Source organism: Bradyrhizobium sp. BR 10289 (assembly GCF_019455385.1).
Lineage (GTDB): Bacteria > Pseudomonadota > Alphaproteobacteria > Rhizobiales > Xanthobacteraceae > Bradyrhizobium.
Genome location: NZ_JACOFR010000019.1, coordinates 54,723 through 152,334 on the forward strand (window position 1 = coordinate 54,723; position 97,612 = coordinate 152,334).

Sequence of the window (97,612 nt, forward strand, 5' to 3'; positions counted from 1 at the left end):
CCACGGACGAGGACGTCGCGCGCGTCTCGGCCGACGCGCAGGAAGCCGCCGAGAAGGGCATCTCCGGCGTGCCGACCTACGTTTTCGCGCAAAAATATGCCGTGTCCGGCGCGCAGGATCCGAACCTGCTCGCCCGCGCCATCCGCCAGGTCTCGGCGGAGATCAACGCGCAAGCGGCGGAGTAGGCTCCAGAGGTTGAATATGTCGGCAGCTTGGGCGACTATTCGGGTTGAGAGGTCGACATGAAGATCAAGATTGTCGTGCACGAGGCTGAAGAAGGAGGCTTCTGGGCCGAAGTCCCGGCCATCCCGGGCTGCGCCACCGAGGGCGACACCATGGATGAGCTCATGGCCAACCTGCGCGACGCGGTCGAGGGCTGCCTGTCCGTCGAAGTCGCGCCGCCAGAGCCGGGCGGTACCGAGCGAATGTTGGAATTGCCCGCATGAAGTCTGTCTCCGGCCGGGAGTTCGCAAGAATTGTCGAACGCCATGGCTGGAGCTTACTTCGCATCAGTGGAAGCCATCACATCTATGGAAAGGCGGCAGCATCGTGCGTCTTTCCATACCGATTCACGGCAACAAACCGATGAAGGCCGGGCTGCTGCGTCACCTCATGAAGATGGCAGAGCTCTTGGACGCAGACCTGTAGCCCGCAGCTTCCGGATCGCGTGAACGATAAGTCGCGCCGTCTCGTGCACGAGGCGCTGCGTCAACAGGGCCGCGTGAATCAACGCCACCACCGGATCGTTCCGCCGCAGCGGGATCAAGACGTCGCCGATCGCAAAGCGCCCGCGCCAGATCGGGTTGATCATGGGGTGATCCGCGCTTGCCGTGGAATCGGCACTCGCAACGGTGGGATCGGCGCAGAGGTGGCGGGTGAGGTCGAGCGTCAGCTGCACGCCCGGCGAATATTTCGCAAAGCGTTCGTCGATGCCGAGCTTGAAGAAGAAGGCGCGGTCCTGGTGACGCAGCACGATTCCGGCCGCGACCGCCGTCGTGCCGGCGCTTAGCGTGATGATCTCGCACTGCGCCGTTTCCGCCAGCGCCGCAACGGCGCGGCGGATGAAGGCGGCATCGCCCGCGTGCTGGACCAGGGCGGTGCCGCGTTTGCCCTTCCAGCCGCTGGCTTCGAGCTGCAGGAATGTTTCGAGCGCGGGCCTGATCTCGTCAGGCTTGCGCGCGACCTCGAACATGACGGGGCCGTGCTCTTCGAGCCGATGGCGCTGACGGCGCAGCTCCTTGAGCTTCTTGGTGCCGAGCGCACCGCGCAGCAGCGTCTCGCCATCCTGCGTCGCGTCGAGGCTGGCGCGAACATAGGAGGAAAGCACGCGCGGCTTCAGGCCGTCGCGATGGAGAGCTTCGTTGAGCGCGTTCATCGCCGCGCCGTCGAGCGCGACGTCGTTCAGCACGAGCGCATGCGCGCCGGCCGCGCGCGCCTGCTGCAACAGCTGCGTGGCTGCCTCGGTCGCGGCGTCGCTGTCGATCAGCGGGCTGCACAGCGTGCCATAGGGCTGCGCGCTCACCAGCGCGGGCAGGGGGATTTTCCAGGCGCGCCAGAGCGAGATCACCGGCATCAGGCCGATCAGCCGCTTCGAGGATCGGTCGAATGCGGGCAGTGCCGAGGCCGAGGTGCGGCCGCGCGCGGTGGCGCTGACGGCAAGCTCCCAACCGGGCAGGTAATATCCGTTCGGCTCGACCACCCGCTGTGCCAGCGCGCGCCATTGGCAGGGGTCGATTGCGGTGAGCGGGACGCGCGCGCGCGCCATCGCGGCATCCTTTGCAGATGCCGGATTGACCGCTGCCTGATGCGCGATGTCGACCACGTCCCGTCGTCCCCGTTCAGGAGACCATGCTTACCGCAAAGATTGGAAAATACCGTTGGGGCGTCGCTTCAATTCGAGTGATATTGTTAACGTTTCATTGAGCATGCGGGCGGCAGATCGCCCGGCGCTCTCGATCCGGAGGGGTCACGATGATTGCCACGCCTTTCACGCCGATTGCGTCGCTCCTCGGTGGTGCGCTGATAGGGCTGTCCGCCGTGCTGCTGATGTGGGCGACGGGACGGATTGCCGGTGTCAGCGGCATCGCGGCGCGGCTGTTTCCGCCCTATGAGGACCGTGAACTCGCCGGCCGGCTCGCCTTCGTCACAGGCCTCATCGCCGCGCCCATTCTGGTGCGTCTCGTCACCGGAAGCCTGCAGGCGCAAACCGTCGCAGCGGCAACACCGGTGCTGATCGTCGCAGGATTGCTCACCGGCTTTGGCTCGGTGTGGGGCAACGGCTGCACATCCGGCCATGGCGTCTGCGGCCTGTCGCGCCTGTCGGTGCGCTCGCTGGTTGCCACCATCACCTTCATGGCGACGGGCGCCGCAACCGTGTTCATGATACGTCACTGGAGCTGAGCCGATGGCAATCCTCATTCAATTCGCGATCGGCATGATCTTCGGTCTTGGCCTCATCATCTCCGGCATGTCGAACCCGGCCAAGGTGCTGAATTTTCTGGACGTCGGCGGCATTCCCGCAGGCACATGGGATGCGAGCCTTGCCTTGGTGATGGTGGGCGCGGTGGCCGTGACCTTCATCGGCTTCAGACAGGTCCTGAAGCTCACACGTCCGTTCTTCGCCGAACGCTTCTATGTCCCGACGCGCACGGACATCGATCCCAGGATTATCGTTGGCCCAGCCATCTTCGGCGTCGGCTGGGGATTGGCCGGCTTCTGCCCAGGGCCTGCACTCACCGCACTTGGATTCGGTTCAACGTCGGCCTTCATCTTCGTCGCCGCGATGTTCACCGGCATGGTGCTCGCGCGCTTCATCGCCAATCTTCCGTTATCTCCGCGCATCGTCACGCCGGCCGATCCGCTGGAAAGCTGACATGAGCAGGACCGGGCGAGTTGCCTCGCCCGTTCCCGTCCATCATCGTTTCATCGATTACCAGCGATCGCCGACACCGACGCCTACGCTGACGCCGGGCGCGCGAATGCCGACGCCGGCACGCGGACCATCATCCCAGTCGCGATAGGTGCGGCGCTCATAGTAACGTTCGCGCGGCATGGTCGCGTAGGAGTCGCGCACGATCACGCGCGAGCCGCCACGGGTGCGATAGCAATTGCCGGCGTCATCGCAGACGAGCCGGACTTCCTGAACGAGCGTGGGATCGGTGTATTCGCTGGTCGTGTAGATGTCGGCGGCCTTTGCGCCGCTCGCCGCAGCGAGAGCCCCGACACCAGCCAGCAGTGCAATCGTCAAATTCTTCATCCTGTCCTCCTCCGAAACTGCCCTCGGCGGTAACAAGAAAGGGAGGCGGCGATCGTTCCGGGCGAAATGCAGGATTTTCCCGGAACCGCACGTCTGGTGGCGCCTGTTCCTCCAAGCATCAGGTCGGGAAGATGAGGCACGTCGTCGTGCCATGGGCGAGCAATCGGCCCGTGGCATCCGTCACGCGTCCGTCGGCCGTTCCAATGCGACGGCCGCAATTGAGGACCTTGCCCTCGGCCTTGATCGGGCCGGTCTCTGGCGTGACTGGTCGCAGCAGCGAAATCTTGAACTCGAGCGTGGTCTGACTGATCCCCTTGTCGAGCGTCGATTGGATCGCCAGCCCCATGCAACTGTCGAGCAAGGTGGCGGTGAGGCCGCCATGCACCGTGCCTGCCGGGTTGAGGTGAGCGTTGGTTGGCACGAGCGTGACGACGACCCGGCCATTCTCCGCCTCGACGACATCATAGCCGAGGGTCTGCGCGATCGTGTTGAGGGGCAGCGTGCCGTCCGCAAGGCCCTGGACGAATTCAAGACCGCTCATGGCTTGCTGCCGTTCGGCGTCGACTGTGCCGTAGCTCCTGATGTTCATCGTGATGTCCTCTTCACCCGTTTTCGAACCTTCGCCTTCTGGTCTTCGCGAAACGCCGAAGGCGGCCGGCCGTAAAGCTGTGTGAACGCCGTCCTCATGCGCCGCGCGCTCGAGAAGCCGCTGCGTTCGGCAACGGCCTCGATCGGAAGATCGCTGGAATCCAGCAAGCGCTTGGCGCGCTGGACGCGCAGCGACACCGCCACTTGCAGCGGTGAAGCTTCGAGATGCCGGGCAAACAGGCGCGTCAGATGACGCGGACCCACGCCCAATCGTTCGGCCAGGCGATCCACACCGCCGCGGTCGAGCTCACCGGCCTCGATCAAGGCCAGCGCGCGTTCGACCGTCGTCCGCGTGCCCTTCCAGGCAGGACAGAATGGCGCGGTTTCCGGACGGCATCTGAGGCAGGGGCGGAATCCGTCGCGCTCGGCGGCAGCGGCGCTGCGAAAGAATTTGACGTTGCGTGCGAGCGGCGTTTTCGCCGGGCAAACGGGACGGCAGTAGATTCCCGTCGTCTTGACCGCGACGAAGACGACGCCGTCCATGGCGGCGTCGCGGCGGCGAAGGGCCTGGTAGCTTGCATCGAACTCCAGCATGGCCTCGCTATAGCGGCCGAAGCCGAGCGGCGCGAGCCCGATCCGATGACCGCGTCTGAAAACGGCCGAAGCTAGATCGGCTCGTAAGTCTCGGTGCCGCAGATATCGTCAGCTTCCGCGCGGCGGCGATCGATGACCTTTCCGCCGTTGATGGTCAAGATGTAGGTCTGCGGGCCGAGCGAGGCGCCGGTTGCCGAGGTGAGCTGTGCGCGGACGCAGGCCGTCCAGCCCGGTCCGCGCACCTCGCGATGCGGCGGGGCGACGTGCACCTCGCGGGGATTGGACGTGTTCAGGAAGACGACGCCGATCTGCTCGCGCACCACGCGCTTGACGTCGGGGGGCGGTTCGGGCGGCGGCTGCTCGGCCTCCTTGATGCGCATGAACTCGGGCAGCGGCGCCCGGCTGTCGGCAAAGCCGCAGGCCCCGAGCGCGAGCGCGCCGGCCAGCAGCGCCAGATGGGCAATAATCCGTAACATCCGTGAAGGTCCCCCGCGGGCCAACAGATAGACACGAATGCGATCCGGCGAAGACCGGGCCGATCAAGATTTGCTGAGCGCAAGATCTCCTGAAGGCAATACCTTCGGAAGGCAACGCTTTTGGAAGGCAATACTTTCGGAAGGCAATACTTTCGGAAGGCTTGGGACCCGCGGAATTTGCTATTACGGCATGGCAGGCTAGTTTGTACCCCAGAAGAGGGGGATTGCACCAATGAGGATTTTGGTCATAGCGGCTGCGGTGCTGGCGCTGGCCGGCGGATCGGCCCAAGCCCAGATGGGCGCCGGCAGCAAGCGCCAGGGCAATGCGCCGAAGGCCGACAACACGCCCAAGGTCGACGAAAAGGCCTACAAGGCCGCGCTCGAGCGCATCCCAGAGCCCAAGGAAAAGTACGATCCGTGGAGCGGGGCGCGTCCGAGCGAACCCGCCAAGAAGCCCAAATGACGTGAGGCCGGCTTTGCGGGCACGCCTATGTCGCGATCGTCGCCGGCGGTCGCTCCGAGGCTGAGACCTCGATCGGCGACAGCGTCATTGCGTTCCGCCTGGTGCAGCCGGCCGGGGGGCCGTCATTATCGTCGCGCACGATCGATCGTCCGGGCGGACGATGCTTCACTGCATCGGCGGCGCTCGCGCTCGTGTTCATCGCACTCCTGATCGCAGGGCAGCGCTGGCGTCGCAATCGTCGTCTCGCACGAGCATGACGCGCATCGCGGGCGCAATGCGAACGACCATTCACACCGTATGGACTACTGTACGAAAGCGAGGCCGATGCGCTTGTCGTTGCGCCATACTTCGCGGCAATTCCGCACAAAATTGTCGCGCGCGATCGCAAGCGTGAAGCATTGCGGCAATGTGACGGAGGCGTCGAGGTCGATTGCGGCGCCGCCTTCCGACATGTTTCGTACCGTGCACGCGATGCCGCTGCTTTCAAAGGTGAGCGTTCCACCCTTGAAAACACGGTGCCGCTGCGTTGTCCGCCTCTCGATCATCCGCATTAATCCATCGTGACGATTGTGAATTAGTGCATAGAAATTACGTTGAACTAAACTCAATACTGGCGCTACTTGTGCAGCGCTTCAGACTTCGTTTACGACGTTGAAGCGGCGAGTCACTTCCGCCGAGTTTTACCCCGCAAGCCTTTCCTTTATGGCGTTACGCGCCGATGGAGATTCCGATGAAGACCACGCTTTCGCTTCTGTTCGCCGCAGCGCTCTCGCTGACGTCGATGCCCGCCCACGCCGTCAAGTGGGACCTCTCGACCATGACCTGCAAGCAGTTCCTCGAGAGCGGCGAAGACAACATCGCGGTCGTGCTGACCTGGATGGACGGCTGGTACAAGGGCGACGAGGACAACGCGATCATCGACACCGAGGTGTTCATCGAGAACGCCAAGAAGTTCGGCGCCTATTGCGGAAAGAATCCGACCGTCAGCGTCGTGACCGCAGCCGACGAGATCCTCGGCAAGTAATTGTGCCGATTGAAGCGCGGACGCAATTCGCGCCTCAGTCTCTTATTTCGATGCAGAAGTGATGGCGAGCCGCGGGGCGCTTTGCGCGCTCACGCGGCTCTTTTTAAGGATCTTCAGCCGGGCAGCATCGCGAACGCGCTCGACACCATCGCCACCTGCTTGTTGTCGGACGCCGAGAGCAGCGTGACGCGGCCAAAGCTCATGGTGCGTCCGAGCCGCACCACGCGCGCATCGGCGAGCACGTCCGAGGAGGAGACCGCGCGCATGAAATGCGTGGTCTGGTCGACCGTCGTCATCGGACGATAGCCGCGGTTGGCGGCAAGGTTTGCGATCACCATCGCGGTGTCGGCGAGCGCCATCAGCGCCTGGCCGCACACCACACCGCCGTTGCGGCAGAGCCGCTCCGCGAACGGCATGCGCAGCAGCGCGCCGGGCTGCCAGTCCGGCGCATCCGCGGGCGGTATGTGCTCGAGCTGCTCGACGGAGAGGTTGAGCTCCTGGACCCAGGGCGCAAAGACCTCGCCGAGGATGCGTCTGGCATCGTCGATGCCGAACTCGGCTTCTGGCTGCGATGGCATTGCTGTCGTTCCCTCCATTGTTGCCGGATGTTTCGGCCATTCTGCGCGGATCGGCGCGGCAAAGTCACCCGGTCCGGTGCCGGTCCGGTCGGCTTGAAAATGCCTGACTTGGCCCGGTATGATGCCATGCTTGGGAGCGGGTGGACGATGTTGCGTAGGTATGTCGTGGTGTTTTGGCTGGTGGCGCTCGGCCTGGTGCTGAACGGGTGCACCCGATGCGGCCCGATCTGGGACGATTGGCTGCACGGCCCGAAATCGTGCCGATCGGACCGGCTCTAGCGGCAAAGCCGGCCGGTTGACAGGGACGACACGGCGCGGTTGATCCGCCCCTGATGGATGATCAAGGAGTGAGTGATGAAGCTTTTCCGTATGGCGGCGGTGCTGGCCGTGCTGGCGGGACCGGCCTACGCGCAAATGCCCAATATCAATTTGCTGCAGGAAGGCCCGGGCAAGACCCCCGAGGAGAAGGCTGCCGATGCCGAGCGTGACAAGGCCTACAAGGAAACGCTGAAGAAGATTCCGGACGCCAAGGCCTCCAACGATCCCTGGGGCGGCATGCGCTCAGATCCGGCGACGAAGCCGGCCGCGCCGAAGGCGTCGACCGCCTCCAGCGCGCCGAAGAAGAAGTCCGGCACGACTGCGAATTGATCGTAAGGCCCGAGCGGGGGGCGTTGACGCCTCCGGATCGGGACTCCACTTCGCCCCGGCCGCTCCCTACATTGCTGATCGAGTATTGCGTAGAGGAGGGCGGATCATGGCCGATCGTCCGCGGGATCTTGCCGAGCGGATGGCGCGCCGGCGAAAGATCGCCGGCAAGCCGGCGATGCGCGGCGGCGACGGCTATGTGCGCGAGACCTTCACGCTGCCGCGCGCAGCGGCGCGGGCGAGGGCGGAGGCCTTCTTCGCCCGCTATCCCAAGGCCGGTTATATGAGCATGGTCGAGACTTGGTGCGAGCTGCCGGGCGGCGACATCGAATTCACCATGCGGCGGCTGCCGAGCGCTGATTGAGCCCTAGTCGAGGTTGAGCCCTAGTCGAGACTCTCGGCGACGATGCGGATGCGGAACACCGGCTCCTTGGCCTCGTCCAACAGCTCCATGTGCCATTCGGAATTTTCCTGGAGCTTGCGGGCAATTCCGGCCGCCATGTCGGCGCAGACCCTGGTCATCTCTTTCCATGCCGAATCGCGATCGGCAAATTGGGTCGCTTGGTCCGCACAGCCGGAATAGCCGCCGTTCCGGATTCGAAAGAAATAGCGCGGCATGGCCGGTCCCGGTCACCTGATGGCCCGCCCTCCAGGGCCTGGGACCGCTAGTCCAATCCCAAACCCGCGGCAGATCAATTCCGGTCGGCTACGGACGACCGGCGGAGGCGCTTCCCCGCCGCCGAGCGGCACTGCGCGCTACGGTGCACCGGGATACCGGCCCAGCCCAGCGGGGCCGTGTCCTTCAAGCCGTCTTGCGCCCGATGGCCTTCAGCTCCCGATCGATCCGCAGTTGCACGCGCCGGATCGCCAGCAGATCGATCTTGATCTCGGTCTTGCCGGTCTTGACCTGCTCACCGATGCGGAACTGCCACTGCCAGATCCCGGGAATTGCCGTCTTGGCGACGGTGAACTCAACGCCCCTGTGATTCATGGTCACCTCCCCACGATTCACCTTCCACACTGCACAACATGTTGGGCATCACAATATTCCCGGGACAAGCAAAATCTGCCGGTAAGCCCTAGATAGTTCACGGAAATCTGGAAAACGCGCGAGCGCCGAAACAAACGAAATCGAATTCCGAAAGAAGCCGGCGACGCGAGGCGGTGCGGACCCTCCGGCCCCCCGTCGGATGCGACCGGCGCGGCCGAGGAACTCTGTTCATGGTCGGAGAACCACGGGCTGATGGACGACGCGCTCATTCGAAAGAACCGGCGGGGTGTGCTCTTTTCCACTTTTGCGTGCGCTCCGACTATGCTCTGCTCAACCTTGAAGGGACATCGGAGGGGCAGGGTGTGAACTGGCTGAGGCATCTTGCGCTGCGCTGGGGGGCGCGGAATTTCTCACTGGTCTGTCCGCATTGCCGGCACCCGGCATCCTCGCCGACGTTCCGGCGCGGGCGCTACATGCTCGGCGACGAGAAGCTCGTCTGCGAAGCGTGCGGCGTGAGCAGCCTCGTCACCTTCTGGCGCTTTGAAGGATTGTCGTGCGGCGCCGATCGCATCGAAGCGCCACGCGCCGAGCCGCTGCCGAACTCACGGCACTGATCGGGCACCGTCCCAAATCCATCGCGATGCAAAGTGACGGCATGTGCCTTGCTTGCGCCGACGGCGGCAGGCAACACGGAACCATCATGCTCGGCATTCCCCGCCGCTACAGTCATTTCGTCTTCGGCGTGATCCAGTCCGGACTGACCTCACTGATCGCGGCGGGCATCGCCAGCTTTCCCGCCGATGATGCGATGCTCTTCATCAGGCACTGGATGCTGTCATGGCTGATCGCGTGGGCCGCGATGCTGCCGGTGGTGCTGCTGGCGGCGCCCGCGATCCGCGCCTTCTCGCTGCGGCTGACGCGGGAGGAGCAAGCCTCGTGAACCGCCGGCAGGCATGAAAAAACCCCGCCTGGGGAGAGCCAAGCGGGGGAGAAGGTTATTGGAGGCTGAGGTGCTGGGCTGCAACACCATAGCCAACCGACCCTAGCGGTCCGAGCTTACGACAGCCTGACAACGCCCGACGATCGCGCTCGCCGCAAAATAGAAAACCCCGCTCGGGGGGAGAGCGGGGTTTTCGACTGGGTATGGAGGCCCGGTGTTGGCCCACCGGACGAGGCAAGTCTAGAAGAACAGGCTTACGGGCGCCTGACGGCCGCCGAAAGCTTCGCACCAGCCAGGCCGCAGACTGGCCCCGCACCGGTCCCAATTCGGCCACCCGATCGGACCACTCACGACACAGCCGCAGGCGAGATTCCGTTCCGCGAGGCGCAGCCATGGGGGAAACGTGGCGCGCCGGAAGCGGGGTGGCATCATGGATAAGGTCGAGCGGTCATTCGCCGCCGCGACGGCGGCTGGCTTCGTGGTCCTGGTGATCGGACTGGCGCTGTTGGCGCTGCTGTAGGGCGCGCGCCGGGGAACACCGGGCGCCCGCCAAAAATTTGAAAACAACCCCATGCACAGTAGACCGCTGCGCGGTTTCGCTGCGGAATCAACGGCCCCCGAGGCCGATGCCGGTCTCAGTGAACCTTGATCGCATCCAGCGGCAGATGCAGCTCGGCGGCACGCTCCTGGCGATCCTTCCTGCGGAACTCGTTTTCCTTCCGCTCGAACTTGACCATCTCCTCATGCGCCGCCTCGAGCAGAGAATTGCGCCTGGTCGCTTCGTGTTGCGTGCTTTCCGTCATGACCGAGATTCCCATTGTTGCGCTCGTACCCGAGAGAAGGCCGATAGCCGCGCAAAAGTTCGATGCCGCAGGATTACGGACTCATGACGGCAACCCGGCTGCGCGTCCTTGATGCGCGTCAGCCTCCCGCGGAAAACAGGCGAGCGGCGCGCGACTATTTCGGCGGCCGAAGCCCGGGCGATCCCGCCCAGTCGTGCAGATGATTGGCGACGTCGGCCTGGCGCGCCTTCTTGAGCAGGGCGTCCCGCTCGGGGCCCGCCGGCAGCTTTGCAGCGTCCGCCTGAACCTGCTTCACCCATGCCGACAGTCGATCCTGAAGGGTCAGCTTGTGCTTGAAACGGCGCCGTTTGAACACGGCACGCTCCTTTCCGGAAGAGGAAGGCGGGAGCGCAATCGGCGTTCTCATCACCGATAATGGCCACGATCCGTGCGGTGATGATCGATTAAGACCCATCGGCCGATTCCGGTCTGTCCATTTGTGCACACAGCGCCCATGGCGGACGGCCGCATCGGGCTCAATTTTTGCGGAGGGGCGGAAGCACGGCCGGACGCCATCCAAAGCAAGCTTGAGAACCGACGTCGTGTCTCCTCCAGAGGTTGTTCGAAAAAGCGCGCGGTCCCTGGCGGCCGGCTGAACTCTGTCGTCCCCGGCTGGTTGGCCGGAGCAACTGCGATGATCGGCTTCTCAGCTCAGGAGGGTTCACCGTCATTGAGGATGGTGCGGACGCGTTCGACCCCGATCTCCCGACCGTCCATGTCGCGAATTTTTGCGCCATCGGGCGCATCCCGGAGGCTGTCATACAATCTGATCGCCTCGGTCAGCGTCGGCACGACGACCAGGAACGAGCCTGCTTGGATCTGGTACGGCATAGGTAAAATATGCCGCCGTTTTCGGGCCGCGACTGTTCACAAGGGTACAGAGGGCGGCGGCTAAATCCGGTGAGTGGACAAATCGGCGAAAGAACATATTGCGAACAGAGAACAGATGGTGTACATTGTTTTTATCGACGACCCGCCGCCAATCGTTTGTCCCGCACCCGAATCCTCGCCATAAGGAGCACGACCCAATGTCCGCCACTGCCCTGCGTATCGTCGAAGGATCTTCCATGGACAAGAGTAAAGCCCTGGCCGCCGCGCTCTCACAGATCGAGCGCCAGTTCGGCAAGGGCTCGGTGATGAAGCTCGGCAAGAACGACCGGTCCATGGACATCGAGGCGGTGTCGTCAGGCTCGCTCGGGCTCGATATCGCGCTCGGTATCGGCGGCCTGCCCAAGGGGCGCATCGTCGAGATCTACGGGCCGGAATCCTCGGGCAAGACCACGCTGGCGCTGCATACCGTTGCGGAAGCGCAGAAGAAGGGCGGCATCTGCGCCTTCATCGACGCCGAGCACGCGCTCGATCCGGTCTATGCCCGCAAGCTCGGCGTCAACATCGACGAGCTGCTGATCTCGCAGCCCGACACCGGCGAGCAGGCGCTGGAAATCTGCGACACGCTGGTGCGCTCGGGCGCGGTGGACGTGCTGGTGGTCGATTCGGTCGCGGCGCTGGTGCCGAAGGCCGAGCTCGAAGGCGAGATGGGCGATGCGCTGCCGGGTCTTCAGGCGCGATTGATGAGCCAGGCGCTGCGCAAGCTGACGGCGTCGATCAACAAGTCCAACACCATGGTGATCTTCATCAACCAGATCCGCATGAAGATCGGCGTGATGTACGGCTCGCCCGAGACCACCACCGGCGGCAACGCGCTGAAGTTCTATGCCTCCGTCCGCCTCGACATCCGCCGCATCGGCGCGATCAAGGAGCGCGACGAAGTGGTCGGCAACACCACGCGCGTCAAGGTCGTCAAGAACAAGCTGGCGCCGCCCTTCAAGCAGGTCGAGTTCGACATCATGTACGGCGAGGGCGTCTCCAAGATGGGCGAGATCCTCGATCTCGGCGTCAAGGCCGGCATCGTCGAGAAGTCCGGCGCCTGGTTCTCCTATGACAGCCAGCGCCTCGGCCAGGGCCGCGAGAACTCGAAGGCCTTCCTGAAGGCCAATCCCGACATCACCGCCAAGATCGAGACTTCGATCCGCCAGAACTCCGGCCTGATCTCCGAGCAGATCCTGGCCGGCACCCCCGAGAGTGACGCCGACGGCGAAGAGCCCGCGGACGAGTAAGCCGCAAGTCGGAGTTTCGCGAGGAGCGGGCGCTGAGGACGTTGAGTTGCCGACGTCGTCAGCGCCCGTTTCTTTTTATGTGTGCGTTGTCTTATGTGTGCGTTGTCGTGATCGAGGGGCGTGATGAAGCGTCTGATCCTGACCGGCTGGGGCGACAGCCATCGGCTTGCCCGATCGGGTTTGGCTGAGATCGTCATTCCGCTCCATTTCCAATTTGCGTGGGGGCCGCTGCCGCCGGCAGAAAATCTCTCGGCTTATTTCGTGGCCTACTCGACAGATCTAGGACCGGCCGAGCACTGGTCGGATTGGGTCCGCTGGCCGAAGGGCGCCAAGGGTCGCAAATTGTCGCTGGCCGAATTCTGCGAGCCGTATGACGAGATCGAGCTCTGGTTCGCAGCGACAGCCCAAGATCAGCTGCAACTTGTCTGGCTGCTCGATCACCTCGGCAACTGCCCGGCGCTGGCGGGGAAGCTCGGGCTGCGATTGCTGGATTCCGATCTGATATTCAGTCCCGATTATGATTTCGCCGAGGGCGAACGCCATATCCCCATCGGACACGTGGGTGCGGAGGAATTCGAGATCGCCCAGTCGGCCTGGTCGGCCTACCGCGCACCCACGCCGGAGGCCTGCATCGATCTGCTTCACCGCGATCTGAGTGCCTTGCTCATGCTGCGGCCGGCCTTGCTCGAGCTTCTGGCAGAACTCCCGTCTCCCGTGACAGGGCTCGGTGCGACCGAGATGCGATTTCTGGAGATGCTTGACTGGTATGTGAACACGAATGCGCTGTTCCATTTGCGCTCGCTACGGGGCACTTACGTGTGGGGTGAGGTCGAACTGGGATATTTGCTCGAAGGCCTCGCCCTCGGCCCCAGGCCAGCCGTGGCCGGGCTGGGCGAAGAATTGCGCACCATCGACCTTGGCCATCTCAGAGCCCGGCACGAGATTTATCTCCGCAGCCGGTTGTCGCTAACCGAATTCGGCAAGGCCGTCCTGGCCCATCAAGAAGATTTCAGCCGCCACAATCCGATCGATCGCTGGTGGGGCGGCACGCACCTCACCAACGACCGGCTGTGGCGCTATGGCGCTGTTTTGACGAAATCTTGAGGCCGAACATGACGCGGCTTATCGTTACTACAGACTCGTCAATCGCCGGCGCCATTCAACAAGCAAGCCCCACCGACCGCGTCATCGCGATCGAATGCCGGCTGGTTTGGGGACAATTGCCGTCCGTTGCGGAGTTCGACGCGTTCTTCGCGCCGCGTACGACGCAGCCTCAAGGGCTGCATTGGCTTGACGACACGCCGCCCTGGCGGCTCGATGAGTGGGACCTGAAGGGCCACGGATTGATCGAACTGCTGTCGGAATGCAGCTCGGCCGAATTGTGGATCGGGCAGGAGCCGAACGCGCAATTGCTTATGCTCTGGCTGCTTGATCATTGCAGAAGCGTTGATGCGGCGCTCTCCAAGCTCGTCATGCGTCGGCTGGATGCTGCTGATGGTGCTGTCGATCCAAGGCACTTTGTGCAACTCAAGCCGCCGATCGTCAGGCTTACGCATGATCACCTTGAACTCGCTGGTCGAGCCTGGCGGGCTTATCGTGCGCCGACGCCGCAGGCTTGGTTCGATCTCCTCAAAACGGACGAGAGTCTGTTTCCGCAGCTTGAGCGATCTATCGTCAATCTGCTCGAGGAGCTTCCGAGCATAACAACCGGACTGGGAGCTACGGAAACGCGGATCCTGGAGCTGGCTGCGCTCGGTAACGCGCGGCCCTTCGACGTCTTTCCGGGACACCAAAAGCGCAACGAGCGTCGCGTCTTCGACTATTGGGAGGTGGGGACGCTGCTCGATGGGCTCGTGCGCTGTCCGGTGCCAGTCGTTTCCGGGCTGGAGGAAGGACCGTTCACGCTCGAGATGCACAACGATGCCATCCGTCACGCACGGTACAAGCAATCCCGGTTACTGCTCACTGAACTCGGAAGGGCCGTCTTGTCGGGCGAAGAAGATTTCCTTCGTCATAATCCGATCCACCGCTGGTGGGGCGGCTCTCTTCTCACCAACGAGCGACTTTGGCGCTGGGATTCGCGGCGCCGCATGTTGGTCGCGCCAGCCTGATGTGTATTGTTCGAGGTTCTGAGTGTCGATGTTGAGAGGCGATTGCGTTTCGTTTTGGGATAGGACGCCGGGGCCATGAGGCGTGTGATTCTGACCAGTTCGTCGGGTGTCGGTCTCACCTATGCAGATCGGGCCGACATGGTCGTCCCGCTGATCTTTCGGTTCGTTTCGGGGCCGCTGCCGTCGGACATTCACCTCAATCGCTATCTCGGCGGGCGGGCGCCCAGGGAATTCCAAGAGGTTCACTGGGCTGATTGCGTGCGCCGGTTGCGTTTTGCCGGCCCTGGCGATCGAGCATATCCATTTGTCTTGTTCTGCGAGGTTTACAGTGTCGATCTCATCGAGCTGTGGTTCGATTCTGAGCCCAACAGCCAATTGCTCTTGATCTGGATCCTCGACTATCTGCGTTCCGAACCGTCCGTTTCGGGGAGTCTGAGGTTGCGGCATGTCGATTTCGACCTGCGCGGGGCAAATCCCGCGGACATTCGTCATCGCGACGTGCGGAGCCTCGATATCGCAGAGGGCGATCTCGAGATCGCCAGCATGGCCTGGGAGGCCTACCGCGCGCCGACGCCAGAGCTCTGCGCCGGGCTGCTCGACAGGCCGCTCGGCAAGCTGTCTTTGCTGAGGCCGGCCATGGAAGACCTGCTCGCAGAACTGCCGTCACCGGCGACGGGACTGGGGGCGACCGAGGCTGGGCTTCTCGAACTGATCGCGAGCGGACACAATCGTACCGACGAGCTGTTTCGGCCGGGCGTGCTCGGCACGCGCGTCTTCGATCCGTGGGAGTTGGGTGGGTTACTCGAAGGACTCGCTTTCGGCCCAGCGCCCGCCATCGCCGGTCTGGACGGCAAGCTGGCGACGCTCGATCCGGACGATGCGCGAGGTCGCAACGCGGCCTTTCGCCGGAGCCGGCTGTCACTGACAGAGTTCGGTCGGGCGGTTCTTGAAGGTCGCGAGGATTTTCGCCGCCACAACCCGATCAAGCGCTGGTGGGGCGGTACGCTTCTGACCAACGATCGGCTCTGGCGATGGGATCGCGAAAGCCGATCGCTGATTGCGCCCTAGAGCGCGTTCAGTGAAGCGCGATGAGATCAGGACGAATCATCATCGCGCTTTAGCTCATTGTTTGCGCGTGATCTTTCCGGCAAACCAACCAAAACACTTCCCGCTTTGGTAAGCCACCCGACCAGATCGTCACTAACCCGACGGTCCCGTGTCCTCGATGATCGGTCCGAACAGCTCCCAGCGTTCGCCGTTGAACTTCATCATCTGCATCTGCTTGTTGACGCGGTAGTCGTTCGGTCCGGTGTTGATCTTGATGCCGGGCAGGGCGAAGCTCGGGGTGAAATCCCGGATGTTGGCAACCTGCTTCATCACGTTCTCGCGCGTCAGGTCGTCGCCGCATTGCTTCAGCACCTGCGTCAGCAACTCGGCGACCGAATAGGCGTAGGTGTTGACGGTGTTGAGCTTGTCGCCTTCGGGGAAATACTTGTCCATGAAGGCGAAGAACGCCTTCACGCCCGGATCGTCCTTCCACTGCGGATCGCTCGGCTCCTTGCCGTACTGGGTCGAGATGATGCCCTTGGAGATGTCGAGGCCGGCCGGCTTCAGCGTCGCCGAGATCGGGCTCGCATTGATGTCGAGGATGTGCACCGGATTCCAGCCGAGCTCGGCCACCTTCTTGATCGCTTGCGCCGCAAACTTCGGTGTCGAGGCATCGTAGAAGAGGTCGGCGCCCATCGACTTCAGCTTGACCACCTGCGAGTCCACGGTGGGGTCGGTGACCTCGTAGGAGACCTCGCCGACGATCATGCCGGCTGCCTTGTCGCCGAGGCCGCTCTTGAGCCCGGCGAGATAATCGCGGCCCATGTCGTCGTTCTGGTAGAGCACGCCGATCTTGGCGTTCGGATGTTCTTTCAGAATGTATTTGGCGTAGATCCGCCCCTCGGACACGTAGTTGGGATTGTAGGCGATGGTCCAGGGATAGTTTTGCGGATCGTTAAAGCGCGCGGCGCCGGTCGAGGCCAGCAGCTGCGGGATCTTCTTGCCGTTGAGATATTTCTGCACGGCCGCGTTGGCGGCGGTGCCGATGATCTGGAAGGTGAACAGTACCTCGTCGCCTTCGACGAGCTTGCGCACCTGCTCGACCGTCTTCGGCGGCGAATAGGCATCGTCATACTGGATCAGATTGATCTTGCGGCCGTTGATGCCGCCCTGATCGTTGATCATCCTGAAATAGGCCGCCTGCGTCTTGCCGATATTGGCGTAGACGGAATAGGGGCCGGAGAACGGCACGGTCTGGCCGATCTTGATCTCGGTGTCGCTCGCACCCGTGTCGTATTTCTTCTGGGCGAAGGCTGGACTGACGAAGGCTTGACTGGCGAACGCGACGGCGAGCGCTGCCGCGGCAGCGAGATAGGCTCTGCGAGTCTTCATTGGGGATGTTCCTCCTGACGGAATTTTCCGGCCGACGGTCTTGTCCCGTTGCCTGCAACGGTCGCCATCGCTGCCGAAGAGTGTGGAGGAAGGTATCGTGCCGCGCAAGGATCGCGGCACTGCGCCGAAGCGTCTCAGGCCAAGAGCTAGGTGAGGAACAACGCCACCAGCGCGATCGCCGCCGGCAACGCCTGCACCATCAGGATGCGCGTGCTGACGGTCATCGCGCCATAGGCGCCGGCCACGATCACGCAGAGCAGGAAGAACGCCTTGATCTGGAACGCGAAGGCCGGGTTGCCGTGGAGCAAGCCCCAGACCAGGCCGGCGGTGAGGAAGCCGTTATAGAGCCCCTGATTGGCCGCCAGCACTTTCGTGATCTCGGCCTTGTCAGGCGTGTTGCGGAATGTCTTCAGGCCCAGCGGCTTGTCCCAGAGGAACATCTCCAGGACCAGGAAGTAGGCGTGCAGTGCAGCGACCAGCGCCACCAGGATATTGGCGATCCAGATCAAGTTGAGCTCCCAGCTTTCGGGTGGACGTTAGCACGGCCGGCATGGCAAGTGCGATGGGACTGTTTCGATCAATGGTGCCGCAATGCCCGCGCGATCAATCAAACCGCCTGTCAGCCTCGGTCTCGACCGTCTGACGACGCCGATCGGGACCGCGCTGCTCGTCACCGATGCCGATGGCGCGTTGCGCGCGCTCGACTGGGATGACTATGAGCATCGCATGCGCGAGCTGTTGCGCCTGCATTACGGGGCAGTCGACCTGCGTGATGCGTCCGCGCCGACGGAGATGCGGATGGCGCTGACGAACTATTTCGAGGGCGATCTCGGAAAGCTCTCGGCCATCGCCTGGCGCATCGCCGGCACGCCGTTCCAGCAAAAGGTCTGGACGGCGCTCGCCAGCATCCCGGCCGGCACCACGATGAGCTATGGCGCCATGGCCGCGAAGATCGAGATGCCGAAGGCCATTCGCGCCGTCGGCCATGCCAACGGCTCAAACCCGATCAGCGTGGTGTTGCCGTGCCATCGCCTGATTGGCGCCGATGGTTCGCTGGTGAAGTACGGCGGCGGATTGGAGCGGAAGAAGTGGCTGCTGCGGCATGAAGGCCTCGAGGTCTGACGCCTCACGCCGCCGGCTGAACCGCCTTGTCGCCAGCCATCACACGGGTCAGCGCGCTCTTGATCGCCGATTGCCGTGTCGGCGCGTTGATCTGCGCACCCAGCAGATCGGTGACGTAGAACACGTCGCGGGCGCGCTCGCCGAAGGTCGCGACGTGGGCCGAGGCGATGTTGAGATTGAGCTTCGAGATCGCAGTGGTGAGCTCGTAGAGCAGGCCGGGGCGATCGAGGCCGGAGACCTCGATCACGGTGTAGCGGTCCGACCACTGGTTGTTGATGGTCACCTCCGGCTCGATCACGAAGGGGCGCGCCTTGCTGCGCACGGTGCGCCGCGCCACCACTTCCGGCAGGCGCAGCTTGCCTTCCAGCACGTCTTCGATCATCTCGCCGATGCGCGTGGCGCGGCGGCCCTCGTCCTCGTCGCGGTCGTATTCCCTGGAGATTGAGATGGTGTCGAGCGCGCGGCCGTCGGTCGTGGTGTAGATCTGGGCATCGACGATGTTGGCGCCGGCCGACGCACAGGCGCCGGCGATGATCGAGAGCAGCCAGGGATGGTCGGCCGCGAAGATCGTCAGCTCGGTGACGCCGCGCACCTCGTCGAAGCCGACATTGATCGCGAGCTTGTGGCCGGCCTGCTCGCTGGAGCGGACGAAGCGGGCGTGGCGGATCTTTCGCGGCAGCTCGACCTTGAGCCAGTAGGCCGGATAGTGCCGGCCGATATAGGCATCGAGCTCGTCCTTCGGCCATTCGGCGAAGGCGTTGCGGAATTCGGCGTGGGCGGCGGTGAGGCGCTTGCCGCGATCGACCTCCGAGAAGCCGCCGGTCAGCACCGGCTCGGTCTCGTAATAGAGCGAGCGCAACAGCTGCGCCTTCCAGCCGTTCCAGACGCCGGGACCGACGCCGCGGATATCGGCGGTGGTGAGGATCGTCAGCAGCTTCATCTGCTCGGTCGACTGCACCACGGCGGCGAAATTCTCGATGGTCTTGCGGTCCGACAGATCGCGCGACTGCGCGACCGTGGACATGGTCAGGTGCTCCTCGATCAGCCAGGCCACGAGCTCGGTGTCGGCCGGGCTGAAGCCGAGCCGCGGACACAGCCGCCGCGCGACCTTCGCGCCCGCGATCGAATGGTCCTCGGGGCGGCCCTTGGCGACGTCGTGCAGGAGCGTTGCGATATAGATCACGGAGCGGTGCTCGGGACGAATTTTGCGCATCAGGTCGCTGGCGACCGCGAATTCCTCGATGCCGCCGCGCTCGATGTCCTGGAGGAAGCCGACGCAGCGGATCAGATGCTCGTCCACCGTGTAGTGATGATACATGTTGAACTGCATCATCGAGACGATCTTGCCGAAGGCGCGGATGAAATGGCCGAGCACGCCGGTCTCGTTCATCCGCCGCAGCACGATCTCCGCGTTGTCCGAGGTCAGGATCTCCATGAAGAGGCGGTTGGCTTCGGGATTTTCGCGCATCTGCGCGTTGATCAGGCCGAGCGAGCGCGTCACGTCCCGCATCGCGTCCGGATGGAAGGCGAGGTTGTTCTTCTGCGCGAGGCGAAAGATGCGGATCAGGTTGACAGGATCGTGCTTGAACACGTCGGGCGCGGCGACGTTGATACGGTTGTTGTCGACGATGAAGTCGTCGCTGTCGGGCACGCGCCGCTTCACCTGCGGGGTGCGCAGCCGCGCCATCATCCGGCTCAGCACCGGCGCGGGCTTGGCCTGCTGGTCCTCGAGCTTGGCGCAGAGGATGGCGGTGAGGTTGCCGACTTCCTTGGCGACCAGGAAGTAGTGCTTCATGAAGCGCTCGACGTCCTGCATGCCGGGATGCGAGGTGTAGCCGAGCCGGATCGCGATCTCGCGCTGGAGGTCGAAGGAGAGACGCTCCTCGGGCCGTCCCGAGTAGAAGTGCAGATTGCAGCGCACCGACCAGAGGAAATCGGCGCAGCGGCGGAAGGTGCGGTATTCCTGCGCGTCGAACACGCCGCGCTCGACCAGCTCGTCGGTGTCGCGGACGCGGTAGACGTATTTGGCGATCCAGAACAGCGTGTGCAGGTCGCGCAGCGCGCCCTTGCCGTCCTTGACGTTGGGCTCGACCAGGTAGCGCGACTGGCCGCCGCGGCGATGGCGCTCCTCGCGCTCGGCAAGCTTTGCGGTGACGAATTCGGAGGCCGTGCCCTGCACCACCTCCTTGTCGAAGCGGTCGACCAACTCGTCATAGAGCGGCCGGTCGCCGGTGAGGAAGCGCGTCTCCAGGATCGCGGTGCGGATGGTCATGTCGCCACGCGCCTGGCGGATCGATTCATCGACCGAGCGGGTGGCGTGGCCGACCTTCAGGCCCATGTCCCACAGGCAGTAGAGAATGGCTTCGGCGACCTGCTCGCCCCAGGCGGTCTGCTTGTAGGGCAGGATGAAGAGCAGATCGATGTCGGACTCGGGGGCCATCAGGCCGCGGCCATAGCCGCCGGTCGCGACCACCGCCATGCGCTCGGCCCCGCTCGGGATCGGCGAGCGGTAGAGATGGCGCGTCGCCGCGGAATAGAGGATGCGGATGATTTCGTCCTGCACGTGGCAGAGACGTTCGGCGCAGCGGCGGCCGTGACGGTCCTTCAGCAGGATCGCCTGTGCCGCGGCGCGGGCGGCGATCAGCTCGGCCTTGAGCATTTGCGCCATGGCGGTACGGAACGCGTCCTCGCGCCCCTGATGCTTTTCGGCAAGCGCATCGACCGCGGCGGTGATCCGCGCGGTGTCGAAGCGGTCGTCCACCTCTGGCTTCTGCTCAGTCGCGACGCTGTCCATGTCTCACCGGATATAAGAGGTGACAGGCGCTGTCACCCGCCATTCTCGCGCAATAGTCGTTCCGTACTGGAAAAGCCTGGCCAGGAGCAGAATTGTTCTCGGAAGAAGGGCTTTCAAGGGGCGGATTTTCTCGTTGACCTCTAGGTGTAACTCATTGAAAAACAATGAAGTTTTGGAGGAGGCTGGGCATGACCAGGATAACACGACGTATTCTGCTGGCGGGAGCGATGGCGCTCGCTGTGACCCCCGCGGCACGAGCGGCCGATCCGCTCAAGGAAATCCGCATCGACTGGGCGACCTACAATCCGGTGTCGCTGGTGCTGAAGCAGAAGGGCCTGCTGGAGAAGGAGTTCGCCAAGGACGGCATCACCATCACCTGGGTGCAGTCGGCGGGCTCCAACAAGGCGCTCGAATTCCTCAATGCCGGCTCGATCGATTTCGGCTCGACCGCAGGCTCCGCGGCGCTGGTGGCCAGGATCAACGGCAACCCGATCAAGTCGATCTACGTCTATTCGCGTCCCGAATGGACTGCGCTGGTGACGGGCAAGGAGTCCAAGATCGCTGCTGTCGCCGACCTCAAAGGCAAGCGCGTCGCGGTGACGCGCGGCACCGATCCGCACATCTTCCTGGTGCGTGCGCTGTTAGGGGCGGGCCTCACCGAAAAGGACATCACCCCGGTGCTGCTCCAGCATGCCGACGGCAAGACCGCCTTGATCCGCGGCGACGTCGATGCCTGGGCCGGTCTCGATCCCATGATGGCGCAGGCCGAGGTCGAGGAGGGCGCAAAACTGTTCTACCGCAAGGCGGACGCCAACACCTGGGGCATCCTCAATGTGCGCGAGCAGTTCCTGAAGGATCATCCGGACGCCGTCCGCCGCGTGCTCGCGGTGTACGAGGACGCGCGAAAATATTCGCTGGCGAATTATGATGATCTCAAGAAGACCTTCATCGCCGTAACCAAGCTGCCCGAAGCCGTCGTCGACAAGCAGCTCAAGGAGCGCACCGAGCTCACCCACAGCCGCATCGGCGCGCCCCAGCGCGAGTCGATCCTCGCCGCGGGCCTCGCGCTGCAGCAGGCCGGCGTCGTCGACGCCAAGGTCGACGTGAAGGCGACACTGGATGCGTTGATCGACGACCAGGTCCCGCTGCCGACGAATTAGGTCAGCGCGGAAGAGGCACGCGCGCGCAACAAACTCCGCTGTCGTCCCGGGCAAGCGTAAGCGAGACCCGGGTCCCATAACCACAGGGAGTGGTTGTTGTGCGAGGCGGTCACTCCGAGTCCCCGCAACCACGTCTTCCCGTGGTTATGGGTCCCGGATCTACGCGCGCTTGGGGCGCGCTTGTCCGGGACGACAATGGAGATTGCCGCGTGCCCTTGCAATCTCACACAGGACGGGCTTCCTACCGGCCATGACCTCCGACGCGCCAGTGCTGCAACAGACATTGGAACCAGCTGAGAGCACCGCTGCGCCGTCGCGCGCGGCCCACTATGCGCGGCCGTTGCTTGGGATATTGCTGCCGCTGACGCTCGCGCTCGGCTGGGAGCTGGTGGTCTGGTCCGGCTGGTCCAACGGCCGGCTGGTGCCGCCGCCCTCGCGCGTGTTTGCCACCATCGCCGATCTCGCCCGCTCCGGCGAGCTCATCCGCCACGTCGCCGCGACGCTGTGGCGCGTGGGTCTCGGCTTCGCGTTCGGCGTGGTCGCGGGCACGGTGCTGGGCGCGATCTCCGGCTATTGGTCGCTGGCGCGGCGGCTGCTCGATCCGACGGTGCAGGCGCTACGAGCGATCCCGTCGCTGGCCTGGGTGCCGCTGTTCATCCTCTGGCTCGGCATCTTCGAGACCTCGAAGATCGCGCTGATCGCGGTCGGCGTGTTCTTCCCGGTCTATCTCGGCGTGATGGGGGCGATCCTCTCGGTCGACCGCAAGATCGTCGAGGTCGGCCGCACCTTCCGCCTCTCCGGCTTTGCCATGATCCGCCGCATCCTCTTGCCCGCGGTGCTGCCGGCCTATGTCGTCTCGTTGCGCGTCGGCCTCGGTCTCGGCTGGATGTTCGTGGTGGCGGCCGAGCTGATCGGCGCCTCCGAAGGCCTCGGTTATCTCCTGCTCGACGGCCAGCAGCTCGGCAAGCCGGCGCAGATCCTAGCCGCCATCGTGATCTTCGCCATTCTCGGCAAGCTCACGGACTGGCTGATCGAAATTGCCGCCGCGCCGTTCCTGCGCTGGCAGGACGCCTTCTCCCGCGCGAGAGGAGCCTGACGCGATGCTGGCGCTCGACCGGGTCAGCAAGATCTATCCCAACGGCGTCGAGGCGCTGGCGCGCTTCTCCGCCGAGATCAGGCAAGGCGAGATCATCGCCATCATCGGCGGCTCCGGCTGTGGCAAGTCCACGCTGCTCCGCGCCATCGCCGGCCTCGACCGCGCCAGTTCGGGCACGGTGACGCTCGATGACGAGGCCATCACATCGCCGCACGCAAAAATCGGCATTATCTTCCAGGAGCCGCGGCTTTTGCCCTGGCTGAGCGTCGCCGACAATATCGGTTTTGGCCTCGCCGATCTCCCCGCAGCCGAGCGGCGCGAGAAGGTGGCGCGTGCGCTCGAGCGCGTCGGTCTTGCCGACAAGGCGCAGGCCTGGCCGCGCGAGCTCTCGGGCGGACAGGCGCAGCGCGTCGCGATTGCCCGTTCGCTGGTGCCGCAGCCCGAGGTGCTCCTGCTCGACGAGCCGTTCTCGGCGCTCGATGCCTTCACGCGCAGGGATCTCCAGGATCATCTGCTCGACCTCTGGGCCGATACGCGCCCGACCTTGATTCTCGTCACACATGACGTCGACGAGGCGGTGGTGCTGGCCGACCGCGTGCTGGTGATGCGGCCGCGGCCGGGCCGGCTGTTCGACCAGATCGAGATCAATCTGGGCCGGCCGCGCGACCGCAACGCGCCGCTGTTCGAGAATTTCAAGCGGAGTGTGCTGACGTCACTCGACCGTTCGCTCGATCGCAACGTGCCCGACCGTGACGCAACCCAGGGTCCCGGTCAGGCCATGTGGTGGTGACATTTTTGCTCTGAGCCGGTACATCAAGGGGCAATTTTTCCGGGAGAGAACGAGATGGACGCCGCAGAACTGCGCCAGATGCAGGCCCCGATCAAGGAACGCTACAAGACCGATCCCAAGGCCGCGATGATCACGCTGAAGGCCAAGGGCTCGACCGACAGCGATGGCATCGCATGCAAGGTCGAAACCGGCCGCGCCATCGCGATGGCCGGCCTGCATCCCGCCACCGGCGGCTCCGGTCTCGAGCTCTGCTCCGGCGACATGCTGCTGGAAGCGCTGGTCGCCTGCGCCGGCGTCACGCTGAAATCGGTCGCGACCGCGATCGAGGTGCCGCTGAAGACCGGCAACGTCTATGCCGAAGGCGATCTCGATTTCCGCGGCACGCTCGGCGTCGACAAGGAGACCCCCGTCGGCTTCGCCGAGATCCGCCTGCGCTTCGAGGTCGACACGGATGCGCCGCAGGACAAGCTCGATCTGCTGTTGAAGCTCACCGAGCGCTATTGCGTGGTCTACCAGACCATCAAGAACGGCCCGAAGATTTCGGTATCGATGCAGCGGATGTGAGGGGCCACCTCTCCCATAGGGAGAGGTCGCGCGGGTGAGGGGCTGTGCTCTCTCGTGGGACCTGAAGCCCTCACCCGATTTGCTGCGCAAATCGACCTCTCCCTCCGGGAGAGGTGAACCGACCCCGCGGAAAATGTCCTCAACAATAATATCCCGCGTTAGATGTCCCTCGACCTCCAGTTCATCGTCTTCCTTCTCCTGCGCATGGCGATCGCGGCGGCGTTCGTGGTGACGGCCTCGATCATCACTGAACGTTCCGGCCCCGTGATCGGTGCGCTGATCGCGACGTTGCCGGTGTCGGCCGGTCCGTCCTACGTCTTTCTCGCGATCGACCATGACGCCGGCTTCATCGCGCAAGGCGCGCTGGCGAGCCTGCCGATCAACGCGGCGACGATCTTCATGTGCCTCACCTATGTCGTGCTGGCGCAACGGCGCAGCATGCTCGCGAGTTGGGGAAGCGCGTTCGCGGTCTGGATCGTTCTGGCCTCGATCATCCGCCAGTTCGACTGGTCGCTCACTGCCGGCCTTGCCGCCAATCTGGTCGCGTTCGGCATCTGCATTCCGCTGCTGGCCGGCTATCGCCACGCCAAGATGCCGCTGGTGACGCGCCGCTGGTACGACATCCCGATGCGGGCTGCGCTGGTCGCGACCCTCGTCGCCATCGTGGTCTCGACATCGAGCTGGGTCGGCCCCCGCATCAGCGGCATCATCGCGATCTTTCCCGTGGTGTTCTCCAGCATCATGGTGATCCTGCATCCGCGCATCGGCGGCCCGCCGACCGCTGCCGTGCTCGCCAACTCCGCCTGGGGCCTGCTCGGTTTCGGCATGGCGATCGCGGTCATGCACGTTGCGGTGGTCCAGTTCGGATCCGCCATCGGCCTGTGTCTCGCGCTCGCCACCTGCGTGAGCTGGAATCTGACGCTGTGGGGGATCGGCCGGCGCGCAATGCACAAGCCGCATCGAGAGCCGTAGGACTACGGACGAGCGCGACATGGCGTCGCCAGATGAGACATCATTTCATGGGATAGAAAACCGCGTGGTCGCCCAAGCCATTGAATGAGAAGCATCATTCAAGCCATGCGGACGATCGTGGCCGTCGCCGACGCCGGGTGGGGGCCGTGCGAATACTGCCGTTTTTCGACATCTCTATTAGAACTTTATTCGAGCTTTGCCCCTAAGAATCAAACCGTATGCCCGCTTCCGATGCGTCCGCGCGAATTCCGGCGGATCTTTATTCGAGCGATCGGACCCCGCGGCAACCACTGATTGGAATACGGCCTCGCCGCCGCAGTCATATCCCCTGGTTCCGACGGGCATATTCCTATCGGCGTTATTTCGAGACGGAGATTCCTTGATGTTTGGTCGCAAGTCCCACGGTAATGCGGAAGCACAGCTGGCTGCCATCGGCCGCTCGCAGGCGATGATCGAATTCAACCTCGATGGGACGATCATCACGGCCAACAAGAATTTTCTCGATGCGCTCGGCTACCAGCTCGACGAAATCAAGGGCAAGCACCACTCCATGTTCGTGCCGGCCGACCAGCGCGACGGCGCCGAGTACAAGGCGTTCTGGGATGCGCTGAAACGCGGCGAGTATCAGGCGCGCGAGTTCAAGCGCATCGCGAAGGACGGTCGCGAGGTCTGGATCGAAGCATCCTATAACCCGGTGCTCGATGGCGACGGCAAGGCGGTGATGGTCGCCAAGATTGCGACTGACATCACCGAGAAGAAGATCCGGAGCATGACGGACGCCTCGAAGATCGCCGCCATCAGCCGTGCTCAGGCGGTGATCGAGTTCAAGCTCGACGGCACCATCGTCACCGCCAACGAGAATTTCTGCAAGGCGCTCGGCTATTCGCTCGCCGAGATCCAGGGCAAGCATCACAGCCTGTTCGTGGAACAGGCCGAGCGCGACGGCGCGGCCTATCGCGAGTTCTGGGCCAAGCTGAACCGCGGAGAATATCAGGCCGGCGAATTCAAGCGCATCGGCAAGGGCGGCCGCGAGGTCTGGATTCTCGCCTCCTACAATCCGATGCTCGACGAGAACGGCAAGCCGTTCGGCGTCGTCAAGTTCGCGACCGACGTGACCGCCGAGAAGCTGAAGAATGCCGATCTCGCCGGTCAGATTGCGGCGATCGACAAGGCGCAGGCCGTGATCGAGTTCAACATGGACGGCACGATCATCACCGCCAATGCCAATTTCCTCGCCGCGCTCGGCTACACACTGGCCGAGATCAAGGGACATCATCACAGCATGTTCGTCGATCCTGCGGAGCGCGACGGCACCGCCTATCGCGAGTTCTGGGCCGCGCTCAACCGTGGCCAGTACCAGGCGGCCGAATACAAGCGCATCGGTAAGGGCGGCAAGGAGGTCTACATCCAGGCCTCGTACAATCCGATCTTCGATCTCAACGGCAAGCCGTTCAAGGTCGTCAAATATGCCACAGACGTCACGAAGCAGGTGCTGGTCCGTATGGGCAACGAGCGCGTCCGCGGCATGATGGAATCGGTCGCTGCCGGCTCCGAGGAGCTCAACGCCTCGGTGCGGGAGATTTCCGAAGCGATGACCAAGTCGCGCGAGACCGCGATGAGCGCGGTGGATCAGGTCGCCGCCGCCGACGCCCAGGCCCAGCGCCTGACCGAGGCCGCGCAGGCGATGAGCGGCATCGTCGAGATGATCAACAGCATCACCGGGCAGATCAATCTGCTCGCGCTCAACGCCACGATCGAGTCCGCTCGCGCCGGCGAAGCCGGCCGCGGCTTCGCGGTGGTCGCCTCCGAGGTGAAGAGCCTCGCCAACCAGGCCAAGCAGGCAACCGACAAGATCGGCCAGGAGATCGGCAGCCTCAACGGCATCTCCGGCGACGTCGTCAGCGCGCTCAGTTCGATCAAACAGGCGATCAACAATGTCAGCGAGTACGTGACTTCCACGGCCGCGGCCGTCGAGGAGCAGAGCACGGTGACCAACGAGATGTCGACCAGCATGCAGCGCGCCGCGGCAGAGGCCGCCGCGATCGCGGCGCGGGCGTAAGCCAAGCGCAAAGGAATCGGAGGGTGGGTAGAACCCGCCCTTCGAAGCTTATTCCGCAGCCTCAGCGTAATCGCTCACCGGCGGGCATGAGCACACCAGATTGCGGTCGCCGTAGACGTTGTCGACGCGCCCGACCGGGCACCAATATTTGTCGGTGCGCGAGGTGCCCGCAGGGAAGCAGCCCTCGCTGCGGGTGTAGGCCCGAGCCCACCCATCATCGGCGATGTCGTGCACGGTGTGCGGGGCGTGGCGCAGCGGGGATGCCTCGATCTTGAAGCGGCCAGCCTCGACCTCGGCGATCTCCTTGCGGATCGCGATCATGGCGTCGCAGAAGCGATCCAGCTCCGCCTTCGATTCCGACTCGGTCGGCTCGATCATCAGCGTGCCCGGCACCGGGAAGCTCATGGTCGGGGCGTGGAAGCGGTAGTCGATCAGGCGTTTTGCGATGTCGTCCACGGTGACGCCCGAGGTCGTCTTGAGCGGACGGGGATCGACGATGCACTCATGCGCGACGCGGCCCTTGGCGTTCTTGTAGAGCACCGGGAAGTGCGCATCGAGGCGCGCCGCGATGTAGTTGGCGTTGAGGATCGCGATCTCGGTGGCGCGCTTCAAGCCTTCGCCGCCCATCATCAGGATGTAGATGTAGGAGATGGTCAGGATCGAGGCCGAGCCGAACGGCGCGGCCGAGACCGGCCCGACCGGGGCGTCGGCCTGCGTCGCCGGATGACCCGGGAGGAACGGGGCGAGATGTGCCTTGACACCGATCGGGCCCATGCCGGGGCCGCCACCGCCATGCGGGATGCAGAAGGTCTTGTGCAGGTTGAGATGGCTGACATCGGCGCCGTAATCGCCGGGCCTGGAGAGGCCGACCTGCGCGTTGAGGTTGGCACCGTCGAGATACACCTGGCCGCCATGGCCGTGCACGATGTCGCAGATCTCCTTGATGTGCTCCTCGAACACGCCGTGGGTCGACGGATAGGTGATCATGACCGCGGCGAGATTGGCCGAGTGCTTCTCCGCCTTGGCGCGGAGATCGCCAACGTCGACGTCGCCGTTCTTTTCGCAGGCGACCACCACCACGTCCATGCCGGCCATCGCGGCCGAGGCCGGATTGGTGCCGTGGGCGGAGGAGGGGATCAGGCAGATTTTCCGGTGGCTCTGCCCTCGCGCCGCGTGATAGCCGCGGATGGCGAGCAGTCCGGCATATTCCCCTTGCGCGCCCGAGTTCGGCTGCAGCGAGATCGCGTCATAGCCGGTGATGTCGCACAGCCACTTTTCCAGCCGCGCGAACAGCGCGTGATAGCCCTTTGCCTGCTCACGTGGGGCGAACGGATGCAGGCTGCCGAATTCCGGCCAGGTCAGCGGCATCATCTCGGTGGTCGCGTTCAGCTTCATCGTGCAGGAGCCGAGCGGGATCATCGCGCGGTCGAGCGCGAGGTCGCGGTCTGAGAGCTTGCGCATGTAGCGCAGCATCTCGGTTTCCGAGCGATGCGCGTGGAAGACGGGATGAGTGAGGAACGCGGTGGTGCGCTTCAGCGTTTCCGGCAGTGCCTCGCGCGTGGTCGCGTCGATCTCGGTATAGGAGAGCGTGCCGCCGAAGGCGCGCCAGACGGCTTCGACCGTTGCCGGCGTCGTGGTCTCGTCGAGCGCGATACGCAAGCTGGTGTCGCTGATGCCGAGATTGATTGTCTCGGCCGTTGCGCGCGCGACGATCTCGGCGCGCTTGGCGCCGGCATCGATGCTGAGCGTGTCGAAGAAGACCTCCGACTGCAGCGCAAAGCCGAGCTTGCGCAGGCCGGCCGCCAGCACGGCGGCGCGGCGATGCACGTTGCGTGCGATCTGCGCAAGGCCCTCGGGGCCGTGATAGACCGCATACATCGAGGCGATCACGGCGAGCAGCACCTGCGCGGTGCAGATATTGGAGGTCGCCTTCTCGCGGCGGATGTGCTGCTCGCGGGTCTGCAGCGCGAGGCGATAGGCGGGCTGCCCACGCGAGTCCACGGAGAGGCCGACGATGCGGCCGGGCAGCGAACGCTTCAGCGCATCGCGCACCGCCATATAGGCTGCGTGCGGTCCGCCATAGCCCATCGGCACGCCGAAGCGCTGCGCCGATCCAATGGCGATGTCGGCGCCAAGCTCGCCGGGCGAGGCGAGCAGCGTCAGCGCCAGCAGGTCGGCGGCAACGATCGCGAGCGCGCCCTTGGCCTTCAGCGCTGATATCGCGGGCCTGAGGTCGCGCACGGCGCCCGACGTTCCAGGATATTGCAGCAGCGCGCCGAGCACATCGGCCTTGTCGAGATCAGTGAGGGGATCGCCGACGACCAGGGTCCAGCCGAGCGGCTCGGCGCGGGTGCGCATCACGGCCAACGTTTGCGGATGCACGTCCTTGTCGACGAAGAAGGCTTTCGCTTCGACCGTCGAATGCCGCTCGGCGAGCGCCATGGCCTCGGCTGCGGCCGTCGCTTCATCCAGCAGCGAGGCGTTGGCGACGTCGAGCCCGGTGAGGTCGCAGATCATGGTCTGGAAGTTGAGCAGCGCCTCCAGCCGGCCCTGGCTGATCTCGGGCTGGTAGGGCGTGTAGGCCGTGTACCAAGCGGGATTTTCCAGAATGTTGCGCTGGATCACCGCGGGCAAAATCGCGCCGGAATAGCCTTGGCCGATCAGGGAGGTGAAGACCTGGTTCTGGCTAGCGAGCTCGGCCATGTGCGCGATCGCCTCGGTCTCGCTGAGCGGCTTGCCGAGATCGAGCGGGGCCGCCTGCCGGATCGCGGCCGGCAGCGTTTCCGACATCAGCGCGTCGACGCTTTTCGCGCCAACCGTTTCGAGCATGGCGGTGACATCGCGCGCCGAGGGGCCGATGTGGCGGCGGGCGAAGGAGGTGGCAGTGTCGCCATTGGATTTGCGGTGCGCGGTCATCATGGGTCCTCGCTAGATTTCGCTGTCATGCCCCGCGAAGGCGGGGCATCCAGTAAACGCAGGCGTTAGTGCTTGAACCGAGAAGCCGCGGCGTACTGGATCATCCGCCCCAGTGCGCAGTGCGCACAAGGCGGGTGATGACACCGAGTATGGGGCGGCTATTCTCGTCATCTCACGCCGTATGTGCCTTGTAGGCGGCTTCATCCATGAGGCCGCCGAGTTCGCTCTTGTCGGCAATCTTCATTTTGAAGAACCAGGCCTTGCCTTGCGCGTCCGAGTTCACCAGCGCGGGCTCGCTGGCGAGCTCGGCGTTGGTCTCGAGCACTTCGCCCGAGATGGGCGCGTAGACGTCGGAGGCGGCTTTCACCGATTCCACGACGGCGGCGGCTTCGGCCTTCTTCAGCGCGCGGCCGACCTTGGGCAATTCGACGAACACGACGTCGCCAAGCTGGGACTGCGCGTAGTCGGTGATGCCGACGGTTGCGACATCGCCGTCAATCGCGAGCCATTCGTGGTCGGAGGTGTACAGCGTCGTGGTCATTGGTGTTTCCTTGAAGTGATAAAGTCCGGTGACAGCCGCGGGCTCGGTCTTACCTCTCCCGTAGGGAGAGGTCGGATCGCATCGCAAGATGCGGTCCGGGTGAGGGGATCTGGTCTCACTGGGTGTCGCGGCCCCTCACCCGGATTGCACTGGACGATGCTTCGCATCGCCAGATGCAATCCGACCTCTCCCCGCTGGGGAGAGGTGACGTCGGGGCCGGCGGCTGTGCTAAATCTCATCATGCGTCAGCGTTTGTAGGTGTTTTTCACGAAAGGCATGGCCGCGACTTGAAGCGGCAATCGCTGGCCGCGCACCTCGGCGAAGAGTTTGGTGCCGAGCGCGCTCTGGGCGGTGGGCACGTAGCCCATCGCGACCGGCGCATTCAGGCTCGGGCCGAAGCCGCCGGAGGTGACCTTTCCGATGGGGTCACCGCCTTCGCTGCCGGCAAACAGCAGCGCGCCCTCGCGCACCGGCGCGCGGCCTTCCGCGCGCAGGCCGACGCGGCGGCGGGATGCGCCATTGTCGAAATGGGCGAGGATCTTTTCGGCGCCGGGAAAGCCGCCGGCGCGCGCGCCGCCGCTGCGGCGGCTCTTCTGCACCGACCATTCCAGCGCGGCCTCGACCGGCGTGGTGGCCGTGTCGATGTCGTGGCCGTAGAGGCAGAGGCCGGCTTCCAGCCGCAGGCTGTCGCGGGCGCCCAGGCCGATCGGCATCACATCGGGATTGTCGAGCAGCGTCTTGGCGAGACGTTCGGCGTCGGCGGCGGGGACCGAAATCTCAAAACCGTCCTCGCCGGTGTAGCCCGAGCGCGAGACGAAACAGGCAAGGCCGGCAACCTCGTGCGGGCCGGCGTCCATGAACTTCATGGCAGGCGCATCTGCACACAATTTCGCCAGCGCCGCTTCCGCCTTCGGGCCCTGCAGCGCGATCAGCGCGCGGTCGGCGAGCGAATCGATAATGCAGGTGTCCGACAGATTCGCACGCAGATGCGCCTCGTCCGCGTCCTTGCAGGCGGCGTTGACCACCAGGAACAGGTGATCGCCGAAATTGGCGACCATGAGATCGTCGAGAATGCCGCCGTCCGTATTGGTGAACTGGGCGTAGCGCTGCCGCCCCGGTGCAATCGCCAAAATATCCTGCGGCACCAGCCGCTCCAGCGCGCGGGCGGCGTCCTCGATCCTCCCCGATTTCGGCCTGAGCGCGATCTGGCCCATATGGGAGACGTCGAACAGGCCGGCGGAATTGCGGGTATGAAGGTGTTCCTTCAGCACGCCCGCGGGGTACTGCACGGGCATGCCATAGCCTGCGAAGGGCACCATCTTGCCGCCGAGGGAGAGATGCAGGCCGTGAAGGGGCGTTTTCTTCAGGGAGTGTTGGTCGTCGCGCGCAAGCATTACGGGGCCCTCGGCGGTTCCCCGGGGACGATTCCCCGGGACAAACCCATCGAAGCCCCATCTGTCGCTGTGCCTGAGAGTATTATCCCGTCGGCGGGCGCAATCCGGGTCTTAAGCCCGCCAGCGCCTCTTTCCAGATGTCGTCAAAGCCACGCGGTCCTTTTGCCTGAGAGTTTCCGGGGCGGTTGCTCCTTCGGCGCCGGCTACCAGTTGCCGGTCTCTCCCGACGTGGCCGTACGATACAGATGGGTACAGACCACAGGCCGGCCAAGCCTGTCAACGCGGCTTGAGCGGCTTTCCAGAGGGATTGCAGCGCGATTGCGCTGATACGGCAACCCACTGATCCGGCTGCACAGTTTCTGGACAGGAAAGCTGGCCTTGTCTAAAAGCGCTGTGGCCCGCAGATATCAGCCAAATCACCGGTTTGGATGGCGGATTTGCGGGTTCTAAAGCGTGATGAGAGGCATCGCGCTTTGGCTCTTTGTTTGAGCATGATCTTTCCGGAAAACCGCTTCACACTTTTCCGGATCATGCTCCAGCACACCCGATTGGATGAACATGAGCGGCGTCAACGAGATCAGGTCGACCTTTCTGAACTTCTTTGCCGAGAACGGCCACGAGATCGTTCCGTCCTCGCCATTGGTGCCGCGCAACGATCCGACGTTGATGTTCACCAATGCCGGCATGGTGCAGTTCAAGAACGTCTTCACCGGCGTCGAGAAGCGGCCCTATCAGCGCGCGACGACGTCGCAGAAGTGCGTGCGCGCCGGCGGCAAGCACAACGACCTCGACAACGTCGGCTACACCGCGCGCCATCTCACCTTCTTCGAAATGCTCGGCAACTTCTCGTTCGGCGACTATTTCAAGGAGCGCGCGATCGAGCTGGCCTGGAAGCTCATCACCAAGGAATACGGGCTGAAGAAGGACAAGCTGCTCGTCACCGTCTACCACACCGACGACGAGGCGGCTGGCCTCTGGAAGAAGATCGCCGGCTTCTCCGACGACCGCATCATCCGGATTCCGACCTCGGACAATTTCTGGGCGATGGGCGATACCGGCCCGTGCGGTCCGTGCTCGGAGATCTTCATCGACCGCGGCGATCATATCTGGGGCGGGCCTCCCGGCTCGCCGGAAGAGGACGGCGATCGCTTCCTCGAATTCTGGAATCTCGTGTTTATGCAATACGAGCAGGTGACGAAGGAGCAGCGCGTCGACCTGCCGCGTCCGTCGATCGACACCGGCATGGGCCTCGAGCGCATGGCCTGCATCCTCCAGGGCGTCGACAGCGTGTTCGAGACCGACCTGTTCCGCCATTTGATCGATGCGACCGCATCCGCGCTCGGCAGCGGGCCGACCGAGCAGACTGCCGCCTCGTTCCGCGTCATCGCCGACCATCTGCGTTCGTCGGCCTTCCTGGTTGCGGACGGCGTGCTGCCGTCGAACGAGGGCCGCGGCTACGTGCTGCGCCGGATCATGCGCCGCGCCATGCGCCATGCGCAGCTGCTCGGCGCCAAGGAGCCGCTGATGCATCGCCTGGTCTGGGCGCTGGTCCGCGAGATGGGCCAGGCCTATCCTGACCTGATGCGCGCGGAAAATCTGATCGAGGAAACGCTGCGGCTGGAAGAGACCCGCTTCCGCAAGACGCTGTCGCGCGGCCTCGCCATCCTGGACGAGAAGAGCGCGTCCTTGAAGAAGGGCGATATGTTCGACGGCGACGTCGCCTTTACGCTGTACGACACTTATGGTTTCCCGCTCGATCTCACCCAGGACGCGCTGAAGTCACGCGGCATCGGCGTCGATCAGGCTGCGTTCACCGACGCGATGGAGCGGCAGAAGGCCAAGGCGCGCGAGTCCTGGAAGGGTTCTGGCGAAGCGGCCTCCGAAGCGATCTGGTTCCCGCTGCGCGAGAAGCTGGGTGCGACCGAATTTTTAGGCTATGAGACCGAGAGCGCCGAAGGCGTAGTGTCCGCGCTGGTGAAGGACGGCAAGGAAGTCACCAGCCTCAAGGCCGGCGAGACCGGCGCGCTGGTGCTGAACCAGACGCCGTTCTACGCGGAATCTGGCGGCCAGGTCGGCGACACCGGTGTGCTGACGGGTGAGGGCGGCATCAAATTCCGCGTCACCGACACCCAGAAGAAGCTCGGTGATTTCTTCGTTCACATCGGCACGGTCGAGAGCGGGGAGCTGAAACTCGGCACGGCGCTGCAGCTCGAGGTCGATCATGCAAGGCGGTCCTCGATCCGCGCGCATCACTCGGCGACGCATCTCATCCACGAGGCGCTGCGCCAGGTGCTCGGCGACCACATCGCCCAGCGCGGCTCGATGGTCGCACCCGATCGGCTGCGCTTCGACTTCGTGCATCCGAAGCCGATTACGGCGGAGGAGCTCGCCCGCGTCGAGGACATCGCCAACGACGTGGTGCTGGAGAATGACGAAGTCACCACGCGCGTCATGGGCGTCGACGAGGCCCGCGAGGCCGGCGCCCGCGCCTTGTTCGGCGAGAAATACGGCGATGAGGTCCGCGTGGTCTCGATGGGCAAGACCGCGCGCGAGCGCGGCGCCAACGCGCTCGGCTGGTCGGTCGAGCTGTGCGGCGGCACCCATGTCAGGCGCACCGGCGACATCGGCCTGATCACGCTCACCGGCGAGAGCGCGGTGGCCTCCGGCGTGCGCCGTATCGAGGCTTTGACCGGCAACTACGCGCGAAAACATGCCAATGAGACCATGGCGCTGGCGAAGACCGCGGCCGCCGAGCTCCGTACCTCGCTCGACGACGTCCCCGCGCGCATCACCGCGCTGATGGAGGAGCGCAAGAAGCTCGAGCGCGAGCTCTCCGATGCCCGCAAGAAGCTGGCGATGGGCGGCGGCGCCTCTGCCGGTGGCGGCGCAGCCTCGGGTGTGCGCGAGGCCGGCGGCGTCAAGCTGATGGCGCGTGCGGTCGAAGGCATCGAGATGAAGGATCTCAAGAGCCTCGCCGACGAGGCCAAGAAGCAGATCGGCTCCGGCGTCGTTGCCATCGTCGGCGTCACCGAGGACGGCAAGGCCGGCGTCGTTGTCGGCGTCACCGCCGATCTCACCGCGCGCTTCAACGCGGTCAATCTGGTGAAGATTGCCTCCGAAACGCTCGGCGGGAAGGGCGGGGGCGGGCGGCCCGACATGGCGCAGGCCGGCGGCCCCGATGGCGCCAAAGCAACCGAGGCGCTGGCGGCGATCGAAAAAGCGATGGGGGCTACGTAAGTCCCATGCGCCTCGTTCCGCGAGGACGTGGGCTTCGCGATCCCGACTTGCGGGATCGCCTCTACGAATTGCTGGAGCACGATCCCTTGGCCTATTCGGCCGGGTCGCGCTTCATCCAGATCATCATCAGCGTCATCGTGCTCAATGTCGCCGCGATGATCCTCGCCTCGGTGCCGGAGCTGGACGAGCAATACGGCACGTTGTTCTCGGCGATCACGATCTTGTCCGTGATCGTGTTCGCGCTGGAATATGCCGCGCGGCTATGGACCGTGGCAGGACACACCCAGCGCAAAGGCTCGGCCGTCGCCGACCGGCTCGGCTATATCTTCTCTGCGCTCGGCATCATCGACCTCATGGCGTTCCTGCCCGCCGCGGTCGTGCTGGTCACCGGCCGGCATGCGACGCTGGCCGCGCTCGGCGTGCTGCCGTTCTTCAAGCTGATCCGCTATTCACCCGCGATGCGCTCGCTGCTCGCCGCTGTGCATGCCGAGCGGCGAGCGCTGATTGGCTGCGTCGTCATCCTGACCGGCGCGGTGCTGACCTTCGCCTCGCTGCTCTACGCGATCGAGCGCGACGTGCAGCCGGATAAGCTCGGCACCATTCCGCAGGCGATGTGGTGGGCGATCGTGACGCTCGGCACGGTCGGCTATGGCGATGTCGTGCCGCTGACGCCGCTCGGGAAGATCATCTCCACCTTCGCCATCATCAGCGGTTTTGCCATGATCGCGCTGCCGGTCGCGATCATCTCCACCGCGTTCGCCGAGGAAGTGAAGCGTCGCGATTTCGTCGTGACCTGGGGCATGCTGGCGCGGGTGCCGCTGTTCTCGCATCTGTCGGCCGCGGAGATCGCCGATATCATGCGGCTGCTCCGCGCGCGCACCATCGAGCAGGGCGAGGTCCTGGTCCGCCGCGGTGATGCGGCCTCGTCGATGTATTTTATCACCGCCGGCGAGGTCGAGATCGCGCTGCCGAGCCAGCATGTGCGGCTTGGCGACGGCACCTTCTTCGGCGAGATCGCGCTGCTGCACAAGACAAAGCGCAGCGGGACGGTCACGGCGAGGCGCAAGACGCGGCTGCTGGTGCTCGATGCCCAGGATTTTCACGCTCTGATCGCGCGCATGCCGACGCTCGCCGAGCACGTCCACACCACCGCCAAGGCGCGGCTCGCCGACACCGGCGATCTCGCGCTGGCTGAGCTCGCACAGGGAGAGCAGGAAAGCTCGGATCGCTGAGCGATCAGTCCTTCCTGAGGAAGACGTAGTCCGCCGAGTACGGCGCGCTCTTGAAATCACCCGCCTTGTCGCAGGCACCATCGAGCTTGCCGCCACGGGTGTTGATGCGCTGGACGGTGGTCACGGGCGTCAGCACGCCGCTGCCCCGGCGGGAGGCGACCTCCAGCTTGAGCCAGGGAATATCGGCAGGCGTTGCGCCTGGCGCGTTGCCGATGACCTTGCCGACGACGGCGCTGCTGTCGGCGAGCTCCCAGTTCGGGCCGGCATAGTGGCGGCCGATGGTCTTGCCTTCGGAGAGCAGGGTGGCGATGGGCTCGCGGAAGGTCCAGGCGAGCTTGCCGTCGGCGGTGGCCTTGCACTCATAGACCTGCGCGCCCTCGGCATGGACGCTGAGCACGACGCTCTCGCCGGCTGCGGCAATGGCCTCTGGCAGCGTCTCGGCCGCGGAGGCGGGGCCGGCCATGGCCGCGAGCAAAAGCATGGAGGAGACTGCGAACTTGATGGTGGACATGGGGGGCTCCGCACAATGGCATCAAAAACGAATGGGCCGCGCCTGTGCGCGGCCCATCATGATGTCTAACCCCGGTCGGGCGAAAATAATGCGCAGGCTTATGCCGCCAACGCTTTTGTGAGGTTCTCGGCGACCTTGTCCAGGAAGCCGGTGGTCGAGAGCCAGCGCTGGTCGGCGCCGACCAGCAGCGCGAGGTCCTTGGTCATGTAGCCGGCCTCGACGGTGTCGACGCAGACCTTCTCGAGCGTGGAGGCGAACTTGGCGAGCTCGGCATTGTTGTCGAGCTTGGCGCGATGGGCGAGGCCACGGGTCCAGGCGAAGATCGACGCGATCGAGTTGGTCGAGGTCTCCTTGCCCTTCTGGTGCTCACGGTAGTGGCGGGTCACGGTGCCGTGGGCAGCTTCTGCCTCGACGGTCTTGCCGTCGGGGGTGAGCAGCACCGAGGTCATCAGGCCGAGCGAGCCGTAGCCCTGCGCGACGGTGTCGGACTGCACGTCGCCGTCGTAGTTCTTACAGGCCCAGACATAGCCGCCGGACCATTTCAGCGCCGAGGCCACCATGTCGTCGATCAGGCGGTGCTCGTAGGTCAGGCCCTTGGCGTCGAACTCCTTCTTGAACTCCTTGTCGAAGATCTCCTGGAAGATGTCCTTGAAGCGGCCGTCATAGACCTTCAGAATCGTGTTCTTGGTCGAGAGATAGACCGGGTAGTTGCGCAGCAGGCCGTAGTTGAACGAGGCGCGGGCGAAGTCGATGATGGAGTCGTCGAGATTGTACATCTCCATGGCGACGCCGGCGCCGGGAGCCTTGAACACCTCCTTCTCGATCACGGTGCCGTCCTCGCCGACGAACTTCAGCGAGAGGGTGCCCTTGCCCGGGAACTTGATGTCGGTGGCGCGGTACTGGTCGCCATAGGCGTGGCGGCCGATGATGATCGGCTTGGTCCAGCCAGGAACGAGGCGGGGCACGTTCTTGCAGATGATCGGCTCGCGGAAGATGCAGCCGCCGAGGATGTTGCGGATGGTGCCGTTCGGCGACTTCCACATCTGCTTGAGGTTGAACTCCTTCACCCGGGCTTCGTCCGGGGTGATGGTGGCGCACTTGACGCCGACGCCGACCTTCTTGATCGCCTCGGCGGCGTCGATGGTCACCTGATCGTTGGTGTGGTCGCGGTACTCCATGCCCAGGTCGAAATAGAGCAGCTCGACATCAAGGTAGGGGTTGATCAGCTTGTCCTTGATGTACTGCCAGATGATCCGGGTCATCTCGTCGCCATCGAGTTCGACGACGGGATTGGATACCTTGATTTTTGCCATGGTCGGAGAAGCCCTCTTGGGAACGGCGCCGTTGGCGCCAATTTGAATATCCGCCGCCTCTTAGCACCTGATAGCAGCGGGCGAAAGCCAAGTGATTATGCACTTTTAGCTCATCCAGCTTCCACAGATGGGGGACCGGCCGGCCGCCGCGGCGGGGCCGGGGCTGAGGTTTCGGGCGAGATTCAAAAACCGAATCCAACCCGTTATTTCCCTTGAGAATTTTGTCAGGACAGGCAAACGACAGGCTGAATGGACGGCCGGCCCAGCACCGGGCCTCGGCCGGCTTTGAATCAATTCCTGAAGAAGGCCCTGGCAAGGCCTTGAGCGACAGAGTGAAAGCGAAACCAGATGTCGGGGACTGACAAGAGCAAGGCGGGCCTGTCCCTCGACGGTCCCATCGTGATCCTGGTCGAGCCGCAGCTCGGCGAGAACATCGGCATGTGCGCGCGCGCCATGGGCAATTTTGCGCTGGGCGCCTTGCGCATCGTCAACCCCCGCGACGGCTGGCCCAACATCGCGGCCCAGCGGGCGGCGGCGGGCGCCGACCACATTCTGGAAAAGGTCGAATTGTTCGACACCGTGGAGCAGGCGGTGGCCGATCTCGATTTGCTGTTCGCCACCACCGCCCGGCCGCACGACCAGGCCAAGCCGGTGGTCGGACCGGAAGCCGCGGCCGGCGAGATCGCCGGGCATGTTGCGGCTGGCGGCAAAGCCGGCATCCTGTTCGGCCGCGAGCGCTGGGGCCTGACCAACGAGGAGGTCGGGCTCTCCAACCGCATCATCACCTTCCCGGTCAATCCGGGCTTTGCCTCGCTGAACCTTGCCCAGGCCGTGCTGCTGGTCGGCTATGAATGGTTCAAGCGGGCCACGTCCGGGGCGCTGCCGCATGCCATGCCGGAGCGCTCCGAGCGCGCCTCGCAGCACCAGATGCAGGCCTTCTTCGACAATCTCGTGCGCGAGCTCGACAAGGTCGAATTTTTGCGTCCCGCCGAGAAGCGCGACACCATGCTGGTCAATTTGCGCAACATCTTCACCCGGATGGAGCCGACCAAGCAGGACATGCACACCTTGCACGGCGTGGTGATGGCGATCGCGGAAGGGCGCAAGGGCCCGGCCAAGGGCGGCGTGCTCGACGGCGAGCAGGCGACGCGCCTGCGCGCGCTGCTGGCGGAGCACGGCCAGGGCGGCGGCGTGCCCGACAGCGGCTCGACCGTGCGCGGCCTTGCCCGCCTGCTCCGCCGCAACCCGACCGACGCCGAGCGCCTGCTCTGGCAGGCGCTCACGCGGGACCGCCGCTTTGCCGGCCAGTTCAAGCGGCAGACGCCTGTGGGCCGCCACATCCCGGACTTCGTCTCGTTCCCGCACCGGATCGCGATCGAGCTGGTCAACCCGGGCGAGGGTGAGACCATTGCGGCGGACCGCGCGGGGCGGCGGACGTGGCTGAAGGCGCGGGATTATCGGGTGATCGACATTCGCGCGGCCGACGTGGAGCGGGATCTCGAGACGGAGCTGGCGCGACTGCAGGGGATGATGGAGCAGGGCGCTTAGGTTTTGCCTCGCGCAATTCGCTCACTTCCCCGGTTGGTCGAGGAAGACGTAGAGCGCGGCGATCCGCCCGTCTCGCACGATGATCACGTCCCATCCGGTGTAGTCGGGCGCTTCGTCGCGAGGGCCTGAAGTCCAGGCCAGTCGTCCGGCATTGTGGAGCGCTTGCGGCTCGCCGGTCGGCGTGTAGACGAAGTGCGGATGCGTGGCGCGCAGGTCGCCGGCGAACTTGTCGATCGCCTCGCGCCCGACAAGGACACCGGGCGGGACGTACAAGGCGCCGTCCTCGGTCCAGAGTTCGTCGATGGCGGCCCGGCGACGCTTTGCGTCGCCTTCGCCAAATACCTCCTGAAGATTGCGGTGAAGCAGTTCGTGAATGCGATCCGCAGATTCATTGGTCCTGGTCATGGTACTTCTCTGATCTCGATGAATGGCGTGACAATCGCGTTGTTAGATCTGCGTCTGACCACCATCGACGAAGAGCTCGACGCCGTTGACGAAGCTCGACTCGTCGGAGGCGAGGAACAGCACGGCCTTGGCGATCTCTTCGGGCTGGCCGACACGGCCGGCCGGGATCAGGCCGGCGAGATAGGTCTTGGTGCCTTCCGCCTGCTCGCCGGCGCCGAACAGATGGTTCAGCCCGGGCGTGTCGGTGACGCCGGGGCTGACGGCGTTGACGCGGATGTGGCGATCTTTCAGGTCGAGGATCCAGTTGCGCGCGAAGTTGCGCACCGCGGCCTTGGTCGCCGAATAGACGCTGAAGGCCGGCGTGCCGGAGACGCTCGTGGTCGATGCAGTCAGGACGATCGAGGCGCCGTCGCGGAGCAAAGGCAGAGCCTTCTGCACGGTGAAGAGAACGCCCTTCACGTTGGTGTCGAACGTACGCTGATAGTGCTCCTCGGTGATGGCGCCGAGCGGTGCGAACGCGCCGCCGCCGGCATTGGCGAAGATCGCATCGATCTGCTGGTGCTTCTTCTGCACGGCATCGTAGAGCCGGTCGATGTCGGCAAGATTGGCCATGTCGCCCTGTACGCCGGTCACGCGGCCGCCGATCGCTTTTACGGCCGCGTCCAGCGCGTCCTTGCGGCGGCCGGTGATGAATACCGAGGCGCCCTCGGCGGCAAAAGCCTTCGCGGCGGCAAGGCCAATGCCGCTCGTACCGCCGGTCACCACCACGACCTTGTTGTTGAACCTGTCCGTCATCGTCCGTCTCCGTTGAAAGCATCTGGCAGAAGCGCCGTTGCCCCTCGTAAATGGATGTAGAACGATGATGCCAACAGACGCCAAATATGGCACACAGCGTTCTACTGGAGGAACGATGAGGGCCGATTTGAACGACTTCGCCTATTTTGCCGAGGTGGTGGGGCACGGCGGCTTTGCCGCCGCCGGGAGAGCCTTGCGCGAGCCCAAGTCGAAGCTCAGCCGGAGGATCGCCGGGCTCGAGGAGCGCCTCGGCCTCCGCCTGATCGAGCGATCCAGCCGGCGCTTTCGCGTCACCGAGGTGGGCCAGGCCTTCTATGAGCGCTGCCGCGCCATTCTGGCCGAAGCCGAGCAGGCCGAGGCGCTGGTGACGGAAGCGCAGGCCGAACCCCACGGCCGAATTCGCTTCAGCTGCCCGACCGGCATGGTGGCAGAAATCTCCGGACTGACATCGAGCTTCCTGGCCCGCTATCCCAAGGTGCGCCTGCAACTCGTCGCGGTCGACAGGCCCGTGGACCTGATCGAGGAGCGCATCGACGTCGCCCTGCGCGTTCGGTCCGAACTCGTCGGCGACGCCGCGCTCACGATGCGGTCGCTCGGGACATCCACGCGCATCCTCGTCGCGAGTGCGCAACTGGCAAGCCGCCTGCGAAGTGTGGACGATCTCGCTGCACTCCCGACGCTTGCCACATCCGATGACGACACGCTGGTCGAATGGCATCTGGAGACTGACGATGGGCAGTCTCGCATCCACAGGCACGAGCCGCGCATGGGCTGCGGTGACTTTGGCGCCGTGCGTGATGCGGCGGTCGCGGGCCTCGGTGTTGCGCTTCTCCCTGATCACGTCTGCCGGGACGCACTCGCGCAAGGCAAGCTCGTCCACGTGCTGTCAGACTGGCGCGGCCACCGCGGCACGGTGCATCTCGTGTTCACGACACGACGCGGTTTGCCGCGGGCCGTGCGCGCGTTGATCGATCATCTCGCGGCGGGGTTTTCAAAGACGTTGGTGTCGTAAGATGGATGACCCGAAGGCGTAATCCACCTTACTAGATCTTCGTAGCCCGGATGGAGCGAAGCGTAATCCGGGACGGTGTCCCCGCATTCCGCTTCGCTCCATGCGGGCTACGAGGACAAAGCGCTTACACGGCCTCCAACTGATCAGCGGCACGCTTCTTCTTCGCCTTTGCCTGGCCGAGCAAGGGGCCCGCGGTGAGCGCGGCCGTATCGGCCACGCCGGGATCGCGGGAGATCATTGCAGCTACGATCGCTCCGTCGATCAGCAGGCCGAGCTGGTGCGCGAGCACCGCGGGCTCACTGGAGCCCAGCTCGCCGGCGAGCTTCTCGATATGGCCGAGCACGATCTTCTTGTGCTTGAGCGCGATGTTGCGGAATTGTTTGGCGTCCTTGTCGTGCTCGCCGACCGCGTTGATGAAGGGGCAGCCGTAGAAGCGCTCTTCGGCGAACCAGCTCTTCAGCGCCGGGAAGATGCGTGTCAGCTTGGCCTGCGCGTCACCGCCGCCTTGCTCCATGGCGCCGATGAACCATTCGCGCCATTGCTTGCCTTCGCTCTCCAGCACCGCGTTGACGAGGTTGGTCTTGGAGCCGAACAGCTTGTAGAGCGTCGTCTTCGCAGTGCCGGCTTCCTCGATGATCGCGTCGATGCCGGTGGCGTTGATGCCGTTCTTGCAGAACAGATGCGTCGCGGCGCTGAGCAGCCGCCCGCGCGCGGACTCGTCTTCGCCGGCACCGGCGTGGGTCGAACTGGAATTCTTCTTTGACGTCTTTGCCATGGTGGCAAACTTACCCGCAGCCGTGCCGCATCAGCAAGACGCATCTGTTCCGCGCTGAAAAGATTCGCAGAGAACAAGCCGTCTGCATCGGCTTTGAGCAAGCGGCGGCTGATCAATCCGCAGGCAGGATTCGCTAAGCGGCTTCAATGTCTCGCCTTTTGTTTTTGGCCGGCTCTGGCACGCCCTATGCAAGGAAACAGACCGTTCGGTATCCTGCCGGATTCAACGGCTGCCAGGGAGAAGATGATGACTGCCGTCGTTCAAAAGACAGTGCTGACGGGTTGCCTCGCACCCATCGACAAGAATGGCCTCGAGCAACTGATCGCTAACGGCAAGGCCAATCCGAAGGTCATCAAGACCTTGAAATGCAAGACGGTTGCGGAAGGCAAATTCCGCCACGCCAACTACATCCGCAATCTGCCGCCCTACATCGTCGACGAGCCGCCGGGCCTTCTGGGTGACGATACCGCGCCCAATCCGTCGGAAGCCTCGCTCGCCGCGCTCGGCTCCTGCCTTGCCGTCGGCCTGCACGCCAACGCCGTGCATCGCGGCTGGATCGTCAACAAGCTCGAGCTGGAGCTCGAAGGCGACCTCAACATCACCGCGGTCTGGGGCACCGGCGACATGTCGGACAAGCCCGTTGGTTTCACCGACGTCCGCGTCAAGGTCGACATGGAGTGCGAGGGCATCTCGCCTGACGAGATCAACGCGCTGGTCGCCCATGTGAAGAAATGGTCGCCGGTCGCCAACACGTTTACCCGCCCGGTCAATCTCGAGGTCGGCATCTAGCAGACGGCAATCAGGACAAGGGTGCGGGAGGCGATCATGGGTTCACTGGCTTTATCGCGGGTCGAGACTTTGGATCAGCCCGCACCGTCCATAGCAGGGGAGGTGGCGCGGATTGCGAAGGAGCAGCTCGCGCCGCTCGCCGCCGGCATCGACGCCGGCACGGTCTATCCGGCCGAGGTGCTGCGTGCGTTCGGCAAGGTCGGGGCGTGGGGCAGTCACGTGCCGCACGAAGGGCCCGCGGATTTGCGCTGCGCCATCCAGGCGATGGCCGAGATCGGCCAGGTCTGCGGCGGCACCGCCTTCATGGCCTGGTGCCAGAACACGCTGGTCTGGTACGCCGCCAACTCGACCAACATGAATCTCGCCAAGCGCTTTGGCGACGCGTTTTCCACCGGCCGCGTACTCGGCGGCACCGGGCTCTCCAATCCCATGAAGAGCTTCTTCGGCATCGAGAAATTGAAGCTGAAGGGAAAGAAGGTCGAGGGCGGCTACATCGTCCGTGGTGCGCTGCCCTGGGTCTCCAATCTCGGTCCGGACCATTTTTTCGGCACGATCTTCGAGCGCGAGGACGACCAGGGCACGGTGATGTTCCTGGCCGATTGCGCGGACCCCGCCATCACGCTGACGCCATGCAAGCCGTTCCTCGCGATGGACGGCACCGGCACTTACGGCGTGCAATTCCGCGACGTCTTCGTGCCGGACGAGCTGATCCTCGCCGATCCCGCCGGGCCCTTCGTCAAGAAGATCCGCGCCGGCTTCATCCTGCTCCAGGCCGGCATGGCGCTCGGCGTCATCAAGGACTGTATCAACATCATGGACGAGGTCGACAATCCGCTCGGCCACATCAACCGCTATCTGCCGCAGCAGCCGGTGCATTTCCGCGATCTCGCCGCCGAGCTGGAGGCGGAAACGATGGCGCTGGCGCGCGATCCCTACAATGAAGAGGAGACCTATTGGCGCAAGGTGATTGCGCTTCGGCTTCGCGCGGGCGAAGCCAGCGTCGCGGCGGCGCATGCCGCGATGCTGCATTGTGGCGCGCGCGGCTATCTCAAGAGTCACCGCGCGCAGCGTCGCCTGCGCGAGGCCTATTTCGTCGCGATCGTCACGCCGGCCACCAAGCAGCTGCGCAAGATGCTCGCCGATGCCTGAGTTCTACGAGTCCACCTGAAGACCCCCCAACCTCAACGGAGAGGCTGCCATGACTGACGTCCTGATCACTGCCGTCGAACTCGCCGATCTCTTGAAAACCGAACCGTGTGTCGTCATCGACACCCGCAATCCCGATGCCTACGCCGCTGGCCATCTCCCCAATGCCGTCAACGTGCACGAGATCTTCACCTTCCTCGCGACCTCGACGCCGGAAGGCATGGCTGAGCTGAAGACCAAATTCGCCGACGCGTTCGGTGCGGCCGGTCTGTCCGGCAAGGAGACGGCTGTGATCTACGAGCAGTCGATGAACTCCGGCTTCGGCCAGTCCTGCCGCGGCTATTACCTGCTCACCATGCTAGGCTATCCCAAGGTGAAGGTGCTGCATGGCGGCTTCGATGCCTGGTCGGCCGCGGGTTTTCCGGTGACGAAGGATGTGCCGACGCCGACGAAGGCTTCGTTCTCGATCGTGCCGGAAGCCGGCGAGATCCTGATCGACGCCAAGACCATGCTCGCCGCCGTCGGCAAGCCCGGCATCGCCATCCTCGACGTCCGCGATGTCGACGAGTGGATCGGCGACAGCTCGTCTCCGTATGGGAAGGATTTCTGCCCGCGCAAGGGCCGCATCCCCGGCGCGGTCTGGCTGGAATGGTACCGCATGATGAAGCCGACCGCCGAAGGCCCGCGCTTCAAGTCCAAGGATGAAATCCTGGCGGAATGCGCCACCGTCGGCATCTCCACGACGACGCCGGTCTATCTCTACTGCTTCAAGGGCGCGCGCGCCTCGAACACCTTCCTCGCGCTCAAGAACGCCGGCGTGAAGGACGTGCGGATGTATTTCGGCTCCTGGAACGAATGGTCGCGCGATCCGTCGCTGCCGATCGAGCAGGGGCTGCCGATCGCAACGGAGGTGACGACCAAGGCGGCGTGAGCCGCCAGCGGCCGCAGCGTTCGGTCCACCTCTCCCCAACGGGGAGAGGTCGGATTGCTTCGGCGCGCAATTGCGCGCCTGAGCAATCCGGGTGAGGGGGCGCCGTACTCGGTGGAACGGAAACCCCTCACCCGGATCGCATCTTTCGATGCGATCCGACCTCTCCCTTCGGGAGAGGTGTTCCCCGTCTCACATCGAGCCGATCAAGACTATCCTGCTTTAGCGGCCCGCGCCCCGTGGGCGATCCCCAGCGCCTTGATCCGCGAGGCCAGCGTGGTCGGCTTGATGTCGAGCAGTTCGGCCGCGCCGCCGGGGCCGAATACTTTTCCGGCGCAGGCTTCGAGCGCGGCCAGAATGTTGGCGCGCTCGTGGTCGCGCATTTCCGCTGACGTCATCACCGCTGGACGTGCGTCGGTCTTCTGCCGCGCGGCGCCGCTCGGCGCTTGCATGCCGGTGCTGTCGGGCAGGTCGATCCGTAGCCGCCCGTTCTGCGACAGGATCGCGGCGCGCTCGATCACGTTCTGCAATTCGCGGACATTGCCGGGCCAGTCGTAGCGGGCGAGCCGCCGTGCATCACCTTCGGAAAGACGCAGGTTCGATTTCAGCGCCTTACCCTCGCGCGTGAGGAAATGCTGGGCGAGCAGGGGAATATCCTCGCGCCGTTCGCGCAAGGGGACGGTCTCGATCGGAAAGACGTTGAGGCGGAAATAGAGATCCTCGCGGAAACGGCCGCGCTGCACCTCTTGCTTGAGATCGCGATTGGTCGCGGCGATGACGCGGACGTCGACCGTGCGGGTGCGCTCCTCGCCGACGCGCTCGAAATTGCCCTCCTGCAGCACGCGCAGCAGCTTGCCTTGCAATTCGAGCGGGATCTCGCCGACCTCGTCGAGAAACAGCGTGCCGCCGTCGGCGAGCTCGAAGCGGCCGATGCGGTCGCGCATCGCGCCGGTGAAGGCGCCGCGGACATGGCCGAAGAACTCGCTCTCGAACAATTCGCGCGGGATCGCCGCGCAGTTGACGCGGATCAGCGGCCGGTCGCTGCGGGTGGAATCCTCGTGGATCGCGCGCGCGATCAGCTCCTTGCCGGTGCCGGATTCGCCGGTGATCATCACCGCCGCCGTGGTCGGCGCCACCAGCTTGACCTGGCGCAGCGTCTTCTGGATCGCCTCGCTGCCGCCGATGATGCCGCGCGGATTGGTCTCGATGCGGATTTCCTCCTGGAGGTAGGCGTTCTCCAATTCGAGCCGTTCGCGCAGGCGGTCCACTTCGGTGAGTGCGGCGTGCAGCTTCTCGTCGGCCTCGCGGCGCTGGCTGACGTCGCGAAACACCACGACCGCGCCGACCACGACGCCGCGGTCGCGGATGGGCGTGGAGGTATACTCGACCCAGGCCGGGGAGCCGTCCTTGCGCCAGAACACCTCGCCGTCGACCTGATGGACGGCACCGTCGCGGAACGCCGCATAGATCGGGCAGTCGTGGTCGTGATAGTGGGTGCCGTCGGGATGCGTGTGATGGACGATCGGGTGGATTTCCTTGCCGACCAGTTCCTCCGCGGTCCAGCCGAGCATGCGCTCGGCCGCGGGATTGACGAAGGTGGTCTTGCCTTCGGCGTTGACGCCGTAGATACCCTCGCCGGCGGCGCGCAGGATCAGCTGGTTCTCGCGCTCGATGTCCTGGAACACGCGCTCGACCCGCTGCCAGGTCGCAATCCCGCTGCGCATGTGGTCTTCGGCGGCGGCATCGACGTTGCGGCGGCGGCGCGCGTCGAGATCGGTCAGGATGAGCTGCACCAGCGTGCGCCCGTCATGCGGCAGCACGCTGCCGGCATATTCCAGCCGGAGGGTTTGGCCGGTGGCATGGCGAGGGGTGAGCGCCGTGGTCCAGTAGGCGCCCTTGTGCAGCACGGCTTGGGTGAAGACGGTGAGGGCCGGAAGCTCGCCGGCGTGCAGCGTACTCGCCTTGGTCTGCCGCAGCAGCGCGCGGTCGTAGCCGAGCAGGGCGCAGGCGGCAGGATTGGCGTCGATAATCTCATCGCCATAGGGGTCGACCAGCAACGTCGCCTCGACAGAGGATTCGAAGGCGGCGACACGGGGGTCGATCGCCGGGGCCACGTCATCGTGGGCGAGCATTGGCGTCGTTGCCATTGCGAAATCTCGTAATTGAACTACGAGATTTCGTTTATCACGAGTTTTCGTAGTGGCCAAGTCACAGCGAAAACGCTGCGTCATCAAGGCACTGGCTGCTCCCAAGGCGGTGGCACACTCCTTGCGTAACCCGTCCGTGCAATGACGCAGGGGAGCTCCGATGTCCACGTTCGACAATCCGTTTGATCCGAACCGCAACCTTCGAGCCGGCTGTGTCTGTGGCCAGCACCAATCCGCGGCGGAGCATGAGCAGGCCACGGCGCTGGCTTGCGAGACGGTCGAGAGCGAAGAAAAGCGCTACGAGGGAGTCGTCGCCTCCGCCGTAATGCGCGCGATGTTTCCGCAGGATGTGGCGCGGCGCGCCTTCCTGAAGTCGGTCGGTGCATCGACGGCGCTCGCGGCTCTCTCGCAATTCTTTCCACTCAAGACGGCGACGGAAGTGTTCGCGCAAACCGGCGCGCCCGAGAAGAAGGACCTCAAGGTCGGCTTCATCCCGATCACCTGCGCGACGCCGATCATCATGGCGGCGCCGCTGGGGTTCTACTCGAAGCATGGTCTCAATGTCGAAGTGGTGAAGACCGCCGGCTGGGCCGTGATCCGCGACAAGACCATCAACAAGGAATACGACGCCGCGCACATGCTGGCGCCGATGCCGATCGCGATCTCGCTTGGTCTTGGTGCCAACGCCATTCCCTTTGCCGTCCCTGCGATCGAGAACATCAACGGGCAGGGCATCGTGCTGGCGACCAAGCACAAGGACAAGCGCGATCCGAAGGACTGGAAGGGCCTGAAATTCGCGATCCCCTTCGACTACTCCATGCACAATTACCTGCTGCGCTATTATCTCGCCGAGCACGGTCTCGACCCCGATACCGATGTGCAACTGCGCTCGGTGCCGCCGCCGGAGATGGTCGCGAATTTGCGCGCCGACAACATCGACGGCTTCCTTGCGCCCGACAACATCTGCCAGCGCGCGATCTATGACGGCGTCGGCTTCATGCACTTGCTCTCCAAGGAGATCTGGGACGGCCATCCTTGCTGCAGTTTTGCCGCCAGCCGCGAGTTCATCACGACGGCGCCGAATAGCTTTGCCGCGCTGACCCGCGCCATCGTCGATGCCACTGCCTATGCGTCGAAGGCGGAGAACCGCAAGCAGATCGCGGAAGCGATCGCGCCCGCCAACTACATCAACGCGCCGGTCACGGTGCTGGAGCAGGTCCTGACCGGCACCTATGCCGACGGACTTGGCGGGGTGAAGACCGACGCCAAGCGCGTCGATTTCGATCCATTCCCGTGGCAGTCCTTCGCGGTGTGGATGCTGACGCAGATGAAGCGTTGGGGCCAGATCAAGGGCGATGTCGACTACAAGGCGGTGGCCGAGCAGGTCTACCTCGCCACCGACACCAAGAAGCTGATGACGGAGATGGGCCTGTCGCCGCCGGCGAGTGCCTACAAATCGTTCGCGGTGATGGGCAAGACCTTCGATCCGGCCAAGCCCGAGGATTACCTCGCCAGCTTCAAGATCAGGAAGGCGTCGTGATGATCTCCGCTCTCGTGTCCCGGACGCGATGCAGCACGCAGTGCTGCTTCGCAGAGCCGGGACCCAGCTTGTCCGCATGGGTCCCGGTTCTGCGTCGCACCGCTTCGCGCTGCGCCGCGCCCTGGACACGAAACCTGGGATATACGAAATGACATCCTCCCTCCGCCTCCGCGCCGGCCTCGTCTCGATTGCGCTGCTCGCCGCGTTCCTCGGCATCTGGCATCTCGCCACGCGCTCGACGGCGCCGGTGGCGACGATGAGCCCGGAATACGCCAAGCTGATGGGCCTGACCGCCACGCAGGGCAAATCCGCCATGCCCGGTCCGCTCGATGTCGGCGCAAAGCTCTGGGAGCATTTCAAGCGGCCGTTCTACGATAACGGGCCGAATGACAAGGGGCTCGGGATCCAGCTCGCTTATTCCATCGCGCGCGTCGGCACCGGCTATCTGCTGGCGGTGCTGGTTGCGATCCCGCTCGGCTTCCTGATCGGCATGTCGCCGCTGCTGAGCAAGGCGCTGGATCCCTTCATCCAGGTGCTGAAGCCGATCTCACCGCTGGCCTGGATGCCGCTCGCGCTCTACACGATCAAGGATTCCTCGATCTCGGCGATCTTCGTCATCTTCATCTGCTCGATCTGGCCGATGCTGCTCAACACCGTCTTTGGCGTGGCGAGCGTGCGCAAGGAATGGATCAACGTCGCACGCACGCTGGAGGTCGGCACCGTCAGGCGCGCCTTCACGGTGATCCTGCCCGCGGCGGCGCCGACGATCTTGACCGGCATGCGCATCTCGATCGGCATCGCCTGGCTCGTGATCGTCGCGGCCGAGATGCTCGTCGGCGGCACCGGCATCGGCTATTTCGTCTGGAACGAGTGGAACAACCTCTCGATCACCAATGTCATCATTGCGATCCTGCTGATCGGTGTCGTCGGCATGCTGCTCGACCAGATCCTGGCGCGGTTCACGCGCATGGTGACGTTTCCGGAGTAGGGGCAGTGACCGACAAATTCGTCTCCATCGAAGGCATTGCGAAACGCTATCCGGGCGCCAATGGCGCCACCACCACTGTGTTCGAGAATCTGTGGCTGTCGATGGCGCGGGGCGAGTTCTGCTGCGTGATCGGCCATTCCGGCTGCGGCAAGACCACCGTGCTCAACATCCTCGCCGGCCTCGATACGCCGAGCGAGGGCGCCGTCATCGTCGACGGGCAGGCGATATCAGGCACCAGCCTCGACCGCGCGGTGATCTTCCAGAGCCATGCGCTGCTGCCCTGGCGCACCGTGCTCGGCAATGTCTCCTACGCCGTGAGTTCGAAATGGCGCAGCTGGGATCGTGCCAAGGTCAAGGCGCATGCGCAAAAGTTTATTGACCTGGTCGGTTTGACCGGCTCGGAGCACAAGCGGCCGTCGGAACTGTCGGGCGGTATGAAGCAGCGCGTCGGCATCGCCCGGGCGCTGTCGATCACGCCGAAGATGATGCTGATGGACGAGCCGTTCTCGGCGCTCGACGCGCTGACGCGTGGCACGCTGCAGGACGAGGTGCGGCGGATTTGCCTGGAGACCGGGCAGACCGCGTTCATGATCACCCATGACGTCGACGAGGCGATCTATCTTGCCGACAAGATCTTTCTGATGACCAACGGACCCGGCGCGGTGCTGGCCGAGGTCGTCGAGAACCCGCTGCCGCGGGATCGCGGCCGCACCGATCTGCACCGCCATCCGCTCTATTACGCGCTACGCAATCACATCATCGATTTCCTGGTGACGCGCAGCAAGACCTTCACCACCGAGAAGCCCGATCATGATCCGCGCAATGTGCCGGTGGTGCGGATCGGCAAGCCCGGTTTGACGATCGCGTCAAACGGCGAAGAGCAACGACAGACCTGGACGCCCGGGACCACCCCCGGACTGACTGCCTGATTTTGTAGACGCATGATCTACGGAAAACCGCTTCACACTTTTCCGGATCATGCTTTTGAAGGGAGACCTCAACATGAAGCGCGAAGACCTCACCGAAAAACTGCTCGACATCAAGCGCGAGAAGGGATGGACCTGGAAATACATCTGCGAGAAGATCGGCGGCTATTCGGAAGTGCTCATAACAGGCGCAATCCTCGGACAGATGAAGTTGACAAAGCCGCAAGCGGCCAACGCGGCTGAGCTATTCGGCTTGTCGAAGGCCGAGACGGCGATGCTGAACGAAACGCCGATGCGCGGCATGCCGATGCCGCCGACCGATCCCCTGATCTATCGCTTCTACGAGCTGGTGATGGTCAATGGCCCGGCCTGGAAGGCGTTGATCGAGGAAGAGTATGGCGACGGCATCATGTCGGCGATCGACTTCGACATGGTGATGGAGCGCCTGCCGAACCCCAAGGGTGATCGCGTCAAAATCACGATGTCAGGCAAATTCCTGCCGTACAAATATTACGGCGCCAGCGGCAACGTGCCGGAGTATGGATTCAAAGAGGGGTGAGTGGCGAATTGCGAATAGCGAATGGAATCTGTTCCATTCGCTATTCGCTACTCACCATTCGCTAGAGAATCGCGCCCGGCGCGTAGCCGGCTGCCACAGGATTGGCCTTCGCCAGCGCATCGACCTGCTCGGCGAAATGATCGACTTGCGCGCCGGCATCGCCCGAATTGGCGCGGCCGTGATCGAGCACGCGCTCAAGCTCGGCTTCGCTGAGGCCGAGACGCTTGTCGGCCGCGAGGCGCTGAAGCAAGTCGTTCTGCACGATCTTGCCGGTGCGGAGGTCGCGGATGGCCGCGACCGCGTGCTCCTTGATCGCCTCGTGCGCGCCTTCGCGGCCAGCGCCCTTCTTCACCGCTTCCATCATCACCGTGGTGGTGAGCAGGAAGGGCAGATAGCGGTTGAGCTCGGTCGCGACGACGGCGTCGAAGATTTCCATCTGGTCGAGCACCGAGAGCAGGGTCTCGAGCAGGCCGTCCATGGCAAGGAACGCGTCGGGCAGCATGACGCGGCGGACCACGGAGCAGGAGACGTCGCCCTCATTCCACTGGTCGCCGGCGAGCCCGGCGGCCATCGCGAGATAGCCCTTCAGCACCACATGCAGGCCGTTGATGCGCTCGCAGGAGCGGCTGTTCATCTTGTGCGGCATCGCCGACGAGCCGACCTGGCCTTTGGCAAAGCCTTCGCTGGCAAGCTCGTGGCCCGCCATCAGCCGCAGCGTCTTGGCGAAGCTGCCGGGGCCGCTGGCGAGATCGACCAGCACGCTGACCGCGCGGAAGTCGAGGCTGCGCGGATAGACCTGGCCGACGGCATCGAAGCTCTTGGGCAGGCCGAGATGGACGAGGATGCGCTGCTCGAGCGCACGCGCCTTGCCGGCATCGCCATTGAACAGGGTGATCTGGTCGAGCCGCGTGCCGACCGCGCCCTTCAGCCCGCGCGCGGGGTAGGTGCCGAGCACGTTGACGAGGCTCTGATGCGCCAGCAGCAACTCCTCGCCGAACATGGCGATGCGCTTGCCGAGCGTCGTGACCTGCGCGGCCACGTTGTGCGTGCGCGCGGTGAACGGGATATCGCGCAGCTGTTTTGCATGCCTGGCAAAACGGATCAGCGCGGCGATGGTCTTGGTCTCGATCAGCTGCAGTCCGCGATAGACCTGGAGCTGCTCGACGTTCTCGGTGAGGTCGCGGCTGGTCATGCCCTTGTGCAGATGCTCGTGACCGGCGAGCTCGCAGAACTCCTCGATCCGCGCCTTGACGTCGTGGCGGGTGATGCGCTCGCGGCGCATGATGGAGGCAAGATCGACTTGGCCCTTGACCCGCTCGTAGGCCTCGATCACGCCATCTGGCACCGGGATACCGAGATCGCGCTGACCTTTCAGCACGGCGATCCAGTAGTCGCGTTCGAGACGAACCTTGCCTTCGCCGCTCCAGATGGCGCGCATGGCGGGCGAGGCATAGCGCTCGGCGAGGACGTTGGAGATGTGATCTTGCTGGGACATGCCGCCCATTTGGCATTGCCCGGGTCCGGCTGCAAGGCCGTTATGGAGCGAGCGGCGAACGGGGTTACCTCGCCATTCGCCGCTCCGGGCCGGTCTATTTCCCGGCCTTCACTTCGGCGGCCGCGACCGCGAGCAGTTCGCTCATTTTCGCGCGAATCGCCTGCTCGGTAATCGCCACGTTCTTGGCGGCGAAATCGCCCATGACCTTGCGCAGGACGTCGGCATCGCCGGCTTCCTCGAAATCGGCCGCGACGACCTCCTTGGCATAGGCGGTGGCGGCATCGCCGGTGATTCCGAGCTTTTCGGCGGCCCACAGGCCGAGCAGGCGGTTGCGCCGAGCCTCCGCCTTGAACTTCTGCTCCTCGTCGAGGGCGAACTTCTTCTCAAAGCCCTCCTCGCGCTTGTTGATTTCGCTCATTCCTCTTCCAACTCCTGCCTGGCTGGACCTCAAGGCCCTCGTTGCGAGCGGCCCGGTGCATGCCTAGATAAGGGGCACGAATCGGCAAAACAACGAGCCGTTAAGCCGCAGGCAAGGCGGTATAAGTCAGCACCGGATGGGCCGGATCGATTGTGCTGAGACAGCCAATCGGATAGGTTGCCTGAAGGCTTGGTTCCCGTTCTGTTTCCAAGGGTTAAGGATGGGTTCCGGGCCGTTCACGGCAGCTCCGCTGTGGGTCGTAACCTGGTAACCGGAGCACACCAAATACATGGATTTCAACAAAACACGGTACATCCCCATGAGCCGTCGGCGTCGCATTTATGAAGGCAAGGCAAAGGTTCTGTATGAAGGTCCCGAGCCCGGTACTCTGATCCAGCACTTCAAGGACGACGCCACCGCGTTCAATGCCAAAAAGCATCAGGTGATCGAGGGCAAGGGTGTCCTCAACAACCGGATCTCGGAGTACCTGTTTCAGCACCTCAACGACATCGGGGTGCCGACCCATTTCATCCGCCGTCTCAACATGCGCGAGCAGTTGATTCGCGAGGTCGAGATCGTGCCGCTCGAGGTGGTGGTGCGGAACGTTGCCGCCGGCTCGCTGTCGCAGCGCCTCGGCATCGAGGAGGGCACGCAGCTGCCCCGCTCGATCATCGAGTTCTATTACAAGAACGACCAGCTCAACGACCCCATGGTGTCGGAAGAGCACATCACCGCGTTCGGCTGGGCGACCCCCCAGGAGATCGACGACATCATGGCGCTCGCCATCCGCGTCAACGACTTCCTGACCGGCCTCTTCCTCGGCATCGGCATCCGCCTCGTCGATTTCAAGATGGAGTGCGGCCGGCTGTTCGAAAACGAGATGATGCGCATCATCGTCGCCGACGAGATCTCGCCGGACTCTTGCCGTCTGTGGGATATCAAGTCGAACGAGAAACTCGACAAGGACCGCTTCCGCCGCGACCTCGGTGGCCTGCTCGAGGCCTATACGGAAGTCGCCAAGCGTCTCGGCATCCTCATGGAGAACGAGCGTCCGCAGGGCACGGGTCCCGTGCTGGTGAAGAGCTGAGAGGGATAGCGACGTGAAGGCACGTGTGACGGTTACGTTGAAGAACGGCATCCTCGATCCGCAAGGCAAGGCCATTGAAGGCGCGCTGAAGTCGCTCGGCGTCGACGGCGTCGCCAGCGTCCGCCAAGGCAAGGTGTTTGACATCGAGCTCGCCGGCGCGGACAAGGCCAAGGCGGAGGCGGTGTTGAAGGACGCCGCCGACAAGCTGCTGGCCAATACCGTGATCGAGAACTACGCGATCGAGATGAAAGCATAGGAGTTGGCGTTATGGCCGACGTCACTGCGGAATTGATGTTCGAAGTGATGAAGTCCATTCAAGCCCGGCTTGCGCAGGTCGATGGAAAGATCGACGAGCTCAAGCAGGAAATGCAGGCGATGCGAACGTCCCAAACAGGCATTCGTCACGAAATCACCAGCGTTTTCCAGGAGATTTCCAGCATTCACGCCACGCTGGTCCGGCACGAAGGTCGCTTGGATCGTATTGAAAACCGCCTCGAACTGAGCGACGCACCCGCACCATGAAAGCCGCAATCCTCGTCTTCCCCGGAATCAACCGCGAGCGCGACATGGCTCGTGCTCTAAGACTTATCTCGGGCCACGAGCCCTCGATGGTCTGGCACGCCGAGACGTCTTTGCCTGCGGGCACCGACCTCGTCGTCGTGCCGGGCGGTTTCTCCTATGGCGATTACCTGCGCTGTGGTGCAATCGCGGCGCGGTCGCCGGTAATGGATGCGGTGCGCGACTATGCGGGCAAGGGCGGTCTCGTGCTCGGCGTCTGCAACGGTTTCCAGATCCTCTGCGAGTCCGGCCTGTTGCCGGGCGTGCTGATGCGCAATGCGCGGCTGAAATTCATCTGCAAGGACGTGCATCTGCGGGTCGAGCGCTCCGACACCCCGTTCACCCGCGGCTACAATGCCGGCCAGGTGATCCGTGTGCCGGTCGCACATGGCGAAGGCAATTACGAGGCGGATGAAGAAACCATCAAGCGCATCGAAGGCGAGGGGCGGGTGCTCTATCGCTACTGCTCGGCCGACGGCGTGGTCGACGAGAGCCACAACATCAACGGCGCGGCGCATTCCATCGCCGGCCTGGTCAACGACAGGGGCAACGTGCTCGGCATGATGCCGCATCCGGAAAATCACGTCGAAGACATCATGGGCTGCACCGACGGCCGCGGCCTGTTCGCTGGTCTCACTGCGCATCTGGAAAAGGCCGCGTGATCTCGTTCGTGTTGAAGCGGCTGTCGGTCGCCATCGCTGCGCTGGCGTTTGCGGGTGCAGCGTTCGCCCAGGATTTTCCCAAGCGTCCGATCACGATGATCGTGCCGTTCGCGGCCGGCGGCACCTCGGACGTGATCGCGCGCACCGTTGCCGAGCAGATGGGGATCGCCCTCGGCCAGACCATCGTGATCGAGAACGTTGCGGGTGCCGGTGGCTCGACCGCGCTGGCCCGCGCCTCGCGCGCCGAGCCTGACGGCTACACGATCGCGATCGGCAATGCCGGCACCAATGCCGCGACCTATACGATCTATCCAAAGCTGCCGTTCACGCCCGACTCCTTCGTGCCGATCGCGATGGTGGCGAAGACGTTCGGCATCGTCGCGGTCCGCAAGGATTTTCCGGCGAAGGACCTGAAAGAGTTCATCGCCTATGCCAAGGCCAATCCCGGCAAGATCAATCTCGGCCATGCCGGCGTCGGCTCGTCGAACTATCTGATCTGCAAGAGCTTCGTCACAGCGGCCGGGATCGATGCGACGCTGGTCGGTTATCGCGGCGCCGCGCCCGCGCTGACCGACGCGATCGGCGGCCAGATCGACGGCGTCTGCGACGCGGCGGCCTCGGTGTCGCAGTCGATCAACGAGAAGCTGGTGCGGGGCCTCGTGGTCGGCTCGACTGTACGGCTCGCAACGGTGCCTGAACTGCCGACGTCGGCAGAGGCAGGCCTGCCAGAGTTCGAGGCGCAGGGCTGGAACGGCCTGTTCGCGCCGAAGGGTACGCCACAGGCCGTCATCGCCAAGCTGAATGCCGCGGCGCGGACCGCGGTCGAGACCGATGCGGTGAAGAAGCGTTTTGCCGAGCTGTCGACCGTTGCGCCCGACGACAACGAGCATGCGCCGGAATTGCTTCAGCAACTGGTGACGCGCGACGTCGAGAAGTACCGGAAGATGCTGGCGGACGACGCCAACAAGTAGCGTCCGCAGTCCCGCAGATCGCGACGAGCTATGCGTTTGGCTGAGGTGGCGACTTCCACTTCGCCCGCTTGATCGTCCCGGAGAAGGTGAACAGCAGGCGCTCGGCTGCCATCATCTGCCCGCGCAGGAAGATCAGCGAGCCGCCCGCGCGGGTGACCTCGCCGGTGCACTCGATCAGCTCGCCCTCATGGCCGGCATCCAGGAACTCGCAGCCGAAATTGACCGTCACGCCGCGCCCCTGCAGCGCATTGCGGCCGATCGCGAACAGGCAATAATCGGCGAAGGCCATGAAGCAGCCGCCATGGACGTTGCCGGAGCCGTTCAGATGCTTCTTTTCGACCCGGAAGGCGCAGCGGACGGCGCCATCGGCCTCCAAGCGGTGCCAGAAGGGGCCGATATGGTTCTCAAAACTATCGCGGATCCAGGTCTGCCATCCCATAAACTCGCCCTCAGTGGCGACATACAGCTCGGGGCGGGGGGACGGGGCCGTTTTGGTCAATTCGTGCAAGGAAATGGGCCTTCAATTACGGGTGTTTTGCCCTTAAATCCGATCCATCCGCGCCGTGCAATTCCCGTTCCCGCAAGGGCCGGCCGCAAAACGTGGGACAGCGGGAAAATGCGCCATAAAGGGCTTTCAACGGCCCCCCGATGTTCCTAAGAACGGCCAAAGCCCGCCGAAAGCCCCTGAAGCCATGAAGAACGAACCCAAGATCACCCCCGAACTGGTTGCCGCCCACGGGCTCAAGCCCGACGAGTATGAGCGCATCCTGAAGCTGATCGGGCGGGAGCCGACCTTCACCGAGCTTGGCATCTTCTCGGCGATGTGGAACGAGCACTGCTCGTACAAATCCTCGCGCATCCATCTGCGCGGCCTGCCGACCAAGGCGCCCTGGGTGATCCAGGGCCCCGGCGAGAATGCCGGCGTGATCGACATCGGCGACGGCCAGGCCGTGGTCTTCAAGATGGAGAGCCACAACCACCCGAGCTACATCGAGCCGTATCAGGGCGCCACCACCGGCGTCGGCGGCATCCTTCGCGACGTCTTCACCATGGGTGCGCGCCCGATCGCCTGCCTCAATGCGCTGAGCTTCGGCGCGCCCGAGCATCCCAAGACCCGGCACCTCGTCTCCGGCGTCGTCGCCGGCGTTGGCGGCTACGGCAATTCCTTCGGCGTGCCGACCGTCGGCGGCCAGGTGCGCTTCCACACCCGCTATGACGGCAACATCCTCGTCAACGCGATGGCGGTGGGCCTCGCCGATGCCGACAAGATCTTCTATGCGGCCGCCTCCGGCGTGAACATGCCGATCGTCTATCTCGGCTCCAAGACCGGCCGCGACGGCATCCACGGCGCCTCGATGGCCTCGGCCGAGTTCGACGACAAGTCCGAGGAGAAGCGTCCGACCGTGCAGGTCGGAGATCCCTTCGCCGAGAAGCTGTTGCTGGAAGCCTGCCTCGAGATCATGGAGAAGGGCTGCGTCATCGCGATCCAAGACATGGGCGCGGCGGGGCTCACCTGCTCGGCGGTCGAGATGGGGGCCAAGGGCGATCTCGGCGTCGACCTCGATCTCGATGCGGTGCCGACCCGTGAAATGGGCATGAGCGCCTACGAGATGATGCTCTCGGAGAGCCAGGAGCGCATGCTCATGGTGCTCAAGCCCGAGAAGGAAAAGGAAGCCGAGGCGATCTTCAAGAAGTGGGGCCTCGATTTCGCCGTCGTCGGCTACACCACGCCGAGCAAGCGCTTCGTGGTCAAGCATGGCGGCGACGTCATGGCCGACCTGCCGATCAAGGAGCTCGGCGACGAGGCGCCGGTCTATGACCGTCCGCACGTTCCCTCCGCCACGCTGCCGGTCGTGCATGCGCGCGAGGTGCGGGCGCCGATGGGGCTCGGTGCCGCGCTGGAGAAGCTGATCGGCACGCCGGACATGTGCTCTAAGCGTTGGGTCTGGGAGCAGTACGATCACGTCATCCTCGGCAACACCCTACAGCGTCCGGGTGGCGATGCCGCCGTCGTGCGCGTCCAGGACGGCCCGAAGGGCCTGGCGCTGACCGTCGACGTCACGCCGCGCTATTGCGAGGCGGATCCTTATCAAGGTGGTATGCAAGCGGTGGCTGAAGCCTGGCGCAACATCACCGCGGTCGGCGGCAAGCCGCTCGCCATCACCGACAATCTCAACTTCGGCAACCCCGAGCGCCCCGAAATCATGGGCCAGTTCGTCGGCTGCCTGAAGGGCATTTCGGAAGCCTGCCGCACGCTCGACTTCCCGGTCGTCTCCGGCAACGTCTCGCTCTACAACGAGACCAACGGCCGCGCGATTTTGCCGACGCCTTCGATCGGCGGTGTCGGCTTGCTCGACGATTTCACCAAATCGGCCTCGCTCGCCTTCAAGGCCGAGGGCGAGGCGATCCTCCTGGTCGGCGAAACCCATGGTTGGCTCGGCCAATCCGTTTACCTGCGCGACATCTGCGGTCGCGAGGAGGGCGCGCCGCCGCCGGTCGATCTCGCGGCCGAGAAGCGCAATGGCGATTGCGTGCGCGGCATGATTCATGCGGGCACCGCGACCGCCGTGCACGACCTCTCGGACGGTGGTCTCCTGATCGCGCTCGCGGAGATGGCGATGGCGGGCGGCATCGGCGCAAAGCTGCTGGCGGCGCCGACGTCGCTGGTCTCGCAGGCCTATTGGTTTGGCGAGGACCAGGCGCGCTATCTCGTCACCGTGCCGGAGACCGAAGCCGGCCGCGTGCTCGCCAAGATGCGCGGCTGCGAGGTGCCCTGCGTAAGGATCGGCACCACGGGTGGCGATGCCATTGCGATTGCCGGCGAGGCGCCGGTGTCGATCGATGCGTTGCGCAAGTCGCACGAGAGCTGGCTGCCCGACTATATGGGCGGCAAGGCGGCCTGAGGCGCCGCAACACTCTCAATCCCGTAGCCCGGATGGAGTGCAGCGTAATCCGGGACCGCTGGTCACTTGCGGCAACGCCCCGGATTGCGCTGCGCTCCATCCGGGCTACGGATCTCGTCGTGACGAGAGTCCGTGCCTCACAGCACGTGCGAGGCGCCCGGGATCTTCCGTAACGCCGCCGTCAGTCCCCAACTCAGGATCACCGTGAGCACGAAGCCGATCGCCGCTTTCACAATTGCGGGCCATCCGTAGTCGTACAGCGCGTACTGGATCCACAGGGCGATCGGGTAATGCACCAGGAACATGCCGTAGGCATCGGCCTGCATGCGGTCGAGCAGGGTCGGGCCCGGCGTCTTCGAATGCAGGAAGAAGGCGAGGATTGCGAGCAGGATCGACGCCGAGAACAGCACGAAGAACGTGCCGTAGATCGCCTGGTACCAGTGCGGCTGCGGATCGGGATTGCCCAAAATCTCGCGCTTGACGTAGATCATCACCCACATCAGGCAATAGGGGATCAATGTCACGCTGACCCACCGCCAGCGGTTCTTCGGCAACTGGCCCTCGGCGCTGAGAATGCCATGATCGAAGTTCGCGGCGCCCACGCTGGCGCCGATGAAGAAATAGCCGAAATAGAGCAGGATGCGGCTCGCCTGCACCGAAAACGGCCCGAACTCGAACCATCTGCTGCCGCCGAAATAGACCAGCGCGGGCACGTAGGCGATGATCGAGATGACAGCGAGCATCAGCCAGAACACGAACGGCTGTTCAAAGCCGCGAAGCGAGATGCGGTTGCCGGGATCGACGAGGTGCGCCGAGACCCGGTAGAGCAGGCTGGCGGTGAGGTCGAAGGCCAGCAGCACCCATACGAACCAGATCGGGCCGCTCGGCCATGGTCCAACGGTGATCGTCTTCCACCAGAACGCGGCGAAGGTCAGCGCGGGATCGGCGCGCAGCGCGATCGCGTAATAAGCGAGTGGAATCACGGTGAAGGCCGCGATCGCGAACGGCAGCCCGAGCCGCAACAGCCGGTCGCGCAGGAACACCGATGGCGCCTTGCGCGCGATGCCGGGCCAGGTGAAGAGGCCCGACAGGAAGAAGAACATCGCCATGAAGAAACTGTCGGTGGCGAGCACGACCATGTCGAAGCCGATCCAGGAGGCCGGATCGGTGTGGCCGAAATGAGTATAGGGGATGACGGCGTGATGCAGCAGCACCACCAGCGTCAGGAAGGTGCGGGCGCGGTCGAGCGACAGATTGCGCGCCTTGGCCTTGGGTGCGGCGTGCGCTTCTGCGCCGATCGCCGCGGAATGTGACATCGTGATCATGGCCGCCCCGGTTGCGCTCCTGTCTCGGCCGGACTGTGCCGCCGGGAACCGGATTCAGCAAGCGCCGTTTGCGCCGCAAAAGCCTCCAGTCGTGCGCTCAGGAACCAGCTCCGCGCAGCGAAGTTAGCGTCCACGTAGAGGTTGAGGGCCGTGGAGTCGGGGCCTGAAGTCGGAGTTGGCGATGACGATCCTGAAATGGGCGCTGATTTTCTTACTGATCTCGATCGTGGCCGGCGTGCTCGGCTTCACCGGCATCTCGGCCGCCTCCGCCGACATCGCCCGCTTCCTGTTCTACGTCTTCGTCGTGATCTTCCTGGTGCTGCTGATTCTCGGGCTGACGATATTCAGGGCGTAGCCGGGACCGCGTCAGCTATCGCTGCCGTCATGGCCGGGCATAGCCGTCCAAAGGACGGCGTCGCTTACGCTCGCCTATGTCCCGGCCATCCATGCTCCTCCGCGTACGACAAAGAACGTGGATGCCCGGGACAAGCCCGGGCATGACGAAGTCCCAGCAACTACCCCACTTCCTCGATCTTCACCTTGTCCGGATAAAAGGCGAGATGGCCTGATATCTCCGCCATCGCCGGGAAGGGCGTCTCGTATGTCCAGATCGCGTTGTCGAGTGTCTTGTCGCCGGCCTTGATGCTGTAGTAGTTGGCGTCGCCCTTGTAGGGGCAATGGGTGGTGCGTTCGGTGCGCTCCAGCAGCGCCATATTGGCATCCTGCCGCGGCAGATATTGCACCGCCGGATATTTGGCCTCTTTCAGGGTCAGCGCCTTGGTGCTTTCGGCAATCACGATGTCGCCTGCCGTGACGCGGACCCGGCGGGGGTTCTGGGTGATGGTGATGGGGTGGTCGGGGCCTGGAAGCTTCATGATTTCACGCCTTTTCGATCAATCTGCCGCGCGCGGCACTTTGTCGTGCCTTTATCCTGATGGGATCAGGGATATAGTGCCTGGAAGCGTGACGTAGAAGGCCGTTCACGCTAAGTTTGGCCCTGCCGGCCAGTTCAGCTTTGCAGATCCGGACCCCGGCGCGATTCGACGAGACAGGAGCAAGACCCGAATGCCCATGGACGCCCACGATATCGAGGCGATGATCAAGGCAGCGATCCCCGATGCCGAGGTGACCATCCGTGACCTCGCCGGCGATGGCGACCATTATGCCGCGACCGTGATCTCGGAATCCTTCCGCGGCAAGTCCCGCGTCCAGCAGCACCAGATCGTCTATCAGTCCCTGCAAGGCCAGATGGGCGGCGTGTTGCACGCCTTGGCCCTGCAGACGGGCGTCCCCGGCTGACCTGACCGGCGCGACGGGGGCGATGATGGCTGCGGACAATGCGCGCGGCGCGATGTTTCGCGTCATCCTGCCGAACCAGCCCAGCCGCGTCACCAATGCCGAGCTGTTCTTCGACCTGGTCTTCGTCTTCGCCGTCACGCAGGTGTCGCACACGCTGCTGCACCATTTCACGCCGCTTGGCGCGGTCGAGGTCACGCTGCTGTTCCTGGCGGTGTGGTGGGTATGGGTCTACACCGCCTGGGTCACCAACTGGCTCAATCCGGAGCTGACGCCGGTCCGCATCCTGATTTTCCTGATGATGCTGGGCGGCCTCGTGCTGTCGACGACGATCCCGACCGCCTTCGACGGCCGTGGCCTCTGGTTCGCGGTCGCCTATGCGACGATGCAGGTGGGACGCACCGCGTTCTGGCTGTTCGCCACGCCGCGTCACCGGACCGCGGTCCGCCACAACGCGATCCGTATCCTGGTCTGGCTGTGCGGCTCGGCGATCTTCTGGATCCTTGGCGGCCTTTCGCACGGGGAGGAGAGGCTGTGGTTCTGGATCGTGGCGCTGACGATTGAATATGTCTCGCCGGCGGTGCGCTTCTGGGTCCCGAAGCTTGGCTTCTCGTCGGTCGAGGCCTGGGCCGTCGAAGGCGGGCACATGGCGGAGCGCTGCGCCGGCTTCATCATCATCGCGCTCGGTGAAGCCGTCGTCGTCAACGGCGCGACGTTTGCCGAGCTGGACTGGACCGCGGATAACATTTTGGCCTTCGTCTCGGCGCTGGTCGGCAGCATCGCGATGTGGTGGGTCTATTTCCACAAGGGCGCAGAGGCCGGCTCCGAGCGGCTCTCGAAGTCGTCCGAGTCCGGCCGGCTGGCGCGGCTTGCCTACACCTATCTGCATCTTCCGATCGTCGCCGGCATCATCCTGACCGCGGTCTCGGACGAGCTGGTGCTGAAACATCCGACCGGGCACGCCGATATCAGGACCGCCGTGAGCACGATCGGTGGTCCGCTGGTGTTTCTGGTCGGCACCATCCTGTTCAAGTACGCGATCCGCGGCTTCCTCCAGCTCTCGCACGGCATCGGCATCATCCTGCTGCTGGTGCTGTGGTGGTTCGCGTCGGATCTGTCGCCGCTCTGGCTGTCGGTGGCGACGAGCGTGATCATGATCGTGGTCGCGGTGTGGGAGTCGGTGTCGCTGAGCTCGAAAGTGGAGGAGGCCGCGGAGCATTGAAGCTCCCGGAGCGCTTATTCCGCCACCTCCAGTGCATGCACCGAGAACATCTTCGCCGCATCCGTCCAGCTCTCGCGCACCCGCCAGCCGGCGCCCTGCGCCAGCGCGGCGAAGCGTTCGAGGCTGTATTTGTAGCTGTTCTCGGTATGGATGCTCTCACCGGGGCGGAACGAGAAGCTGGTGCCGAGCAGGCGCACCGTCTGGCTCTTCTTGCTGATCAGGTGCATCTCGATGCGGTGCCGCTCGCGGTTGTAGATCGCGCGATGGGTGAAGGCGGACAGGTCGAAATTGCCGCCGAGTTCGCGGTTGATCCGCACCAGAACATTGAGGTTGAAGCGGGCGGTCACGCCGGCCGCATCGTTGTAAGCGTCATGGAGCACGCGCTCGTCCTTTTCGAGGTCGGCGCCGATGATCATCTGCGCGCCCTTGCCCAGGATCTGGCGCGCGCTCTTCAGAAACGCCTGGGCTTCATGCGGCTCGAAATTGCCGATGGTGGAGCCCGGGAAGAAGCCGACCTTGGGCATCGAGGCGACTGCCTTCGGCAACTCGAACGGCGTCGTGAAGTCGGCCGCCACCGGATAGATGCCGAGCGAGGGGAAATCCCGCTTCAGGCCGTTGGCCTGCGCCTTCAGGAAGTCGCCGGAGATGTCGACGGGCACATAGGCCGCGAACTTGCAGTGGTTGAGCAGCAAGCGAACCTTCGTGGTCGCGCCGGCGCCGAACTCGACGAGAGCCGCGTGCTCCGGGATGATCTTTGCGATCTCGCGGCCGCGCTCCTTCAGGATCGATAGCTCGGTGCGCGTCGGATAATATTCCGGCAGCTTCGTGATCGCCTCGAACAGTTCGGAGCCGGTCGCGTCATAGAAATATTTCGGCGACAACTTTTTCGGCTGCTGCGAGAGGTCCTCGATGGCCTCGCGGGCGAAGGCGGTGGTCTGCTCGTCGGGAAGATGGGCTTCGGCCAAAGCGCTGGCGTGCACATTCATGATACTCTCCTGAACGCGCTGTCCGGCGCGCATTGATCGTCGGATGAGAACTAGTTGTAGTCTGCGAGCCGCAGTCCGGTGAACTGCCAGCGGTGGTGCGGATAGAAGAAGTTGCGATAGGTGATACGGCTGTGGCCCTCCGGGGTTGCAAGCGAGGAGCCGCGCAGCACCAATTGATTGACCATGAACTTGCCGTTGTACTCCCCGAGCGCGCCTTCGACGGCCCGATAGCCGGGGTAGGGCGAGTAAGACGAACGCGTCCATTGCCAGACGATGCCGAAGGCATCGTTGAGCTGCTTGGTGCGCGCCGCGACCTCCCACTCCATCTCGGTCGGCAGATGTTTTCCGGCCCAGCGGGCGAAGGCGTCGGCTTCGTAATAGCCGACGTGGCATACAGGTGCGTCCGGATCGACCGGCTTGAGGCCGGCCAACGTCATCATCTGCCATGCGCCGTCGACCTCGCGCCAATGGCCCGGCGCCTGCCAATCCTCCTTGCTGGCGGCGGCAAAGCCGTCCATCAGCCAGAGCGTTGCCTTCGCGTAGCCGCCGTCGCGCATGAAGGCGAGCCATTCGCCATTCGTAACGAGGTTGCGGGCGATCTTGACGGGGCCGACGAGGGCGCGATGCGCCGGCTTCTCGTTGTCGAAATGAAAGCTGTCGTCGGCATGGCCGACGGTGTGGATGCCTTCCTTCAAGGCCAGCCAATCTTCGCCGCCGCGTGTCGAGGCCGGAAAACGCCAGCTCGTATCGTAAGCCGGATAGATCGGGTTTTGCGCAAAGGCATGCAGGATGTCGGTGAGCATCAACTCCTGATGCTGCTGCTCGTGGTTGAGCCCGACTTCGACCAGGGGCGCGAGGGCGCGAAGCTGGTCTTCGCCGGTCTCGCGGAAGAACTTGACGACGGCCGCATCGACATGGCTGCGATAGGCGCCGACCTCGGTGGCGCTGGGACGGGTGATGTCACCGCGATGGCCGCGCGCGTGGCGTGGGCCGGCGCTGACGTAATAGGAATTGAACAGGAAGGCGAAGTCCGGGTGGAAGGGCCGGTAGCCCGGCGAATGCTCGCCGAGCAGGAATTGCTCCCAGAACCAGGTGGTGTGCGCCCGGTGCCATTTGATGGGGCTCGCGTCCGGCATGGACTGGATCTGCTGGTCCTCCGGCGAGAGCGCCGCCGCCCGGCGTTCGGTCTCACCGCGGACGGCGAGAAACGAGTCCTCCAGCCTCCGGGCGAGGCCGCCGGGGGCAGCCGATTGTGACGAAAGCGGCGGACTGGCCGGTGCGGAAGCTTGTTTCGTCACGTTTTTCTCCAGACAGGACAAGAGAACGTTGTTGGCGTTGCCCGGTTCCAAAACCGAGGTTCGTCCTAGATAGGGGCTCCGTTACGGTATGAAAGTCCTCCCCGGTGATGATATTCGTGTCATCATGCAATAAGGCTGGAGCCCCCCAGGACCGGCTGTCGGGGGCCGTTCGCCGCCATTTTACTTTGGATGCACAACGGTTTGGGCTACATATATAGGCAAGGATCGGGTTAGATCGGCTGAGCCGGCCCGAAGCATTTGTTGAGGGCTCCGCCCCAGAAGGACACGGATATGAGCATCGCGGAATTCATCGCCAACGAAGTGAAGTCGAACGACGTGGTTCTGTTCATGAAGGGTACGCCGCAATTCCCGCAGTGCGGTTTCTCCGGCCAGGTCGTCCAGATCCTCGACCATATCGGCGTCGGCTATAAGGGCCTCAACGTTCTCGAATCCGCCGAGCTGCGCAACGGCATCAAGGAATTCTCGAACTGGCCGACCATTCCGCAGCTCTATGTGAAGGGCGAATTCATCGGCGGCTGCGATATCGTCCGCGAGATGTTCCAGGCCGGCGAATTGCAGCAGCTCTTTTCCGAGAAGGGCGTCGCCGTCGCGGCGTGATCAATGACCCGGCTGTCGCGCCGGATTGGCGGCGCGGAGCTCGAGGTCATCATTGCCGACATCACGACACTCGGCGTTGACGCCATCGTCAACGCCGCAAATTCGTCCCTCCTTGGCGGAGGCGGCGTCGACGGGGCCATCCATCGGGCCGCAGGGCCCGAGCTTCTTGCCGAGTGCCAGACGCTTGGCGGATGTTCGACTGGCGATGCCAGGATCACCAAGGGCTATCGTCTGCCCGCCCGCCACGTGATCCACGCTGTCGGCCCCGTCTGGCACGGCGGCACCCGCGGCGAGGACGATCTGCTCGCCTCCTGCTATCGCCGCGCGCTTGAACTCTCCCGGGCCAATGGACTGAACTCGTTGGCGTTCTCCGCGATCTCCACGGGGGTCTATCGCTTTCCAGCCGACCGCGCTGCGAAGATTGCGGTCCATACGACCATTGACGCCCTGCCAGCGGCGCCTTCGGTCGGGCACGTCATATTCTGTTGTTTTTCCGAGGCAAGCGCCGCACTGCATACGGATGCTTTGACGCGGTACGGCAGGCCTTGTGCCTGAACTCGCGGTCAGTACACTCCGCCCGCCATGTTCCTTGGAGGGGGATATGATTTTACAATCTGGATTGCGGACGTTCGTCTGCGGTGCGCTGATATCGCTGGGGGTAATGTCCCTGGCGCGCGCCGAGGGCACCTACGAAATTCCCGCCGGCGCTCATTTCAATCAGGAGAAGCTCGGCAAGATCAGCGAGTTCTTCAAGAACGAGGTCGCAACCGGCAAGATCGCCGGCGCGACCGTGCTGATCAAGCAGCACGGCAAGCCGGTCTATCACGAAGCCTTCGGCGTGCAGGACGTGGTCAGCAAGGCGCCGATCACCGACAAGACGATCTTCCGCCTGTTCTCGATGACCAAGGCGATCACCTCCGTGGTTGCGATGAGGATGGTCGAGGACGGCACGATCAAGCTGGACGATCCCGTCTCGAAGTACATTCCATCCTTCGCCAATGTGAAGGTCGGTGTCGAAAAGAAGGCCGACGACGGCACCAAGTCGCTCGAACTGGTGCCGCTGAACCGGCCGATCACGGTGAAGGATCTGATGACGCACACGTCGGGCGTCACCTACGGCTTCTACGGCGACAGCCTGGTCCGCAAGGCCTATCGGGACGCCAACATCTATGCCGGCGATTTCGATCTCGCCGAGTTCGCCGAACGGATCGCGAAGCTGCCGCTGCACAACCAGCCCGGCGCGCTCTGGCAGTACGGTCATTCCACCGACATTCTGGCGCGTGTGATGGAGGTCGCGGCCGGCAAGCCGTTGATCGACATCCTGCGGGAGAAGCTGCTCGACCCGCTCGGTATGGTCGACACCGGCTTCCTGGTCACGGATCCCGAGAAGCAGAAGCTGCTGGCGCAGCCGGTGCCGAACGACAGTGATTTCCGGGTCGGCCGGATCAACGATCCGACGGTCGTCAAGAAGATCCAGTTCGCCAGCGGCGGCATGGTGACGACCATGGCCGATTACGAGCGCTTTGCGCAGATGCTGCTCAACGGCGGGACGCTCGACGGCAAGACCATCCTCAAGCCCGAGACGTTCAAACTGATGGTGACCGACCAGGTCGGCCCTGGCTCGGGCGTCGAGCGCGACTATTTCTACTTCCCGGGCGACGGTTTCGGCTTCGGTCTCGGCCTTGCGGTGCGCACCGATCCCGGCAACGCAAAGCCGCCGCCGCCGGGCGATCTCGGGGAATTGAAGTGGGACGGCGCCTCCGGCTGCTATTTCGTGATCGACCCCAAGCAGGACATGTTCTTTGTCCTGCTGGAACAGACCCCGACCGAGCGCCAGCGTGTGCAGCGGACATTGAAGCAGTTGGTTTATGAAGCGATGGAGAAATGACATGTTCGGGCGCCGCGCGATCGTCGCGGCGCTCGTTCTTCTGTGCGGCGTTGCCGGCGCACAAGCAGGCTCCGAGAGGCGCGCCCACAATTTCTCGCCCGAGGGCCTTGCAAAAGTCTCCGACTACATCCGGAACGAGATCGTCGCCGGCACGTTTCCGGGCGCCATCCTGTTGCTGCAGCAGCACGGCAAGCCGGTCTACTACGAGAATTTCGGCGTCCGTGACGTCGCCACCCAGATCTCGATGAGCGCGGACACCATCTTCCGCCTCTATTCGATGTCGAAGCCGATCACGACCGTGATGGCGATGATGCTGGTCGAGGAGGGCAAGCTTTCGCTCGACGATCCCGTCGCAAAACACATTCCGGCCTTTGCCGAGATGAAGGTCGGCGTCGAGAAGAAGGCCGAGGACGGCAAGGTTTCGCTGGAGCTGGAGTCGCTCAATCGCCCCGTGACGATCAAGGACCTGATGCGCCACACCGCCGGGATTCCTTACGGCTATTATGGCGGGAGCCTGGTGAACAAGCTCTATGCCGACGCCGGTCTGTTCGACAACAAGGCTTCGACCAATGCCGAGCTCGTGGCGAAGATCACGGCGCTGCCGCTCGCCGAGCAGCCCGGCACGAGTTGGGATTACGGCCATTCCACCGACGTGCTCGGCCGCATCGTCGAGGTGATCTCGGGCAAGACGCTGTTCGCGTTCGAGAAGGAGCGGCTGCTCGATCCGCTCGGGATGACGGACACGGCCTACTATGTCGCCGATCCCGGCAAATTCCCGCGCATTGCCGAGCCGATGCCGAATGATCGCGCGATCAGCCCGATGACGCAGGTCAAGGATCCCAGGAAGCCTTTGAGATGGGAGTCGGGTGGCGGCGGCCTAGTCGGCACGATCGGCGACTACGCGCGCTTCTCGCAGATGCTGCTGAACGGCGGCACGCTTGACGGCCGCCGCTATCTCAAGCCCGAGACCATCGCGCTGATGGCGACGGATCATATCGGGCCGGAGACGAAGGTCGCACGCGACCAGAACTATTATCCCGGCGAGACCAGCGGCTTCGGCCTCGGTTTCGCCGTGCGCACCTCGGTGCCCCCGGGGACGTCGTGGCCAACAGGCGAATATCGCTGGGACGGCGTCGGCGGCACTTTCTTCTTCATCGATCCAGAGGACGATCTGTTCGGGATCTTCATGGTGCAGACCCCCTCGCAGCGCGGCCGGGTCCAGCTGGCGCTGAAGACGCTGATCTACCAGGCGATGGGGCGGTAGACTCTCGTTTTGACGCGTTTTCTTGACGCGAACCGGTCTCCACTTCGCTCGAAAACGCTTTGATTACGCTCCCCGCACGATCTCTCTGACGTATCCGATCGTTTCCTCGGCCTGGGCCGCATTGACGTCGAGATGGGTGCAGGCGCGGATGCGGCCGTCCATCATCGCGAGTGTCACGCCGCGCTGACGCAGCGCCGCCACCATCTTGTCGCCGGTAACGCCGGCGCCATCGGGCTTGAAGAATACGAGATTGGTTTCGGGCTCCTGCACCTCGATGCCAGCGATCTGCGAGAGGCCGCGGGCGAGCGCGCGCGCATTGGCGTGGTCGTCGGCGAGGCGATCGACGTGATGGTCGAGCGCGTAGATGCAGGCGGCCGCGCAGACACCGGCCTGCCGCATCGAGCCGCCGAGCCGCTGCTTCCACTGCCAGACCGCGTCGACGAAGGCGCGCGTGCCGGCAAGCACGCCGCCGATCGGTGCACCCAGGCCCTTGGAGAAATCGATCCAGGCCGAATCCCAGCCCGCGGTCATGTCGCGGGGAGAGATGCCGCTCGCCACCGTGGCGTTGAGCAGGCGGGCGCCGTCCATGTGGGTGACGAGGCCGTGCTGCTTGGCGATCGCGACGATCTCGTCGAGCGCCGCTTTCTTCCAGATCGTGCCGCCGCCGATATTGGCGGTCTGCTCGACGCTGACGACGGTCTGCGCCGGCTGGTAGCGCGTGCGCGGATGCAGGGCTTTCCGGAACGTCTCCGGCGTGAACTGGCCGTCTGCGCCCTTGAGCTGCGTGACCTGGAAGCCGCCGATCGCGGCATGCGCGCCGCCCTCGCGGGCGATAATGTGCGCGGTCTCGTGCGCCAGAATCTCGTCGCCGGGGCGGCAATGCACCAGCGTTGCCGTGACGTTGCACATCGTGCCCGAGGGCATATAGACCGCGGCCTCCTTGCCGAGCAGATCGGCCACCCGCTCGCACAGCGCATTTACGGTCGGATCGTCGCCGACCTGCTCGTCGCCGACCTCCGCCCGCGCCATGGCCTCGCGCATCGCAGCCGTAGGCCTCGTCTGCGTATCCGACAGCAGATTGATGCGCACGGGCGGCGCCTTGGGATCGATCTTGGGAGGGGTGTAGAGCATGGCTGGTCTCGTCATTTCCATCTAGTCGAACGATTGCGGTTTCATGCGTGTCCCGATGACCTGGACTAGCTCCGAGAACGTTGAGCGACGCGCAGCCGCGCGGCGAGAAGGATGTCGTCTGGCGTCTCAGCTGTGAAGATATTGCAATCAGGCAGAGCGAACAGCCCCCGATATCGGCAGAACTGCTCGTCGCGGGACAGTGCATCCCACGCTTGAAGCGCAGCTTCAGTCGGTGCCGCCGAAGGCAGAATATTGGCGAATTGGTCGGACCTGCGAGCCATTAAGGCATGCTATCAAACGAAAAGGCCCCGGAAAACCGGGGCCTTTGAATGTCGTTCTGTCGAACTATCACCGCGAATAGAATTCGACGACCAGATGCGGCTCCATCTGCACCGGGAACGGCACGTCGGAGAGGCCGGGGATGCGGGTGTACTTCGCCGTCATCTTGCCGTGGTCGACTTCGAGATAGTCGGGGACCTCGCGCTCGGGGAGCTGGCTGGCTTCGAGCACGTGAGCGAGCTGCTTGGAGGCTTCCTTGACCTCGATCACGTCGCCGACCTTGAGCTGGTAGCTCGAGATGTTGACCTTGCGGCCGTTCACCTTGACGTGGCCGTGGTTGATGAACTGGCGGGCGGCGAAGATCGTCGAGACGAACTTGGCGCGGTACACGACCGCGTCGAGGCGGCGCTCAAGCAGGCCGATCAGGTTCTCGCCGGTGTCGCCCTTGAGGCGGCTGGCCTCGACATAGATGCCGTGGAACTGACGCTCGCTGATATTGGCGTAGTAGCCCTTCAGCTTCTGCTTGGCGCGCAGCTGCACGCCGAAATCGGAGAGCTTGCCCTTGCGGCGCTGGCCGTGCTGGCCGGGGCCGTACTCGCGGCGGTTCACGGGGCTCTTCGGGCGGCCCCAGATGTTCTGGCCCATACGGCGATCGATCTTGTACTTCGCCTCACTGCGCTTAGTCATCGCGTCCTCTTCGGTTGCATTGGTTTGAGGAAACGCGCCCTCCTGTGTGACAGGCTATAGCCCGGCACCGACAGGTCCGATCCCCAAAGCTTAAGGGAGCGGACCACGGGTCGCGAAACGCTTCGCGGGCCGAAATCGGCCCGCGAGCAGGCGGCTTTTAGGTGAGTTTGGGGTTCGCTGTCAATGCGAACGGCCCGGAATTACGTCCGGACCGCCCGGATCGGTTTCGGGTCCGCCGCGCGCAATTCGGCAGCGATTTCAGTGTTCAGGACCTGTTCCAGCCGGGTCAGGACCCGGGCGATGGGGGCAGCGTCCGTGACCCGGTGATCCCAGCGGATCACGACATGGATGGTCTGGTCCGGACCGACCACCCCGTAACTGACGATAAAGGGGCCGGGGGTGATGGGGTGGAGCTCGCCGCCGCCATAGGCGGCTACCGAGCTCACCGCAAAGCTGCCGAACCAGTTGCCGCGCTGGCGGCCGAAATTGAGCCCGATCGCCCAGGACAGCCGCCGCAGCGGCAGCGGCAGTCGGGTCGCCCGCATGATCTTGCGGAACATCGGGATATCGTCGATCGGCGCCGTCTTGGCCCGGCGGATCTCGGCTTCCACCGCGGCCAGAGCCATGGTTTCGGGGGAGGCGATTCGCTGCGGCAGGACGCATTCCTCGCCGGCCTCGACCCGGGCGACGGCAACCAGGGCCACGCTCTTCGGCAGCTCATAGAGCGAGGGCCAAGGCCATTTGGCGTAGACGGTGCGCAGGACCGGCTCGTCTTTTGCCACGAGGGCAAAGGCCTTGACGAAGATCGCGGCCCAGCCGGCCGGTGCCATCGCACCTGCGCGGGCCTCCTGCAGGGGACGGATATCGAGCGAACGGGAGAGCGAGACGAACGGCACGTCGATCGACGCGCGCATGAGGTCGCAAATCAGGCGGCGCGGCAGCGAAATGGTTTTGGCTTTCCCGCGCATCGTGCTCCGGTTCCAGCGGATGAAAATATAGGCAGCGAGTGGGTTCCCGCTCGCCGCTTCAAAATGCTCTAGCACGAACCAACCCGCCTGGGGCCGGTCGGTTCGCCGCATCAGGGCGCCGGCGAGGCCAGCGGCTTGGTCTTGTCGACCACGTAAACGCCCAGCACTTTCATGGCCTTGTCGCCATGAGCCTTGGCGTCGTGCACGACGCCGGCCGGGATCTGGTAGGAATCGCCGGCCTTCAGGGTTTTCTCCGGCTGGCCGTCGACAAGGAGATTCAGCTCGCCTTCCAGCACGTAGCCGGTCTCGATGCCCGGATGGGTATGGCGTCCGGCCGCGCCGCCCGCCGGGACTTCCGCGATGGCTGTGATGGTGTTGTAGCCGTCGGGGAATTCGACCTTCTGGAGCGGGGTGCGCTTGATGCCGGTTTGCTGGGCGTAGGCCGCGGCAGCGAGGCCGGCGAAGGTGAGAATGAGCAGGCTCTTTTTGAGCATCGATTGTTTCCTCCCTGGAACGCCGACCCTAGCAGCGTCGGCGCTCCCGGCAAGGTGGCAATCAGTTTGTCAGCGCCTGATCCCCTCGAACGCGGCCATGATGCCGCGCTGGAACAGCGACCAGTCGAAGCCGAGCGCGATGGCGCGGTAGCCGCGGTCGATCAGCTGGTTGGCCTGGTCGGCGGTGCGCGCGACCCCGCCGATCGGTACGCCGCTTCTGAGGATACCGGCTTCGGCGCGGGCAACCAGCTCCAGCAATTCCGGATCGTCCATCTGGCCGCGCTTGTTGATGGAGGTCGCGAGATCGCCGGGGCCGATCACCGCGACATCGATGCCGGGTGTCGCCATGATCTCGTCGATGCGGTTGACAGCCTCGACATGCTCGATGGTGACCATGCAGATCATCTCGTCATCGGCTGACGCCATGTAGTCGGGCATCGACTGGCCCCAGCGGAACGGGGCGTGGAAGGGGCCCCAGAGACGATCGCCGCGCGGCGGATAGCGGACGCTGCGCACCGCCTTCTCGGCTTCAGCGCGATTGGTGATCATGGGAAAGTTGATGCCGAAAGCGCCGATGTCCATCGGCGCTTTCGCAAGCCATGGCTCGTTCGCCGCGATCCGCACCAGGGGCGTGCACGGCGTGCCGGTGGTCGCCGCGATCATCGCATGCGCCTCGGTGAGGCCGATCGGGCCGTGCTCGAGATCGACGATGATCCAGTCGAGCGATCGCGCCATGATCTGCACCATCTGAACGCTCGGGATGGTCGCGATCGCCCCGAAGGCAGGGCGCCCCTCGCTCCACAATTGGCGGAGGCGATTGAGCGGCTTTGCGGGGACCGGCATGTGATGACCTGCGGAGAGATGGCGACGGCGAAGCCTAGCAGCGCGCCGTCGCGGCGCAAGGTCAGGCCACTGCGCGTCCGCCGAAGAACGGCGTCAGCGTGGCCGAAAGGCCATGCACACGGTTCGACGTAAAAATCATCTCTGCGCCGGATTGCGCGATGCCACCGGCGAATGGGCCGAGCAGGTCGGAAACGCGGCGGGCGATGGCGGGGGCTGGATCGATCCATTCGACCGGCCAGGGCGCCAGCTTCTTCATCCGATCGAGCAGCAGTGGATAATGCGTGCAGGCGAGCACCACCGTGTCGGTGCGCGCAGCCGGGTCCTCGCCGACGAAGCAGGGCGCGAGTTCTGCGAGGATGTCGCTGTCGCTGATCTGGTGGCCACCGAGCTCGCGTTCGGCGAGCGAGGCGAGCTCGGGCGAGCCGACCAGCGTCACCTCGCAGCCTTGGGCGAAATCGCGGATCAGCGCCTTGGTGTATTCGCGCTTCACCGTGCCCTTGGTGCCGAGCACCGAGACGCGCCGGGTCTTCGACCGCGCACAGGCCGGCTTGATCGCCGGCACCGTGCCGACGAAGGGCAGGGAATAAGCGGCGCGCAAGTGCGATAGGACCAGGGTGGACGCCGTGTTGCAGGCGATGACGACGAGGTCCGGATCATGCGTGCCGATCAACTCCCCCATCAGCGGCACCACGCGGGCGATGATCTCGTCCTCGGCGTGGTGGCCGTAGGGAAAGAAGGCATCGTCGGCGACATAGACGTAATGCGCATCGGGGCGCGCGGCCACGACCTCACGCAGCACCGTGAGCCCGCCAAGGCCGGAATCGAACACCAGGATCGTCGGGGAATGGGTCACGTCGCCTACCTTAAAAGCTCATGGTTACCATTCGGTTTTTGGGGCGGTTTTGCGGCCGGCTCCACTTTGGAACTATTCAATTTCGCGATTGGGGCACGTTCCCGCTATCAGCAGAGATGTTGCAGTGCGGATGGGGACAATTCCGCATAATTCCGGGGGCTGACATGATCAGAAACACGGGTAACAGCTGGGGTAGTCTGTCCCGATGGCTGCACTGGGTGCTGGCGCTGGCGATCGTCGGCATGATCGGCTTCGGCTGGTGGATGAACCACATTCCGGCGCGGCCCGACCGCTTCTTCTACCGCTCGATCCATGCCGATATCGGCTATCTGATCCTGCTGCTCACCGTGCTGCGCCTGGTCTGGCGCATCATCAACCCGACGCCGGCATTGCCGGCCGACAGCCGGCCCTGGCAGAAGCTCGCCGCCCGCATCAGCCATGGCGCGCTGTATCTGGCCGTCATCGTCGTCATCATGCTCGGCTGGGCGCATTCCGGGGCGCACACGCCCGATTATTCGGATTTCTTCGGCCTGTTTCACGTGCCGCAATTCACCTCGCCGGACAAGGCGACGGCGAACGCCTATGAGGACCGCCACATCCTGTTCGCCTATGTGCTGCTCGCCTTGATCGCGGTTCATGTCGTCGCCGCGCTCTGGCACCACTTCATCCGCCGCGACCGCGTCGTGGCACGGATGGTGACGGACGAAGTGGGTTAGGGATTTCCCAAACGCGTTGCTCTCTCTCCGTCATCCTGAGGTGCGAGGCCTGCGGTGCAAAGCACCGCAGGGGGAGCCTTGAAGGATGAACGGCTCAGATGCTGCCGCGCGGAGAGAACCGGGCCGTCGCCCTTCGAGGGCCGCTGAAGAAGCGGCCACCTCAGGGTGACGGTGATGGTAAGATGCCGCGTCACAACTGATCTCAGGAATCGCCATGCTCACCGTTCACCACCTCGGCAAGTCGCAGTCCGAGCGCATCGTCTGGCTCTGCGAGGAGCTCGAAATTGCCTACGAGCTGAAGCGCTACACGCGCGATCCCGTCACCATGCTGGCGCCGGCCGACTACAAGGCGTTGCATCCCGCCGGCACGGCACCTGTCATCACCGATCGCGAGGTGGTGCTTGCGGAATCCGGCGCCGTCGTCGACTACATCGTTGCAAAATACGGCAACGGCCGACTCGTGCTCGGCCCCGATGATCCCGCGTTCGCGCAGTTTCTGTATTGGCTTCATTTTGCCAACGGCACGTTGCAACCCGGCATGGGGCGGATGATGATCCTGGGCCGGCTCGATATCGCGAGGGACAACCCGACCCTGCTGGCCATGAGGGGCCGCCTCGATCGCGCTTACGACCTGCTCGATGCCAGGCTTCGCGAGGCCGACTATCTGGCGGGCAGCACCTTCACCACCGCCGACATCATGACGGTGTTCTCGCTCACCACGATGCGCTACTTCCGGCCCTATGATCTCTCGCGCTGTCCGAACGTGGTCAAATATCTCGGCCGCATCGGGGCGCGGCCGGCCTACCGGCGGGCGATGGAGAAGGGCGATCCCGGCATGGCGCTGCTGCTCGGCTGAGCAGGGGTCAGGCAATCCTGTTGGTCGTGGCCGCCCGCGCCGCGTTGAGCTGGTTCTGCAAGCGGTCGATGTTTTGCAGCAGGCGCTGGCTGGTCAGCACCAGGAAGTAATAGCCGAACTGCGGATCCTGAAAGTAGATCTCCAGCAGGCGGTCATAGGTGATCGCCAGCACCTGGCCGTCCTCGATGCATTCGATCGTTCCGGTGCGCCGGTTGTCCGGCGTCAGGAAGCCGAGCTCGCCCATCAGCGCGCCGGGTCCGATCTCGACGCCAATCTCCTTCACCAGGAACTTGCCGGTGACCGTGAGCAGCATCTCATTGGCAGCATCGCCCAGCTTGAACAGCGTGTCGCCGCGGCGATATTTGCGCTCGGTCATGAACGGCTTGAGCCATTCGATCGACATGTCGCCTTCGGCCGCATGGCGCGCCTTCTTCACCAGCTTGAGCATCTGCCGCAGCCGCAGCGCGTTGATCGGCAGCATCAGGAGATACAGCAGGAACGTCGAGACGTTGGCGGAGAGCGCACCGAAAATGGCGAAGAACGCGCAGCCGATCATGTTGGCGACGCGCAAGGGGACCATCGTCCGCATCAGGATGGTGGCGACGAAGAAGCCGGCGCCGACCGCGGCGAACAGATTGGCCAGCGTGATGTTGTGGACGAAGATCTCCAGCAGTTTGTTGAAGATCGCGTCCCAGGTGACGTTGTTCGGATCGAGGCCCATCTGGACCAGGATCTTCGCGATCCTGAGGTTGTCCGTCGCCGCATCGAGAATACGGTCGAGAATCGAGGAAATGTCTGCGCTGCCGGACGGCATGGTACTAACCCCGCGTAAGGCCTTCAGTCCTGGCCGGTATTCGCGACACCTATAGCCGAAATCGAATGACGGTCGCTTGAAATGAAGCTTTTGGCCGTCATGCCGCAAGAGGCAAATTGTAGCCCGATCGGGCGTTTCGGCAATTGCCCGTTGGTTGTGCGTATGGCCTTAGGGCGCCTATGATTCGGGGCTCCTGCGCCACGGCCGGGCGGAACGCCCCGTGAGGCGCAATCGCTGTTACGGCTTGGCGGCGGGTTGCACGACCTGCTGCTCGACGAGGACGAGGTGTCCCGGCAGCGACCCGGCGCGCAGCAGCATGGCGACGCTGCTTGCCTCCTCCAGGGTGAAATTGCCGGAGATCTGGACTGATCCGCCGGTGATCGGCTCGCGGATCACGGGGGCGGAAACCACCTTTCCGTCGAGCACGATGGCAAAGGGCCTGCCGACGTTCTCTTCGGTGACATGGGCAAAGCGCCGGGTGCCGCGGCCGTTGAAGCGGAACGAGGCGATCGGATCCTTCGTGCCGGTCGCAAAGCCGGGACCTGCATAGCTGATGTCGTCGCCGTCCAGTGCGCTGTCCTTGGCGACCAGATAGGGACGCTTGTCCTTGAAGCCGGGCAGGATCTCGGTGCCCGCGGGCGGCGTGCCGGACTGTGCCTGCTCGGCCGTCATCGAGACGTCGATCAGGCGGAAGCTGACCTTGACCTTCGTCGCGAAGATCGTGGCGACACGCTCGGGCTCCATCATGCCCGGCACGAAAATGCGGATGCGGTCCGCGCCATCAGGCTGGGCGCTGGCGAGCTGGATATCGGCGTCCTTCAGGCGCTGTTCGATCATGGTGATGGAATCTTCGACGAGATCGTGCAGAGCGGCGGCGGCTGCGGCTTCGGTCGGTTTGAGCCTGACCAGTCCGTCGCCACCGTCGGTCACTGAAATCGCATGTGATGGCAATCCCTCCGCGGCCGAGGCGAGCTTGCGCGCGAGCTGTTCGCGACCCTTGGCGTCCGCGATCCTCAATTCGACGGCGCCCTCACGGATCGCAAGACCGGAGAAGGCGATCTTGCCCTCGCGCAGGATCTTGTAGACGTCGTCGCGCAGATCCGTGACGACGCTCTCGCGCAGGCCGTCGGTATCGACCTTGTAGATGAGGCGCGAGCCGCCGAGCTTCTCCATCTTGTCGCTGATGAAGGTTGCGATCCTGGCGCGCATCTTGTCGACCTGGCTGTCTGAGGCGCGTGCCGTATGGGGCAGGGCGATCGCCGGTACCATGGCGAGCGCGGCGATCAGCCGGATGGTGCGGTCCCGCAGGGGCATCTTCATGATCACCTCGAGTCTTGCGGCAGGACGCTGGCAGGCTGGTCCAATGCATGTTCTTGGTCCCCCGATCGGGCGCGGAGGTTCAAAAAGCACCCGAAGCCGGATGCGACCACTGTGACCGTTAGGCCATGGACGAACGGGCTATCATCCATCATTCTGTCCGACGTCGACCGGCCATCGGTCGAGGTCCCGCCGACCAAAATGTCGAAAAGACAGGCGGCGGGGACATGCATCTGAGGGAGGACGAAATTCCATGGCGGGCATCCACACGCTCGATCGGCTGATCGGCAGCGACTATCCGGAATTGGCGACCGACGAAGAGGTGCGGGCCTTCGAGCAGGTCCCTTACGCCGACCGCGTTGCGGCCGAGAGCACCTATGACGCCATCAGGCTTGGTGCGGCGCGCAACCCCGACGGGGCGGCGATCCAGTTCCTGCAAAATGCCGATCCGGCCGATACGCCTGTCGTGGTGACGTACCGCGACTTCATCGCGCGCGTCACGCAGGCGGCCAACATGTTTCACGCGCTCGGCGTCGAGAAGGGCGACGTCGTCAGCTTCATGCTGCCGCTGGTCCCCGATGCGTTCGTGACGCTGTTCGGCGCCGAGGCCGCGGGCATCGCTAATCCCGTCAATCCGCTGCTCGAGCCGCACCAGATCGCCGAGATCCTGCAAGCGGCGAACACGAAAGTTCTGGTGGCGCTCGGGCCGATGCCGGGCACCGACATCTGGCAGAAGGTCGAGCAGATCCGACCCTCACTCAAGCACCTCAAGGCGGTCGTCCAGGTGTTCGGCGGCGGCGATCCCGCGAGCGGCGTCTTTGCGTTCAACGACCTGATCAAGCAACAGCCGTCTGACCGGCTTGTCAGCGGCCGCAAGATTCTCGGTGGCGACATCGCCGCCTATTTTCACACCGGCGGCACCACCGGCACGCCAAAGCTGGTGCGGCACACCCACGCCAATCAGGTCTATCAGGCCTGGGCGCTCAATCTGCTGCTGAAGCCCAAGCCCGGCGCCAACATGCTGTTCGGCATGCCGCTGTTTCATGTCGGGGGATCGCTGACCCAGGTGCTGCTGACGCTGTCGGCGGGCGGCTCCCTGGTCGTGCTGTCGCCCAGCGGCTGGCGCAATCCGAACGCGGTCAAGAACATCTGGCGGCTGGTCGAGCGCTTCAAGGTCGAGGCGCTGTCGAGCGTGCCGACGGTGCTGGCTGCAACGCTCGCGGTGCCGCCTGGCAATGCCGACATATCGAGCCTGAAATATGCAGCCGGCGGCGGTTCGGCGATTCCCGTCGCCGTGGGATCGGCGATCCAGGAAAAACTCAAGCTGCCGGTGGTCGAGGTCTACGGCATGACGGAGACGTCGAGCGTGCATACGCTCGCTTATCCCTCGCGGCCGATCCGGCTCGGCTCCGTCGGTCTTCCCATGCCTTACGCCCGAGTCCGCATCGTGCAGTTAGACGCCGACGGCCGCCTGATCCGCGACTGCGCTCCTGACGAGATCGGCGTCGTCATCATGGCCGGGCCCGGCGTGTTCGGTGGCTATCTCAACGACGAGCACAACAAGGGCGCCTTCGTCGACGAGGTCTGGGTCAATTCCGGCGATCTCGGCCGTCTCGATGCCGACGGCTATCTCTGGATCACCGGCCGCGCCAAGGATCTGGTCATCCGCGGCGGTCACAACATCGACCCGGCGCCGATCGAGGAAATCATGTTTCGCCATCCCGCCGTCGGCTTTGCCGCGGTGGTCGGCCAGCCCGATGCCTATGCGGGCGAGCTGCCGGTTGGCTATGTGCAGCTGAAGCCCGGCGCGACCGTCGAGCCGGGCGAGCTCGAGACATGGGTGCGCGAGCGCACGCCGGAGCGCGCGGCTGTGCCGGTGCAGGTCATTCCGATCGATCCGATGCCGGTGACCGGCGTCGGCAAGGTGTTCAAGCCGCAACTACGTTGGGATGCCGCGCAGCGCGTGTTCGCGAAGGTGCTGACGCCGCTGATCGAGCGCGGCATCGACTGCAAGGTCAAGGTCGGTGCCCATGGCAGCCACGGCTCGATCGCCACCGTGACGCTCGCGGGCTTGCCGCCGGACCAGCGCGATGTGGTCGCTGGCGAGGTGCACACGCTGCTTGCGCCCTTCGTGATGCGGCATGAGGTGGTGCAGGTGTAGTCTCTCGCGGCGAAGACGTGCGACGCCTATGTCCGGCCGGACGGGATGATGTTCGTCAGCGACTGGAACGCCGGCATGCACGTGCTGCAATATGAAGGGTAACGTGCCGTGCCCACCCTGCGCAGTGGGGGGCACGCTACGCTTTGCCTACCTACAGACCCACTATGCCGGCATCCGCGTCTCGACCAGGCGGGCCCAGAACGAGGCGCCGTGGCCAAGGATGTTGTCGTTGAAGACATAGGCCGGGTGGTGGCACTCGTTGCCGTCGCCCATGCCGACCAGCACCATCGCGCCGGGGCGGGCCTCCAGCATGAAGGAGAAGTCCTCGGCGCCCATCATTGGGATGAACTTGTCGTTGACGCGATCGGCGCCGACGATGTCGCGGGCGATGTCGGCGGCAAGGCCGGCCTCGCGCGCATGGTTCATGGTGACCGGATACATCCGCGTGTACTTCGTCTCCGCCGAGCCGCCATAGGCACGGGCGATGCTGTCGGCGACTTCGCCGATGCGGCGCTCGACGAGATCGCGCACCTCAGGATCGAGCGTGCGCACGGTGCCAGCGAGCTCGGCCCTTTCGGGGATGATGTTGAAGGCGGTGCCGGAGTGAAACTGCGTGATCGAGATGACCGCGGATTTCAGCGGATCGACGTTGCGTGCGACGATGGATTGCAGCGCATTGACGATCTGCGAGCCGATCAGCACGCTGTCGACCGATTTGTGCGGACCGGCGCCGGCGTGGCCGCCCTTGCCGTGAACGATGATCTGGATGTTGTCCGAGGACGCCAGCATCGGGCCGGGCGTGGTGGCGAAATGGCCTTCGGGCAGGCCGGGCATGTTGTGCATGCCGTAGACCTCCTGGATGTTCCAGCGCGTCATCAACCCGTCCTCGACCATGGCCTTGCCACCGCCGCCACCTTCCTCGGCGGGCTGGAAGATCACGACCGCGGTGCCGTCGAAATTGCGCGTCTCGGCGAGATATTTTGCGGCACCCAGCAGCATGGCGGTGTGGCCGTCATGGCCGCAGGCGTGCATCTTGCCGGGGATCTTCGAGGCGTAGGGCACGCCGGAGGTTTCCATGATCGGCAGCGCGTCCATGTCGGCGCGCAGCCCGATGGTCTTGCCGGAGGCCGATTTGCGGCCGCGGATCACGCCAACCACGCCGGTGCGGCCGATGCCCGTCACCACCTCGTCGCAGCCGAATTCGCGCAGGCGGTCGGCAACGATACCGGCGGTGCGGTGGACCTCGTAGAGCAGCTCCGGGTTCTCGTGGAAGTCATGGCGCCAAGCGGCCATTTCGTTGGAAAGGGCGGCAATACGGTTGACGATGGGCATCGGGAGGGGTCCGTTTCTTATGATGAGTTCGGAAGGTGGGGCAACCTAGCGTAACCCACCGCCGTGTCACAGGAGCTTGTCGGGCGGCTGTCCAGAGCCGGGGGGAGCCCGCCGGGGGGCCCGCGGCAGCTCCGGGGCTCAAAATTAACTGTCAATCACGGATCATTGACTGACAGATATTGAAATCTGTCAGCGAGACGTGTATATCCGTTCCCGGACGCTCCGATTGGGCGTCCCGTGGTCATCCCTCCCGGGGAGCCGAGGTCCGAGACAACAACGGATCGAGGGCCGTCATTGAGAGGTGGGGACCGCGGACGAATGGAGACTTAAGACAATGACGACCGAAATCATCAACTTCACCGGCGTGATTGGGCATTGGCTCAATTTGCTGGTGGCGCGCCAGATCGCGGCGCAGGCTGCAAAACTGCCTCATTAAGGCGAGAGCTTTCCGAAACGACCGGCACGGGCGCTTCGGAGATGGCGCCGTCGCCGGGTGAACCCTGAACGGGAACAAGGTGCTGGCATGAATGAAGCCGTGATCCTGACGCCGGAGCGGATCCTCGAAGTCACCGAGGACGTCTTGCGGCGCTACGGACTTGCCAAGGCCACCGTGGTTGACGTTGCCCGTGCGCTCGATGTGAGCCACGGCAGCGTCTATCGCCATTTTCCGAGTAAGGCCTCGCTGCGCGAGGCCGTCGCCAAGCGCTGGCTCGATCGCATCGACGCGCCGCTGCTGGCGATCGCCAAGGAGCAGGGCCCCGCGCCCGACAGGCTGGACCGCTGGCTGCGCACGCTGTTCGCGGCCAAGCGTTCGCGCGTGCTCGACGACCCCGAAATGTTCGAGACTTATCTAACCCTGGCGCGCGAAGCCTGCGCCGCCGTCAAATGCCACAAGGACACCATGATCGACCAGATCGCGGGGATCCTGGCCGACGGCGTCAAGCAGGGCGTGTTCGCCGTCGACGACGTCAAGACGACCGCGCGCGCGATCTTCGATGCGACGGTCCGCTTCCATCATCCGGCTCATGCCGACGAATGGAAGGATGCGGATTTGCCTGCCCGTGTCGATGCGACGCTCGCGCTGGTGCTGCGCGGGTTGAAGGCCTGTTAGACCGCTGCAGCCGTTCGAGACGCGCTGCAGCCAATCAACCTCTGACCTTGTTCAGGATGACGCCGTCGCGAGCTGACGGCGAAGATGTGCGCGCGCGGAAAGCGGCGGCGGACGATGGGACGACCGGCGGGCTTTCCGGATACGCATTGATCGCGATTTCGACGTCGTCCTTCGACCGTTTTCGAAGCCGCTCGAACGTGAGTTCCTGATCGAGCGCCGGGCAGCGGAAATGGACCACGGCGGTATCGGGCAGGCGGCAGAGTTCGTCGATGAGATCGCCCACCGTGATGACCGCAGGATGGGCGACTGCCTTGTGATGACCCTTACTCATGACTTGTACTCCTTCAATCTGCTAACTGGAACGGAATAGCCTCTGTTCCTATCCCCCTCGCAGATTGAGAGAATTTCGCGGCAATGCGGCCGTCAGGCTGCTAGATCCGCGTCAGTCCGCAGCTTGCCGCCAGCCGAACCAGTTGCGCATCGGTGCGCGCGCCGGTCTTGGTCTTGATCAGATAGTGATAGTTCTGGACCGTTTTGACGCTGAGATTGAGATGGGCCGCGATCTGCTCGGTGGTGGCGCCGCCGGCGAACTGGCGCAGGATCTCGATCTCGCGCTCGCCGAGCTGATCCAGCGCTGAGCCTGCCGACAGGCTATCCTCGGCCAAGATATGCGCGATGTCGTCGCTCATGGCGCGCTCGCCGCGCGCGACGCTGCGGATCGCGGTGACCACAGCGGTGGGTTCGCTGCTTTTGGTGACGAAGCCGCTGGCACCGGCGCCGAAGGCGGCCTTCACCAGCACCGCCTCGTTGTGCATGGTGAAGACGAGAATGCGCGCCCGCGGATTGCGCGCGCGGATGTTGCGGATCGCTTCCAGCCCGCTGGCACCGGGCATCGAGATATCGAGCACGACGACGTCGGGGTCGTGCGCCTTGAAGGCGCCATAGGCATCCGCGGCGTTGTCGGCCTCGGCGACGACATGGAGATCACCCTGGCTTTCCAGCACGCGGCGGTAGCCTTGCCGGACGATCGGGTGATCGTCGACCAGCAGCACGGAAATGCCTGTTGTCGCGACCTCGCTCATCCCGGCCTCATGCAGCGAGCGGGATGGTGGCGGCGACGCTGAGGCCGCGACTGGCCGATAGAATCGACAATGATCCGCCGGCCGCCGCAACGCGCTCGCGGATGCCGGTGAGGCCGAAGCCGGCCGATTGCGCAACGCGCTCCGCGTCGCCCCCGCCGTCGTCCTCGACGCGGATCAGCAGCGCATCGTCCTCTCCCGCGCGCCGCTCGACGCGCAGGGAGATCTCGCGCGCCGCGCTGTGACGCAGCGCATTGGTCAGGCATTCCTGCGCGACGCGATAGGCGGTGGTGGCGGCCGGGCCGCTGATGTCGGCGAGGTCGCCCTTGAGATCGAGCTGGATCGTCGGCCGCGCCGCGCTTTGCGAGCGCCAGCTGTCGACGAGATTGACGAGGCTCGCCTCGAGCCCGAGCTCCTCGGGCAGGGGATTGCGCAGCCGCTTCAGCGCATCGCGCAGCGAGGCCATGAGATGGTGCGCGGCCTGCGAGATCATGCGCGCGTCCTGCGCGATGCCGCTGTCCTTGCTCTCTTTGGTGCCCGCCGTCTCGATGGTGTTGGCGAAGGCGAGGATGGCGGAGAGGTTCTGGCCGAACTCGTCATGCAGCTCGCGGGCCAGCGCGCGGCGCTCGTCGTCGCGGATTTCGATCAGGCGCCGGGTCAGCGCTGCCCGCTGCTCGGTCGCTTCCTCGAGCCGGCCGCCGAGCTCGCCGACGGCGCTGCCGATCATCGCCAGCTCCATCGAGCGGAAGCGCGGCAGCCTTGTGCGGTACTGGCCGCGCGCCATGCGCTGCAGGGCGGTGACGATGGTCCGCGCCGGCGCCAGCGCATGCGCGATTGCGAGCGAGGCGAGCAGGGCGATCGCCGCGGCCATTAGCAGCGCAACGTCGATCACGTTGAGGATGTATTCCCAGGCGAGCGAAATGGCCGCGGCCGCGTCCGGCGTCGCGACGACGGTCCCGGCGGTTGCCGCGCGGGGACTGACGGGGCGCACCACCGCAGCGTGGCTGCCGAGGAAGATCGGCACGACGGACGCAAACCAGCGCGGCGGCGTCTTGCCCAGCCCCTCGCTCTGGCCGCAGAGCGGCTTTTCGAACGCGATCGCCGGCTGGAACTCGACGCAGACGCCGGGCGAGATCAGCTTCATCGTCTCCAGCGTGCGCCACTCAGGAACCGGCAAAAGCTGCTCGCGCGTTCTGCTGCTGCGCAACAGGAACTCGTGCCAGTACAACGCCTGAAGCGCCTGCGCGACGCGCTGCGCCGAGGCTGCGGTTGCCCGATCGACGCTGCGATAGGCATCGAACGTGGCCCACACGGTCGCCGCACCCAGGCACAGCGCCACAATGAGCAGCAGACGGGCGACAAGCTGAAGCACGAGGCGCATGCGATCACCCCCGACGTTTGGTAAGCTCAGCCTAACAACGCCGCCGTGCCTTGCCAATTGCGGGGAACGGCGGGACGGCAGCTCGGGCAAATTTCCCAAGCCGGATTGGGCATGGGTCTTTGGACCCCAGACGGCGGCTTTGATCTAATCGGGGTGGAATCGTTGCAGGCCAGGCCCTGCAGGTCAGGAGCGGTGCAGCATGAGCTCGATGACGATGGGACCGATGGCGCGGCAACCGGCCGACCCGTCCGAGCGCAGCGCGCTGCTGTTCTGGATGATCTTCACCGGGCTTTCGATCTTCGCGGTCGTGCTGCTGTGGCGCTTCGGCCTGATCCGCCTGATGCTGACCTCGGATCGCACCTACATTTCCAGCGTCATCGCGGTGCTCTATGTCCTCACCTGCGGCCACTGCTTCCTGCGCACGCGGGCGATCGCGCGTGAAGGCGCATCGGCCCAGCGCTGCCGCGCCGCGCTTGCCGCGCCCGAGGGCAGCAAGGTGCTCGACACGGGCGCGGCAACACTGCCGCGCGGGCTGGTGCGCGACCACATCGAGAGCCTTGTGACCAAGGCCGCCGCCCAGGACTACCGGCCGGTTGACCAGACCCTGCTGCTGCGGACGCTGGCCGACCGCCTGCGCGGCTCCAACGGCTTCGGGGCCTTCGTCTCGGATACGCTGACGAAGCTCGGCCTGCTCGGCACCATCATCGGCTTCATCATCATGCTGGCGCCGATCGCGGGGCTGGACGCCGCCGACAAGGTCGCGATGCGCTCCTCGATGGGCCTGATGAGCGACGGCATGGCGGTCGCGATGTACACGACGCTCGCCGGCCTCGTCGGCTCGATCCTGGTGCGCGTCCAGTACTACATGCTGGATGCTGCGACCCAGCGGGTGTTTTCGGACGCGGTGGTGCTGACCGAGACCTATGTGACGCCGGTGCTCGAGCGCAAAGGCGCTGGACTTAAAGGCGCTGGAACGGCGTCATGATGGACGACTTTGGTCTCTATCCGCGCGAGGAGCCGTTCGACCCCTTGGGCGTGATGCTGTTCAAGGCGCTCCAGGTGATCGCCTTCCTGTTCTTCCTTGCGCTGCTCGCGGTCTCGCCCGATGCCAAGGACGGCAAGATTGATTCCAAGGCCGAGTTCATGATCACGCTGGACTGGCCGGACAACCATCCCGACGATCTCGACCTGTTCGTGCAGGATCCCGCCGGCAACATCGCCTGGTATCGCCACCGCGAGGCCGGCTTCTTGACGCTCGACCGCGATGATCGCGGCGGCGCCAACGACTTCATCATGGTCGCCGGCAAGAAGATCGCGTCGCCGATCCGCGAGGAGATCGTGACGCTGCGCGGCATGATTCCCGGTGAATACACCGTCAACGTCTCGCATTTCGTCGCCACGACCGGCGAGCCCGTGACGGCGAATGTGAAGGTGCAGAAACTCAATCCGACCGCGCAGGTGGTCTTCGACAACAAGTTCACGCTCGACCACACCGGCGACGAGAAGACCGCGGTGAGGTTCCGGCTCGACGCTGAGGGCAAGGTCATCGATGTGAACCAGCGGCCGAAATCACTGCTGGAGACGTTCCGCAGCACATGGCGCAACGGCGCCGATCTCGACCCGCGGACCGGTGTGAGCAGCAACGCCAAGAGGGTGCGCCGTGACTAGCCTGCAGACGGTCATCCTCACGCTGTCGGTCGCCTATGCCGTGATCGGCGCGCTGCTGCTGGTCGTGCTGGTCTTTGCGCGGCTGCACTGGTCCTTCAAGGCCGTCGCGGTGGTCGTGACCAGCGCCTTCTATGTCGTCAGCTTCACTGAAATGCGCGGGCTGCTCGGCTGGGCCAGCACGGATAGGCTGCCCACCTCCTTCAAGCTGCTGAAGGCCCGCATCGTCGAGCCGCATTCGCTGGAGGGCGATCCCGGCTCGATCTATCTCTGGGTCGAGCAGCTCGATGAGGACAATCGCCCGAGCGGCATCCCGCGCGCCTTCCGCGTGCCCTACAATGACAGGCTCGCCGACAAGACCCATGCGGCGGAGAATGAGATCGCGCTCGGCCATCCGCAAGGCGGCCGGGCCGCCGATTTCGGCGGCGGCGACGGCAGCCTGATCGATATGGTCCGGGAATATGTGACGCCCAAGACCATTTTGGAGACCACCGGCGGCGATTCCTCGACCGGTGAATTCCTTGCGCCGCCGGCGGGTGCGCAAGGCGCGGTGTTCACCCCGATCCCACCGCCCCGGATGCCGCCAAAGGACGAGCAATAGGCCCTTCACCATCCCAGAAGTCGCGCGCTGGTCAACCGCGCTGCGCTGGCGCATGTTCTTGACGTCCCTCAATTTGGCCTTATCGGCTTCCAATAAGAATCTGAGGGTGGAGGGTGCGTGCTTCTCGCGGTTTTCTCGGATATCCACGGCAACAGGCAGGCGTTCGAGGCCTGCCTGAAGCTTGCCCGCGCGAAGGGGGCAGAGAGGTTTGCCCTGCTCGGCGATTTCGTCGGCTATGGCGCCGATCCGGAATGGGTGGTGGATACCGCGATGCAGCTGGTGGCCGAGGGCGCGATCGCCGTGCGCGGCAATCATGACGAGGCGGTCAACTCCACCACCGAGAGCATGAACAACGAGGCGCAGATCGCGATCGAATGGACCCGCGGGCGGCTCGACGTGGCGCAGCGGCGGTTCCTCGCCGAGTTGCCAATGCTGGTGGATGAGAAGGAGCGCCTTTACGTCCATTCAGAGGCGTCCAGCCCCCAGCGCTGGACCTATGTCCGCTCGACGACGGACGCCGCCAAGAGCCTGATCGCGACGCCCGCCCACGTCACCTTTTGCGGCCATGTCCATCGGCCCGCGCTCTATTCGATGTCGGTGACGGCGAAGATGACGAGCCTCGTGCCCAAGACCGACGTCTCGGTGCCGCTGCTGCGCGGACGGCAATGGCTGGCGGTGCTCGGCTCGGTCGGCCAGCCCCGCGACGGCGATCCGTCCGCGGCCTTCGTGCTGTTCGACACCGTGTCGTGCCAGATCACCTATTGCCGCGCGCCCTATGACGTCGCGACGGCCGCGAGCCGGATCCGCGAGAACGGCCTGCCACATTGGCTCGCCGACCGCCTGTCGCAGGGGCGCTAGCGACAATGCCAAAACCCCTGGTCAAGTCAGGTGCCGTGATCGACGGCTACACCATCGGCGAATGCGTCCATGCCGGCGGCATGGCGACGCTGTGGACGGTCACTCATCCCGGCATCGACGTGCCGCTGCTGATGAAGATCCCGCGGGTATCGGAAGGCGAGGACCCAGCCGCGATCGTCTCCTTCGAAATGGAGATGATGATCTTGCCGCGGCTTGCCGGGCCGCACGTGCCGGCCTGTTTCGGCACCGGCGATTTCGCCCATCAAGCCTATGTCGTGATCGAGCGCATCGCCGGCACCACGCTCTACAAGCGGCTGCCCGATCTGCCGCTGCCTTACGACGAGGCGCGGCAGCTCGTCGCCAAAATTGCGACGGCGCTGGCCGATCTGCACCGGCAGAACGTGATCCATCACGACATCAAGCCGAGCAGCATCATGTTCCGCGAGAGCGGCGAGGCGGTGCTGATCGACTATGGCCTGTCGCACCACAACCATCTGCCCGACCTGTTGCAGGAGGAGTTCCGCCTGCCTTACGGCACCGCGCCCTATATGGCGCCCGAGCGGCTCTTGGGCGTGCGCGACGATCCGCGCAGCGATCTGTTCTCGCTCGGTGTGCTGCTGTATTTCTTCACCACCGGCGAGCGTCCGTTCGGCGAGGGCGAGACATTGCGCGCGATGCGGCGCAGGCTCTGGCGCGATCCGCATCCGCCGCGCAAGCTCCGCGCCGACTATCCGCCCTGGCTCCAGGAGGTGGTGCTACGCTGTCTCGAGATCGATCCGGCGTGGCGCTATCCGACCGTGTCCCAGCTCGCCTTCGATCTCGCCCATCCGGACCAGGTCAAGCTGACGGCGCGCTCGGAACGTCTGAAGCGCGATTCCCTCAGCGTCGCGTGGCGCCGCCGCTTCAATCTGGGCGCCGTCCAGCCGCGCGCGACGGCGGATGTCGCAGCTCAAATCGCGTCAAGCCCGATCCTGGCGGTCGCGCTCGACACGGCGGAAGGCGCCCCCGAGCTGAACGAGGCGCTGCGTATCACTACCGAGCGCATCCTGGCGACGCTGCCCTCGGCGCGGCTGGCCTGCGTCAACGTGCTGAAGCTGAACCGCATCGCCGTCGACAAGACATTGGACGAGCAGGGCTCCAACAAGCACATCGACCGCATGGTCGCGCTCAGGCATTGGGCGGCGCCGCTCAAGCTCGATGAAAGCCGGCTGACGGTCCATGTGCTGGAGGCGGTCGATCCCGCGACGGCGCTGCTGGAGTTCGCCGAGATGAACTCGGTCGACCATCTCATCATCGGGGCGCGGCAGGGCTCGTTTCGACGCACGCTGCTCGGCAGCGTCTCGGCCAAGGTGGCCTCGGAAGCGGCCTGCACCGTTACCGTGGTGCGGCCGCCGCGGATGGCGACGGCGAAACCGGGCGCCGGTGTGGTGTGGGGGTAGATCAGGCCGCGTGAGCGGTGTGGACGGAGCGCTTGCGGCGGATCGGCCAGGTGAACTGCGGACCAGGCTCACCGTGGTCTGCGCTGCCGCCGAAATACTGGATGATCTCGCGGCAGGGCTCGCAGTTGAAGAGATTACGCGACGCGGACGCCTTGGTCATTTCCTTCAGGCAGTTCGGGCAGTGCGGCTTCATCGCTTCAGGTCCAGAAAAAAGATTGTCAGTGCCGGCGCGGTGACCGGAGCGGGTGATCCAGGTCCGCCTTCTCGGGCCCGGTGTCGTCGCGCGTCTCGCCTTCGGTCCGTTCGAGCCGACCGAAGAAATAGTCGAGGTCCGGATGCGGGCGCCGCGGGATGCGGCACCGGCGCTTCGGTTGACGCTTCACGAGTGCGAACTGCACGGGTCAGATCCGGTTGCGGCGGATGTGACGCGCCGAACGTGCCGGGACCTGCACCGGTCCGGCCGACGGACCAAACACAACAAAGGCACAAAAACCGATCCACAACGCCACGCCAGTCCAAACCAGGGTCGTTGTCATGATGTGCTCCCGCGAAAACAGGCAGGAATCACTTGCAGTGATTTGCGCGAATCAGGGAAGCCCGGAGGAGTACGGATCAAGGTTGCAATTTTAGGCATTGCGCCTCGCAATGCCCGTAGAAGCCGCAGATGACGCGGCGTCTGTGCGCGTCAGATCGCTTCGCCGCGCGCCCCGAGCGCCGCGTTGCGGATCGCGGCGATGTTGGCCTTGTAGGCTTCCTGCGTGCCGCCCTTGAACACGGAGGTGCCGGCGACGAAGGCGTTGGCGCCGGCTGCGGCAAGGGGACCGGCGACATCAGGGCCGACGCCCCCGTCGACCTCGATGTCGATCGGCCGGCCCGCCGTCATCGCGCGGATGTCGCGGATCTTGGAGATCGCGGAGGGGATGAAGGCCTGGCCGCCGAAACCGGGATTGACCGACATCACCAGCACGAGATCGACGAGATCGAGCACGTATTCGAGCGCGCTGATCGGCGTGCCCGGATTGAGCGAGACGCCGGCCTTCTTGCCGAGGCTGCGGATCGCCTGAAGCGAGCGATGCAGATGCGGGCCTGCTTCGGCATGCACCGTGATGTGGTCGCAGCCGGCTTTCGCGAAGGCCTCGAGATACGGATCGCAAGGCGAGATCATCAGATGCGCGTCGAAGATCTTCTTCGTGTGCGGGCGCATCGCCTTGATGACGTCGGGGCCATAGGAAATGTTCGGAACGAAATGTCCGTCCATGACGTCAAGATGGATCCAGTCGGCGCCGGCCGCATCGACGCTGCGCACCTCTTCGCCGAGCTTCGAGAAGTCCGAGGCCAGGATCGAGGGCGCGATGGCCAGGGGGCGGGGGGCGAAGGCTTGGGTCATGGCGCGGTTTCCCGTGGCGGCCGAACGAGGAATGGGCCTCGCTAACATGGGCCTCCGTAGCGGGCAATGCAGGGGAGGCGTGCTTCCTGTGGGCGGAAATTTCTGCCGCGACCGGCATGAATTGCCGGTGTTCCCAAGGCCCGCAAAGCGCGGTAACGGCGGATATCATTGAGCTTTTTACGTTGGCACGTCGCTTGCTGACCTCACCGCATAGCATTGACCGCGGCACGCCGCATCCGTTGGAGTTGTGCAATGTTGTTTGCCCTTGGTGCCGTATCGAGTGCGCTCGACGCGATCCAGTCGCTGACGAACTCGAAATCGTCCTCGTCGACCCAGAAGACGGGGTCCTCGCAGAAGGCGGCGACCAATCCGTTCGCGATCGACAGCAGCAGCAACAGCACCACCGGCGCGACCTCGTCGGTCAATGCCGGCAAAACGCCGCAGATCTCGCCGGAGACGATGAACGCCCTGTTCGCCGCGCAGAGCCAATCCTCGGACAGCGCCGGCAGCACGGCGACCTCGACCTCATCGAGCTCGACCTCCTCGACGTCGACGAGCCGCGACGCTGCGCTGAAGGACCTGTTCTCGCAGATCGATGCGGACGGCGACGGCAAGATCACCAAGTCCGAATTCGAGAACGCGCTCGGGGCCGGCGGTACCAATCTTGCGCAGGCCGACGACGTGTTCTCGAAGCTGGATTCGAATTCCGACGGCAGCGTCAACCTCGACGAGATGTCGAAGGCGCTGAAGAGCGGCCATGGCGGTCATCACCACGCGCAGGGTGCGAGCGGCTCAGGCGACGGATCGGATTCCTCCTCGTCCTCGTCGAGCGGCGGTTCGACCTCGACCACGACGACAGCTGCCGACGGCTCGACCACGACCACCGTCACCTATGCCGACGGCTTCAAGATGTCGACGACCGTGCCGGGCGCGAATGCGTCCCGCAATTCGGCTTACGATCTGTTTGCACAATTGATGCAGCAGCAAGGTGGGCAGGGACAGGGCGCTTCAGCGCCTGCGGGCTCGTCCATGTCGATGAGCGTATGAGCCGCATCTCCGGCTAACCGACATCCGCGTGAGTGATATCACGATACGCATAGCGATCACGGATCTCGTGGTTGAAGAACGTGCCCTTTGAAAACGCGTTCCTGAACGCGGCGGCGACCTCGGGTGGAACGTCCTCGTAAACATAGATGCGTCCGCTGACGAAAGTCACCTTCAGCTCGCGCGTGTCGGGTAAGTAGCGAAAGAAGCGGATCACGGAAGACGGCATGACGGTGCACCTTGGGCCGTCAGTTAACGCCCGGTCCGCCGTTTCGTTGCTAGCCGAACCGATCCTTCCAAGCCGGCAGCGCGCCGGCGAACGGCAGCGCTGTCGCACTGTAGACGCCCCGCGCGACGGCGCGCGCGACCACGTTGGCGGCGGCGGTGCCGAGCTCGGTGAGGCCGACCAGCGGATCAATCGGCTTCTCGCAGGTTGCTGCCGCAAACAGCACGTCGCCATCGGTCGGCGCATGCACCGGATAGATCGCGCGCGCCATCCCGGTGTGTGCGATCATGGCAAGGCGCTTTGCCTGGGGTTTGGTCAGCACCGCATCGGTAATGACGGCGCCGATCGTGGTGTTTTCACGCGCGCTCGCGGCGGGGCCACCCTTGATACGCATTTCCAGCATGTCCGGCGTGAATTTCGGCGGCAGGCCGCGCCCGCCGAATTCGTCGTTCTGCTCGAACGGCGCGGCCCAGAACCACGGCCCGTCGCCTATTGTTGCACTGCCGACCGCGTTGACGGCCATGATGGCGGCGACTTTGATGCCGTTGGGAAGAACCGCGGAAGCCGAGCCGAGCCCGCCCTTGAAGGTCGCGGTGGTGGCGCCCAGGCCCGCGCCGGCGCTGCCCAGCGCAAAATCGTGGCCTGCCGCCATGGCCGCGGCATAGCCGAGGTCGCGATAGGGCGAAAAGCGGCCCCAGCCCTTGTCGCCGCCGTTGAGCAGATCGAACAGGATCGCGCCCGGCACCAGCGGGATCACCGCGCCGCGGATATTGAGACCGCGGCCGTGTTCGGCGAGCCAGGCCTGCACGCCGGCGCCGGCCTCGATCCCGAAGGCGGAGCCGCCGGACAGCGCGATCGCATCGACGCGTTCCTGCGTGCTGGCAAGATCGAGCAGCGAGCCCTCGCGCGTGCCGGGGGCGCCGCCACGCACGTCGATCGCCGCGATCGCGGGGGAGTCGAAGATGATCGCGGTCGTGCCGGATGCAACTCTTGCATCTTCGGCGTGGCCGACACGGACGCCGGCGATATCGGTCAGAAGGTTTTTCAAGGACGGCACTCCGTGGCGCTGCTTGGCCTCAAGCGATAGCGCACGCGGGGGGCATGCTCAACTCGCCAGTGCGGTCCTCAGCATCTTGGCGAGCTCCGACTTGCGGTACGGCTTGGGCAGCAGCAGCACGCCGGAATCGAGCCGACCGTGATGGACGATGGCGTTCTCGGTGTAGCCCGAGGTGAACAGCGTCTTCAGATCGGGACGCCGCCGCACCGCCTCGTCGGCGAGCTGGCGGCCGTTCATGTTGCCCGGCATGATGATGTCGGTGAAGAGCAGGTCGATGCCGTCGTCGGCATCGATGATGGTGAGGGCTTCGGCCGCGTTGCCGGCCTCGAGCGTCGTGTAGCCGAGGCTCTTGATCTGGGTCACGACATATTGCCGGACCAGCGCGTCGTCCTCGACGATCAGGATCTTCTCGTTGCCGCCGGCGATGGGCGTGTTCTGAAGAGCCTCGAACTCGGTCTCCTGCACGCCGCTCGAGCGCGGCAGGTAGATCTTCACGCTCGTGCCGTGACCTTCTTCGCTGTAGATCTTGATGTGCCCGCCGGACTGCTTGACGAAGCCGAACACCATGCTGAGCCCGAGTCCGGTGCCCTTGCCGACTTCCTTGGTGGTGAAGAAGGGATCGAACACCCGCTCGATCAGGTCCGGCGGGATGCCGGTGCCGGTGTCGCTGACCGCGATCATCACGTAATTGCCGGCGACGACGTCGGGGTTCATGCTGGCATAGCCGTCGTCGAGGAAGATGTTGCGGGTTTCCAGCACCAGCGTGCCGCCGTCGGGCATGGCGTCGCGGGCATTCAGCGCGAGATTGAGAATCGCGGTGGAGAGCTGGCCCGGGTCGACAAGGGTCGGCCATGCGTCCTCGGTCAGCTGAGGCACGATGGTGATCTGCTCGCCCAGCGTCGGGTGCAGCAGCTTGGCGGCCTCGAGTGCCAGTGCATTGACGTCGATCTCGCGCGGTTGGAGCGGCTGCTTGCGGGCGAAGGCGAGCAGATGTTTCGTCAGTTGCGCGCCGCGCTCCGCGGCATCGTCGATCAGCTTGGTGATCGCGGCAAGCTCGGGCCGGTCGGCGACGGCATCGGCGAGAATGCCGATCGTGCCGGTGATGACAGTCAGCACGTTGTTGAAGTCGTGGGCGACGCCGCCGGTCAGCTGGCCGATGGAATCCATCTTCTGGATCTGCCTGAGCTGGGCCTCGGCGGTCTGCTTCTCGGTCAGGTCGCGGCCGATGAAGAAGTGCCGCTTCACGGGCTCCGACCAGGTGCCCATCCAGTTCAGTGTCACCTCGTGACCGTCGTAGTGATAGTAGCGCGCCTCGAAGCTGCGCTTGACCGCGCCCCGCCGCGCCGCGCGCATCTCGCCCCGCGTCTTCTCGAGGTCGTCGGGGTGAATGAATTCGATCGCGCTGTGCCCGACCATGTCCTCCGGGCTATAGCCCAGGATGTCCTTCACGCTGGGGCTGACCTGGATGAAGTTGCCAAAGCCGTCGGTGACCAGGATCAGGTCCTGCGAGGTCTCGAAGATGCGCTGGCGCTCCTCGATCTCGCGGTTGAGCAGGGCCTCTGCCCGCTTGCGCTCGGTGATGTCGCGGACCACCTTGGACGCGCCGATGATCTTGCCCTCGCGGGAGCGCAGCGGAACCTGGGTCATCACGACGTCGATGGGCTGGCCGTTCTTGTGCAGCCGTACGGTCTCGAACTGGTCGATGACCTCGCCGTTGCGGGTGCGGGCCAGATTTTCCGCGATGTCCTCGCGCTGGTCGACCGGCATGATGATGTCGACCTGGCGGCCGACCGCCTCCTCGGCGGAGTAGCCGAAGACGCGCTCGGCCGCATGGTTCCAGGACGTGATAGTGCCGTCGAGCGACTTGGTGATGATGGCGTCGTTGGAGGATTCGACCACCGCGCTGAACAACCGCTCGCGCTCTGCGTAGTAGTTTCTCTCCGTGCTCGATTGTCGCTGCAGCGCGCCGACTAGGCCCGCGGTGTTGGCCTGGAGGCGCACGTTCTCGATCAGCAGCACCGCGAGCACGAAGCTCGACGCGCACAGGCCGTAGAGCCGGCCGGCGTAGAAGCCGAGATCGTAGCGGGCGACGTTGACGATCGCCGACAGCGCGATGTCGAACAGCCACGCGCACATCGTGACCATGAGCCAGACGTCGATCACCGTGTGCGGTTTGCGAAACCACAGCGTGACCAGCGCGGCGAAGCTCAGGGACCACACGAACGACACCACGCCGATCATGGTGTTGGTGTAGTGGCCGTCCTTCAGCAGGACCGGGAGCAGGCCGTGCTGCGCCGTCACCAGCCAGGCAAAGACGGCCATTGCGGCGACCACGCCGGCGACGGCAAGAGCAATCGCGCGCGACGTCGTGCCCGCGACCCTGTCGCCGCCATTGCTGTCTTTTCGCGAGGCATAGGCCAGCACGAACAGCGGGAAGCCGCCGTGCCAGATCATGTAGAGCCAGACGGTGGTCTGCGAGCCGGCGCCGAACAGTCCGGTCGGGGCAAACAGTCCGGGGAAGGTCAGGGCATGGGTGACCGCAGCCGCCGCCGTGAACAGATAGCCGGTCGACAGCAGCAGCAGGGCACGGCTGCGCAGGACGGCGAATTGCGACAGCAGCAGCACGGCCGTGATGACATCGCTGACCGCGAGCGCCGACTGATAGCTCGCCACGAAGGCCGGCACCTGAGCCAGCGGCATGCCGGCGAACGGCACCGCCAGCGCGAACAGGATCGCGGAGATGCCGACGATCGCCAAGGCCGCCCTGCGGTCGCTCTGCGTCGCCGCCAAGGTCGACAGGAAGGTGTTTCGGTCGTTGGGCGCTAGCACGTCGATCTCTCGTAAGCCGCCATGGTGACCTCGTACGTCAATCTCTTACGGCCGGATAGCCCTCTATGGTAGCGGGCTCCGGGCGCGCGTCCTGACAGAAAGCGCTTGCGACTCAACCGAGGGTTACAGCTTACTTAACTTGGAGGGGTATTCGGAACAGGTAAGAGGTA

General features: G+C 64.5%; 105 protein-coding genes and 1 riboswitch (1 of these 106 running past the window's edge). Of the genes, 55 read left to right on the top strand and 50 right to left on the bottom strand.

Translation table 11 applies throughout. The features are described from left to right. Nucleotides 1-185, top strand: partial view of a DsbA family oxidoreductase gene (locus HYH08_RS26550; protein ID WP_220012785.1) — the 3' portion only. The gene continues 481 nt to the left of window position 1, outside the view; 185 of the gene's 666 nt are visible here — the last part of the coding sequence; its start codon lies beyond the left edge, outside the window; its stop codon occupies nucleotides 183-185. Between the two features lie 57 nt (nucleotides 186-242). After that, the gene (locus HYH08_RS26555; protein ID WP_220012786.1) at nucleotides 243-446 is read left to right on the top strand and encodes a type II toxin-antitoxin system HicB family antitoxin; all 204 of its coding nucleotides are present in this window, start codon (nucleotides 243-245) and stop codon (nucleotides 444-446) included. Nucleotides 447-610: 164 nt separating this feature from the next. Here HYH08_RS26555 and HYH08_RS26560 read toward each other — a convergent pair whose 3' ends face one another. Then, the gene (locus HYH08_RS26560; protein ID WP_220012787.1) at nucleotides 611-1,822 is read right to left on the bottom strand and encodes a GNAT family N-acetyltransferase; all 1,212 of its coding nucleotides are present in this window, start codon (nucleotides 1,820-1,822) and stop codon (nucleotides 611-613) included. Nucleotides 1,823-1,971: 149 nt separating this feature from the next. Here HYH08_RS26560 and HYH08_RS26565 point away from each other — a divergent pair, with 149 nt between their 5' ends. Further along, complete coding sequence (locus HYH08_RS26565) at nucleotides 1,972-2,400, top strand: YeeE/YedE family protein (protein ID WP_220012788.1); 429 nt, start codon at nucleotides 1,972-1,974, stop codon at nucleotides 2,398-2,400. Nucleotides 2,401-2,404: 4 nt separating this feature from the next. Next, nucleotides 2,405-2,872, top strand: a complete 468-nt coding sequence (locus HYH08_RS26570; RefSeq protein ID WP_220012789.1) for a DUF6691 family protein — start codon at nucleotides 2,405-2,407, stop codon at nucleotides 2,870-2,872. 57 nt (nucleotides 2,873-2,929) lie between these two features. On the opposite strand, the gene HYH08_RS26575 is transcribed toward HYH08_RS26570, so the two are convergent. The 4 genes from HYH08_RS26575 to HYH08_RS26590 all read right to left on the bottom strand — a co-directional run bounded on the left by HYH08_RS26575 (nucleotide 2,930) and on the right by HYH08_RS26590 (nucleotide 4,914). Then, nucleotides 2,930-3,256 carry a hypothetical protein gene (locus HYH08_RS26575; RefSeq protein ID WP_220012790.1) on the bottom strand — a complete coding sequence of 109 codons (327 nt, stop codon included), beginning with the start codon at nucleotides 3,254-3,256 and terminating at the stop codon, nucleotides 2,930-2,932. Between the two features lie 118 nt (nucleotides 3,257-3,374). After that, nucleotides 3,375-3,845: a PaaI family thioesterase gene (locus HYH08_RS26580; protein ID WP_220012791.1), complete on the bottom strand. Its 471-nt coding sequence runs from the start codon at nucleotides 3,843-3,845 to the stop codon at nucleotides 3,375-3,377. Beyond that, a complete protein-coding gene (locus tag HYH08_RS26585; protein WP_220012792.1) occupies nucleotides 3,842-4,438 on the bottom strand; it encodes a bifunctional transcriptional activator/DNA repair enzyme AdaA in 597 nt (198 codons plus the stop codon). The genes HYH08_RS26580 and HYH08_RS26585 overlap by 4 nt, the downstream gene beginning before the upstream one ends. Nucleotides 4,439-4,509: 71 nt before the next feature. After that, nucleotides 4,510-4,914 (bottom strand): hypothetical protein, encoded by a 405-nt coding sequence (locus HYH08_RS26590; protein WP_220012793.1) that lies wholly within the window; start codon nucleotides 4,912-4,914, stop codon nucleotides 4,510-4,512. A 232-nt stretch (nucleotides 4,915-5,146) separates the two neighbouring features. On the opposite strand from HYH08_RS26590, the gene HYH08_RS26595 reads away from it, so the two are divergent. Further along, nucleotides 5,147-5,377 (top strand): hypothetical protein, encoded by a 231-nt coding sequence (locus HYH08_RS26595; protein ID WP_220012794.1) that lies wholly within the window; start codon nucleotides 5,147-5,149, stop codon nucleotides 5,375-5,377. 302 nt (nucleotides 5,378-5,679) lie between these two features. Here the strand turns inward: HYH08_RS26595 and HYH08_RS26600 are convergent, their stop codons facing one another. Next, complete coding sequence (locus HYH08_RS26600) at nucleotides 5,680-5,928, bottom strand: PilZ domain-containing protein (protein WP_349631465.1); 249 nt, start codon at nucleotides 5,926-5,928, stop codon at nucleotides 5,680-5,682. A 179-nt stretch (nucleotides 5,929-6,107) separates the two neighbouring features. Between HYH08_RS26600 and HYH08_RS26605 the strand changes: the two genes are divergently transcribed. Continuing rightward, on the top strand, nucleotides 6,108-6,401 hold the full coding sequence (locus tag HYH08_RS26605; protein WP_220012795.1) for an HdeA family protein: 294 nt from the start codon (nucleotides 6,108-6,110) through the stop codon (nucleotides 6,399-6,401). 113 nt (nucleotides 6,402-6,514) lie between these two features. On the opposite strand, the gene HYH08_RS26610 is transcribed toward HYH08_RS26605, so the two are convergent. Beyond that, complete coding sequence (locus HYH08_RS26610) at nucleotides 6,515-6,979, bottom strand: PaaI family thioesterase (protein ID WP_220012796.1); 465 nt, start codon at nucleotides 6,977-6,979, stop codon at nucleotides 6,515-6,517. Between the two features lie 354 nt (nucleotides 6,980-7,333). On the opposite strand from HYH08_RS26610, the gene HYH08_RS26615 reads away from it, so the two are divergent. After that, on the top strand, nucleotides 7,334-7,627 hold the full coding sequence (locus HYH08_RS26615) for a hypothetical protein (protein ID WP_220012797.1): 294 nt from the start codon (nucleotides 7,334-7,336) through the stop codon (nucleotides 7,625-7,627). A gap of 106 nt (nucleotides 7,628-7,733) precedes the next feature. Beyond that, entirely contained in the window at nucleotides 7,734-7,988 is a 255-nt protein-coding gene (locus tag HYH08_RS26620) for a hypothetical protein (protein ID WP_220012798.1), read from the top strand. A 20-nt stretch (nucleotides 7,989-8,008) separates the two neighbouring features. Here the strand turns inward: HYH08_RS26620 and HYH08_RS26625 are convergent, their stop codons facing one another. Both HYH08_RS26625 and HYH08_RS26630 read right to left on the bottom strand, forming a co-directional pair. Next, nucleotides 8,009-8,242, bottom strand: a complete 234-nt coding sequence (locus tag HYH08_RS26625) for a DUF6894 family protein (RefSeq protein ID WP_220012799.1) — start codon at nucleotides 8,240-8,242, stop codon at nucleotides 8,009-8,011. A 184-nt stretch (nucleotides 8,243-8,426) separates the two neighbouring features. Beyond that, the gene (locus HYH08_RS26630) at nucleotides 8,427-8,615 is read right to left on the bottom strand and encodes a hypothetical protein (RefSeq protein WP_220012800.1); all 189 of its coding nucleotides are present in this window, start codon (nucleotides 8,613-8,615) and stop codon (nucleotides 8,427-8,429) included. Between the two features lie 230 nt (nucleotides 8,616-8,845). Between HYH08_RS26630 and HYH08_RS26635 the strand changes: the two genes are divergently transcribed. Together HYH08_RS26635 and HYH08_RS26640 are read left to right on the top strand one after the other, a co-directional pair. Then, entirely contained in the window at nucleotides 8,846-9,229 is a 384-nt protein-coding gene (locus HYH08_RS26635; protein WP_228748080.1) for a phage terminase large subunit family protein, read from the top strand. Nucleotides 9,230-9,315: 86 nt separating this feature from the next. After that, nucleotides 9,316-9,555, top strand: a complete 240-nt coding sequence (locus HYH08_RS26640) for a DUF2798 domain-containing protein (protein ID WP_220012801.1) — start codon at nucleotides 9,316-9,318, stop codon at nucleotides 9,553-9,555. Nucleotides 9,556-10,190: 635 nt separating this feature from the next. Here the strand turns inward: HYH08_RS26640 and HYH08_RS26645 are convergent. From HYH08_RS26645 to HYH08_RS26655, 3 genes are all read right to left on the bottom strand, one after another. Beyond that, on the bottom strand, nucleotides 10,191-10,358 hold the full coding sequence (locus HYH08_RS26645) for a hypothetical protein (protein ID WP_220012802.1): 168 nt from the start codon (nucleotides 10,356-10,358) through the stop codon (nucleotides 10,191-10,193). Between the two features lie 154 nt (nucleotides 10,359-10,512). Continuing rightward, nucleotides 10,513-10,713, bottom strand: a complete 201-nt coding sequence (locus tag HYH08_RS26650; protein ID WP_220012803.1) for a hypothetical protein — start codon at nucleotides 10,711-10,713, stop codon at nucleotides 10,513-10,515. 335 nt (nucleotides 10,714-11,048) lie between these two features. Continuing rightward, nucleotides 11,049-11,228: a hypothetical protein gene (locus HYH08_RS26655; RefSeq protein WP_220012804.1), complete on the bottom strand. Its 180-nt coding sequence runs from the start codon at nucleotides 11,226-11,228 to the stop codon at nucleotides 11,049-11,051. A 197-nt stretch (nucleotides 11,229-11,425) separates the two neighbouring features. Here HYH08_RS26655 and recA point away from each other — a divergent pair, with 197 nt between their 5' ends. From recA to HYH08_RS26675, 4 genes are all read left to right on the top strand, one after another. Continuing rightward, nucleotides 11,426-12,514 (top strand): recombinase RecA, encoded by a 1,089-nt coding sequence (recA, locus tag HYH08_RS26660; protein ID WP_018316624.1) that lies wholly within the window; start codon nucleotides 11,426-11,428, stop codon nucleotides 12,512-12,514. A 123-nt stretch (nucleotides 12,515-12,637) separates the two neighbouring features. Next, nucleotides 12,638-13,618: a hypothetical protein gene (locus tag HYH08_RS26665; protein ID WP_220012805.1), complete on the top strand. Its 981-nt coding sequence runs from the start codon at nucleotides 12,638-12,640 to the stop codon at nucleotides 13,616-13,618. Nucleotides 13,619-13,626: 8 nt separating this feature from the next. Next, nucleotides 13,627-14,625: a hypothetical protein gene (locus HYH08_RS26670; RefSeq protein ID WP_220012806.1), complete on the top strand. Its 999-nt coding sequence runs from the start codon at nucleotides 13,627-13,629 to the stop codon at nucleotides 14,623-14,625. 75 nt (nucleotides 14,626-14,700) lie between these two features. After that, nucleotides 14,701-15,693 carry a hypothetical protein gene (locus HYH08_RS26675; RefSeq protein WP_220012807.1) on the top strand — a complete coding sequence of 331 codons (993 nt, stop codon included), beginning with the start codon at nucleotides 14,701-14,703 and terminating at the stop codon, nucleotides 15,691-15,693. A gap of 132 nt (nucleotides 15,694-15,825) precedes the next feature. Here HYH08_RS26675 and HYH08_RS26680 read toward each other — a convergent pair whose 3' ends face one another. Together HYH08_RS26680 and HYH08_RS26685 are read right to left on the bottom strand one after the other, a co-directional pair. Then, nucleotides 15,826-17,064 (bottom strand): ABC transporter substrate-binding protein, encoded by a 1,239-nt coding sequence (locus HYH08_RS26680; RefSeq protein ID WP_220012808.1) that lies wholly within the window; start codon nucleotides 17,062-17,064, stop codon nucleotides 15,826-15,828. A gap of 146 nt (nucleotides 17,065-17,210) precedes the next feature. After that, a complete protein-coding gene (locus tag HYH08_RS26685) occupies nucleotides 17,211-17,504 on the bottom strand; it encodes a DUF1304 domain-containing protein (RefSeq protein ID WP_502788868.1) in 294 nt (97 codons plus the stop codon). A 151-nt stretch (nucleotides 17,505-17,655) separates the two neighbouring features. Between HYH08_RS26685 and HYH08_RS26690 the strand changes: the two genes are divergently transcribed. Next, nucleotides 17,656-18,186, top strand: a complete 531-nt coding sequence (locus HYH08_RS26690; protein ID WP_220012810.1) for a methylated-DNA--[protein]-cysteine S-methyltransferase — start codon at nucleotides 17,656-17,658, stop codon at nucleotides 18,184-18,186. 4 nt (nucleotides 18,187-18,190) lie between these two features. On the opposite strand, the gene HYH08_RS26695 is transcribed toward HYH08_RS26690, so the two are convergent. Beyond that, a complete protein-coding gene (locus tag HYH08_RS26695) occupies nucleotides 18,191-20,980 on the bottom strand; it encodes a [protein-PII] uridylyltransferase (RefSeq protein WP_220012811.1) in 2,790 nt (929 codons plus the stop codon). 188 nt (nucleotides 20,981-21,168) lie between these two features. On the opposite strand from HYH08_RS26695, the gene HYH08_RS26700 reads away from it, so the two are divergent. From HYH08_RS26700 to HYH08_RS26725, 6 genes are all read left to right on the top strand, one after another. Further along, nucleotides 21,169-22,140 carry an aliphatic sulfonate ABC transporter substrate-binding protein gene (locus HYH08_RS26700; protein ID WP_220012812.1) on the top strand — a complete coding sequence of 324 codons (972 nt, stop codon included), beginning with the start codon at nucleotides 21,169-21,171 and terminating at the stop codon, nucleotides 22,138-22,140. Nucleotides 22,141-22,390: 250 nt separating this feature from the next. Beyond that, nucleotides 22,391-23,236, top strand: a complete 846-nt coding sequence (locus HYH08_RS26705; RefSeq protein ID WP_220012813.1) for an ABC transporter permease — start codon at nucleotides 22,391-22,393, stop codon at nucleotides 23,234-23,236. A gap of 4 nt (nucleotides 23,237-23,240) precedes the next feature. Beyond that, a complete protein-coding gene (locus HYH08_RS26710; RefSeq protein ID WP_220012814.1) occupies nucleotides 23,241-24,026 on the top strand; it encodes an ABC transporter ATP-binding protein in 786 nt (261 codons plus the stop codon). 54 nt (nucleotides 24,027-24,080) lie between these two features. Beyond that, nucleotides 24,081-24,590: an OsmC family protein gene (locus tag HYH08_RS26715; protein ID WP_220012815.1), complete on the top strand. Its 510-nt coding sequence runs from the start codon at nucleotides 24,081-24,083 to the stop codon at nucleotides 24,588-24,590. 162 nt (nucleotides 24,591-24,752) lie between these two features. Continuing rightward, nucleotides 24,753-25,562, top strand: a complete 810-nt coding sequence (locus HYH08_RS26720) for a hypothetical protein (protein WP_220012816.1) — start codon at nucleotides 24,753-24,755, stop codon at nucleotides 25,560-25,562. A 382-nt stretch (nucleotides 25,563-25,944) separates the two neighbouring features. Beyond that, entirely contained in the window at nucleotides 25,945-27,621 is a 1,677-nt protein-coding gene (locus HYH08_RS26725) for a methyl-accepting chemotaxis protein (RefSeq protein ID WP_220012817.1), read from the top strand. A gap of 48 nt (nucleotides 27,622-27,669) precedes the next feature. On the opposite strand, the gene gcvP is transcribed toward HYH08_RS26725, so the two are convergent. From gcvP to gcvT, 3 genes are all read right to left on the bottom strand, one after another. Next, on the bottom strand, nucleotides 27,670-30,537 hold the full coding sequence (gcvP, locus tag HYH08_RS26730; protein WP_220012880.1) for an aminomethyl-transferring glycine dehydrogenase: 2,868 nt from the start codon (nucleotides 30,535-30,537) through the stop codon (nucleotides 27,670-27,672). A gap of 172 nt (nucleotides 30,538-30,709) precedes the next feature. Beyond that, complete coding sequence (gcvH, locus tag HYH08_RS26735) at nucleotides 30,710-31,078, bottom strand: glycine cleavage system protein GcvH (RefSeq protein WP_220012818.1); 369 nt, start codon at nucleotides 31,076-31,078, stop codon at nucleotides 30,710-30,712. A 245-nt stretch (nucleotides 31,079-31,323) separates the two neighbouring features. Beyond that, nucleotides 31,324-32,472: a glycine cleavage system aminomethyltransferase GcvT gene (gene gcvT / locus HYH08_RS26740; protein WP_220012819.1), complete on the bottom strand. Its 1,149-nt coding sequence runs from the start codon at nucleotides 32,470-32,472 to the stop codon at nucleotides 31,324-31,326. A gap of 145 nt (nucleotides 32,473-32,617) precedes the next feature. Next, nucleotides 32,618-32,708: riboswitch (glycine riboswitch) on the bottom strand. Between the two features lie 322 nt (nucleotides 32,709-33,030). Here gcvT and alaS point away from each other — a divergent pair. Beyond that, nucleotides 33,031-35,709 (top strand): alanine--tRNA ligase, encoded by a 2,679-nt coding sequence (alaS, locus tag HYH08_RS26745; protein WP_220012820.1) that lies wholly within the window; start codon nucleotides 33,031-33,033, stop codon nucleotides 35,707-35,709. 5 nt (nucleotides 35,710-35,714) lie between these two features. Then, entirely contained in the window at nucleotides 35,715-36,941 is a 1,227-nt protein-coding gene (locus tag HYH08_RS26750) for a cyclic nucleotide-gated ion channel (RefSeq protein ID WP_220012821.1), read from the top strand. A gap of 4 nt (nucleotides 36,942-36,945) precedes the next feature. Here HYH08_RS26750 and HYH08_RS26755 read toward each other — a convergent pair whose 3' ends face one another. After that, nucleotides 36,946-37,452, bottom strand: coding sequence for a DUF3455 domain-containing protein (locus HYH08_RS26755; RefSeq protein WP_220012822.1), 507 nt, complete (start codon nucleotides 37,450-37,452; stop codon nucleotides 36,946-36,948). A gap of 98 nt (nucleotides 37,453-37,550) precedes the next feature. Continuing rightward, nucleotides 37,551-38,765 carry an NADP-dependent isocitrate dehydrogenase gene (locus tag HYH08_RS26760; RefSeq protein ID WP_220012823.1) on the bottom strand — a complete coding sequence of 405 codons (1,215 nt, stop codon included), beginning with the start codon at nucleotides 38,763-38,765 and terminating at the stop codon, nucleotides 37,551-37,553. A gap of 348 nt (nucleotides 38,766-39,113) precedes the next feature. Here HYH08_RS26760 and HYH08_RS26765 point away from each other — a divergent pair, with 348 nt between their 5' ends. Then, on the top strand, nucleotides 39,114-40,313 hold the full coding sequence (locus HYH08_RS26765) for a TrmJ/YjtD family RNA methyltransferase (protein WP_220012824.1): 1,200 nt from the start codon (nucleotides 39,114-39,116) through the stop codon (nucleotides 40,311-40,313). A gap of 21 nt (nucleotides 40,314-40,334) precedes the next feature. Here the strand turns inward: HYH08_RS26765 and HYH08_RS26770 are convergent, their stop codons facing one another. Further along, the gene (locus tag HYH08_RS26770) at nucleotides 40,335-40,718 is read right to left on the bottom strand and encodes a nuclear transport factor 2 family protein (RefSeq protein ID WP_220012825.1); all 384 of its coding nucleotides are present in this window, start codon (nucleotides 40,716-40,718) and stop codon (nucleotides 40,335-40,337) included. Between the two features lie 42 nt (nucleotides 40,719-40,760). Then, entirely contained in the window at nucleotides 40,761-41,513 is a 753-nt protein-coding gene (locus HYH08_RS26775) for an SDR family NAD(P)-dependent oxidoreductase (RefSeq protein WP_220012826.1), read from the bottom strand. A 115-nt stretch (nucleotides 41,514-41,628) separates the two neighbouring features. Between HYH08_RS26775 and HYH08_RS26780 the strand changes: the two genes are divergently transcribed. Beyond that, nucleotides 41,629-42,525, top strand: a complete 897-nt coding sequence (locus HYH08_RS26780; RefSeq protein ID WP_220012827.1) for a LysR family transcriptional regulator — start codon at nucleotides 41,629-41,631, stop codon at nucleotides 42,523-42,525. A gap of 124 nt (nucleotides 42,526-42,649) precedes the next feature. Here HYH08_RS26780 and HYH08_RS26785 read toward each other — a convergent pair whose 3' ends face one another. After that, the gene (locus HYH08_RS26785) at nucleotides 42,650-43,300 is read right to left on the bottom strand and encodes a TetR/AcrR family transcriptional regulator (protein ID WP_220012828.1); all 651 of its coding nucleotides are present in this window, start codon (nucleotides 43,298-43,300) and stop codon (nucleotides 42,650-42,652) included. 246 nt (nucleotides 43,301-43,546) lie between these two features. Between HYH08_RS26785 and HYH08_RS26790 the strand changes: the two genes are divergently transcribed. Genes HYH08_RS26790 through HYH08_RS26800 form a run of 3 tightly spaced genes read left to right on the top strand, consistent with a single transcriptional unit; the run spans nucleotide 43,547 to nucleotide 46,166 of the window. After that, on the top strand, nucleotides 43,547-44,089 hold the full coding sequence (locus tag HYH08_RS26790; RefSeq protein WP_063682428.1) for an OsmC family protein: 543 nt from the start codon (nucleotides 43,547-43,549) through the stop codon (nucleotides 44,087-44,089). Between the two features lie 36 nt (nucleotides 44,090-44,125). Continuing rightward, entirely contained in the window at nucleotides 44,126-45,238 is a 1,113-nt protein-coding gene (locus tag HYH08_RS26795; protein WP_220012829.1) for an acyl-CoA dehydrogenase family protein, read from the top strand. A 49-nt stretch (nucleotides 45,239-45,287) separates the two neighbouring features. Then, nucleotides 45,288-46,166: a sulfurtransferase gene (locus tag HYH08_RS26800; RefSeq protein ID WP_220012830.1), complete on the top strand. Its 879-nt coding sequence runs from the start codon at nucleotides 45,288-45,290 to the stop codon at nucleotides 46,164-46,166. A 209-nt stretch (nucleotides 46,167-46,375) separates the two neighbouring features. On the opposite strand, the gene HYH08_RS26805 is transcribed toward HYH08_RS26800, so the two are convergent. Next, on the bottom strand, nucleotides 46,376-48,310 hold the full coding sequence (locus HYH08_RS26805) for a sigma 54-interacting transcriptional regulator (protein WP_220012831.1): 1,935 nt from the start codon (nucleotides 48,308-48,310) through the stop codon (nucleotides 46,376-46,378). A 160-nt stretch (nucleotides 48,311-48,470) separates the two neighbouring features. Between HYH08_RS26805 and HYH08_RS26810 the strand changes: the two genes are divergently transcribed. From HYH08_RS26810 to cynS, 4 genes are all read left to right on the top strand, one after another. Then, on the top strand, nucleotides 48,471-49,850 hold the full coding sequence (locus HYH08_RS26810; RefSeq protein ID WP_220012832.1) for a CmpA/NrtA family ABC transporter substrate-binding protein: 1,380 nt from the start codon (nucleotides 48,471-48,473) through the stop codon (nucleotides 49,848-49,850). A 148-nt stretch (nucleotides 49,851-49,998) separates the two neighbouring features. Continuing rightward, entirely contained in the window at nucleotides 49,999-50,838 is an 840-nt protein-coding gene (ntrB, locus tag HYH08_RS26815; RefSeq protein WP_220012833.1) for a nitrate ABC transporter permease, read from the top strand. Nucleotides 50,839-50,843: 5 nt separating this feature from the next. After that, nucleotides 50,844-51,767 carry an ABC transporter ATP-binding protein gene (locus tag HYH08_RS26820; RefSeq protein ID WP_220012834.1) on the top strand — a complete coding sequence of 308 codons (924 nt, stop codon included), beginning with the start codon at nucleotides 50,844-50,846 and terminating at the stop codon, nucleotides 51,765-51,767. A 73-nt stretch (nucleotides 51,768-51,840) separates the two neighbouring features. After that, nucleotides 51,841-52,323, top strand: coding sequence for a cyanase (gene cynS, locus HYH08_RS26825; protein ID WP_195784626.1), 483 nt, complete (start codon nucleotides 51,841-51,843; stop codon nucleotides 52,321-52,323). A 61-nt stretch (nucleotides 52,324-52,384) separates the two neighbouring features. Here the strand turns inward: cynS and purB are convergent, their stop codons facing one another. Then, nucleotides 52,385-53,818: an adenylosuccinate lyase gene (purB, locus tag HYH08_RS26830; protein WP_220012835.1), complete on the bottom strand. Its 1,434-nt coding sequence runs from the start codon at nucleotides 53,816-53,818 to the stop codon at nucleotides 52,385-52,387. Between the two features lie 94 nt (nucleotides 53,819-53,912). Further along, nucleotides 53,913-54,236: a DUF1476 domain-containing protein gene (locus tag HYH08_RS26835; protein WP_220012836.1), complete on the bottom strand. Its 324-nt coding sequence runs from the start codon at nucleotides 54,234-54,236 to the stop codon at nucleotides 53,913-53,915. A 319-nt stretch (nucleotides 54,237-54,555) separates the two neighbouring features. Here HYH08_RS26835 and purC point away from each other — a divergent pair, with 319 nt between their 5' ends. Genes purC through HYH08_RS26860 form a run of 5 tightly spaced genes read left to right on the top strand, consistent with a single transcriptional unit; the run spans nucleotide 54,556 to nucleotide 57,514 of the window. After that, nucleotides 54,556-55,323, top strand: coding sequence for a phosphoribosylaminoimidazolesuccinocarboxamide synthase (gene purC / locus HYH08_RS26840; protein ID WP_172782948.1), 768 nt, complete (start codon nucleotides 54,556-54,558; stop codon nucleotides 55,321-55,323). Between the two features lie 13 nt (nucleotides 55,324-55,336). After that, nucleotides 55,337-55,579, top strand: coding sequence for a phosphoribosylformylglycinamidine synthase subunit PurS (purS, locus tag HYH08_RS26845; protein ID WP_220012837.1), 243 nt, complete (start codon nucleotides 55,337-55,339; stop codon nucleotides 55,577-55,579). An 11-nt stretch (nucleotides 55,580-55,590) separates the two neighbouring features. After that, nucleotides 55,591-55,845, top strand: a complete 255-nt coding sequence (locus tag HYH08_RS26850) for a DUF1664 domain-containing protein (protein ID WP_220012838.1) — start codon at nucleotides 55,591-55,593, stop codon at nucleotides 55,843-55,845. Next, nucleotides 55,842-56,543, top strand: coding sequence for a phosphoribosylformylglycinamidine synthase subunit PurQ (gene purQ / locus HYH08_RS26855; protein ID WP_220012839.1), 702 nt, complete (start codon nucleotides 55,842-55,844; stop codon nucleotides 56,541-56,543). The genes HYH08_RS26850 and purQ overlap by 4 nt, the downstream gene beginning before the upstream one ends. Then, a complete protein-coding gene (locus HYH08_RS26860) occupies nucleotides 56,540-57,514 on the top strand; it encodes a tripartite tricarboxylate transporter substrate binding protein BugD (protein WP_220012840.1) in 975 nt (324 codons plus the stop codon). Before purQ ends, HYH08_RS26860 begins: the two co-directional genes overlap by 4 nt. Before the next feature lie 28 nt (nucleotides 57,515-57,542). Here HYH08_RS26860 and HYH08_RS26865 read toward each other — a convergent pair whose 3' ends face one another. After that, entirely contained in the window at nucleotides 57,543-58,022 is a 480-nt protein-coding gene (locus HYH08_RS26865) for a PaaI family thioesterase (RefSeq protein WP_220012841.1), read from the bottom strand. 184 nt (nucleotides 58,023-58,206) lie between these two features. Here HYH08_RS26865 and purL point away from each other — a divergent pair, with 184 nt between their 5' ends. Continuing rightward, the gene (gene purL / locus HYH08_RS26870) at nucleotides 58,207-60,417 is read left to right on the top strand and encodes a phosphoribosylformylglycinamidine synthase subunit PurL (RefSeq protein ID WP_220012842.1); all 2,211 of its coding nucleotides are present in this window, start codon (nucleotides 58,207-58,209) and stop codon (nucleotides 60,415-60,417) included. A gap of 137 nt (nucleotides 60,418-60,554) precedes the next feature. On the opposite strand, the gene HYH08_RS26875 is transcribed toward purL, so the two are convergent. Then, nucleotides 60,555-61,742 carry an acyltransferase family protein gene (locus HYH08_RS26875; protein ID WP_220012843.1) on the bottom strand — a complete coding sequence of 396 codons (1,188 nt, stop codon included), beginning with the start codon at nucleotides 61,740-61,742 and terminating at the stop codon, nucleotides 60,555-60,557. Nucleotides 61,743-61,923: 181 nt separating this feature from the next. On the opposite strand from HYH08_RS26875, the gene HYH08_RS26880 reads away from it, so the two are divergent. After that, complete coding sequence (locus tag HYH08_RS26880) at nucleotides 61,924-62,097, top strand: DUF1328 domain-containing protein (RefSeq protein WP_027548646.1); 174 nt, start codon at nucleotides 61,924-61,926, stop codon at nucleotides 62,095-62,097. Nucleotides 62,098-62,257: 160 nt separating this feature from the next. Here HYH08_RS26880 and HYH08_RS26885 read toward each other — a convergent pair whose 3' ends face one another. Beyond that, nucleotides 62,258-62,617: a DUF427 domain-containing protein gene (locus HYH08_RS26885; protein WP_220012844.1), complete on the bottom strand. Its 360-nt coding sequence runs from the start codon at nucleotides 62,615-62,617 to the stop codon at nucleotides 62,258-62,260. Nucleotides 62,618-62,807: 190 nt separating this feature from the next. On the opposite strand from HYH08_RS26885, the gene HYH08_RS26890 reads away from it, so the two are divergent. Beyond that, nucleotides 62,808-63,041, top strand: coding sequence for a BolA/IbaG family iron-sulfur metabolism protein (locus tag HYH08_RS26890; RefSeq protein ID WP_220012845.1), 234 nt, complete (start codon nucleotides 62,808-62,810; stop codon nucleotides 63,039-63,041). Between the two features lie 25 nt (nucleotides 63,042-63,066). Next, nucleotides 63,067-64,260 carry a low temperature requirement protein A gene (locus tag HYH08_RS26895; RefSeq protein WP_220012881.1) on the top strand — a complete coding sequence of 398 codons (1,194 nt, stop codon included), beginning with the start codon at nucleotides 63,067-63,069 and terminating at the stop codon, nucleotides 64,258-64,260. A gap of 14 nt (nucleotides 64,261-64,274) precedes the next feature. On the opposite strand, the gene egtD is transcribed toward HYH08_RS26895, so the two are convergent. Together egtD and egtB are read right to left on the bottom strand one after the other, a co-directional pair. Next, entirely contained in the window at nucleotides 64,275-65,246 is a 972-nt protein-coding gene (egtD, locus tag HYH08_RS26900; protein WP_220012846.1) for an L-histidine N(alpha)-methyltransferase, read from the bottom strand. A gap of 50 nt (nucleotides 65,247-65,296) precedes the next feature. Next, nucleotides 65,297-66,595 (bottom strand): ergothioneine biosynthesis protein EgtB, encoded by a 1,299-nt coding sequence (gene egtB / locus HYH08_RS26905; protein ID WP_220012847.1) that lies wholly within the window; start codon nucleotides 66,593-66,595, stop codon nucleotides 65,297-65,299. A gap of 240 nt (nucleotides 66,596-66,835) precedes the next feature. Between egtB and grxD the strand changes: the two genes are divergently transcribed. Genes grxD through HYH08_RS26925 form a run of 4 tightly spaced genes read left to right on the top strand, consistent with a single transcriptional unit; the run spans nucleotide 66,836 to nucleotide 70,314 of the window. Beyond that, complete coding sequence (grxD, locus tag HYH08_RS26910) at nucleotides 66,836-67,162, top strand: Grx4 family monothiol glutaredoxin (protein ID WP_008139425.1); 327 nt, start codon at nucleotides 66,836-66,838, stop codon at nucleotides 67,160-67,162. Between the two features lie 3 nt (nucleotides 67,163-67,165). Continuing rightward, nucleotides 67,166-67,717 carry an O-acetyl-ADP-ribose deacetylase gene (locus HYH08_RS26915; protein WP_220012848.1) on the top strand — a complete coding sequence of 184 codons (552 nt, stop codon included), beginning with the start codon at nucleotides 67,166-67,168 and terminating at the stop codon, nucleotides 67,715-67,717. Between the two features lie 46 nt (nucleotides 67,718-67,763). Next, on the top strand, nucleotides 67,764-69,050 hold the full coding sequence (locus HYH08_RS26920) for a serine hydrolase domain-containing protein (RefSeq protein ID WP_220012849.1): 1,287 nt from the start codon (nucleotides 67,764-67,766) through the stop codon (nucleotides 69,048-69,050). Nucleotide 69,051: 1 nt separating this feature from the next. Then, the gene (locus HYH08_RS26925; protein WP_220012850.1) at nucleotides 69,052-70,314 is read left to right on the top strand and encodes a serine hydrolase domain-containing protein; all 1,263 of its coding nucleotides are present in this window, start codon (nucleotides 69,052-69,054) and stop codon (nucleotides 70,312-70,314) included. 63 nt (nucleotides 70,315-70,377) lie between these two features. Here the strand turns inward: HYH08_RS26925 and HYH08_RS26930 are convergent, their stop codons facing one another. The 6 genes from HYH08_RS26930 to murI all read right to left on the bottom strand — a co-directional run bounded on the left by HYH08_RS26930 (nucleotide 70,378) and on the right by murI (nucleotide 75,569). Beyond that, complete coding sequence (locus HYH08_RS26930) at nucleotides 70,378-71,445, bottom strand: threonine aldolase family protein (protein WP_220012851.1); 1,068 nt, start codon at nucleotides 71,443-71,445, stop codon at nucleotides 70,378-70,380. A gap of 348 nt (nucleotides 71,446-71,793) precedes the next feature. Continuing rightward, nucleotides 71,794-72,411 carry a 30S ribosomal protein S4 gene (gene rpsD, locus HYH08_RS26935; protein WP_061882948.1) on the bottom strand — a complete coding sequence of 206 codons (618 nt, stop codon included), beginning with the start codon at nucleotides 72,409-72,411 and terminating at the stop codon, nucleotides 71,794-71,796. Nucleotides 72,412-72,611: 200 nt separating this feature from the next. Further along, nucleotides 72,612-73,379, bottom strand: coding sequence for an acyltransferase (locus tag HYH08_RS26940; protein ID WP_220012882.1), 768 nt, complete (start codon nucleotides 73,377-73,379; stop codon nucleotides 72,612-72,614). Nucleotides 73,380-73,489: 110 nt separating this feature from the next. After that, entirely contained in the window at nucleotides 73,490-73,873 is a 384-nt protein-coding gene (locus HYH08_RS26945) for a cupin domain-containing protein (protein ID WP_220012852.1), read from the bottom strand. 69 nt (nucleotides 73,874-73,942) lie between these two features. Further along, entirely contained in the window at nucleotides 73,943-74,716 is a 774-nt protein-coding gene (locus HYH08_RS26950) for an HpcH/HpaI aldolase family protein (protein ID WP_220012853.1), read from the bottom strand. A gap of 61 nt (nucleotides 74,717-74,777) precedes the next feature. After that, entirely contained in the window at nucleotides 74,778-75,569 is a 792-nt protein-coding gene (gene murI, locus HYH08_RS26955) for a glutamate racemase (RefSeq protein ID WP_220012854.1), read from the bottom strand. A 164-nt stretch (nucleotides 75,570-75,733) separates the two neighbouring features. Between murI and HYH08_RS26960 the strand changes: the two genes are divergently transcribed. Both HYH08_RS26960 and HYH08_RS26965 read left to right on the top strand, forming a co-directional pair. Continuing rightward, entirely contained in the window at nucleotides 75,734-76,285 is a 552-nt protein-coding gene (locus HYH08_RS26960; protein WP_220012855.1) for a cytochrome b, read from the top strand. 214 nt (nucleotides 76,286-76,499) lie between these two features. Beyond that, nucleotides 76,500-77,141, top strand: a complete 642-nt coding sequence (locus tag HYH08_RS26965; RefSeq protein WP_220012856.1) for a glutathione S-transferase family protein — start codon at nucleotides 76,500-76,502, stop codon at nucleotides 77,139-77,141. Nucleotides 77,142-77,148: 7 nt separating this feature from the next. Here HYH08_RS26965 and HYH08_RS26970 read toward each other — a convergent pair whose 3' ends face one another. Further along, nucleotides 77,149-77,955: a Crp/Fnr family transcriptional regulator gene (locus HYH08_RS26970; protein ID WP_220012857.1), complete on the bottom strand. Its 807-nt coding sequence runs from the start codon at nucleotides 77,953-77,955 to the stop codon at nucleotides 77,149-77,151. Between the two features lie 237 nt (nucleotides 77,956-78,192). Continuing rightward, a complete protein-coding gene (locus HYH08_RS26975; RefSeq protein WP_220012858.1) occupies nucleotides 78,193-79,275 on the bottom strand; it encodes a SecDF P1 head subdomain-containing protein in 1,083 nt (360 codons plus the stop codon). Between the two features lie 250 nt (nucleotides 79,276-79,525). On the opposite strand from HYH08_RS26975, the gene HYH08_RS26980 reads away from it, so the two are divergent. Beyond that, nucleotides 79,526-81,433, top strand: a complete 1,908-nt coding sequence (locus tag HYH08_RS26980) for an acyl-CoA synthetase (RefSeq protein WP_220012859.1) — start codon at nucleotides 79,526-79,528, stop codon at nucleotides 81,431-81,433. 162 nt (nucleotides 81,434-81,595) lie between these two features. On the opposite strand, the gene HYH08_RS26985 is transcribed toward HYH08_RS26980, so the two are convergent. Then, nucleotides 81,596-82,765 carry a M20 aminoacylase family protein gene (locus HYH08_RS26985; RefSeq protein ID WP_220012860.1) on the bottom strand — a complete coding sequence of 390 codons (1,170 nt, stop codon included), beginning with the start codon at nucleotides 82,763-82,765 and terminating at the stop codon, nucleotides 81,596-81,598. A gap of 523 nt (nucleotides 82,766-83,288) precedes the next feature. Here HYH08_RS26985 and HYH08_RS26990 point away from each other — a divergent pair. Then, on the top strand, nucleotides 83,289-83,876 hold the full coding sequence (locus HYH08_RS26990; RefSeq protein WP_220012861.1) for a TetR/AcrR family transcriptional regulator: 588 nt from the start codon (nucleotides 83,289-83,291) through the stop codon (nucleotides 83,874-83,876). 34 nt (nucleotides 83,877-83,910) lie between these two features. On the opposite strand, the gene HYH08_RS26995 is transcribed toward HYH08_RS26990, so the two are convergent. The 3 genes from HYH08_RS26995 to HYH08_RS27005 all read right to left on the bottom strand — a co-directional run bounded on the left by HYH08_RS26995 (nucleotide 83,911) and on the right by HYH08_RS27005 (nucleotide 86,336). Continuing rightward, nucleotides 83,911-84,207 carry a hypothetical protein gene (locus HYH08_RS26995; RefSeq protein WP_220012862.1) on the bottom strand — a complete coding sequence of 99 codons (297 nt, stop codon included), beginning with the start codon at nucleotides 84,205-84,207 and terminating at the stop codon, nucleotides 83,911-83,913. 100 nt (nucleotides 84,208-84,307) lie between these two features. Continuing rightward, nucleotides 84,308-84,958: a response regulator gene (locus HYH08_RS27000; protein WP_220012863.1), complete on the bottom strand. Its 651-nt coding sequence runs from the start codon at nucleotides 84,956-84,958 to the stop codon at nucleotides 84,308-84,310. Between the two features lie 7 nt (nucleotides 84,959-84,965). Beyond that, nucleotides 84,966-86,336, bottom strand: a complete 1,371-nt coding sequence (locus tag HYH08_RS27005; protein WP_220012864.1) for a sensor histidine kinase — start codon at nucleotides 86,334-86,336, stop codon at nucleotides 84,966-84,968. 199 nt (nucleotides 86,337-86,535) lie between these two features. Between HYH08_RS27005 and HYH08_RS27010 the strand changes: the two genes are divergently transcribed. From HYH08_RS27010 to HYH08_RS27030, 5 genes are all read left to right on the top strand, one after another. After that, entirely contained in the window at nucleotides 86,536-87,321 is a 786-nt protein-coding gene (locus HYH08_RS27010) for a MotA/TolQ/ExbB proton channel family protein (RefSeq protein WP_220012865.1), read from the top strand. Next, nucleotides 87,318-88,004: a DUF2135 domain-containing protein gene (locus HYH08_RS27015; RefSeq protein ID WP_220012866.1), complete on the top strand. Its 687-nt coding sequence runs from the start codon at nucleotides 87,318-87,320 to the stop codon at nucleotides 88,002-88,004. The genes HYH08_RS27010 and HYH08_RS27015 overlap by 4 nt, the downstream gene beginning before the upstream one ends. Next, on the top strand, nucleotides 87,997-88,602 hold the full coding sequence (locus HYH08_RS27020) for a hypothetical protein (RefSeq protein ID WP_220012867.1): 606 nt from the start codon (nucleotides 87,997-87,999) through the stop codon (nucleotides 88,600-88,602). Before HYH08_RS27015 ends, HYH08_RS27020 begins: the two co-directional genes overlap by 8 nt. A 117-nt stretch (nucleotides 88,603-88,719) precedes the next feature. Next, a complete protein-coding gene (locus HYH08_RS27025) occupies nucleotides 88,720-89,460 on the top strand; it encodes a metallophosphoesterase family protein (RefSeq protein WP_220012868.1) in 741 nt (246 codons plus the stop codon). A gap of 5 nt (nucleotides 89,461-89,465) precedes the next feature. Further along, nucleotides 89,466-90,899: a serine/threonine protein kinase gene (locus tag HYH08_RS27030; protein ID WP_220012869.1), complete on the top strand. Its 1,434-nt coding sequence runs from the start codon at nucleotides 89,466-89,468 to the stop codon at nucleotides 90,897-90,899. A 1-nt stretch (nucleotide 90,900) separates the two neighbouring features. On the opposite strand, the gene HYH08_RS27035 is transcribed toward HYH08_RS27030, so the two are convergent. The 4 genes from HYH08_RS27035 to rpe all read right to left on the bottom strand — a co-directional run bounded on the left by HYH08_RS27035 (nucleotide 90,901) and on the right by rpe (nucleotide 92,286). Then, nucleotides 90,901-91,092: a hypothetical protein gene (locus HYH08_RS27035; protein ID WP_220012870.1), complete on the bottom strand. Its 192-nt coding sequence runs from the start codon at nucleotides 91,090-91,092 to the stop codon at nucleotides 90,901-90,903. A 25-nt stretch (nucleotides 91,093-91,117) separates the two neighbouring features. Next, nucleotides 91,118-91,297, bottom strand: a complete 180-nt coding sequence (locus HYH08_RS27040; RefSeq protein WP_220012871.1) for a hypothetical protein — start codon at nucleotides 91,295-91,297, stop codon at nucleotides 91,118-91,120. A 3-nt stretch (nucleotides 91,298-91,300) separates the two neighbouring features. Next, the gene (locus tag HYH08_RS37715; RefSeq protein ID WP_283844168.1) at nucleotides 91,301-91,435 is read right to left on the bottom strand and encodes a hypothetical protein; all 135 of its coding nucleotides are present in this window, start codon (nucleotides 91,433-91,435) and stop codon (nucleotides 91,301-91,303) included. A 149-nt stretch (nucleotides 91,436-91,584) separates the two neighbouring features. Then, on the bottom strand, nucleotides 91,585-92,286 hold the full coding sequence (gene rpe / locus HYH08_RS27045; RefSeq protein ID WP_220012872.1) for a ribulose-phosphate 3-epimerase: 702 nt from the start codon (nucleotides 92,284-92,286) through the stop codon (nucleotides 91,585-91,587). Nucleotides 92,287-92,538: 252 nt separating this feature from the next. Between rpe and HYH08_RS27050 the strand changes: the two genes are divergently transcribed. Further along, nucleotides 92,539-93,333: an EF-hand domain-containing protein gene (locus HYH08_RS27050; protein WP_220012873.1), complete on the top strand. Its 795-nt coding sequence runs from the start codon at nucleotides 92,539-92,541 to the stop codon at nucleotides 93,331-93,333. 13 nt (nucleotides 93,334-93,346) lie between these two features. On the opposite strand, the gene HYH08_RS27055 is transcribed toward HYH08_RS27050, so the two are convergent. From HYH08_RS27055 to HYH08_RS27065, 3 genes are read right to left on the bottom strand one after another with little or no spacing between them, the layout of a single operon-like run. Beyond that, a complete protein-coding gene (locus HYH08_RS27055) occupies nucleotides 93,347-93,559 on the bottom strand; it encodes a KTSC domain-containing protein (RefSeq protein ID WP_220012874.1) in 213 nt (70 codons plus the stop codon). Nucleotides 93,560-93,608: 49 nt separating this feature from the next. Beyond that, complete coding sequence (locus HYH08_RS27060) at nucleotides 93,609-94,604, bottom strand: P1 family peptidase (protein ID WP_220012875.1); 996 nt, start codon at nucleotides 94,602-94,604, stop codon at nucleotides 93,609-93,611. A 57-nt stretch (nucleotides 94,605-94,661) separates the two neighbouring features. After that, nucleotides 94,662-97,442, bottom strand: a complete 2,781-nt coding sequence (locus HYH08_RS27065) for a PAS domain S-box protein (RefSeq protein WP_220012876.1) — start codon at nucleotides 97,440-97,442, stop codon at nucleotides 94,662-94,664. Between the last annotated feature and the right edge of the window lie 170 nt (nucleotides 97,443-97,612).

What these genes read in the sequence shown, in the direction of transcription:
- rpe (WP_220012872.1), bottom strand. Translation starts at nt 92,286, where the DNA reads ATGACCCAAGCCTTCGCCCCCCGCCCCCTGGCCATCGCGCCCTCGATC.
- HYH08_RS27005 (WP_220012864.1), bottom strand. Translation starts at nt 86,336, where the DNA reads ATGCGCCTCGTGCTTCAGCTTGTCGCCCGTCTGCTGCTCATTGTGGCG.
- HYH08_RS27055 (WP_220012874.1), bottom strand. Translation starts at nt 93,559, where the DNA reads ATGCCGTCTTCCGTGATCCGCTTCTTTCGCTACTTACCCGACACGCGC.
- HYH08_RS26685 (WP_502788868.1), bottom strand. Translation starts at nt 17,504, where the DNA reads ATGTTCCTCTGGGACAAGCCGCTGGGCCTGAAGACATTCCGCAACACG.
- gcvP (WP_220012880.1), bottom strand. Translation starts at nt 30,537, where the DNA reads ATGACCGCGCACCGCAAATCCAATGGCGACACTGCCACCTCCTTCGCC.
- HYH08_RS26805 (WP_220012831.1), bottom strand. Translation starts at nt 48,310, where the DNA reads ATGGCAACGACGCCAATGCTCGCCCACGATGACGTGGCCCCGGCGATC.
- HYH08_RS26620 (WP_220012798.1), top strand. Translation starts at nt 7,734, where the DNA reads ATGGCCGATCGTCCGCGGGATCTTGCCGAGCGGATGGCGCGCCGGCGA.
- purB (WP_220012835.1), bottom strand. Translation starts at nt 53,818, where the DNA reads ATGTCCCAGCAAGATCACATCTCCAACGTCCTCGCCGAGCGCTATGCC.
- HYH08_RS26640 (WP_220012801.1), top strand. Translation starts at nt 9,316, where the DNA reads ATGCTCGGCATTCCCCGCCGCTACAGTCATTTCGTCTTCGGCGTGATC.
- HYH08_RS26600 (WP_349631465.1), bottom strand. Translation starts at nt 5,928, where the DNA reads ATGCGGATGATCGAGAGGCGGACAACGCAGCGGCACCGTGTTTTCAAG.
- HYH08_RS26790 (WP_063682428.1), top strand. Translation starts at nt 43,547, where the DNA reads ATGACTGCCGTCGTTCAAAAGACAGTGCTGACGGGTTGCCTCGCACCC.
- HYH08_RS27010 (WP_220012865.1), top strand. Translation starts at nt 86,536, where the DNA reads ATGAGCTCGATGACGATGGGACCGATGGCGCGGCAACCGGCCGACCCG.
- HYH08_RS26775 (WP_220012826.1), bottom strand. Translation starts at nt 41,513, where the DNA reads ATGACGGACAGGTTCAACAACAAGGTCGTGGTGGTGACCGGCGGTACG.
- HYH08_RS26615 (WP_220012797.1), top strand. Translation starts at nt 7,334, where the DNA reads ATGAAGCTTTTCCGTATGGCGGCGGTGCTGGCCGTGCTGGCGGGACCG.
- HYH08_RS26785 (WP_220012828.1), bottom strand. Translation starts at nt 43,300, where the DNA reads ATGGCAAAGACGTCAAAGAAGAATTCCAGTTCGACCCACGCCGGTGCC.
- HYH08_RS26750 (WP_220012821.1), top strand. Translation starts at nt 35,715, where the DNA reads ATGCGCCTCGTTCCGCGAGGACGTGGGCTTCGCGATCCCGACTTGCGG.
- HYH08_RS26715 (WP_220012815.1), top strand. Translation starts at nt 24,081, where the DNA reads ATGGACGCCGCAGAACTGCGCCAGATGCAGGCCCCGATCAAGGAACGC.
- HYH08_RS26925 (WP_220012850.1), top strand. Translation starts at nt 69,052, where the DNA reads ATGTTCGGGCGCCGCGCGATCGTCGCGGCGCTCGTTCTTCTGTGCGGC.
- HYH08_RS27050 (WP_220012873.1), top strand. Translation starts at nt 92,539, where the DNA reads ATGTTGTTTGCCCTTGGTGCCGTATCGAGTGCGCTCGACGCGATCCAG.
- ntrB (WP_220012833.1), top strand. Translation starts at nt 49,999, where the DNA reads ATGACATCCTCCCTCCGCCTCCGCGCCGGCCTCGTCTCGATTGCGCTG.
- HYH08_RS26970 (WP_220012857.1), bottom strand. Translation starts at nt 77,955, where the DNA reads ATGCCGTCCGGCAGCGCAGACATTTCCTCGATTCTCGACCGTATTCTC.
- HYH08_RS27030 (WP_220012869.1), top strand. Translation starts at nt 89,466, where the DNA reads ATGCCAAAACCCCTGGTCAAGTCAGGTGCCGTGATCGACGGCTACACC.
- HYH08_RS26635 (WP_228748080.1), top strand. Translation starts at nt 8,846, where the DNA reads ATGGTCGGAGAACCACGGGCTGATGGACGACGCGCTCATTCGAAAGAA.
- HYH08_RS26920 (WP_220012849.1), top strand. Translation starts at nt 67,764, where the DNA reads ATGATTTTACAATCTGGATTGCGGACGTTCGTCTGCGGTGCGCTGATA.
- HYH08_RS26570 (WP_220012789.1), top strand. Translation starts at nt 2,405, where the DNA reads ATGGCAATCCTCATTCAATTCGCGATCGGCATGATCTTCGGTCTTGGC.
- alaS (WP_220012820.1), top strand. Translation starts at nt 33,031, where the DNA reads ATGAGCGGCGTCAACGAGATCAGGTCGACCTTTCTGAACTTCTTTGCC.
- HYH08_RS26585 (WP_220012792.1), bottom strand. Translation starts at nt 4,438, where the DNA reads ATGCTGGAGTTCGATGCAAGCTACCAGGCCCTTCGCCGCCGCGACGCC.
- HYH08_RS26875 (WP_220012843.1), bottom strand. Translation starts at nt 61,742, where the DNA reads ATGATCACGATGTCACATTCCGCGGCGATCGGCGCAGAAGCGCACGCC.
- HYH08_RS26670 (WP_220012806.1), top strand. Translation starts at nt 13,627, where the DNA reads ATGACGCGGCTTATCGTTACTACAGACTCGTCAATCGCCGGCGCCATT.
- HYH08_RS26960 (WP_220012855.1), top strand. Translation starts at nt 75,734, where the DNA reads ATGATCAGAAACACGGGTAACAGCTGGGGTAGTCTGTCCCGATGGCTG.
- HYH08_RS26610 (WP_220012796.1), bottom strand. Translation starts at nt 6,979, where the DNA reads ATGCCATCGCAGCCAGAAGCCGAGTTCGGCATCGACGATGCCAGACGC.
- HYH08_RS26760 (WP_220012823.1), bottom strand. Translation starts at nt 38,765, where the DNA reads ATGGCAAAAATCAAGGTATCCAATCCCGTCGTCGAACTCGATGGCGAC.
- HYH08_RS26595 (WP_220012794.1), top strand. Translation starts at nt 5,147, where the DNA reads ATGAGGATTTTGGTCATAGCGGCTGCGGTGCTGGCGCTGGCCGGCGGA.
- cynS (WP_195784626.1), top strand. Translation starts at nt 51,841, where the DNA reads ATGAAGCGCGAAGACCTCACCGAAAAACTGCTCGACATCAAGCGCGAG.
- HYH08_RS26765 (WP_220012824.1), top strand. Translation starts at nt 39,114, where the DNA reads ATGTCGGGGACTGACAAGAGCAAGGCGGGCCTGTCCCTCGACGGTCCC.
- HYH08_RS26880 (WP_027548646.1), top strand. Translation starts at nt 61,924, where the DNA reads ATGACGATCCTGAAATGGGCGCTGATTTTCTTACTGATCTCGATCGTG.
- HYH08_RS26645 (WP_220012802.1), bottom strand. Translation starts at nt 10,358, where the DNA reads ATGACGGAAAGCACGCAACACGAAGCGACCAGGCGCAATTCTCTGCTC.
- HYH08_RS26810 (WP_220012832.1), top strand. Translation starts at nt 48,471, where the DNA reads ATGTCCACGTTCGACAATCCGTTTGATCCGAACCGCAACCTTCGAGCC.
- HYH08_RS26580 (WP_220012791.1), bottom strand. Translation starts at nt 3,845, where the DNA reads ATGAACATCAGGAGCTACGGCACAGTCGACGCCGAACGGCAGCAAGCC.
- egtD (WP_220012846.1), bottom strand. Translation starts at nt 65,246, where the DNA reads ATGAATGTGCACGCCAGCGCTTTGGCCGAAGCCCATCTTCCCGACGAG.
- HYH08_RS26575 (WP_220012790.1), bottom strand. Translation starts at nt 3,256, where the DNA reads ATGAAGAATTTGACGATTGCACTGCTGGCTGGTGTCGGGGCTCTCGCT.
- HYH08_RS26940 (WP_220012882.1), bottom strand. Translation starts at nt 73,379, where the DNA reads ATGCGCGGGAAAGCCAAAACCATTTCGCTGCCGCGCCGCCTGATTTGC.
- HYH08_RS26980 (WP_220012859.1), top strand. Translation starts at nt 79,526, where the DNA reads ATGGCGGGCATCCACACGCTCGATCGGCTGATCGGCAGCGACTATCCG.
- HYH08_RS26995 (WP_220012862.1), bottom strand. Translation starts at nt 84,207, where the DNA reads ATGAGTAAGGGTCATCACAAGGCAGTCGCCCATCCTGCGGTCATCACG.
- grxD (WP_008139425.1), top strand. Translation starts at nt 66,836, where the DNA reads ATGAGCATCGCGGAATTCATCGCCAACGAAGTGAAGTCGAACGACGTG.
- purL (WP_220012842.1), top strand. Translation starts at nt 58,207, where the DNA reads ATGAAGAACGAACCCAAGATCACCCCCGAACTGGTTGCCGCCCACGGG.
- HYH08_RS26675 (WP_220012807.1), top strand. Translation starts at nt 14,701, where the DNA reads ATGAGGCGTGTGATTCTGACCAGTTCGTCGGGTGTCGGTCTCACCTAT.
- HYH08_RS26725 (WP_220012817.1), top strand. Translation starts at nt 25,945, where the DNA reads ATGTTTGGTCGCAAGTCCCACGGTAATGCGGAAGCACAGCTGGCTGCC.
- HYH08_RS26800 (WP_220012830.1), top strand. Translation starts at nt 45,288, where the DNA reads ATGACTGACGTCCTGATCACTGCCGTCGAACTCGCCGATCTCTTGAAA.
- recA (WP_018316624.1), top strand. Translation starts at nt 11,426, where the DNA reads ATGTCCGCCACTGCCCTGCGTATCGTCGAAGGATCTTCCATGGACAAG.
- HYH08_RS26565 (WP_220012788.1), top strand. Translation starts at nt 1,972, where the DNA reads ATGATTGCCACGCCTTTCACGCCGATTGCGTCGCTCCTCGGTGGTGCG.
- purC (WP_172782948.1), top strand. Translation starts at nt 54,556, where the DNA reads ATGAGCCGTCGGCGTCGCATTTATGAAGGCAAGGCAAAGGTTCTGTAT.
- HYH08_RS26630 (WP_220012800.1), bottom strand. Translation starts at nt 8,615, where the DNA reads ATGAATCACAGGGGCGTTGAGTTCACCGTCGCCAAGACGGCAATTCCC.
- HYH08_RS27000 (WP_220012863.1), bottom strand. Translation starts at nt 84,958, where the DNA reads ATGAGCGAGGTCGCGACAACAGGCATTTCCGTGCTGCTGGTCGACGAT.
- HYH08_RS26890 (WP_220012845.1), top strand. Translation starts at nt 62,808, where the DNA reads ATGCCCATGGACGCCCACGATATCGAGGCGATGATCAAGGCAGCGATC.
- HYH08_RS26655 (WP_220012804.1), bottom strand. Translation starts at nt 11,228, where the DNA reads ATGCCGTACCAGATCCAAGCAGGCTCGTTCCTGGTCGTCGTGCCGACG.
- HYH08_RS26885 (WP_220012844.1), bottom strand. Translation starts at nt 62,617, where the DNA reads ATGAAGCTTCCAGGCCCCGACCACCCCATCACCATCACCCAGAACCCC.
- gcvH (WP_220012818.1), bottom strand. Translation starts at nt 31,078, where the DNA reads ATGACCACGACGCTGTACACCTCCGACCACGAATGGCTCGCGATTGAC.
- HYH08_RS26850 (WP_220012838.1), top strand. Translation starts at nt 55,591, where the DNA reads ATGGCCGACGTCACTGCGGAATTGATGTTCGAAGTGATGAAGTCCATT.
- HYH08_RS27015 (WP_220012866.1), top strand. Translation starts at nt 87,318, where the DNA reads ATGATGGACGACTTTGGTCTCTATCCGCGCGAGGAGCCGTTCGACCCC.
- HYH08_RS26990 (WP_220012861.1), top strand. Translation starts at nt 83,289, where the DNA reads ATGAATGAAGCCGTGATCCTGACGCCGGAGCGGATCCTCGAAGTCACC.
- HYH08_RS26700 (WP_220012812.1), top strand. Translation starts at nt 21,169, where the DNA reads ATGACCAGGATAACACGACGTATTCTGCTGGCGGGAGCGATGGCGCTC.
- HYH08_RS26590 (WP_220012793.1), bottom strand. Translation starts at nt 4,914, where the DNA reads ATGTTACGGATTATTGCCCATCTGGCGCTGCTGGCCGGCGCGCTCGCG.
- HYH08_RS37715 (WP_283844168.1), bottom strand. Translation starts at nt 91,435, where the DNA reads ATGACAACGACCCTGGTTTGGACTGGCGTGGCGTTGTGGATCGGTTTT.
- HYH08_RS26720 (WP_220012816.1), top strand. Translation starts at nt 24,753, where the DNA reads ATGTCCCTCGACCTCCAGTTCATCGTCTTCCTTCTCCTGCGCATGGCG.
- HYH08_RS26835 (WP_220012836.1), bottom strand. Translation starts at nt 54,236, where the DNA reads ATGAGCGAAATCAACAAGCGCGAGGAGGGCTTTGAGAAGAAGTTCGCC.
- HYH08_RS26895 (WP_220012881.1), top strand. Translation starts at nt 63,067, where the DNA reads ATGGCTGCGGACAATGCGCGCGGCGCGATGTTTCGCGTCATCCTGCCG.
- HYH08_RS26985 (WP_220012860.1), bottom strand. Translation starts at nt 82,765, where the DNA reads ATGCCCATCGTCAACCGTATTGCCGCCCTTTCCAACGAAATGGCCGCT.
- rpsD (WP_061882948.1), bottom strand. Translation starts at nt 72,411, where the DNA reads ATGACTAAGCGCAGTGAGGCGAAGTACAAGATCGATCGCCGTATGGGC.
- HYH08_RS26695 (WP_220012811.1), bottom strand. Translation starts at nt 20,980, where the DNA reads ATGGACAGCGTCGCGACTGAGCAGAAGCCAGAGGTGGACGACCGCTTC.
- HYH08_RS26605 (WP_220012795.1), top strand. Translation starts at nt 6,108, where the DNA reads ATGAAGACCACGCTTTCGCTTCTGTTCGCCGCAGCGCTCTCGCTGACG.
- gcvT (WP_220012819.1), bottom strand. Translation starts at nt 32,472, where the DNA reads ATGCTTGCGCGCGACGACCAACACTCCCTGAAGAAAACGCCCCTTCAC.
- HYH08_RS26755 (WP_220012822.1), bottom strand. Translation starts at nt 37,452, where the DNA reads ATGTCCACCATCAAGTTCGCAGTCTCCTCCATGCTTTTGCTCGCGGCC.
- HYH08_RS26680 (WP_220012808.1), bottom strand. Translation starts at nt 17,064, where the DNA reads ATGAAGACTCGCAGAGCCTATCTCGCTGCCGCGGCAGCGCTCGCCGTC.
- HYH08_RS26950 (WP_220012853.1), bottom strand. Translation starts at nt 74,716, where the DNA reads ATGCCGGTCCCCGCAAAGCCGCTCAATCGCCTCCGCCAATTGTGGAGC.
- HYH08_RS26915 (WP_220012848.1), top strand. Translation starts at nt 67,166, where the DNA reads ATGACCCGGCTGTCGCGCCGGATTGGCGGCGCGGAGCTCGAGGTCATC.
- HYH08_RS26965 (WP_220012856.1), top strand. Translation starts at nt 76,500, where the DNA reads ATGCTCACCGTTCACCACCTCGGCAAGTCGCAGTCCGAGCGCATCGTC.
- HYH08_RS27035 (WP_220012870.1), bottom strand. Translation starts at nt 91,092, where the DNA reads ATGAAGCCGCACTGCCCGAACTGCCTGAAGGAAATGACCAAGGCGTCC.
- HYH08_RS26795 (WP_220012829.1), top strand. Translation starts at nt 44,126, where the DNA reads ATGGGTTCACTGGCTTTATCGCGGGTCGAGACTTTGGATCAGCCCGCA.
- purQ (WP_220012839.1), top strand. Translation starts at nt 55,842, where the DNA reads ATGAAAGCCGCAATCCTCGTCTTCCCCGGAATCAACCGCGAGCGCGAC.
- HYH08_RS26945 (WP_220012852.1), bottom strand. Translation starts at nt 73,873, where the DNA reads ATGCTCAAAAAGAGCCTGCTCATTCTCACCTTCGCCGGCCTCGCTGCC.
- HYH08_RS26710 (WP_220012814.1), top strand. Translation starts at nt 23,241, where the DNA reads ATGCTGGCGCTCGACCGGGTCAGCAAGATCTATCCCAACGGCGTCGAG.
- HYH08_RS26770 (WP_220012825.1), bottom strand. Translation starts at nt 40,718, where the DNA reads ATGACCAGGACCAATGAATCTGCGGATCGCATTCACGAACTGCTTCAC.
- HYH08_RS26780 (WP_220012827.1), top strand. Translation starts at nt 41,629, where the DNA reads ATGAGGGCCGATTTGAACGACTTCGCCTATTTTGCCGAGGTGGTGGGG.
- HYH08_RS26705 (WP_220012813.1), top strand. Translation starts at nt 22,391, where the DNA reads ATGACCTCCGACGCGCCAGTGCTGCAACAGACATTGGAACCAGCTGAG.
- HYH08_RS26665 (WP_220012805.1), top strand. Translation starts at nt 12,638, where the DNA reads ATGAAGCGTCTGATCCTGACCGGCTGGGGCGACAGCCATCGGCTTGCC.
- HYH08_RS26930 (WP_220012851.1), bottom strand. Translation starts at nt 71,445, where the DNA reads ATGCTCTACACCCCTCCCAAGATCGATCCCAAGGCGCCGCCCGTGCGC.
- HYH08_RS26690 (WP_220012810.1), top strand. Translation starts at nt 17,656, where the DNA reads ATGCCCGCGCGATCAATCAAACCGCCTGTCAGCCTCGGTCTCGACCGT.
- HYH08_RS26975 (WP_220012858.1), bottom strand. Translation starts at nt 79,275, where the DNA reads ATGAAGATGCCCCTGCGGGACCGCACCATCCGGCTGATCGCCGCGCTC.
- HYH08_RS26555 (WP_220012786.1), top strand. Translation starts at nt 243, where the DNA reads ATGAAGATCAAGATTGTCGTGCACGAGGCTGAAGAAGGAGGCTTCTGG.
- HYH08_RS26625 (WP_220012799.1), bottom strand. Translation starts at nt 8,242, where the DNA reads ATGCCGCGCTATTTCTTTCGAATCCGGAACGGCGGCTATTCCGGCTGT.